The organism is Pseudochrobactrum asaccharolyticum (genome assembly GCF_003314995.1).
GTDB lineage: Bacteria > Pseudomonadota > Alphaproteobacteria > Rhizobiales > Rhizobiaceae > Pseudochrobactrum > Pseudochrobactrum asaccharolyticum.
Map to the genome: position 1 here is coordinate 288358 of NZ_QNRH01000002.1, position 115343 is coordinate 403700.

The 115343-nt window shown below is 52.1% G+C and carries 94 protein-coding genes, 3 tRNA genes and 1 pseudogene; 40 read left to right on the forward strand and 58 right to left on the reverse strand.

Annotated features, from left to right (window positions below; genetic code table 11):
- The first annotated feature begins 162 nt into the window (after positions 1-162).
- Positions 163-984: a M55 family metallopeptidase gene (locus DFR47_RS05920; protein WP_113943483.1), complete on the forward strand. Its 822-nt coding sequence runs from the start codon at positions 163-165 to the stop codon at positions 982-984.
- A gap of 134 nt (positions 985-1118) precedes the next feature.
- On the opposite strand, the gene DFR47_RS05925 is transcribed toward DFR47_RS05920, so the two are convergent.
- The 4 genes from DFR47_RS05925 to ydiJ form a co-directional block, all read right to left on the reverse strand.
- The gene (locus DFR47_RS05925) at positions 1119-2540 is read right to left on the reverse strand and encodes an MATE family efflux transporter (RefSeq protein WP_245416465.1); all 1422 of its coding nucleotides are present in this window, start codon (positions 2538-2540) and stop codon (positions 1119-1121) included.
- A gap of 155 nt (positions 2541-2695) precedes the next feature.
- Positions 2696-3784: a DUF475 domain-containing protein gene (locus DFR47_RS05930; RefSeq protein ID WP_113943484.1), complete on the reverse strand. Its 1089-nt coding sequence runs from the start codon at positions 3782-3784 to the stop codon at positions 2696-2698.
- Positions 3785-4184: 400 nt separating this feature from the next.
- Positions 4185-4745 carry a L,D-transpeptidase family protein gene (locus DFR47_RS05935; RefSeq protein ID WP_113943939.1) on the reverse strand — a complete coding sequence of 187 codons (561 nt, stop codon included), beginning with the start codon at positions 4743-4745 and terminating at the stop codon, positions 4185-4187.
- 22 nt (positions 4746-4767) lie between these two features.
- Positions 4768-7815, reverse strand: coding sequence for a D-2-hydroxyglutarate dehydrogenase YdiJ (gene ydiJ, locus DFR47_RS05940; protein WP_113943485.1), 3048 nt, complete (start codon positions 7813-7815; stop codon positions 4768-4770).
- 348 nt (positions 7816-8163) lie between these two features.
- On the opposite strand from ydiJ, the gene DFR47_RS05945 reads away from it, so the two are divergent.
- Both DFR47_RS05945 and DFR47_RS05950 read left to right on the forward strand, forming a co-directional pair.
- A complete protein-coding gene (locus DFR47_RS05945) occupies positions 8164-8559 on the forward strand; it encodes a VOC family protein (RefSeq protein ID WP_113943940.1) in 396 nt (131 codons plus the stop codon).
- Between the two features lie 134 nt (positions 8560-8693).
- Positions 8694-9089, forward strand: a complete 396-nt coding sequence (locus tag DFR47_RS05950; protein ID WP_342633953.1) for a c-type cytochrome — start codon at positions 8694-8696, stop codon at positions 9087-9089.
- A 39-nt stretch (positions 9090-9128) separates the two neighbouring features.
- Here the strand turns inward: DFR47_RS05950 and DFR47_RS05955 are convergent, their stop codons facing one another.
- The gene (locus DFR47_RS05955) at positions 9129-12170 is read right to left on the reverse strand and encodes an aminotransferase class III-fold pyridoxal phosphate-dependent enzyme (RefSeq protein WP_113943486.1); all 3042 of its coding nucleotides are present in this window, start codon (positions 12168-12170) and stop codon (positions 9129-9131) included.
- Between the two features lie 186 nt (positions 12171-12356).
- Between DFR47_RS05955 and DFR47_RS05960 the strand changes: the two genes are divergently transcribed.
- Positions 12357-12794: an Lrp/AsnC family transcriptional regulator gene (locus tag DFR47_RS05960; RefSeq protein WP_113943942.1), complete on the forward strand. Its 438-nt coding sequence runs from the start codon at positions 12357-12359 to the stop codon at positions 12792-12794.
- Positions 12795-12834: 40 nt separating this feature from the next.
- Positions 12835-13782, forward strand: coding sequence for an XdhC family protein (locus tag DFR47_RS05965; RefSeq protein ID WP_113943487.1), 948 nt, complete (start codon positions 12835-12837; stop codon positions 13780-13782).
- 61 nt (positions 13783-13843) lie between these two features.
- Here the strand turns inward: DFR47_RS05965 and DFR47_RS05970 are convergent, their stop codons facing one another.
- Positions 13844-14515 carry an HAD-IA family hydrolase gene (locus DFR47_RS05970; protein ID WP_245416466.1) on the reverse strand — a complete coding sequence of 224 codons (672 nt, stop codon included), beginning with the start codon at positions 14513-14515 and terminating at the stop codon, positions 13844-13846.
- 802 nt (positions 14516-15317) lie between these two features.
- Here DFR47_RS05970 and DFR47_RS21720 point away from each other — a divergent pair.
- Entirely contained in the window at positions 15318-15485 is a 168-nt protein-coding gene (locus DFR47_RS21720) for a hypothetical protein (RefSeq protein WP_162930286.1), read from the forward strand.
- Between the two features lie 218 nt (positions 15486-15703).
- On the opposite strand, the gene DFR47_RS05975 is transcribed toward DFR47_RS21720, so the two are convergent.
- Positions 15704-17089, reverse strand: coding sequence for a pyridoxal-phosphate dependent enzyme (locus DFR47_RS05975; protein ID WP_113943489.1), 1386 nt, complete (start codon positions 17087-17089; stop codon positions 15704-15706).
- A gap of 471 nt (positions 17090-17560) precedes the next feature.
- Here DFR47_RS05975 and DFR47_RS05980 point away from each other — a divergent pair, with 471 nt between their 5' ends.
- The 3 genes from DFR47_RS05980 to DFR47_RS05990 all read left to right on the forward strand — a co-directional run bounded on the left by DFR47_RS05980 (position 17561) and on the right by DFR47_RS05990 (position 22480).
- A complete protein-coding gene (locus tag DFR47_RS05980) occupies positions 17561-19744 on the forward strand; it encodes a long-chain-fatty-acid--CoA ligase (RefSeq protein ID WP_113943490.1) in 2184 nt (727 codons plus the stop codon).
- Positions 19745-19976: 232 nt separating this feature from the next.
- Entirely contained in the window at positions 19977-22022 is a 2046-nt protein-coding gene (locus tag DFR47_RS05985) for a DUF4344 domain-containing metallopeptidase (protein ID WP_113943491.1), read from the forward strand.
- Positions 21983-22480: a hypothetical protein gene (locus DFR47_RS05990; RefSeq protein WP_147245500.1), complete on the forward strand. Its 498-nt coding sequence runs from the start codon at positions 21983-21985 to the stop codon at positions 22478-22480. Before DFR47_RS05985 ends, DFR47_RS05990 begins: the two co-directional genes overlap by 40 nt.
- 151 nt (positions 22481-22631) lie before the next feature.
- Here the strand turns inward: DFR47_RS05990 and DFR47_RS05995 are convergent, their stop codons facing one another.
- The 3 genes from DFR47_RS05995 to pgi all read right to left on the reverse strand — a co-directional run bounded on the left by DFR47_RS05995 (position 22632) and on the right by pgi (position 26303).
- On the reverse strand, positions 22632-23372 hold the full coding sequence (locus DFR47_RS05995; protein ID WP_113943493.1) for an HAD family hydrolase: 741 nt from the start codon (positions 23370-23372) through the stop codon (positions 22632-22634).
- Positions 23372-24433, reverse strand: a complete 1062-nt coding sequence (locus tag DFR47_RS06000) for a succinylglutamate desuccinylase/aspartoacylase family protein (RefSeq protein WP_113943494.1) — start codon at positions 24431-24433, stop codon at positions 23372-23374. The genes DFR47_RS05995 and DFR47_RS06000 overlap by 1 nt, the downstream gene beginning before the upstream one ends.
- Positions 24434-24656: 223 nt before the next feature.
- Positions 24657-26303, reverse strand: a complete 1647-nt coding sequence (gene pgi, locus DFR47_RS06005) for a glucose-6-phosphate isomerase (RefSeq protein ID WP_113943495.1) — start codon at positions 26301-26303, stop codon at positions 24657-24659.
- A 223-nt stretch (positions 26304-26526) separates the two neighbouring features.
- On the opposite strand from pgi, the gene DFR47_RS06010 reads away from it, so the two are divergent.
- From DFR47_RS06010 to preA, 3 genes are all read left to right on the forward strand, one after another.
- The gene (locus DFR47_RS06010; RefSeq protein ID WP_113943496.1) at positions 26527-26997 is read left to right on the forward strand and encodes an SRPBCC family protein; all 471 of its coding nucleotides are present in this window, start codon (positions 26527-26529) and stop codon (positions 26995-26997) included.
- A gap of 330 nt (positions 26998-27327) precedes the next feature.
- A complete protein-coding gene (locus tag DFR47_RS06015) occupies positions 27328-28827 on the forward strand; it encodes an NAD(P)-dependent oxidoreductase (protein ID WP_113943497.1) in 1500 nt (499 codons plus the stop codon).
- 1 nt (position 28828) lies between these two features.
- On the forward strand, positions 28829-30142 hold the full coding sequence (preA, locus tag DFR47_RS06020) for an NAD-dependent dihydropyrimidine dehydrogenase subunit PreA (protein ID WP_113943498.1): 1314 nt from the start codon (positions 28829-28831) through the stop codon (positions 30140-30142).
- Positions 30143-30259: 117 nt separating this feature from the next.
- On the opposite strand, the gene DFR47_RS06025 is transcribed toward preA, so the two are convergent.
- On the reverse strand, positions 30260-30916 hold the full coding sequence (locus DFR47_RS06025; protein WP_374788344.1) for a TetR family transcriptional regulator C-terminal domain-containing protein: 657 nt from the start codon (positions 30914-30916) through the stop codon (positions 30260-30262).
- Between the two features lie 453 nt (positions 30917-31369).
- On the opposite strand from DFR47_RS06025, the gene DFR47_RS06030 reads away from it, so the two are divergent.
- Both DFR47_RS06030 and hydA read left to right on the forward strand, forming a co-directional pair.
- The gene (locus DFR47_RS06030) at positions 31370-32620 is read left to right on the forward strand and encodes a Zn-dependent hydrolase (protein WP_113943499.1); all 1251 of its coding nucleotides are present in this window, start codon (positions 31370-31372) and stop codon (positions 32618-32620) included.
- Positions 32621-32713: 93 nt separating this feature from the next.
- Positions 32714-34210, forward strand: coding sequence for a dihydropyrimidinase (hydA, locus tag DFR47_RS06035; RefSeq protein WP_113943944.1), 1497 nt, complete (start codon positions 32714-32716; stop codon positions 34208-34210).
- Between the two features lie 55 nt (positions 34211-34265).
- Here the strand turns inward: hydA and DFR47_RS06040 are convergent, their stop codons facing one another.
- The 4 genes from DFR47_RS06040 to DFR47_RS06055 form a co-directional block, all read right to left on the reverse strand.
- Positions 34266-37484 carry an efflux RND transporter permease subunit gene (locus DFR47_RS06040; protein WP_113943500.1) on the reverse strand — a complete coding sequence of 1073 codons (3219 nt, stop codon included), beginning with the start codon at positions 37482-37484 and terminating at the stop codon, positions 34266-34268.
- Between the two features lie 2 nt (positions 37485-37486).
- Positions 37487-38632 carry an efflux RND transporter periplasmic adaptor subunit gene (locus DFR47_RS06045; protein WP_113943501.1) on the reverse strand — a complete coding sequence of 382 codons (1146 nt, stop codon included), beginning with the start codon at positions 38630-38632 and terminating at the stop codon, positions 37487-37489.
- A 294-nt stretch (positions 38633-38926) separates the two neighbouring features.
- The gene (locus DFR47_RS06050) at positions 38927-39844 is read right to left on the reverse strand and encodes a pseudouridine-5'-phosphate glycosidase (protein ID WP_113943502.1); all 918 of its coding nucleotides are present in this window, start codon (positions 39842-39844) and stop codon (positions 38927-38929) included.
- Between the two features lie 64 nt (positions 39845-39908).
- A complete protein-coding gene (locus tag DFR47_RS06055) occupies positions 39909-41072 on the reverse strand; it encodes a carbohydrate kinase (RefSeq protein ID WP_245416467.1) in 1164 nt (387 codons plus the stop codon).
- A 340-nt stretch (positions 41073-41412) separates the two neighbouring features.
- Between DFR47_RS06055 and DFR47_RS06060 the strand changes: the two genes are divergently transcribed.
- The 3 genes from DFR47_RS06060 to DFR47_RS06070 all read left to right on the forward strand — a co-directional run bounded on the left by DFR47_RS06060 (position 41413) and on the right by DFR47_RS06070 (position 43537).
- Entirely contained in the window at positions 41413-43113 is a 1701-nt protein-coding gene (locus tag DFR47_RS06060; protein ID WP_170137451.1) for a sensor histidine kinase, read from the forward strand.
- Positions 43114-43301: 188 nt separating this feature from the next.
- A tRNA-Arg gene (locus DFR47_RS06065) sits at positions 43302-43378 on the forward strand.
- Between the two features lie 82 nt (positions 43379-43460).
- Positions 43461-43537, forward strand: a tRNA-Arg gene (locus DFR47_RS06070).
- A 91-nt stretch (positions 43538-43628) separates the two neighbouring features.
- Here the strand turns inward: DFR47_RS06070 and DFR47_RS06075 are convergent.
- Genes DFR47_RS06075 through DFR47_RS06085 form a run of 3 tightly spaced genes read right to left on the reverse strand, consistent with a single transcriptional unit; the run spans position 43629 to position 46117 of the window.
- Positions 43629-44267: a response regulator transcription factor gene (locus DFR47_RS06075; protein WP_113943504.1), complete on the reverse strand. Its 639-nt coding sequence runs from the start codon at positions 44265-44267 to the stop codon at positions 43629-43631.
- Positions 44264-45373 carry a sensor histidine kinase gene (locus tag DFR47_RS06080; RefSeq protein ID WP_245416468.1) on the reverse strand — a complete coding sequence of 370 codons (1110 nt, stop codon included), beginning with the start codon at positions 45371-45373 and terminating at the stop codon, positions 44264-44266. The genes DFR47_RS06075 and DFR47_RS06080 overlap by 4 nt, the downstream gene beginning before the upstream one ends.
- 9 nt (positions 45374-45382) lie before the next feature.
- On the reverse strand, positions 45383-46117 hold the full coding sequence (locus DFR47_RS06085; protein WP_374788331.1) for an MgtC/SapB family protein: 735 nt from the start codon (positions 46115-46117) through the stop codon (positions 45383-45385).
- 449 nt (positions 46118-46566) lie between these two features.
- On the opposite strand from DFR47_RS06085, the gene DFR47_RS06090 reads away from it, so the two are divergent.
- The 4 genes from DFR47_RS06090 to DFR47_RS06100 all read left to right on the forward strand — a co-directional run bounded on the left by DFR47_RS06090 (position 46567) and on the right by DFR47_RS06100 (position 50325).
- Positions 46567-46797, forward strand: coding sequence for a hypothetical protein (locus DFR47_RS06090; protein ID WP_113943505.1), 231 nt, complete (start codon positions 46567-46569; stop codon positions 46795-46797).
- Positions 46794-46964, forward strand: a complete 171-nt coding sequence (locus DFR47_RS21725; RefSeq protein ID WP_170137452.1) for a hypothetical protein — start codon at positions 46794-46796, stop codon at positions 46962-46964. Before DFR47_RS06090 ends, DFR47_RS21725 begins: the two co-directional genes overlap by 4 nt.
- A gap of 283 nt (positions 46965-47247) precedes the next feature.
- On the forward strand, positions 47248-49959 hold the full coding sequence (gene mgtA, locus DFR47_RS06095; RefSeq protein ID WP_113943948.1) for a magnesium-translocating P-type ATPase: 2712 nt from the start codon (positions 47248-47250) through the stop codon (positions 49957-49959).
- Positions 49960-50034: 75 nt separating this feature from the next.
- On the forward strand, positions 50035-50325 hold the full coding sequence (locus tag DFR47_RS06100; protein ID WP_113943506.1) for a hypothetical protein: 291 nt from the start codon (positions 50035-50037) through the stop codon (positions 50323-50325).
- A 49-nt stretch (positions 50326-50374) separates the two neighbouring features.
- Here DFR47_RS06100 and DFR47_RS06105 read toward each other — a convergent pair whose 3' ends face one another.
- Positions 50375-51811 carry an aldehyde dehydrogenase family protein gene (locus DFR47_RS06105; protein WP_113943507.1) on the reverse strand — a complete coding sequence of 479 codons (1437 nt, stop codon included), beginning with the start codon at positions 51809-51811 and terminating at the stop codon, positions 50375-50377.
- Positions 51812-52088: 277 nt separating this feature from the next.
- Here DFR47_RS06105 and cueR point away from each other — a divergent pair, with 277 nt between their 5' ends.
- A complete protein-coding gene (gene cueR, locus DFR47_RS06110) occupies positions 52089-52532 on the forward strand; it encodes a Cu(I)-responsive transcriptional regulator (RefSeq protein WP_113943508.1) in 444 nt (147 codons plus the stop codon).
- A 4-nt stretch (positions 52533-52536) separates the two neighbouring features.
- Here the strand turns inward: cueR and DFR47_RS06115 are convergent, their stop codons facing one another.
- Together DFR47_RS06115 and DFR47_RS06120 are read right to left on the reverse strand one after the other, a co-directional pair.
- The gene (locus DFR47_RS06115; RefSeq protein WP_113943509.1) at positions 52537-54576 is read right to left on the reverse strand and encodes a sensor histidine kinase; all 2040 of its coding nucleotides are present in this window, start codon (positions 54574-54576) and stop codon (positions 52537-52539) included.
- Between the two features lie 176 nt (positions 54577-54752).
- Positions 54753-56837 carry an LTA synthase family protein gene (locus DFR47_RS06120; protein WP_245416469.1) on the reverse strand — a complete coding sequence of 695 codons (2085 nt, stop codon included), beginning with the start codon at positions 56835-56837 and terminating at the stop codon, positions 54753-54755.
- A gap of 494 nt (positions 56838-57331) precedes the next feature.
- Between DFR47_RS06120 and DFR47_RS06125 the strand changes: the two genes are divergently transcribed.
- From DFR47_RS06125 to DFR47_RS06140, 4 genes are all read left to right on the forward strand, one after another.
- Positions 57332-59431, forward strand: coding sequence for a putative bifunctional diguanylate cyclase/phosphodiesterase (locus DFR47_RS06125; RefSeq protein WP_113943510.1), 2100 nt, complete (start codon positions 57332-57334; stop codon positions 59429-59431).
- A 198-nt stretch (positions 59432-59629) separates the two neighbouring features.
- Positions 59630-59857 carry a heavy-metal-associated domain-containing protein gene (locus DFR47_RS06130; RefSeq protein WP_170137453.1) on the forward strand — a complete coding sequence of 76 codons (228 nt, stop codon included), beginning with the start codon at positions 59630-59632 and terminating at the stop codon, positions 59855-59857.
- A 17-nt stretch (positions 59858-59874) separates the two neighbouring features.
- Positions 59875-62385 (forward strand): heavy metal translocating P-type ATPase, encoded by a 2511-nt coding sequence (locus DFR47_RS06135; RefSeq protein WP_113943512.1) that lies wholly within the window; start codon positions 59875-59877, stop codon positions 62383-62385.
- Between the two features lie 247 nt (positions 62386-62632).
- Positions 62633-64990, forward strand: coding sequence for a glucose/quinate/shikimate family membrane-bound PQQ-dependent dehydrogenase (locus DFR47_RS06140; RefSeq protein WP_113943513.1), 2358 nt, complete (start codon positions 62633-62635; stop codon positions 64988-64990).
- Positions 64991-65073: 83 nt separating this feature from the next.
- Here DFR47_RS06140 and DFR47_RS06145 read toward each other — a convergent pair whose 3' ends face one another.
- The 8 genes from DFR47_RS06145 to DFR47_RS06180 all read right to left on the reverse strand — a co-directional run bounded on the left by DFR47_RS06145 (position 65074) and on the right by DFR47_RS06180 (position 76168).
- Positions 65074-65439, reverse strand: a complete 366-nt coding sequence (locus tag DFR47_RS06145) for a DUF779 domain-containing protein (RefSeq protein WP_113943514.1) — start codon at positions 65437-65439, stop codon at positions 65074-65076.
- 20 nt (positions 65440-65459) lie between these two features.
- Positions 65460-66494 carry a zinc-dependent alcohol dehydrogenase gene (locus DFR47_RS06150; protein ID WP_113943515.1) on the reverse strand — a complete coding sequence of 345 codons (1035 nt, stop codon included), beginning with the start codon at positions 66492-66494 and terminating at the stop codon, positions 65460-65462.
- Between the two features lie 106 nt (positions 66495-66600).
- Positions 66601-68118 (reverse strand): aldehyde dehydrogenase, encoded by a 1518-nt coding sequence (gene adh / locus DFR47_RS06155; protein WP_113943516.1) that lies wholly within the window; start codon positions 68116-68118, stop codon positions 66601-66603.
- Positions 68119-68351: 233 nt separating this feature from the next.
- On the reverse strand, positions 68352-69353 hold the full coding sequence (locus DFR47_RS06160) for a GAF domain-containing protein (protein ID WP_113943517.1): 1002 nt from the start codon (positions 69351-69353) through the stop codon (positions 68352-68354).
- Positions 69354-69536: 183 nt separating this feature from the next.
- Positions 69537-71063 carry a glycerol-3-phosphate dehydrogenase gene (glpD, locus tag DFR47_RS06165; RefSeq protein WP_245416470.1) on the reverse strand — a complete coding sequence of 509 codons (1527 nt, stop codon included), beginning with the start codon at positions 71061-71063 and terminating at the stop codon, positions 69537-69539.
- Positions 71064-71277: 214 nt separating this feature from the next.
- Positions 71278-72045 (reverse strand): DeoR/GlpR family DNA-binding transcription regulator, encoded by a 768-nt coding sequence (locus DFR47_RS06170; protein WP_113943950.1) that lies wholly within the window; start codon positions 72043-72045, stop codon positions 71278-71280.
- A gap of 225 nt (positions 72046-72270) precedes the next feature.
- Complete coding sequence (locus tag DFR47_RS06175; RefSeq protein ID WP_113943519.1) at positions 72271-74613, reverse strand: AGE family epimerase/isomerase; 2343 nt, start codon at positions 74611-74613, stop codon at positions 72271-72273.
- Entirely contained in the window at positions 74603-76168 is a 1566-nt protein-coding gene (locus tag DFR47_RS06180; RefSeq protein WP_210207267.1) for a phosphomannomutase/phosphoglucomutase, read from the reverse strand. Before DFR47_RS06180 ends, DFR47_RS06175 begins: the two co-directional genes overlap by 11 nt.
- A gap of 411 nt (positions 76169-76579) precedes the next feature.
- Here DFR47_RS06180 and DFR47_RS06185 point away from each other — a divergent pair.
- Together DFR47_RS06185 and DFR47_RS06190 are read left to right on the forward strand one after the other, a co-directional pair.
- A tRNA-Pro gene (locus DFR47_RS06185) sits at positions 76580-76656 on the forward strand.
- Positions 76657-76942: 286 nt separating this feature from the next.
- Entirely contained in the window at positions 76943-77521 is a 579-nt protein-coding gene (locus tag DFR47_RS06190) for a transglycosylase SLT domain-containing protein (RefSeq protein ID WP_113943520.1), read from the forward strand.
- Positions 77522-77533: 12 nt separating this feature from the next.
- On the opposite strand, the gene cysQ is transcribed toward DFR47_RS06190, so the two are convergent.
- From cysQ to cysD, 3 genes and pseudogenes are all read right to left on the reverse strand, one after another.
- Positions 77534-78352: a 3'(2'),5'-bisphosphate nucleotidase CysQ gene (gene cysQ / locus DFR47_RS06195; RefSeq protein ID WP_113943521.1), complete on the reverse strand. Its 819-nt coding sequence runs from the start codon at positions 78350-78352 to the stop codon at positions 77534-77536.
- Positions 78353-78527: 175 nt separating this feature from the next.
- Positions 78528-80477, reverse strand: coding sequence for a sulfate adenylyltransferase subunit CysN (gene cysN / locus DFR47_RS06200; RefSeq protein ID WP_113943522.1), 1950 nt, complete (start codon positions 80475-80477; stop codon positions 78528-78530).
- Positions 80477-81457, reverse strand: a pseudogene (gene cysD / locus DFR47_RS06205) (sulfate adenylyltransferase subunit CysD). The gene cysN and the pseudogene cysD overlap by 1 nt, the downstream one beginning before the upstream one ends.
- A 289-nt stretch (positions 81458-81746) precedes the next feature.
- Here cysD and DFR47_RS06210 point away from each other — a divergent pair.
- Positions 81747-82874 carry an NAD(P)/FAD-dependent oxidoreductase gene (locus DFR47_RS06210; protein WP_113943523.1) on the forward strand — a complete coding sequence of 376 codons (1128 nt, stop codon included), beginning with the start codon at positions 81747-81749 and terminating at the stop codon, positions 82872-82874.
- Between the two features lie 90 nt (positions 82875-82964).
- Here DFR47_RS06210 and DFR47_RS06215 read toward each other — a convergent pair whose 3' ends face one another.
- Complete coding sequence (locus DFR47_RS06215) at positions 82965-83183, reverse strand: hypothetical protein (RefSeq protein ID WP_113943524.1); 219 nt, start codon at positions 83181-83183, stop codon at positions 82965-82967.
- Positions 83184-83512: 329 nt separating this feature from the next.
- Positions 83513-87268 (reverse strand): methionine synthase, encoded by a 3756-nt coding sequence (metH, locus tag DFR47_RS06220; RefSeq protein ID WP_113943525.1) that lies wholly within the window; start codon positions 87266-87268, stop codon positions 83513-83515.
- A 332-nt stretch (positions 87269-87600) separates the two neighbouring features.
- On the opposite strand from metH, the gene DFR47_RS06225 reads away from it, so the two are divergent.
- Positions 87601-88065, forward strand: a complete 465-nt coding sequence (locus tag DFR47_RS06225; RefSeq protein ID WP_113943526.1) for a BA14K family protein — start codon at positions 87601-87603, stop codon at positions 88063-88065.
- A gap of 61 nt (positions 88066-88126) precedes the next feature.
- Here the strand turns inward: DFR47_RS06225 and DFR47_RS06230 are convergent, their stop codons facing one another.
- The 14 genes from DFR47_RS06230 to rph form a co-directional block, all read right to left on the reverse strand.
- On the reverse strand, positions 88127-88372 hold the full coding sequence (locus DFR47_RS06230) for a hypothetical protein (RefSeq protein ID WP_113943952.1): 246 nt from the start codon (positions 88370-88372) through the stop codon (positions 88127-88129).
- Between the two features lie 181 nt (positions 88373-88553).
- Positions 88554-88847: a Dabb family protein gene (locus DFR47_RS06235; protein WP_113943527.1), complete on the reverse strand. Its 294-nt coding sequence runs from the start codon at positions 88845-88847 to the stop codon at positions 88554-88556.
- Positions 88848-88969: 122 nt separating this feature from the next.
- Positions 88970-89317 carry a 2Fe-2S iron-sulfur cluster-binding protein gene (locus DFR47_RS06240; RefSeq protein ID WP_237120970.1) on the reverse strand — a complete coding sequence of 116 codons (348 nt, stop codon included), beginning with the start codon at positions 89315-89317 and terminating at the stop codon, positions 88970-88972.
- Between the two features lie 151 nt (positions 89318-89468).
- Entirely contained in the window at positions 89469-90011 is a 543-nt protein-coding gene (locus tag DFR47_RS06245) for a DUF934 domain-containing protein (RefSeq protein ID WP_113943529.1), read from the reverse strand.
- Positions 90008-90757: a phosphoadenylyl-sulfate reductase gene (locus tag DFR47_RS06250; protein ID WP_113943530.1), complete on the reverse strand. Its 750-nt coding sequence runs from the start codon at positions 90755-90757 to the stop codon at positions 90008-90010. Before DFR47_RS06250 ends, DFR47_RS06245 begins: the two co-directional genes overlap by 4 nt.
- Positions 90747-92417: a nitrite/sulfite reductase gene (locus DFR47_RS06255; RefSeq protein ID WP_113943531.1), complete on the reverse strand. Its 1671-nt coding sequence runs from the start codon at positions 92415-92417 to the stop codon at positions 90747-90749. Before DFR47_RS06255 ends, DFR47_RS06250 begins: the two co-directional genes overlap by 11 nt.
- Before the next feature lie 129 nt (positions 92418-92546).
- A complete protein-coding gene (locus DFR47_RS06260; RefSeq protein ID WP_113943532.1) occupies positions 92547-92846 on the reverse strand; it encodes a DUF2849 domain-containing protein in 300 nt (99 codons plus the stop codon).
- On the reverse strand, positions 92846-94315 hold the full coding sequence (cysG, locus tag DFR47_RS06265) for a siroheme synthase CysG (protein ID WP_374788332.1): 1470 nt from the start codon (positions 94313-94315) through the stop codon (positions 92846-92848). Before cysG ends, DFR47_RS06260 begins: the two co-directional genes overlap by 1 nt.
- Before the next feature lie 134 nt (positions 94316-94449).
- Positions 94450-94824, reverse strand: a complete 375-nt coding sequence (locus DFR47_RS06270; RefSeq protein ID WP_113943534.1) for a YraN family protein — start codon at positions 94822-94824, stop codon at positions 94450-94452.
- Positions 94824-95729: a 16S rRNA (cytidine(1402)-2'-O)-methyltransferase gene (gene rsmI, locus DFR47_RS06275; protein ID WP_113943535.1), complete on the reverse strand. Its 906-nt coding sequence runs from the start codon at positions 95727-95729 to the stop codon at positions 94824-94826. Before rsmI ends, DFR47_RS06270 begins: the two co-directional genes overlap by 1 nt.
- 20 nt (positions 95730-95749) lie before the next feature.
- Complete coding sequence (hemW, locus tag DFR47_RS06280; protein WP_113943536.1) at positions 95750-96958, reverse strand: radical SAM family heme chaperone HemW; 1209 nt, start codon at positions 96956-96958, stop codon at positions 95750-95752.
- Complete coding sequence (gene rdgB / locus DFR47_RS06285) at positions 96958-97611, reverse strand: RdgB/HAM1 family non-canonical purine NTP pyrophosphatase (RefSeq protein WP_113943953.1); 654 nt, start codon at positions 97609-97611, stop codon at positions 96958-96960. Before rdgB ends, hemW begins: the two co-directional genes overlap by 1 nt.
- Before the next feature lie 4 nt (positions 97612-97615).
- Complete coding sequence (locus DFR47_RS06290) at positions 97616-98026, reverse strand: VOC family protein (protein ID WP_113943954.1); 411 nt, start codon at positions 98024-98026, stop codon at positions 97616-97618.
- 159 nt (positions 98027-98185) lie between these two features.
- Positions 98186-98902, reverse strand: coding sequence for a ribonuclease PH (rph, locus tag DFR47_RS06295; protein ID WP_113943537.1), 717 nt, complete (start codon positions 98900-98902; stop codon positions 98186-98188).
- A 213-nt stretch (positions 98903-99115) separates the two neighbouring features.
- Here rph and hrcA point away from each other — a divergent pair, with 213 nt between their 5' ends.
- From hrcA to DFR47_RS06310, 3 genes are all read left to right on the forward strand, one after another.
- Positions 99116-100201 carry a heat-inducible transcriptional repressor HrcA gene (hrcA, locus tag DFR47_RS06300; RefSeq protein ID WP_113943538.1) on the forward strand — a complete coding sequence of 362 codons (1086 nt, stop codon included), beginning with the start codon at positions 99116-99118 and terminating at the stop codon, positions 100199-100201.
- Between the two features lie 107 nt (positions 100202-100308).
- Positions 100309-100956, forward strand: coding sequence for a nucleotide exchange factor GrpE (grpE, locus tag DFR47_RS06305; RefSeq protein WP_113943539.1), 648 nt, complete (start codon positions 100309-100311; stop codon positions 100954-100956).
- Positions 100957-101122: 166 nt separating this feature from the next.
- Positions 101123-101782 carry a trimeric intracellular cation channel family protein gene (locus DFR47_RS06310; protein ID WP_113943540.1) on the forward strand — a complete coding sequence of 220 codons (660 nt, stop codon included), beginning with the start codon at positions 101123-101125 and terminating at the stop codon, positions 101780-101782.
- 94 nt (positions 101783-101876) lie between these two features.
- Here the strand turns inward: DFR47_RS06310 and DFR47_RS06315 are convergent, their stop codons facing one another.
- Positions 101877-102923, reverse strand: a complete 1047-nt coding sequence (locus DFR47_RS06315) for an adenosine kinase (protein WP_113943541.1) — start codon at positions 102921-102923, stop codon at positions 101877-101879.
- Positions 102924-103134: 211 nt separating this feature from the next.
- On the opposite strand from DFR47_RS06315, the gene DFR47_RS06320 reads away from it, so the two are divergent.
- Together DFR47_RS06320 and DFR47_RS06325 are read left to right on the forward strand one after the other, a co-directional pair.
- The gene (locus DFR47_RS06320) at positions 103135-103854 is read left to right on the forward strand and encodes a sulfate transporter family protein (protein ID WP_113943542.1); all 720 of its coding nucleotides are present in this window, start codon (positions 103135-103137) and stop codon (positions 103852-103854) included.
- A gap of 11 nt (positions 103855-103865) precedes the next feature.
- Positions 103866-104504 (forward strand): aspartate/glutamate racemase family protein, encoded by a 639-nt coding sequence (locus DFR47_RS06325; RefSeq protein WP_113943543.1) that lies wholly within the window; start codon positions 103866-103868, stop codon positions 104502-104504.
- On the opposite strand, the gene nth is transcribed toward DFR47_RS06325, so the two are convergent.
- On the reverse strand, positions 104501-105226 hold the full coding sequence (gene nth / locus DFR47_RS06330; RefSeq protein ID WP_113943955.1) for an endonuclease III: 726 nt from the start codon (positions 105224-105226) through the stop codon (positions 104501-104503). The two genes, DFR47_RS06325 and nth, sit on opposite strands and share 4 nt — an antisense overlap.
- A 104-nt stretch (positions 105227-105330) precedes the next feature.
- Here nth and DFR47_RS06335 point away from each other — a divergent pair, with 104 nt between their 5' ends.
- Together DFR47_RS06335 and DFR47_RS06340 are read left to right on the forward strand one after the other, a co-directional pair.
- Positions 105331-105837 (forward strand): DUF2244 domain-containing protein, encoded by a 507-nt coding sequence (locus DFR47_RS06335; protein WP_113943544.1) that lies wholly within the window; start codon positions 105331-105333, stop codon positions 105835-105837.
- A gap of 26 nt (positions 105838-105863) precedes the next feature.
- Positions 105864-106751: a ribokinase gene (locus tag DFR47_RS06340; RefSeq protein WP_113943545.1), complete on the forward strand. Its 888-nt coding sequence runs from the start codon at positions 105864-105866 to the stop codon at positions 106749-106751.
- A 56-nt stretch (positions 106752-106807) separates the two neighbouring features.
- Here the strand turns inward: DFR47_RS06340 and DFR47_RS06345 are convergent, their stop codons facing one another.
- Complete coding sequence (locus DFR47_RS06345; protein WP_113943546.1) at positions 106808-107743, reverse strand: nucleoside hydrolase; 936 nt, start codon at positions 107741-107743, stop codon at positions 106808-106810.
- Positions 107744-107948: 205 nt separating this feature from the next.
- Here DFR47_RS06345 and DFR47_RS06350 point away from each other — a divergent pair, with 205 nt between their 5' ends.
- Positions 107949-108389 carry an Hsp20 family protein gene (locus DFR47_RS06350; protein WP_113943547.1) on the forward strand — a complete coding sequence of 147 codons (441 nt, stop codon included), beginning with the start codon at positions 107949-107951 and terminating at the stop codon, positions 108387-108389.
- A gap of 126 nt (positions 108390-108515) precedes the next feature.
- A complete protein-coding gene (locus tag DFR47_RS06355; protein WP_113943548.1) occupies positions 108516-108767 on the forward strand; it encodes a BQ00720 family protein in 252 nt (83 codons plus the stop codon).
- Positions 108768-108911: 144 nt separating this feature from the next.
- Here the strand turns inward: DFR47_RS06355 and DFR47_RS06360 are convergent, their stop codons facing one another.
- The 7 genes from DFR47_RS06360 to lptC all read right to left on the reverse strand — a co-directional run bounded on the left by DFR47_RS06360 (position 108912) and on the right by lptC (position 113979).
- Positions 108912-109256, reverse strand: a complete 345-nt coding sequence (locus tag DFR47_RS06360) for an NUDIX hydrolase (protein WP_113943549.1) — start codon at positions 109254-109256, stop codon at positions 108912-108914.
- Between the two features lie 52 nt (positions 109257-109308).
- Positions 109309-109575 (reverse strand): NUDIX hydrolase, encoded by a 267-nt coding sequence (locus DFR47_RS21535; RefSeq protein WP_147245502.1) that lies wholly within the window; start codon positions 109573-109575, stop codon positions 109309-109311.
- A gap of 33 nt (positions 109576-109608) precedes the next feature.
- Complete coding sequence (gene ptsN, locus DFR47_RS06370; RefSeq protein WP_113943956.1) at positions 109609-110073, reverse strand: PTS IIA-like nitrogen regulatory protein PtsN; 465 nt, start codon at positions 110071-110073, stop codon at positions 109609-109611.
- A gap of 469 nt (positions 110074-110542) precedes the next feature.
- Entirely contained in the window at positions 110543-111133 is a 591-nt protein-coding gene (hpf, locus tag DFR47_RS06375) for a ribosome hibernation-promoting factor, HPF/YfiA family (protein ID WP_113943551.1), read from the reverse strand.
- A 262-nt stretch (positions 111134-111395) separates the two neighbouring features.
- Positions 111396-112172, reverse strand: a complete 777-nt coding sequence (gene lptB, locus DFR47_RS06380; protein WP_210207281.1) for an LPS export ABC transporter ATP-binding protein — start codon at positions 112170-112172, stop codon at positions 111396-111398.
- A 202-nt stretch (positions 112173-112374) separates the two neighbouring features.
- Positions 112375-113037, reverse strand: coding sequence for an LptA/OstA family protein (locus DFR47_RS06385; protein WP_374788333.1), 663 nt, complete (start codon positions 113035-113037; stop codon positions 112375-112377).
- A gap of 291 nt (positions 113038-113328) precedes the next feature.
- A complete protein-coding gene (gene lptC / locus DFR47_RS06390) occupies positions 113329-113979 on the reverse strand; it encodes an LPS export ABC transporter periplasmic protein LptC (RefSeq protein ID WP_113943553.1) in 651 nt (216 codons plus the stop codon).
- A 345-nt stretch (positions 113980-114324) separates the two neighbouring features.
- Here lptC and sppA point away from each other — a divergent pair, with 345 nt between their 5' ends.
- Complete coding sequence (gene sppA / locus DFR47_RS06395) at positions 114325-115302, forward strand: signal peptide peptidase SppA (protein WP_113943554.1); 978 nt, start codon at positions 114325-114327, stop codon at positions 115300-115302.
- The last annotated feature ends 41 nt before the right edge of the window (positions 115303-115343 follow it).

The window sequence follows — 115343 nt, forward strand, 5'->3', positions numbered from 1 at the left end:
CGGCCATAAATTCCCGTCATGGACAGCGGCGACTTCAGCTCATCTGCTCTATCTATAAGATTTTAAGTCCTTCAGGCCCCGCACTTCGGTTGAAGCTGCGGGGCTTTTTTGTCAAGGTAACGATTGGAAAACGGAATCAATCATGATTACCGGAGGGAAAGTATGAGAGTCTATATTTGTGCGGATATTGAAGGTGTTGCAGGTGTTGTAACATCCGAGCAGGGTCAGCCCGGCAATCCGGAATATGAACGTGCACGCCGCTTAATGACAGAAGAAGTCAATGCCGCCATTGAAGGCGCACTGGCAGGCGGTGCGAAATATATTCTGGTCAATGACTCTCACGGCCCGATGGTCAATATTATTCCGGAAATGCTGCATCCGGCAGCAGAGCTGATCCTTGGCCGCCCGAAAAAATTCAATATGGCTGCCGGTCTGGATGAAAGCTTTGACCTGTTGTTCTTCACCGGCCACCATGCCAGTGCCGCGCAATATGGGGTACTCGCGCACACAACCAATGGCTTTGCCTTCCGCACTATTAAACTCAATGGTCAGATTGTTGGTGAACCCGGCTTTTACGGCGCCTATGCCGGTGAACTCGGTGTGCCGGTGGCTTTGATCAGCGGCGATGATCAGACCGAACAGGAAAACCGTCCGTTCTTCCCTGAGGCTGAATTTGCCACGGTCAAAACTGCACTGGGCACCCGTGCAGCCCGTCAGGTTTCCGTGCAAAATGCGCGCACAATGATCCGCGATCTGGCGAAAAAGGCTGTTGAGCGTAAAAACGAGCTCAAAGTCTGGAAGCCCTTTACCGGTCGCATCCATGCGGAATTCATCATGAATTCCCCGCTGCTTGCCGATCAGATGGCGATTATCCCTTGCGCCAAACGTCCGGACGCCACCACCATCAGCTTTGACTGCGAGAATGTTGCTGAGGCTGTCGGCTGGATGGGCGTTCTCTCCGGCCTCGCAGCCAATGTGAGATAATAACGAAAAAGCCGGCACTGCCGGTTTGTTTGGAGCATAATTCCTTAAACTTGGATCAGTTTAAGGTAAAATTATGCTCTCATTTTAAAATATTAGAGCGACCTTGTGTCGTGCCAAGTCTGGCACATGGCGCTCTAAATCAGCTTCACAATTTTCCGTTTCCTGAAGATGAAATAATAATAGCCCGATTGCAGGCACAGCATCGTTGCAAAAGTCAGCGAATAAGCCCACCAGATACCGTCAATACCGATCCAGTGATTGAACGTGTAAGCTGCGGGAATTTCCACCAGTAAAATGGCACTCATCGTCAATGCAGTCGGCGCATAAATCGCGCCGCTCGCCCGCATCGCGCTCATAAACACGCTGTTCATGCCAAACAGCACAATCGTCCAGAGCACGATATGCAGCAAATGCGCCGCCAGATCAGCCACGGACTGCTCGGTCAAAAACGCACTGGTAATGTATCCCGACAGTAAATAAGCCAGTGCCACACAGGAACCGGTGACCAGCCAGTTCAGCTGCAATCCGGCAATAACAATCTTATGCACCTGCTCGGTGCGCCCTGCTCCGACAGCCTGCGCTGCCAGAATGGAAGCCGTGATCCCGATAGAAATAGCCGGAAACTGCACCCAGCCTAATGTCTGCACAATAGCACCATAGGCGGCTGTCGCCTGCGTGCCATGTCCGTTGACCAGTCCCAGCAGTACGATTTCGGCAAAAGCGATTGTCAGCATCTGCAAAGCTGTCGGCAATCCGACACGCAGAATTGTTTTACAATAGCTGCCGTTAAACCGCACCAGCGCCAGAAATTGCCGTGTAAAGGCCATCGGATGATTACGGCGGTTCCAGTGCCAGATCAGCCAGAGCAGTGCCGCAGCGGAAGCAATCACTGTTGATACGGCAGCGCTCATGACACCCAGCTGCGGGAAACCCAGCCATCCTTCAATGAAAACCGGTGTCAGTACCATAGCAACGCCGGTGGCAATCACCAGCGCCCAGAGCGGGCTAACCGCATCACCGACACCGCGGCTCATATTACTCATCAGCCAGAGCAGGAAAATCACCGGCATACCCATCATCATGATACGGGCATAATGAGCGGATTCGTTCAGTACGGCCTGCGGTGTGCCAAGAAATGCCATCAGTTGCGCAGAAAATAATCCGCCGAGAATAGCCACAGTCACCGAAACGGTCATCACCATCGCCACCGCACTACCCGCGATGCCATGGAGTTTGACCATATCCCGCGCGCCCCATGCCTGACCGATCAGCACGGTTGCACCGGCGCCGAGACCAATAATCAGCCCGAGAAACAAAAAGAACACCGGTGAAAAAGCAGACATCGCAGCCAGTGCATCGACGCCCATCATCCGGCCGACAAATACACCATTCAGCGTACCGGACGCTGCCTGCAACACATTGGACAGCAACATAGGCAGAAAAATCAACATATAGGAGCGCCACAAGCCCTGTGGCATAGGTGGTTTCACCGCTTCTGCCGTAACCGCAACAGGTATAGCCTGTCCGTCACTGATGTCTTGTCCGCTCTTTGTCATTGCTGCTTTCCGTTCCCGCTGCACATGTGTGCCGATCATTCTCATCATTACTGTCACAACATGAGCAATAATCCCTGTTTTGCAATGTTGCAAAATATAAAAAAACCGCCGGATCACTCCGGCGGTTTGTAATTCAAACAGAAGCAAGAGGCTGATTATTCAGCAGCAACAGTCTTGCCCTCTTCGGCATGTGCCTCTTCACGACGATTGTGACGAACCGATGCCCAGAAAGCGACACCGATCAGCACCGCACCGCCAAGACCGGTAATGACTTCCGGAATATGCACGAGTGTCTGGAAATACATCACCACCGAGAGGATCAGGATCGCATAAAATGCACCATGTTCCAGATAGCGGTATTCACTCAATGTGCCTTTTTCTACCAGCATAATAGTCATGGAACGCACATACATTGCACCGATACCCAGACCAATCGCAATCACGAACAGGTTCTGCGACAGGGCAAATGCACCGATCACACCGTCGAATGAGAAACTGGCATCCAGCACTTCAAGATAAAGGAAAGCACCAAAGCCACCCTGTGCTGCTGCATTCAGCGTCTTCTGCGAGGCATCAAGGATACCACCCAGAACTTCCACTGCAAGGAAAGTCAGCAAACCGTAAATACCGGAATAAAGGAATGTTGTGCCTTCCACTTCACCCAGCACCGACGAGAAAGTCAGCAACAGGATCAGAACAATAGCAACTTCAATACCTTTGATTTCAGCCAGACGCGCCATCGGGCGTTCCAGCGGGCCGAACCAGTGCACATCCTTATCGGAGTTGAAGAAATAGGTCAGCGCCACCATCAGCAGGAATGTACCGCCGAAAGCAGCAATCGGCAGATGCGCATCTGTCATGATCCGCGCATATTCTTCCGGCTTCGATGCAGCAAGTACAATCGCTTCAATCGGGCCGATGCCCGCAGCAATCACCACTACCAGCAGCGGGAAGATAATACGCATACCAAAAACGGCAATGATAATGCCCCAGGTCAGAAAGCGATGCTGCCATTCCGGCGTCATGTCTTTCAGCTTATTGGCATTGACCACTGCATTGTCAAAAGACAACGAGATTTCCAGCACGGCCAGAACCGCACAGATAAAGAAGATCGAGGCCATGCCACCGATTGTTCCGGTAGTCTGCCAGCCAAGCCATGCGCCCAGCGCCAGACCAACAACGGTGACAATGAATGACCAGGTAAAATAACTCAGAACAGTTTTATGAGGTGTAGACGTGCTCATTTCACGATCTCCTTATTGGCCGGATTAAAGGCCGGAGACCGGTCTGCCCGATATGAATTTTCAGAGTGAGAACAAGAGTTAAAAGCGGAACTGGCCTGATGGCCTTCCGCAAAAAACATGAAACAGATTTTCATGATCACATGTCCGCCGGCTAAATTTGCGGCAGTACCGACATCACGAGAGCGCCGTAAAACTCTCGCCAGAGGGGCCCGGTACCGTGTTAGTTCTGTAATGATCAACCCGGTTGCTTAAAACAATCGCAAGGCGGATGCCGGTGCCTCTCACCAGCAGAAATTTCCGCAGCCTTCATACTACAGATTTTAGATAATTAAGCATTCATGCTCCGGCTTCAAGGGCAGAAGCCAAATTTTGATCAAAAAAGGTCATATTTCAAACATGATTACTCAGAAATCAAAATCGGCGTACCATTCGGCACCAATGACCAGATCTCCTGCATTTCACTATTGGTCACGGCCACACAACCATCTGTCCAATCCCAGAGATGATGAAACGCTCCGAACGCACCCCAGCCATTTGCCAGGCCATGGATCATAATATTGCCGCCGGGTGCAACATTGGCTTCTTTGGCTCTCAGGACATCCTGCTCATTCGGATAAGAAATATGCAGGCTGAGATGCGCCATGGAACGCGGATTGCGCCAGTCAATCACATAATCTCCGACCGGCGTTCTCTGATCGCCTTCCTGTAATTTATGACCTGCCGGTGCGCCTCCCAGCGCAATGCGATAGGTACGTAAGACTTCATCACCGCGCAGCAATTGCAATTCACGCTTACCTTTGCGCACAATGATTTTATCCGCTTGCTGTTCAACCGCTGCCATTGCAGGTGCAGTGCCGGAACCAAAACGTCCCAGCACTTTCGTATAAGCAAAGCCCGCAACCGGCACGGTCAGAGCCAGCGCCAACAGAACGGCTAAAATTTTTCTGCGCTTTGAAATCATGCGACCCGTTGCAAAGAAGAGATCAGGAAGCAATCAACTGCTTCAGAACCTGCAAAGGATGTTGAATTTGCGTCTTTTCCATGATCTCAACCTGCGAACGGCAGGAAAAACCCGTGGCCATAACAATTTGCTCGCGGCCATGGGTCTGCATTTTCTGCCGCCAGCTCAGATCATAGATATTTTCGGACAGCGCACGATTGCGCAATTCATGCCCAAAAGTACCGGCCATACCGCAGCAACCGCTTTCGCCGATCACCATATTGATGCCGAAATGTTTGAAGATCGCAACCCAAGCCGCAATTGTCGGCGTGGCATTGGTCTTTTCGGTACAATGCGGCAGCAGCATATAATTCTGCGTGCTGCGCTCAGCCGATGGTTTAATGCCGGAGGCAATCTGCCCCAGATGCTGCGCCAGCCATTCCTGCGGCAGCTTCACATCCGGCACGGTTTCATTTGGCAGCGCGGAACGATATTCACTGCGATAGGTCAGCGTCATCGACGGATCAAGCCCGACCAGCGGCACGCCGCTTTGCGCCAGAGTGTTGAGATAAAGACTGGTATTGCGCGCCGTACGGGTGAAAGACTTCAGATAACCATGCACATGCTGCGCTTTGCCGTTTGGTTTCAACTCGGCCAGATAAGGTGTGAAGCCAAGCGCTTTCAGTAGATCCAGCACATCCAGCAACAATTGTGTATCGAAGAAACTCGTGAAGCTGTCCTGCACTAGAATAACCGCTTTGGTTTTCTGCGCTGTGCTCAGATTATTCAGCACATTTGCATCCGCCATCTGAATATTGCGGGTGCGCAGTTCTTTTGTCAGGTGCACATCGCTTAGGGACGGCAGAGCTGTAAGGCCAACCTGTTTCATACCCCAACGGCCAAGACCACTGCCCATCACGCCATTATAAAGCCTGCCAGTTTTAGCAACCAGCGGCATCATATGTTCAATCGAGGCAATCAGCGGGTCTTTCAGCGGACGCAGATAGCGGCTGTAGTAAAGCTCAAGGAATTTGGAGCGGAAGGCCGGAACATTGACCTTGACCGGACATTGCCCTGCACAAGCCTTACAGGCAAGGCAGGTATCCATCGCATCACGCACCTGATGGGAAAAGTCATCACGGTTTTTCGAGCCGAGACTGTTGCTGATACGACTAAACAAGCCACTCCATAGCGGCTTATCCCGCAACGCCTGTGCCGAGCGGCGCGGATCAATACCCTTTTCGCTCAGCAGGCGCAGCCATTCGCGGATCAGCGAAGCGCGGCCTTTCGGAGAATAACGCCGGTCGCCGCTGCCTTTGAAAGACGGGCACATAGCGGAATCTGTATTGAAGTCAAAACAAGCGCCATTACCGTTGCAATATGGCGCATTATCATAAGCATTGCGCACATCCGCAGGGATAATCCGGTCTTTCTGACCACGGAAGGCCAGCTCGTCAATCTTGGTCAGCGGCTGATCATCCGGCGTAGCAATTTTACCGGCATTGAGCTGATTATACGGATCAAAAGCCGCTTTGATACGCTGCAATTGCGGATAAAGCGGGCCAAAGAACTCCGGCACATATTCCGAGCGTACACCCTTGCCGTGTTCGCCCCACAACACGCCGCCATATTTCAGCGTCAATGCCACCACCGCATCGGAAATACGGCGGATCATTATTTCCTGTGCGGGGTCAGACAGATCAAGTGCGGGACGCACATGCAGCACGCCTGCATCGACATGGCCGAACATGCCGTAATCCAGCCCTTCACCATCCAGCAGCGCGCGAAATTCGAGAATATAATCGGCCAGATTTTCCGGCGGCACCGCCGTATCTTCCACAAATGCCACCGGACGGCGCGCGCCTTCAACATTGCCAAGCAGACCAACCGCGCGTTTGCGCATTGTCCAGATCGCTTCAATATCATCCGGCTTTTCTGTGGTGGTAAAACCATGACGGCCGCTTTGCGGAGAAGCCGCCAGAGACTGGCTGACAAAACGAATTTTTTCTGCCAGTTCGGCAGCGCTGTCAGCCAGCACTTCGGCAATATTGATACCGTCTGTGCGCTTGCCTTCCTCTGACGGAAAATAATCCGCAATCCGGTTCCAGATAATATCGCCACGCGCCAGTGACAGCACTTTAGCGTCCACTGTCTCAACCGATGCTACCTGCAATCCGGTGAGGAAACGGGCATCGCGCAGTGCGGTGTTGAAATCATCATAGCGGATATTGATCAGTGCAGCGAAACGCGGAATCGGCAGCAGATTGAGATCGGCCTCAGCGATCAGCGCCAATGTTCCTTCCGCACCGCACAGCAGAGAATTGAGATTAAGCCCGCCGTCATCCTCGCGTAAATGCGCCAGATCATAACCGGTCAAAAAGCGGTTGAGCTTCGGGAAAGTCTTATCAATCAGGTCGCGATTATCGTGCTCGATCTCATCGATCAGGCGATAGATTGCACCACTGCGATTATCCGGTTTCTGTAACTCTTGCAGCTCTATCTTTGAAACCGGTCTGGTGTTCAGCTCACTGCCATCCATCAAAACGGCACGTAAGCCCAAAACATGATTGGAGGTCTTACCGTAGAGACAAGAGCCCTGCCCGCAGGCATCGGTGTTGATCATACCGCCGATGGTGGCACGGTTCGATGTTGAAAGCTCCGGTGCGAAAAACAGGCCATAAGGTTTCAGTGCTTTATTGAGCTGATCTTTGACTACACCACTCTGCACACGGGCAATGCGTTTTTCCGGATCAATCGAGAGAATACGGTTCATATAGCGTGAGGTATCAACGACAATCCCGTCGGTCAGCGACTGGCCGTTGGTGCCGGTTCCGCCACCGCGCATCGCCATTTTCAGATGCCGGAACTCTTGCCTTTGGAGAAACTGCGCAATCTGCTGCAAATCTTCAAACCCACGCGGATAGATCACGCCCTGCGGCTGCACCTGATAAACGGAATTGTCGGTTGCATAAACGGTGGTTGTCGCCGCGCTGAATTCAATATCACCGCCAAAGCTGCTCAGCCGCAACGCATCGTAAAAATCCAAAGGCTCCGGTTTTGCCAGAACGTCTGCCTGCAGGAATGGTATCACGCAATTCTCTCCGCATTTGCCGGTTGCCTATCTGTGCAAGCGGCCCGTCTTTCACAGATGTCATAGAGCGTGTCGCGCTTAATCGCACTCATGGCACTCGCTCTAGATTCTCTTAATTGTCGCATGTTCGCGAACGTTAAATGAATCCATTTAACTGCAACATGCTTTAGCGTTTTCAACGGCTCTTTCCAATCATGCGCAACCGTCTACTTTGTCACGCATTGGCATGAAGTCATGCGAATTGGCTTATATATTCCTCACAACCGGAATAAAGATGGTCGCCAGACAGGACAAACAAGGCAGAATCTGCAAGAAAGCCCATTCCAATCCCTCATGAATGGTGTTCCGATGGCAAAAAACATTCACTCCATGATCCGCGTGCTTGATGAAGCCCGCTCTCTGGCATTCTACAAAGCTGCTTTCGATCTCGACATTGCTGAGCGGCTTGATTTTCAGGCTTTCACGCTTGTTTACCTGAGCAATACGGAAAGCGAGTTTGAACTTGAACTTACAATCAACAAAGACCGCACTGAACCTTACAATCTGGGTGACGGCTACGGCCATCTCGCTGTTTCAGTGTCTGACCTTGATGCAGAACATGCCCGTCTTGAACAAGCCGGTCTCAATCCTGGTAAGCTGATTGAATTCAAACCGGACGGTGTGCCGGTCGGCCATTTCTTCTTCATTACCGATCCGGACGGTTACAAAATCGAAGTTTTGCAGCGTGGCGGCCGTTTTAAATAAACACCCTATAAGCCTCACTTAATCTGCACCTGTTTCTCTGGATCGCTTTGTCGCAGCGACGTTAAATCCTGCTTTGCTGCAACAAATTCCTTTTAAGGTCGGGACACATTTAGTGGCTTAAACAAGGTGTGGCTATGCATAATGCAATGAAGAATTTTATCGGTCTTGTTATCCTCTCCGGCTTTGCTTTTATTCAACCTGCATATGCGGAAGGTGATGCTGATAAAGGCAAAAAAGTCTTTGCGAAATGCGCAGCCTGCCACACTGTTGAAGACGCAAAAAACCGCGTAGGCCCGCATCTGGTCAATATTTTCGGCCGCAAAACAGCAACAGCTGAAGGCTTTCAATATTCCCCTGCCATGACCAAAGCCGGTGAAGAAGGCATGGTCTGGGATGAAGCCACTCTTACCGCTTATCTGACTGCACCGAAGCAGTTCATGCCTGGCAATAAAATGGCCTTTGCTGGTCTGAAAAAGCCCGAAGATATCAGCGATTTATTTGCTTATATCCGCTCAAAATCAGCGCAATAAAACAAAAGGCCGGTGAATTTCACCGGCCTTTTGTTTAACTTACTTCTTCGTGACTTCTGCGAAAGCCTCATCCAGTACATTCAGCAGATGATCAGCATTGGCTTTGCTGAAGATCATTGGCGGGCGCATTTTCAGCACATTATCAAACGGGCCTTCTGTCCCCATCAAAATACCGCGACGGCGGGCGACATTGCACACGGCGCGTGCAATATTAGTCGCCGGTTCTTTGGTGTAACGATCGTTGACCAGTTCAATACCGAGGAACAGGCCAAGACCACGCACATCGCCGATCACTTCATAACGGTTCTGCATCTCACGGAAAGAATCCATCAGATAATTGCCGATCGTCAGCGCATTGCCGCGCAGGTTCTGGCTCTCAATCACATCCAGAACAGCAAGGCCAACGGCACAGGACACCGGATTACCGCCGAATGTGTTGAAATATTCCATGCCATTATTGAAGCTGTCAGCGATTTCACGGGTGGTGACCATTGCTGCCATCGGATGACCGTCACCGATCGGCTTGCCCATGGTCACGATATCCGGTGTCACGCCCTGTGTTTCAAACGCCCACCAATGGCTGCCAACACGACCGAAACCGACCTGCACTTCATCAGCGATACAGATGCCACCGGCATCGCGGATCATCTTGTAAACTTCCTTGAGATAACCATCCGGCATAAAGAGCTGACCGGCCACACTCGGAATGGATTCCGCGATGAAAAAGCCCGGACCTTCACCCTTTGCCTGCATCAGCGCGATCTGTTCGGCCACGCTTTCCGCATAGAGCTTGGCATGGTCTTCCGGTGACCAGTCTTTTGGCGCACGGTAGCTGTCCGGCACCTGTGCCACATAAACATGCGGCTTGGCTCCTTTGCCGCCCTTGCGGTTGAATTTATACGGGCTGATATCAATGAGCTCCTGCGTCGTCCCATGATAGGACCAGTCGAGCACAACCGCATTTTCGCGCCCCGTATGCACGCGCATCATGCGCAGAGCCAGGCTATTGGCTTCCGAACCACTATTGGTGAAACCGGCAACAGTGAGATTATCCGGCAAGGTCGCCGTCAGACGCTCCGCATAGGCAACGATATTATCATGCAGATAGCGGGTATTGGTGTTGAGCGTTGAGGCCTGTTTTGCCATTGCTTCCACGACAGCCGGATGAGCATGGCCGATATGGCAGACATTGTTGAAGCAATCGAGATAGGCACGGCCTTTATGGTCAATCAGCCAAACGCCGTCGCCGCGCACAAATTTGATCGGATCTTCATAAGAGATCGACAGGTTCGGCAACAGCATCTCGCGGCGCATGGCCACGATTTCTTCTTTGCTGCGACCCGACTGCTGATAGAACTCTTCGGCCATACCGGCATAGTTGCGCGCATCCGGAAACAGTTCTGCCCAGACATCGAGATAGGCTTCTTCGCCCACGCCGATAATATCCATCGCCGTCAGGCGGGTATCAGTACAAATCTGCAGGTGCAGATGCGGTGCCCAATGGCCGTTTTCGGTTTCATCACCCATATAGGCGACGAGATCACCAGCTTTCAGCACATCGCCTGCTTTGAGGCGGTTACCTGCTTCATGCGCCAGATGTCCCCAGAGCGAAATGAATGGCGGGCAACCTTCCGGACGATGTTCCAGAGTAATCAGGCAGCCATAGCCCAGCGGATCCGGCTCGATATCAACGCTGCGGACAATCGCATCAAGCGGCGTATAAAGCGGTGTGCCGGAAGCCATGAACAGATCAAGACCTAGGTGATAAGTGCGGCGCTTGCCTTTGACCAGCTTGGATTCAAACATCGTACCCGCATAAACGGTACGCTCTTCCCCCCACGGGCCGATACCGAGTTCCGAACCGGTAACAGCGCAATGTTCTTCCCACATTTGCTGGGCAATTACCGGCTGCTCTTCCGCCGATTTGATGGTCATCGGATGGGTAGGGTCGCCATAAGGTACCAGTTCCGCCGGATAAGCAGCGACCGGTTTATCCAGCAATGGCAAAAGCTTGGAGCGGTTGTTTTTCAGCCAGCTGACCGTTGCCGAAGCGCCGGAAACTGCATCAAAACCGCAGGCTTTGCGCAGGATAGCTGTTGCAAATAGCGGCTCCATCCGGTCGAGCTTACGCAGGAAATCCCATGCCGGTTTTTCGCTGATTGCCAGATACGGATTATCTTCTGTCTCTGCATGACGAGAAGCGGAAATCGTAACCGAGGTTACCAGACGCATAGCGATCAGATCATACGCTAAGTTCAGCTCTTCCTCACGCAGCGGGTAGTGTTTGTGGAAGCCTTTTGCGATAGCCGCAGCGGCGCTGATTGGTGCATCATGATCCAGACCGGCATAGGCGGCAGCAATCGCCACTTCCGCGATGACCGGCGTATAAAGCGCATCGCCAAAATCAATCAAACCGGCAATCACATCGTGATTGTCATTGCCGACAAGTACATTCCAGTCATTGGCATCATTATGGATTACGCCGGAACGTAAGGTGCCGAGTTTTGGCACAACCTGCGTTTCAAAACGGGCAATGAAACGCTCAAGCAGAGCACGGTCATCGGCATTTTTGACAAAATGCAAACGGTCTTTGGAGCGACCGGCTTTGGTAATATCCCAGTCCAGATCGCGCAATGCACCGCCATGCATGAAGCCCTGCAAAGCCGCATCGAACTGGCCGAGCAGTTCACCCAAGCCTTCCAGCGCCTGCAATGAGCGGGAGGATTCTGCCAGCGGCAGGCCATCAACCCAGCCGACCAAACGGATATTATGCACGTCGCCATTGACGGAAAGCGTATCGGCAAGGCTGTCGCCTTTCAGCGTCGGCACAATATGCGGCACCGGTAAATGACCGGCATGATCACGGATATGCCCCAGCAATGCGGTCTGAAAACGGCTTTCCACCACCGGCTCGGATGCATTGATAATCTTCAGGATAAAGATTTTGCCATCTGCCGTGGTCACTTTGAAATTCTGATCACGCTCGCTATTGAGCGGCGACAAGTCACCGCTCAGGCCATAATGAGTGTGAAGCAGAGAAGCGGCATCGGTAAGTGAAAACTGCGGCGCGGTATCAAGCATGGCTGTTCCGTTTTGTCTGCCTGTTTTTGAGACAGGTGTTGCATCTGTATTTTCACAGATTTGCACAGCATAAAAAGATGCGCATCAGACAAAGTGCCGGTTGCACCGGCACTTTGTTTCAAGTAACCGTCACTTTGCCGGTCGCTATTTTCACCATCAGGATCGTGCCGTTTCAGAGGGGGAATGATGCAGGATATTGACGCAACAGATCAGAAAATCCTGACCATTCTGTCTCAGGAAGCCCGCATTCCGATGAAGACCCTTGCAGGGCGGGTTGGCCTGTCCCGCAGCGCCACCAGCGAACGCGTTGCCCGTCTTGAAAAAAACGGCGTCATCCGTGGCTACCGCGCTGATATCGGCCTGCTGGATGATGCAGCTTTGCAGGCTTTTCTGATGATTACCCTGAAACGTACGCCGAGCATTTCCATTCTTGATATTCTCGCCGGATTACCAGCGGTGCGCAAAGTCTCTTCTGTGAGCGGCCAGCTTGATCTGGTGGTGGAAGTAGAAGTACCTTCCATCAATGCTCTGAACGAAATTCGCAACAAAATTGCTGAAATCGAAAATGTGGAAGATTTGACAACCAGTATCGTGCTGCGCCGTGAAATCCTGCGCGATAAATAAAGTTTCTACCCAAAATGACCCTGACAAGGAGATACTCTCCATGGAAAAACATACCGCCAATCCGCTGCATCTTGCGCAAAACTGGTTTGAACAGGGGCGCAAGCTGGCTCTGGTTACCGTTCTTTCCGTCTGGGGCTCTGCGCCACGCCCTGCGGGCAGCCATCTGATTTGCGATGATCAGGGTAATTTTGAAGGCTCAGTCTCCGGCGGCTGCATTGAAGCAGAAGTGATTGCACAAGCCGCCGAAGTACTGGCAACCGGACAAGCCCGTGATCTGTCTTTTGGTATCAGCGATGAAACGGCATGGTCTGCGGGATTATCCTGCGGCGGCACGATCCGGCTGCTGATCGCGCCCTATGATGCAGCCATGCATGATGTGGTGACACAAATCGTACAGGCGCAGATTAAACGTCAGCGCATCACCAGCCGGACGGATCTGACAACCGGACAGATCACGCTAATCCCTGCACCGGATAATGCCAGGATCACTCAGCTCGATGAAACCGGTTTTATTCAAACCTACCGTCCGCAACCGCATATTCTGGTAATCGGTGCCGTACATATCGCTCAGGCGCTGGCGCAAATGGCACGTACAACCGGCTATGATCTGAGCATAATTGATCCGCGCAGCGGCTTTGCCACGGCGGAACGCTTCCCGTCTGTCACTTTACATGAAATCTGGCCGGAGGCGTTTTTCAGAACCAATCAGCCGGACAGTTTTACGGCGCTTGTAGCGCTCAGCCATATTCCACATCTCGATGATCCGGCCTTGAGTGCAGCTTTAAACAGTGACTGCTTCTATATCGGCGCTTTAGGCAGCCGTAAAACTCATGCCAAACGTCTGGAGCGTTTAACAGCAGCCGGTTTTGAGGCAGGGACTTTGGAGCGCATCCATGCGCCGATCGGTCTTGCGATCAGCGCACAGGAACCGGCAGAAATTGCCGTGGCCATTCTGGCAGAGATTATTCAGGCCTATCGTCAGGCCTGAATAGGCAGCATTTCCAGCAAAAGTGTAAAGCGGTTCAAAACTCAAATTTAAATGAACCGCTTTAACCAACGCTGAGACGCAAACGTCCGTCGCTGTCCTGCATCATGCCGAGACGGGAGAAATCTCGGAATTCGACGCTGCCGCCTTTAACCGGATGGCTGTGGGTTTCACTGATAACCACGACCTGCGCATCAGCCGCCTCACCTGCCGCAATACCGGCCGGTGCATCTTCGAAAACCAGACAATCGGCAGCATCAAAGCCAAGACGCTGCGCGCCCAGACGATAACCGGACGGATCAGGTTTACCCGCGCTCACATCTTCCGCTACGACAATGGTTTCCGGCACCGGCAAACCGGCGGCTGCCAGACGCGCTTCTGCCAGCTCACGCGGTGCAGAGGTGACAATTGTCCAGCGATCAGCAGGCAGACTGGCAAGAAAATCTTTTGCACCGGCAATGGCACGAATACCCGCAAAGTCCTGCATTTCTTCGGCTAAAAAAGCTGCCGCAATCGCGTCCGGATCAAGATGCGGCATGTTCAGCATTTTCACCACATCAACAACGCGGATGCCATGCACCTGTTGCAGCAATGCTTGTCCGTCGAGCCCGTGTTCAGCTGCCCATTCCAGCCAGATCCGTTCCACAACAGGAATAGAATTGACCAGAGTTCCGTCCATGTCGAACAAGAAACCGGAATAGGAATTCAGAAATACCGAACTATCGCGCTGCTTCACTTTTATATCCTTCATAGGCAATGAATAAACGGCAGGAAATAAGAACTGCGGCCTGTCAGACGAGATCAGGCACTGCACTTTTACACTGCCCTGTTCAAAATCAAACAGGGTTCAGCAAAGATTCGAACAAAATTTGAAGAATGCTTTCGCCTGAAAGACAAACATTGCAAAGCAGGCAAGCGCCAGAATCAAAAAGTCTCGGGAGAAAAGAAAAAGGCCGCGCGGGGGAGGAGATGCGCGGCCTGATCATGGATGCGGCTGGGAGGAGGAGTGCCGCATTCCGTCATCGGGCTCAATTGGGAGGAGGAGAACGAACCCGATGGACAGACATATAACGGCAGATGAAAAAACCGACAATAAACAATAATGCATAACAGTCATGCAGCATTGCAAGGCAGCCAGCCACCCCATGCGTTATGTCACGAAAGCAGCGTTGTGCGCCGCAGCAAAATGCCGGTGATTTGCCCGACTCAACAGAGGCTGATTTGGCTTGAGGCTGGCGGATTATTTCAACGACAATCCATACAGAAATCTCATATTTTTCGAGAAATTCAGCAATTATTGAAATTACAGATACTTCAATACTTGCAGTATAAAAGTAAAATTAATAGAAATCATCATGTTAATCAATTAATTTCAATCAAATTCACCTAAAACTCAAAATAAATTTAATTAAAAACCATCAACAAACCACCTAATACCATCATTTTCGTGCAATTCAAATCTTTTTATATTCAGTATTGCAGTATTTCACATTCGGATCATAATAAATTCATTAAGACTATATCGGAGGAGACCTGCAATGTATGATGGTGTACCCGCTCAATGGCAAAAGCCTGCCGATCAAATGAAAAACCGCACGGATGAAGCGGCATTTGTTTTTCTCGGGATATTTCTGGCCGGTCTGGCTGTCCCTGCCGCATTTCTTATCTGGGCAATTACTTCAAGCCTGTTTGCCGTTTTCGGCTAAGGAGTACTGAACTCAGAACAGTTTACACAAGAGTTTTCCGGCGGTTGGATCTGCATAACAACAGCCAAGAAAAGATGAGCTTAGCGCCCTTGTACTTCCGGTACATGCCGTACCTTCATCGTACATATATGCGGCTTGCATTAAGCTGATACTGACCGGAAAAGGCTGAAACGGCCATATGCACCTTGCAGCATATGGCCGTTTTTTTATGCCTGTTTTTAACCGGTATAACGCAGATGATTAATCAGATCGATGCGCGTGATCAGCCCGATAAAATCTTCACCATCAACAATCAGCGCCACTTCGTCCCGATCAAAGAAACTCTGCAAAGCACTCAAAGGCGCATCCACCTGCAACACGCGTGGCTGGCCTGTCATGGCCGTAGATACCTGTGCGGCAAAGCGTGACCAGCGCCCTTCCGGCGGCCCCTCCACAGCTTTCAGAATATCACTTTCATCAATAATACCGACAAGCCTGCCACCATCCAGCACCGGCAGTTGAGACACTGCATTACGCCGCATCCGGCCATAGGCATCCAGCAGATTTTCATCCGGTGCTGTCACCTCAACGGCACCGTCCCGATGGCGCCGCGAAATCAGATCCTCCAGATTGCCTTGGGTAATGCGCTCCGACAAATGCCGCTCACGCAGCCAGTTATCATCGAATATTTTTGACAAGTATTTGGAGCCGCTGTCGCAAATCAGCGTCACAACAGTTTTCGGCTCCGTCTGCTCACGGCAATATTGCAATGCTGCTGCCAGCAAAGTACCGGAAGATGCACCGGCCAGTATGCCCTCACGCAACAATAAGTCACGGGCAGCCTGAATGGATTGCCGGTCGGAGATCGTATAGGCGCGACTGACAAAAGACAGATCGGCATTTTCCGGAATATAATCCTGCCCTATTCCTTCAACCGACCACTCACCGGCCTGCCCTGCTTGCCCCGTCCTGATAAATGGCGCCAGAACCGAACCTTCCGGATCAGCCAGAATAATCTGCGTTTGCGGAGACACAGTGCGAAAATAGCGACCAAGGCCGGTCAGCGTGCCGCCGGAACCGGCACCGACAATCACGGCATCCACCGCATGATTAGCCTGCTCCCAAATCTCGGGGCCAGTTGTGGTTTCATGGGTCAGCGGATTAGCAGGATTGGAAAACTGATCGGCAAAAAATGCGTCCGGAATTTCTCCGGCAATGCGCCGCGCTACATTCTGATAATGTTCGGGATGATCTTTGCTCACATCGGAACGCGTCAGGCGGACATCAGCTCCCAGCGCCCGCAAATGCCGGATTTTCTCTTTCGACATTTTATCGGGAATAGCGAGAATCAAACGATAACCGCGCAAGGCGGCAACCTGCGCCAAACCCAGACCTGTATTTCCTGCAGTGGCCTCCACAATCGTACCACCGGCACGCAACTGACCGGATTGTTCAGCCGCCGAAATGATACTCAGTGCTACCCTGTCTTTAATGGAACCGGACGGATTTTGACTTTCCAGCTTTGCAAATAACCGGCACTTCCCTGTCTCAAAACCACTGAGTTCAACAAGCGGCGTATGGCCGATAAGCTGTAAAACTGACGGAAATACACTTGCAAATCGCATTGCTATAGGCTCCTTTACAGCTCATGATGCTGTGTACGACCCAATATATCTGCAATTTTATCAAGTCAGTCACTTTGATTTAAGTTCATATGAGCATAGTGATTTATCACCACATCAGAAGACATATTATTTTAGAATACCGTCATTAAACTAAGATTTTTTACTTTGATAAGAGGTTTACAGGTTTGTTGTTTCACACAATGACTTCGACAGGAATAATATTGCCAGCGTCACACGATAAGAGGGCTATGCGTTCTCTGACCAACAGTGCTTCATATACGAACTGCAATTCATACCAATACACAGCCTGATAAAAAATTTACGTTTACGTCAATGGAAACCTTGTGCCGGATGTTGATATCGGCATAATCTTGTTTAAGTTGTTGGCAGACCGATCTGAGTGAGGAAGATCGCAATACCGGAAACGCTCCGGTGGCATATGCCGGCACAACAGGAATTCTGGGAGGCAGAATGACACGTTCAAGTGATGCGAATGCCAAGGCCGCTGCACCAAAGAGCACGGCAAAGAAAACCGCAACCACAGCTGCATCAACTGCTGCTGCGAAGCCGGTCAAAGAATCCGTGGTAAAAGCACCACCGGCCACAAAGGCCAAGAAACCTACAGTTAAAAAAGAGACCGCACCTGCGACTGCTGTGAAGACTGAAGCTGTCAAAAAGACAGCAGCACCAATCAAAAAATCGCCGGTGAAGAAGACCGTAAAAACGGAAGCTGCTGAGAAACCGGTCACCGTTGCGGAAACAGCGAAAAAGCCTGCCAAATCCGCCACAGCAAAACCGGCGGCAAAGGCGAAAACACCGGCTGCAAAGCCCGTGAAAGCGGCAGAGCCAACTGCAGCTCCTGAAAAACCAAATGCCAAACCGGCAACCAAGGCTCCGGCAGCGGAAAAGAAAAAAGCTACGCCTGTCGCAGTTGCAAGCACAGCAAAAGCTGAAACACCGGCAGCAAAACCTGCTGCCGCTGCCAGTCCTTATGATACGAAGCCGTGGCTCAACAGCTATCCGCAAGGGGTTGCCTCCACGCTGGAACCATCCCCCTATCAGTCGATTGTTGATCTGATTCAGACCTCGTGCAAAAAATATGCAGACCGCCCTGCCTTCACCTGTATGGACAAATCACTGTCCTATCGGGAGCTGGATGAAAAATCCGAAGCTCTGGCTGCATGGCTGCAATCACGTGGGCTGGTCAAAGGCGACCGCGTTGCCGTGATGATGCCGAATGTGCTGCAATATCCTGTTGCGATTACCGCAATTCTGCGCGCCGGTCTGGTAGTTGTAAACGTCAACCCGCTCTACACGCCGCGCGAGCTGGAGCATCAGCTGAATGATGCCGGTGCCAAGGCAATCATTATTCTTGAGAATTTTGCCCATACACTGCAAAAAATCCTGCCGAACTCTCCGGTCAAGCATGTGCTTGTCGCAACGATGGGCGATATGTACGGCCTCAAAGGTGCAGTGATCAATTTCGTCGTGCGGCGCGTTAAGAAGATGGTGCCCGCATGGAGCATTCCTGCCCATAACAGCTTCAAATCCGCACTGGCAGCCGGTGCAAAACAGAGTTTCAAACCGGTCAGCATTGCGCCGGATGATCTGGCTTTCCTGCAATATACCGGCGGCACAACCGGCATCTCCAAGGGTGCCATGCTGATGCACAGCAATATTATTGCGAATGTGGAGCAGATGCGCCTGTGGCTGGATGTGGCGTTTCAGGTCAAAGGCCGCCCTGAAAATATCAATTATATCTGTGCCCTACCACTCTATCATATCTTCGCACTGACCGTGAATGCGATGATGGGGATTCAGCAGGGCGCGCGCAATGTGCTGATCCCGAACCCGCGTGATATTCCGGCCTTTGTAAAAGACCTGCAAAAAGCACCGTTCCATATTTTCCCGGGGCTCAACACCCTGTTCAATGCGCTGATGGAAAATGCGGAATTCCGCAAGCTGGATTTCAAACCGCTGATCCTGACACTCGGTGGCGGTATGGCTGTCCAGCGTCCTGTGGCAGAGCGCTGGGAAAAGATGACCGGATGCCTGATTACAGAAGGCTATGGTCTGTCAGAAACCTCACCGGTTGCCACGGCCAATGTGCTGAATGCCACAGAGTTTTCCGGCACAATCGGCCTTCCGGTTCCCGGTTCTGATGTCGCAATCCGTGACGATGACGGCCAGAATGTAGCATTGGGGGAAGTCGGCGAAATCTGTGTGCGTGGCCCGCAGGTGATGAAAGGCTATTGGAACCGGCCGGACGAAACCTCAAAAGCCATTTTTGCTGACGGATTCTTCCGCACCGGCGATATGGGCTTCATGAATGAGCGCGGCTTCACCAAAATAGTGGATCGTAAAAAGGATATGATCCTTGTCTCCGGCTTCAATGTCTATCCGAATGAGATTGAAGAAGTGGCAGCCGAACATCCGGGAGTTGTGGAAGCAGCCGCCATCGGTATCGCTAATGAACATTCCGGCGAGGTGGTCAAACTCTATGTTGTGCGCCGCGATCCGGAACTGACTGAGGAAGCTTTGAAGGCATTCTGTGCCGAGCGTCTGACCAATTATAAGCGCCCGCGCATGATTGAGTTTCGCGATAGCCTGCCAAAGAGCAATGTCGGTAAAATTCTGCGCCGCGAATTGCGTTAACGCAGGTTCTTTGCAGCACTTTGTTTTAAAAGGAAAAACCGGATCAATGTATCCGGTTTTTCTCTGCCTCGCCTCATGACCGGCCTCCCGCACTCGGGAAACAAAACACAACCGGCAGATTTTGACTGAGATAAATTAACAGCTATCCAAATATTGCTGTATTTCTATATAACGAAAATAATTTCAGAAAATCGGGAAGTGTTCTGATATCGGTTTAAACGGGAAAATAGAAATGGTGTTACGCGGCGCTGCTGTCTTTGTCTCTCTGGTGCTTTTCGGCGCTCAGGCACAGGCCGCATATGAAAAAGAACTTGGCCCTCTCGCAAATACAGTCAGTACGCAACTGCTTAAAGGCTGGAATGTAAAACAGCAGGACGGCTGGGTCTTGCTGCAAAATTTCACGGCCAGTGAAAGCGAGCAGTCACTTTCAGTTCACGCCGGACAGCCGCCGGAAACCGGCCGCATTATCAGCGCAGCCCTCGGGGTCTATTCTGAAAAGCCCAACGCTTCCGTTGGCATTACCCTCGGCAACCGTGCGCAGAAAAGCATCTGTCTTCTGGAAATTTCCGCCAATAAAACCGTGAACCTGTTTTGCACTGAGGGTGAGAAGCGCCACAATATTGCATCCGTTCCGAACCTCGCCAAACTTGATGGTTCCGATATTGTCAAAATCATTGAAGTGCCGGGGGCTGCCCGCTTTCTTCTCAATGATCAGAAAATTGGTGAGATCAGCGATATCCCTGCTCTCGGTGCCGAGGTCGGCATCATGGCATATGATATCGGTACATTTGCCATCACCGGCTTCAATATTGATTCAAATCTGAATACACAATTACCACCGCGCTCAGAGACAGGCGGCACCGCACCTGCTTCCGGTTCCGGTTCCGGTTCAGGGATAGATGCCTCCACATCAGGTGAAGGCCCGCTGCCTGAGTTCGGCAATGACACGGTGCGTCTGATCTCTGTTTATATGGGACTGGTGCAAAGTATTCTGATGCATGAATTCGGCCATGCGCTGATCGGTGAGCTGCAATTACCATCCACCGGCCCTGAAGAAGATGCCGTTGATGTTTATGCGGCTTTACAGGTTGTACAGCCGACCATGTATCCTGATCCGAACAAAGAAGTGAATGAGATCGCCAATGGCGCAGCAACCTATGCCGCGCTGCAATGGTACTACAGTGGTAAATTGTCGGAAATGAAAGGTGCGGATACGTCGCCTTGGCAGGATGAACATACCGCCGATCTCAAGCGTTTCCGCAATATGTTCTGCATCATGTATGGCGGCAATCCAAGCGTGTTTGAGCCAGTCGCGCAAAGCGTTGGGCTGGAAGAACGCACCAAAGCCCGCTGTGGCGATGAATTTAATAAACAAAACCGCGCGTGGCGGCGTATTCTCGCACCGCATACCCGCGTCGGTGCATGGCATCCTGACGGCGAAGTACCGGTGAATACACCGGGAGCACCGATTACCGCTATTTTTGAACCGTCCCAGCGGCGTGTTGGCAATTTGCTTGCCAATCACCTTTCCGGCGGTTTGAAAGGCTACATTCAGCGCCTTGGCGAAACTTATGTTATGCCGCGTCCGGTACAGATCACCTTCAAGGATTGTGGTCAGCTGAACGCATGGTACAGCCCGCGCGAAGGCACAGTGACCATGTGCTATGATCTGATTGAGCATCTTGCCGTGATGATCTCGGATATTGAAATGAAAACCGTCGGCGGCCATGACTCCGCACCGGAAGGCGGAGCAATCCCTGTTTCCACCTCTAGTGGCGGCAGTACCGGCGGAGACACAACGTCTGCACCAGCCTCTGCACCGGTTGCCAAACGTTTTGACGAACTGGAAGATCTGGGCGTTCCGCAGACAGTCATGCTGTTTCCCGCACCTTATAAAGGCGCAACACCGAACTACATCAAAAAGGCCAAGATTATCAAAACTGTTGATCTTGTTGACATGCTGAAAACTGAGAAAAACATCCTGCTGATTGATACTGGCGGCTTACGGGAAACATTGCCGGAGGCCTATTCTCTGGTCGATGCCGGTACAGACGGCAGCACCACAGATCGTTTTCAGTCTGCACTGAATGAATGGCTGATGGATAAAACCAAAGGTCAGCGGGACGTGAAACTGGTCTTTTTCGGTCAGAGTATGCAGGAGCGCACCTCATTTAATGCTGCTTTGCGGGCAGGCACCTTGGGCTGGCCGACCTATTGGTATCGCGGCGGTCTGGAAGCATGGCTCGCCAACGGCCTGCCGACAGTGACGCTGAAATGACCGGTTACTATGGGGCAAAGCCGGATGATGCCGATATTCAGGAACAGCACATTATGAATAAAAACAAACAAAATTTCTCAGGCAAACTGGTGCTTGCGGCCGCTATCCTAAGCACAATGCTGATGAGCAATACCGGTTTTGCGCAGGAAAAATCCATTGATTCATATTATGCACGGCTGAGCAAAAAAGATCATTACAACTCATCAGGTAATCTCCTGACCAAAGTTGAAGGTATTATCCAGCAGGATCGTGCCAATGTTTATGCGCTTGGACATCGCGACCCGGAAGACAATCTGGATTTCTTTTTTGACATCAAAGAAAACCGCGCTTTGATTGGTAAACTGATAGCCAACAGCCAGATCAGTGATGAAACCAGTGCCGCAATTATTAACGGTACACCGCTGGTATTTGTGCAAATCTATAATGGCTATGTCAAAATCAAAGTCATGCCTGAATAAGAAAAGGCCGGTGAAATCACCGGCCTTTATGCTTTTACAGTGATTCCAGTTAAGATTGAATCGTTGGAACCGCTGTAACTATTTGTTTTTACGCATTATCCATTGCCAAAACCGGTTCCCGCTTTTGCTGGAAATGCTATAAAGTCAAAACTTATTTTCCGGCCAGATAGTCCGGCAGGTCTGCAATGGATGACAGCACAATATCCGCCAGCGGTTCCAGAACCTCACGCGGGCTGTTGCCTGTCAGCACACCAACCGCCAGACCGGCCTTAGCTGCTCTGGCACATTCCATATCATGCGGATTGTCACCAACCATAGCCACTTGCGCCGGTGTAACACCAACCGTTTCAGCAAAATGCAGCAACGGATCCGCATAAGGTTTGGCGCGTGCTGCCGTGTCATAGCCGATAAAGCCGGAGAACAGATTGCTGATCCCCAAAGCTTCTGCCGTTGCACGGGCACCGGCCTCGGAATCATTGGTGGCAATCCCTAAGATAAAACCTGCCTGTTTCAGCGCCTGCAATGTCTGGCTCAGAGCTTCAACGGCAACTGCCTGTTTTGCTCCTTCTTCAACACCATAGACATCATATTCCGCGACACGCGCACGGCGCTGTTCATCCGTATCCTGCGGATGCCAGAGCGCAACAATATCTTCAACCGTACCGGCGGCAATCACAGAATTCGCGCGGAATTTCTCCGCTTCGGCATCATAGCCACCGGCATCCAGCAATGACTTTGCAAGCACATCATCACCGGCAGCAGAGCGTCTGGCCAGTTCACAGGAAATGGAATACCAGGTCCTGTTGAAATCAACCAGCGTGCCATCCTTATCGAAAAGAATAGCACGAATTGCTTTTTCAGAGCCGGACGGCGCTGCTACAGTTTCAGACATTATGCCTCCAGTGAACCGGCAGGTTTTGCTTGTGCTGACGGCTCATCGCCGATCAGTTTCATGACATCATCACCGCGGCGCAAATAGCGCAGACTGCGATGGGTTAAAACGCGACCGGCCTGCGGCGCACATAACTGAATATCAGATTCCGGCTCGCCCGGAACCGGTACGATCGTTGCCAGCAGGTCGCCTTTTTTAACAATATCGCCCAGTGCCACATGATACAGCACCATACCGCCCTGCGGTGCTCGGATCATTTCCACACGCGAGAAAGGCGCAATCGGCCCGCTGAACGGCTCGCCCAACTGGCTGGAAGCATCATCGACTACACCACGATGAACGAGGAATCGGTATAGCCCTTGCGCATCGGCAAGACCAGTGGCTGGATTAACATCATTGAGGCCGCGGAATTCAACCGTTGTCACAGCGCGGCGGCGCATATCGCGCTCACTCGCTTTCATGTGCAGCAGCGGATTAACGCAGGCCTCTTCAAAGGCAGCACTGACCGTTGAATCACCGGCCAGAATAGCAGTTGAACGCAGCGCCGTTGCCAGATCGCGCAAATCTTCCGCATAATTTTCATGCACATAGAGATAGTTTTCGCTCTCATCATCACAATGCAGATCAAGCACAATCTCATGCTTCAAAGCCAGACGAACCAGCATTGCCTTGATACGCTTGTCCAGCGATACCGGCGCATCCGGTTCCGGCAGCGCCGAGGTATCGAAATTTTCAAGCAGCGGGAAATTACGATTGAAATTCACGCCGGAGAAAAAGTCAAAGCGGCCGAGATGCTGATGGCTCTGCCACTGATTGGAAGCCACCGGATTGGCCTGCGGCACAAGGGTGATATTCCCTTTAATCCGGCCTTCATCAGCAGCTTTTTGCAGCATCGGGATCAGAAAATGTAGTGCTGCCTGCCCCGGCAATTCAGCACCGTGTAAAGATGATTGCAAATAAGCCGTTGGCGCTGTTGCATCTGTTCCTGCGAACCGCAGGACGCGCATTTCCACCTGAATGCCCGGTACATCACCGGCAAACTGTATCCGATCCGTTTTCATTGCTGCTCCACCCAAAGCCTTACTATCAGCCAAGCCATTAGACTCCGGCTATCATTACAATCTCTACTACTGAAATTTCAATATTCCCGCTGCCCTCACAGCAGGGAACCATCGCTTCAATCTCAGCACAAAACACCAATCCCGATAAATTGTCACGTACTTCCCGACGAAATACGCAAAAACAAAGGGATAGCTGCTTATCGATTTTCAGAAAACCGAAAACTCAGAGAGACTGACGCAGATGCGCGATCAGACCTTGTGTTGAGGCATCGCGACCATCGGCACTCTGCTTACCGTTCACCACATCCAGCAATTCAGTTGCCAGCTCTTTGCCAAGCTCAACGCCCCACTGATCAAATGCATTGATGCCGAAGAGTTGTGCTTCAACAAAAACACGATGCTCATAAAGAGCAATCAAACGGCCAAGCGCAAAAGGCGTCAGCTTGTCATAGATAATCGTAACCGACGGACGATTACCGGAGAACACACGATGCGGGGCAATACGTGCCACATCTGCTTCCGGCATTTTGCGCGCACGCAATTGCGCTTGCGCCTCTTCCAGCGTGCGGCCTTTCATCAGAGCTTCGCTCTGCGCCAGACAATTGGCCAGCAACATCTGGTGCTGTTCCGGCAGTTCCGTTTCATGGCTGTGCACAGCAATCATGAATTCCAGTGGGATCGTATCCGTGCCCTGATGCAACAACTGGAAAAATGCATGCTGACCATTGGTGCCGGGCTCACCCCAGACCACAGGGCCGGTTGTACCGGAAACCGGCGAGCCGTCACGCTTCACGCTTTTGCCATTGGACTCCATATCCAGCTGCTGGAAATAAGCAGGCAGACGCGCCAGATGCTGATCGTAAGGGATAATCGCACGGCTGTTAAAGCCGCAAATATCACGATGCCAATAGCCGATCACACCCAGCAACATCGGCAGGTTCTGCTCGAATGGTGCTGTCCGAAAGTGCTCGTCCATAACATGCGCACCGGCAAGAAATTCTTTAAAACGCTGTGCGCCGATCGCCAGCATCACCGGCAAACCAATGGACGACCAGACGGAATAGCGACCGCCGACCCAATCCCAAAAACCGAAAACACGCTCCGGTCGGATGCCAAAAGCCGCCACCTTATCAAGCGCCGTGGATACCGCCACAAAATGAGCGCCGACAGCCTCTTCCCCCAAAGCATCTGCTACCCATTGACGGGCGGTTTTGGCGTTGGTCATCGTCTCAATCGTGGTGAAGGTTTTCGACGCAATAATGATCAGTGTGGTTTCCGGATCAAGTTCACGCAGCGTATCGGCAATATGCGACGGATCAATATTGGAAACAAAATGCGTATTCGGCCCGTCATGATAAGGAGTGAGTGCCAGCGTTGCCATCACCGGCCCGAGATCGGAGCCGCCGATACCGATATTGACCACATCCGTAATGCTGCGCCCTGTCGCACCTGCCAGATCACCGGATCGGATTGCCTCACTGAACAGGCTCATACGATGCAGAACCTCCTGCACCTCCGGCACGACATTTTCCCCGCCGGTGACAATCACATCATCCGGCTTTGCACGCAGCGCCACATGCAGAACGGCGCGATTCTCTGTGTTATTAATCAGCTCACCGGCGAACATGGCATCGCGCTGCCCTTCGACATTGCAGGCCACCGCCAGATCTTTGAGCAGTACCATTGTCTGATCATTAATCCGGCACTTTGACCAGTCGAGCAGAAGATCACCCATTTTAAGAGAAAAACGCTGAAAACGCTGCGGGTCACTGGCAAAAGCCATGCGCATATCCTGCTGCCCGGCAACTGTCTGCCAATGGGCCTTCAGTGCACGCACACCTGCTGCAATACCCGCTTCATTTCCTGCCATGCTAATCTCTCCCTAATGAAGAATAACCGCTTCTCAAGTCACAACCTATAACACTATAATTATGAACCGATTGAAGTGTTTTAAGGGCATGATAAATAAAAACAAAATTCAGCCGTTGTTTTCTTGTGATTAAAACCGATATCATGATCAGGAATGCAGTCTGCACTTAATTCTGCCTGCACTGCAAGCCCCCTCAGTAAGAGAGAAAATTTAAAGGGTAAATATGGATCTGACCGGTGAAGAACGCATCAATGCGCCCAGACAAGCCGTATGGAATGCCATGAATGATGTGGAAATGCTCAAACCCTGTATTCCGGGCTGCGAGACACTGGAACGCCTCTCTGACACCGACATTCAGGCAGCGATCCGCGTTAATCTCGGCATTATCAAAATCCGTTTTCACGGCTTGCTGATCCTCTCCAATCTCAATCCGCCGTTTTCCTATACTATCAGCGGTGAAGGTCAGGGTTCTGTCGCCGGTTTTGCCACCGGCAGTGCCGATGTGGAACTGATCGAAGAAAGCCCCGATGTCACTCTTCTGCGCTACACAATCAACGGCGATGCAGGCGGCAAGATCGCCCAGCTCGGCACTAAATTGCTTGGCAATGCAGCACGCAAAATTGCTGACCGCTTTTTCGCCAGCATCGGGGAAGAAGCAGCAAAATCAGTCCGTCAGGACAGCTCTATTTTATGAGTATTATCGTCATATTTTGACCATCTGATAAAAAATTTGACCTTCCGCAAAAATCTGTCATGCTGAAGTCACAGCAGCAAAAAAGCATGCGTACAAAAAATGCTTTGCTCTGACAGATTGCGGAACCGGCGTTTAATAAGGGAACCACGCCGCTTCCTCACCATGCAGCAATGAATCATGCGGAGCGCATATCACATGCGTTCTGAGACAGCTTTCGCATAACCGGATTTGTCTGCACTTATTCGTACAGCATCCGGCGACTCTGACATCTTGTTTTTAGTGCATTCTCGCGAACACAATTTGCGAAATGCCCGGGAGGAGTGAAAGGGCATGAGTGACCATAACGGGAAACCGGGTATGAACCGCAGTGCGGATACAACCGCACCGGATATCAGACCCAATCGTCTGAATGACTATCAGGATATATTTGCAGATCTGCATCCGCCGCTCGATAAGCATGAGGCATTGGTCGAGGCTGACCGCTGCTATTTCTGCCATGATGCGCCATGCATGACGGCCTGTCCGACCCATATTGATATTCCGCAATTTATCCGCCAGATCGCCGGCGGCAATCCGCAAGGCGCTGCCCGCACCATTCTGAGCGAGAATATCCTCGGCGGCATGTGCGCCCGCGTCTGCCCGACGGAAACGCTTTGCGAAGAAGCCTGTGTGCGTGAGGCCGCTGAAGGCAAGCCGGTACGTATCGGGCTATTGCAACGCCATGCCACAGATCACCTGATGGACAGCGGCGTTCATCCTTTCACCCGTGCGCCGGTTACCGGTAAAAGCGTGGCCGTTGTCGGTGCGGGACCTGCCGGTCTTGCCTGCGCCCATGCGCTGGCACGTGAAGGCCATACGGTGACAATTTTTGAAGCCCGCCCAAAAGGCGGCGGCCTCAATGAATATGGTATCGCCTCCTATAAAAGCGTTGATAATTTTGCCGCGCGGGAACTGGAATTCATTCTGAAAATCGGCGGCATCACCATTGAAACCGGTAAAGCGCTGGGTAAAGACATCCAGCTGGATGCGCTACGCTCCGGTTATGACGCCGTGTTTCTGGGGCTTGGCCTTGGCGGCACAAACCGGCTGCATATTGCCGGTGAAGATGCCGACAACGTGCTGGACGCCGTGCGTACCATTGCCGAATTACGTCAAAGCTCTGACCTCTCCCGCCTGAATATCGGCAATGATGTTGTCGTCATCGGCGGTGGTATGACGGCCATTGATATTGCTGTGCAGATCAAGCGGTTAGGTGCGGAAAATGTAACACTGGCCTATCGCCGTGGTCGTGAGCATATGAATGCCAGCGTCTATGAACAGCAACTCGCGCAGATGGAAGGCGTGCTGATCCGCGATAATCTGCAACCGGAAGAAATTCTGCTCAATGATCAGGGACAGGCCATAGCCATACGCCTCGCCCAAACAGAGCAGCGTGACGGCAAACTGGTTGCAACCGGTGCCACACTCACTGTGCCGGCTGATCAGATTTACAAGGCCATCGGGCAAAAACTCGACGGCCAAGGCCTTGGTGCCAGCGGCATAGAAATGAGCGGCGGCAGGATTAAAACTGACGCTGAAAACCGCACCAGTATGCAGGGCATCTGGGCTGGCGGCGACTGTGTGGCAGGTGGTCAGGACTTGACTGTTTCCTCCGTGCAGGACGGCAAAGTTGCAGCGCAATCCATCCATCAGCATCTGATGCAGCTGCCGGAAGCCGTCAGCGGTTTTGCTGAGGCCGTACTGGCAGCCAATCGCAAGGATCTGCCAAGCCTCTGGCCGCAAACTCCGTCCGTTCACACCCACGCGACCTCCTCGGCAAAGGATCACTGACATGGCTGATCTGACCACGAATTTTCTCGGTATCCGTTCCCCTAATCCGTTCTGGCTGGCCTCTGCCCCTCCAACCGACAAAGCCTACAATGTGGAGCGTGCTTTCAAGGCCGGTTGGGGTGGTGTTGTCTGGAAAACACTGGGGGCTGAAGGCCCGCCGGTCGTCAATGTCAACGGCCCGCGCTATGGTGCCATCTGGGGCGCTGATCGCAGATTGCTCGGTTTCAACAATATTGAGCTGATTACCGACCGCTCACTGGAAATCAACCTGCGTGAAATGAAAGAGGTCAAAAGCCGCTGGCCTGACCGCGCGCTGATTGCCTCTATCATGGTGCCTTGCGAAGAAGAGGCATGGAAAGCCATTCTGCCACGGGTGGAAGAAACCGGCGCCGATGGTATTGAACTGAATTTCGGTTGTCCGCACGGCATGAGCGAGCGCGGCATGGGTGCCGCTGTCGGTCAGGTGCCGGAATATGTGGCGATGGTGGTGAAATGGTGCAAACAATATAGCCGTATGCCGGTGATCACCAAACTCACCCCGAATATCAGCGATATCCGTATGCCTGCACGGGCTGCCAAACATGCCGGTACAGATGCCGTATCGCTGATCAATACCATCAACTCCATCGTGTCGATTGACCTCGACAATTTTGCCCCGCAACCAAGTATCGACGGACGCGGTTCCCACGGCGGCTATTGCGGCCCTGCGGTCAAACCGATTGCGCTAAACATGGTGGCCGAAATTGCCCGCGATCCGGAAACACGGGGACTGCCGATGTCGGGTATCGGCGGCATCACCACATGGCGCGATGCGGCGGAATATATTTCGCTCGGCTGCGGCACAGTTCAGGTCTGTACGGCGGCCATGACCTATGGTTTCAAGGTTGTACAGGAGATGATTGACGGTCTGTCCGACTGGATGGACAGCAAAGGCTATCATTCACTGGATGACTTCCGTGGTCTTGCTGCCCCACAGGTCACCGACTGGCAATATCTCAACCTCAATTACACCACCAAAGCGCGGATTGATCAGGATGCCTGCATCAAATGCGGCCGCTGCCATATTGTCTGCGAGGATACATCCCATCAGGCAATTACATCTATGGTCGATGGTGTGCGTCATTTTGAGGTGATTGATGAAGAATGTGTCGGCTGCAATCTCTGTGTGAGCGTCTGCCCTGTGCAGGATTGTATTACCATGGAGCAGGTTTCCGGCATTGATCCGCGCACCAAAGAACCGATCAGCCCTGATTATGCCAATTGGACGACCCATCCGAACAATCCGATGGCGCGACACAAACAGGCTGCGGAATAGGAGCGGTCAACTGTGACAAGACAGACAGTCATCACAGCACATAACACAGATAGCGGCAGCAATCTTTCTGCCGCTATTCCTCCCCGCTTAACCCCGTCTTGTTTAACCCCTCTCTGTTTAACGAGGACGGATACCATTAAGCAGAATAGCGCTCACAGCCTGCACCGTATTTTCACAACAATCCGGCGCATCAAATTTCTCGCCAAGCACGGCGCGCAATTGTGTTTCAAAGTCAGAATAATGCTGCGTCGTTGCCCAGATCGTAAAGATCAGATGATGCGGATCGGTTTTGGCCAGCCTGCCCTCATCCATCCATTGCCCGATTACCGCAGCCTTTTCATCCACCAGCCTGCGCATATCCTCTTGCAAGAAAGTGCCGATCGCCGGTGCGCCATGCATAATTTCGTTGGCAAAGAGGCGCGATGCAGCGGGATTGCGAAACGCCATTTCAATCTTGTTACGGATGTAAGTGCCAAGCTCTTCCAGCGGTTCGCCCTGCGGATCAATGGCCTGCATCGAAGCCAGCCATTCTTCCATCGTTTGCTGCAAAACGGTGGTATAAATCTCCTCCTTGCGGCGGAAGTAATACAGAAGATTGGGCTTCGACATGCCGGATTTCAGTGCAATCTGGTCGATGGTAGAGCCGCGAAAACCATAGGTGGAGAACACATCCAGCGCCGCTTCCAGAATGAGTTTGCGGTTCATCTCCTGAATACGCGACAGATTCTCCGGCGCGGGCTCCCCGTCCGTTTGCCATTGCGGCGAGAGTTTCAGAGAGCGCTTGGTACGAGCAAGCGTTTTATCCTGCGGCATGTCGGAAGTCTCTTTGACCGCTTTCGGTTTCCGTTCCATGCTGCTCTCCCCCGTCTCAGTATCCGCCCTGCAACGGCATCACGCCGCAGGCCTGCCCTATTACCACTAATTGCTTGTCCTGAACGGATTTTAGTGAATGATATACCAACCGGTTTTACGCACAAGCGATTAGCTCGTTTAACACGCAAGCGTTTGGCTGGTTTCAAAAACACTCCGCAACAGAACGGAGCAGTAATCAACGTTTTTTTGGGGAAACAATCAAGGCTCTTTTTACGCAAAGGCTTTGTAACGGCGCTTACTCCGAAACAGAACCCGAACGGGTTTTGGGATATGCGCTGATGAGGAGGACATCCACATGCCGTCTCCCCGCACCTCTATGAAACAATTCAATACAGACTGCATACGGAAACAGACATGAACACGCATCTGAACAGCAATCTCAAAACCAATGCTGACCGCCTCTGGGACACCCTGATGGATATGGCCAAAATCGGCCCCGGCATCTCAACTGGCAATAATCGCCAGACACTGACCGATGAAGACCGTGAAGGCAGGCTGCTTTTTCAGAAGTGGTGTGAAGATGCCGGCATGACCATGAGCATCGACACGATGGGGAATATGTTTGCCCGCCGCGAAGGCAGCGATCCGTCCCTGCCGCCGGTAATGCTCGGCAGCCATCTCGACACCCAGCCGACCGGCGGTAAATTCGACGGTGTGCTTGGTGTCCTTGGCGGGTTGGAAGTGGTGCGCACCCTCAATGATCTCGGCATTAAAACCCGTCATCCGATTGAAGTGGTCAACTGGACCAATGAAGAAGGCGCACGTTTTGCTCCTGCCATGCTGGCCTCCGGTGTTTTCGCCGGTCTGTTTGATGAAGCATGGGCAAAATCCCGTACCGATGCGGAAGGTAAAACCGTTGGTGGCGAGCTGAAGCGCATCGGCTTTGAAGGTTCAGTGCCAACGGCCAAGCGCCCGATCAAAGCCTATTATGAGCTGCATATTGAACAAGGCCCGATCCTTGAAGACGAAGGGCTAGATATCGGTATTGTTACCCATGGTCAGGGGCTGAAATGGTTGCAGATTACGCTGACCGGTAAAGAAGCCCATACCGGCTCAACGCCTATGCGCAAACGTGTGAATGCAGGACTTGGCATGGCACGCATTACCGAGCGCGTCGATGAAATCGCATGGGAACACGCGCCGAATGGCGTGGGCGCTGTCGGCTATGCTCATATCAGCCCGAATTCCCGCAACATCATTCCGGGCACCGCTGTATTCGTCGCTGATTTCCGCAATCCGGACAAAGCAGAACTCGCCATTATGGTGCAGAAGCTGGAGAAATCCGTTGCAGAAATCTGCGAGAAAATTGGCCTGACCTATCAGATCGAAGAAGTCGGCGCTTTTGATCCGGTTTCTTTTGACGAGACCTGCCTCTCGACCATTCGTCAGGCAACAGAGCGTCTCGGACTGACACATCGCAATATTATTTCCGGTGCCGGTCATGATGCCTGCTGGATTAATCAGGTCGCACCATCGGCCATGATTATGTGCCCTTGCGTTGATGGCCTGAGCCATAATGAGGCCGAGGACATCACCAAAGAATGGGCTGGCAACGGCGCGGATGTGTTGTTGCATGCGGCATTGGAGACCGCTGAAATCGTATAAGAATCCGCTCCGGCATGAGCACTCATGCCGGAGCCCTTAACCTTTTCGATCAATCCGCATCTGTTCGCAAAAAACCATAAGGGGAAACGAACAATGTCACATACCGGATCACCTACCAAGTCACAGACAGATAACAAAACCACACTGATTAAAGGCGGTAAAATCGTTACCGCAGACCGCTCTTACGATGCCGATATCTTGATCGCAGACGGCAAAATCGCCGCTATCGGCCATGATATGCAGGGCGATACCACAATTGATGCGCATGGCTGCCTGATTATGCCAGGTGGCATTGATCCCCATACCCATCTGGAAATGCCGTTTATGGGCACCCACAGCACCGACGATTTTGACAGCGGCACCGCCGCGGCACTGGCAGGCGGTACCACGATGGTGGTTGATTTTGTGCTGCCCTCACCGGAAGGCAATCTGCTGGAAGCACTGCAGGAATGGTTTCAGAAAGCCGGAAAAGCACGCACCGACTATTCCTTCCATATGGCTGTCACCGGCTGGAGCGAGCGCTGTTACAATGAAATGCCGGAAGTGGTGGCACGCGGCGTCAATACTTTCAAACATTTCATGGCCTATAAAGGCGCACTGATGGTCAATGATGACGAGATGTTTGCCTCGTTCCGCCGTTGTGCCGAAATCGGCGCCATGCCACTCGTACATGCGGAAAACGGTGATATTGTCGCTCAATTACAGCAAAACCTGCTGGCCGCAGGCAATACAGGACCAGAAGCGCACAGCTATTCCCGACCACCGGAAGTGGAAGGCGAAGCCACCAACCGTGCGATTATGATTGCCGATCAGGCAGGCGTGCCGCTTTATGTGGTGCATGTTTCCTGCGAACAGGCGCATGAGGCCATCCGCCGTGCCCGCCAGAAAGGCATGCGTGTCTACGGCGAACCGCTGATCCAGCATCTGACACTGGATGAGAGCGAATATCAGAATAAAAACTGGGACTATGCAGCGCGGCGGGTGATGTCCCCGCCGTTTCGCGACAAGCTCAATCAGGATGGCCTCTGGGCGGGTTTAAGCGCCGGTAGTCTGCAATGTGTGGCCACTGACCATTGTGCTTTCACCACCGAACAAAAACGCCATGGTGTTGGCAATTTCACCAAAATCCCGAACGGTACCGCAGGGCTGGAAGAGCGTCTTCCGGTGCTCTGGACAACAGGGGTACGCACCGGCCGCCTGACCGAGAATGAATTTGTCGCGGTTACCTCCACCAATGCGGCGAAAATCCTCAATATCTATCCGCGCAAAGGCGCTGTGTTGGAAGGATCAGACGCTGATCTGGTGATCTGGGATCCGAATGCAACCAAGACAATCTCAGCCAAAACGCAGCAATCGGCGATTGATTACAGCGTGTTTGAGGGGATGAAAGTTACCGGTCTGCCGCGTATGACCATCAGCGGCGGCCGTGTCGCCTATGCGCAAGGCAAGGTGTTGGCAGAACCCGGTGCCGGCCAATTCGTGGAACGTGCGCCGAATACGCCGCAGCAGCAGGCTTTGTCGGTCTGGAAAGATGTGGTGGCACCACGCAAAGTGGAACGCGATCCCGCACTGATGCCGATTGGCGTGTAACCACATATAAAAATGGCGGGGATTCTTCTTGAAGAATCCCCGCCATTTTTGCTTCTTATTCCGGCTTCATCTCCAGCGTAGCCGCATGAGCCAGCTCACGGTCGAGGCGTTTTTCCTCATCGCTTTTCGGCTTTGTGAAACGGCCGAGCAGCAGATAGGCCACCGGTGTCACATAAAGCGTGGCAATGGTTGCCAGACCAAGGCCGCCAACGATAATCCAGCCCAGTGCGATACGGGCTTCCGCACCGGCACCGGTTGCAATCACCAGCGGAATACCGCCGAGCACCGCACAGATCATTGTCATACAGACAGGACGCAGACGAATATTCGATGCTTCTTCCACGGCCTCCCGCAAAGACAGGCCACGGTCGCGCAACTGATCGGCGAACTCCACAATCAGAATACCGTTCTTCGCCATAATGCCGACCAGCAGTACCAACCCGATCTGACTGTAAACATTGAGACTGGTGCCGGTAAGGATCAGCGCCACGATAGCACAGCCAAGCCCCAGCGGCACGGTCGCCATAACGATCAGCGCACTGACGAAACTCTCAAACTGCGCGGCCAGTACCAGCAGAATGATCACCACCGCAAAACCGAACACCATGAACAAACCGGTCGAGGTTTCGCCCAGTGTGGCGGCTTCTGCAAGCGGCACCATTTGTACACCCGCAGGCAGCAGCGGTGCTGCCAGTTCCTGCACGGTTTTATAAGCATCGCCCAGAGCGAAATCACTGCGCAGATTGGAGGTAATCGCAATGGAGCGCAGACGCTGCTCACGCGCCAATTGCGGCGGCACAGCAATTTCACGCACCGAAGCAATCGTTGCCATCGAAACATAGCGGCCGTCACCGGTACGCATGAAAACATTTTCCAAATCCGTCGGATCATTGATCGGATTGGAAGTCGCCATCATTTTCACATCATAGGAACGGTCACCGATATAAACCGCACCAATCTTACGACCATCCAGCACCGACTGCACCGCATTGGCCAGACCGGTAATATCAATACCAAGATCGGATGCGCGTTCACGGTCGATCTGCACCGATAGCTGCGGCTGCGTTGCATCCACCGACAAGCGCGGCTGCATGAAACGCGGATCTTTTTCCATCTCGGTCAGCAGCGCACGGGTTACCGGCTGGATCGTTGCATAATCATTGCCGACCAGTGTGAACTGCAAACCGTTACCCGCACCGCGAATACCCAGACTGTTTGACTGCAAGGTAAAGGCACGCACACCGGTAATCGGACGCAAACGCTGATTGATGTCGTTGACGATATCCTGCTGCTTGCGCTCACGCTCACTCCATGGCGCCAGTGTCAGCACCATAAAACCATTATTGGAAGCACCGCCGGAACCGGCAATCGCATAGGAATTGATGATCTCGCCATTGTCGCGCAATGGTTTCAGACGTTCATCAATCTGCTCAAGCTGCGAACGCAGGAAATCAATACTGATGCCTTGCGGCCCCGAAATACGCAGCATCACGGAGGAGCGGTCTTCGTTTGGTGTCAGTTCCTGACGCAAGGTCGTATAGGCACTCAGCGAGAGAAACGCGAAGACAAGTGCAGCAGCAACCACAATCCATGGCGCATTCAGACACCAGTGCAAACTGCTACGATAGAATTTTGCCAGTCCCATGCTGATGCGGCCGACAATACCCTGTGGTTTATCTGTGGGCGCACCGTGATCTTTGACCTCGCCGGTCATAAAGCGGGAAGCCAGCATCGGGCACAATGTCAGCGCCACCACGCCGGACAGCAATACCGCAATCGCCAGCACGAAACCGAATTCGCGGAACAGACCACCCGCCTGCCCCGGCAGGAAAGAGATCGGTACAAACACTGCAACCAGTGTCAGAGTTGTGGCAATCACCGCGAAGAACACTTCCTTCGTGCCAAGCACAGCAGCTGCGCGCGGCCCCAGCCCCATTGCGCGGCGGCGAACAATATTCTCCAGCACCACAATGGCGTCATCCACCACCAGACCGGTTGCCAGAACCAACGCCAGAAGCGTCAGAATATTGATAGAAAAGCCTGCCAGATAAATTGCAGCAACCGTACCAACCAGCGCCACCGGAATGGAAACAGTCGGGATCAATGTCGCGCGGATATCGCGCAGGAACATATAGATCACAGCAATAACGATCAGAATGGCTGCAATCAGCGCAATCTGTACCTCATGCATCGCGCCCCTGATGAAATTCGCATCATCACTGGTCACACGCATAGTCATGCCTTCCGGCAATGTCTTGTTGAGGCGCTCCACTTCCGCACGGACACCGTCAGAAATATCCAGCGTATTCGACTGTGCCTGACGGATAATACCAAGACCGATACTGTTGCGGCCATTATTCAGTACCGCAGAGCTTTCAATATCCGGTCCGAGCGTGACATTGGCTACATCACGGATACGGGTTTGCCCCTTGATGATAATGTTCTCAAAATCTGCCGGTGATGCAACGGAGGCCGTGGCACGTACAACAATTGCCTGCGAAGCACTGCGCAGCGATCCGGCAGGCTGATCCAGCGCCATCGAAGCCAATGCAGAACTGACATCAGCAAAGGTCAGGCCGTAGCTGGCAAGGCGCTTATGATCGATATCAATACGGAAAATCTTATCGCGGTCGCCATAGGTTTCAACATCGGCAACACCGGGAACGGCGGACAGCACATCGACGATCTGATCTTCAACAATCACCGTCATATCATCAACGCTGAGCGTTTCAGACGCAATCGCCAGACGCATCACCGCATCGGCATTGGAATCCGCTTTGATGATACGCGAGGCATCTGCCTCTTCCGGCATCTGGTTGGCCACACGCGAGATCGAGTCGCGCATATCAGCGGCAGCCACGTTGATGTCGACGCCGTCATTAAATTCAACCGTCACACGGCTGCGGCCGAATGAGGAGGTTGAGGAAATATTCTTCACGCCGGAAACACGTGCGACTTCGTTTTCCAGAACCTGCGTAACCTCGCGGTCAACCGTTTCAGCCGATGCACCGGTAAAGGTTGTACTGATCGAAATAACCGGACGGTCAACATCCGGCAATTCGCGGATATCCACACCGGTCAGCGCGGCAAGACCTGCCACAACAATCAGCACGTTAAGCACAAAAGCAAAGACCGGACGCCGGATAAACAGCGCAGTAAAGCCACCGTTTTGCGGATTGTTCTGCGCTTCAGCTTCTGCAGTTTTCGCAATCAGAGGTTCTTTATCCTGCTCCGGCAGGTTATTTTGACCGGCAGATGATGTATCGGAAGCCATAGTCATCCCGCCCGTTTATTATTGGCCTGTGCCGTTGCCGGTGCGGTCGGGCTGGCAGAATTATCTGTCTTCTGCCCTTTGATCGTGACACTGCCGCCTTCACGCACATTCTGCACGCCTTCGGTTACAATCACGTCACCCTCGGCAAGTTCACTGTCCACCAGCACAGAACTGGCATTGCGCTGAATGATACGGATAGCAACACGCTCGGCCATACCATCCGAGCCGATACGCCAGACATAGGAACCATCACCGTCCCACTGCACTGACAAAGGATCAACTGCCAAATACTGATCGCCCGGAAACAGGATCGTCACAGTAAAGGACATGCCTGAACGCAACACATCACTCGGATTGGTGATTTCGGCACGCACCCGCATGGTACGGCTCGCCGCATCAATCATATTATCCAGTGCACTGATCTGTCCCTGAAAACTCTTGCCCGGCAAGGCAGTCGGCACAGCGCTCACAGCCTGACCGATGCGTAATTGCGGTGCAAAACGCTCCGGCACCCAGATATCAATCAGCAATTTTGAACGGTCATCAATCGTCGCAATGGTGGTTGAGGACGTGACATAATTACCGGCATCCACCGGCAGAATACCGACAATACCGGCAATCGGCGCTTCAACAGAGCGGCGGCTCAATGCCAGTTCGGCATCCTTCACCGCAAGTTTTGCATTGGCAAGAGCGAGATCAGCGGCAACCACCTGCACCTGTGTTGCCGTATTGGAAGCCCGCAAGGTCGTCATACGTTTTTGCGTAATTTCCGCATCTTTCAGCAGAACCTGTGCTTTTTCGACTGCAATCTGCTCGTTTTCCGCATCCAGCTCGGCAATGATCTGGCCTTTTTTCACCACACTGCCGGCGCTGACCAGAAACTGACGGATCGTTCCGCTGGAATAAGGCATCAGCGCAACAGTATTCAGCGCCACACCGCTGCCGATCGCACTGAGCTTGTCGTTGACGATCTGCTTCTGTGCAGGCTTGGTCATAACCAATGGTGCACTGCGTCCGCCGCTATTGGCTCCGGCAACCGGTGCTGTTCCCGTTGCTGTGCCTGTGCGCTCAGCATTATACCAGCTCCAGCCCCCGAAGGCGGCGGCAGCGACGACCACACAAACCGCAATCTGTTTCCAGTTTTTCATTCTATCCCGATCTTGCCGCAACCTGAGTTTATTGCCCGCAGTCGCAGGCTCACACTATCATGCCCTTAAAATGCGTAATCTGCGCCCGCAGGTCTAATTAAATTTCTGTAATCCTGCTGTGACGAAGCGCCCGAAACCCTATAAAACCGGCATTTACCGGATTTTAAACCGCTCTATTGGCTCTGACATGCGCCGATATGGTTAATAATACTTAAACATGACCACCATCTGACAAAGCAAAACGGGCGGAAACATGATGTTTCCGCCCGTTTTTATAAGGAACGTAATTATATTTTATACGAGCGCCTTATAGGCAACAGCCATACGTGCTGCCAGCTTGGCATTATTCAGCACCAGCGCAATATTGGCTTTGAGGCTGCGGCCTTCCGACAATTCATTGATGCGGGCGAGCAGGAATGGTGTCACATCCTTACCGCCAACGCCCTGATCAGCAGCCTCTTTAACAGCAGCTTCAATTGTGCCGTTAATGAATTCCGGTGTCAGTGCATCTTCTTCAGGGATCGGATTTGCAATCAGAATACCGGTGCCGGAACCAAGTGCATGATGAAGTGCCATTGCTTTTGCAATCTCTTCGGCGCTGTTCAGACGGTGATCAGCTTTACAACCGCTTGAACGGGTGAAGAATGCCGGAAAATCGTCGCTGCCATGAGCAATGATCGGCACGCGCTGGGTTTCCAGATATTCAAGGGTTTTAGGAATATCGAGAATGGATTTTACACCGGCGCAAACGACAGTGGTATTGGTCATACCCAGTTCGTTCAGATCAGCGGAAATATCAAAGCTGTCTTCCGCACCGCGATGCACACCGCCAACGCCGCCAGTGGCGAAAATTTCAATACCGGCAAGCGCAGCAATACGCATGGTTGCCGAAACAGTGGTACCGGCAGTCAGACCCTGCACCATATCTGCGGCCAGATCACGGCTCGATGTTTTAACGGCATCGGTTGTCTGTGCCAGCTGTTCCAGCTGCGCATCGCCGAGACCAACGTGAATTTCGCCCTTCAGCACCGCAATCGTTGCCGGTACAGCACCGTTTGCACGGATCACATCTTCAACCTTGCGTGCCATTTCCAAATTCTGCGGGAAAGGCATACCGTGAGTGATGATTGTGGATTCAAGAGCAACAACAGGCGCACCTTTATCAAGGGCGTTACGGACTTCGTCGCTGAAATGCATGGTCAAACTGGTCATAAGGAGCAGCCTTTCTGAGGGAGGTTATGTCTTAAAATCATTCGCTTACGCGATAGCTTTTTGATTATTCGCTTATACGGTGGCGGTGTGCTTCCAGGAATTGTGCGGATAAATCCGGATGCACACTGGCGTCGCTTTCGGTTGTCAATGTTGCCAGCAATGTGCCGGTGCGTACCGCTTCCGGCAATGGTTTCTGGTCAAGCAGGCAATAGAGCGTGCCGGAGATCAATGCGTCACCTGCACCGGTAATATCCACCGGCTGTGCAGGCACACTAGCAATATGACGGATACCGTTTTCATCACCGATATGAACACCGGCAGCACCCATTGTCATCACGATCTTAGCCACACCGCGCTCACGCAGCGCACTGATCGCCTGATCTGCCGAAAGACGAGGCGTCCCCGCCGGATGACGCAACAGACTATGCGCTTCATCAAGATTGAGGAACAACAGGTCTACGCCGCTGAGATCCTGCGGCAGACGCAGTGCTTTCGGCGCGGAAACCGTATCAACGGCTAAACGGAAACGGCTACCGGATTTTTTCGCCAGCAAGGCTTCCAAGGTTGCCTGCGGCAGATTGCAATCGGCAAAGACCCAGTCAGCCGAAGCCAGCTGCGGCCAGACCGTTTCTAACATCTCCGGCTTCAGCAGATCGAAAATGCCCATGTCAGCAATACCGAGTGCCAGTTCATTATCAGGCCCCAGAATTGCAGCATATTCAGCGGTCGGTGCCTCATTAGTGACAATCGCGCGGCTGACATCAACACCAAGCAGGCGCAGATTATCGAGAATAGCACGACCGGTTTCGTCATCGCCGAGAATGGAGACAAAACCGATATTCACACCCAAACGTGCCAGATTTTCCGTAACATTGCGCGCAACACCGCCATGGCTGCGATAACCGCTGACCGGATTGGATGTCTCACTGATCAGAGGGGCATGTGCATGATATTTACGGTCAAAAACCGCACCGCCGATACAAACGATACGCTTGCTCACCGGCAGATAATAGCCGCGCCCCAGTACAAAGCCCTTCTGGGTCAGTTGCACAATATGTGCAGCAACAGTTGAGCGCGCCAAACCTAAAGCATCGGCAATCTGCTGCTGACCGACAAACGGATTGGCAATAATCATATCCAGAACAGCACGTTCCTGTGCCGAGAGATCCTGCAAGCTTTGTGTTCCGGCTTTTGCTGTCGGGTTCACATCCTGATCACTCTGCACCATTGCTATTCTCCGTATCAATCTTTGCGGGAGTGAGCCTTCTAGCACAGCAATTTACAACAATCAAAACATTTGTTTTATTTTAAACAACTGTTTTAAACTCTGTTTAAGGTACGATTGCTCACACTCAAATTCAGAAAAATCACTTTTTCAATAAAGCGCACACGGAAATTTGAAATCCTGCATCAAAGCGCTTATATTAATGCTTTGCAGGATTTTAGCCTTTGTGGGGACAGGCTGGCAGTCAGGCATAGATATGCAACTTGACAGTCCGTGACCTGATCGGGTCCGTGGGTGGAAACGGGGGACAGGGAGAGACCTGTCAGCCTGACGGATGGATAAAATGACCTTTATGAAAAACAAGGATTTTCAAAGGCCTGCCGACACTGCATCTGCAGAATCAGAGAAACAGCGTGCTGAAAAATTGCAGCTTATCAATTCTGACCAGACTGACAGTCCTGTCACGCCATCCGAAATACTCCCCACTCCGCAGGCACCGGTAACAACCCTCGCTTCCGCAACACCACTTGGCGGCAGCACGGTCCCGCCGGTCTATGCAGATAATCAGCCCGACTTCCCGCCGCACGATAAAGATGACTGGTACGTCCCGTTACGCCACCGGCTGTCCAGCAAATTATTGCTGATGATCATTCTGGCCGTGCTGATTGCGGAAGTCATCATTCTTGTACCGTCGATCGCCAATATGCGCACGCAATGGCTGACCACCAAACATAATATGATTGCGACATCGAGCCTGCTTTTGCTCGACAGCAACCCCGGTGCCACGCTTGAACCGCAGGTTCAGGATCAATTGCTGCGCTCCAGCGGTGCAGAAAGCATTACAGTGACGCGCAACGGCACCAGCCGTGTTCTTGCTTCATCACCGGTAACACCGCCGGTGAGCGAATATATTGATCTGACAACGGCAACACCGCTGAGTGATTTTCTCGGCGCATTGCAGACACTGATCAGCGGCGGCAAGAAGGTCATGCAGATTTCCGGCCCGCCGGACTATACCGGGACAACAGTCGATATCGTGATGTATGACACCGCCTTACATGACCGGCTGATCCAGAACTCGCGCATTATTGCCACGATTTCTCTGCTGATCTCGCTGATTGCGGCAGCGCTGATCTATTTCATCATTCACCGTCTGCTGCTACGCCCTGTCGGCCATATGTACAGCAATATGTTTGCCTTCGGCCAGAAGCCCGAAGATCCGACCCTGATTATTGACGCCTCCTGCCGTAAAGATGAGCTTGGCTATGCCCAAAACCGGCTGGCACAAATGCAAACCCATCTTCAGCATTTGTTTCATGAGCGCAAACATCTGGCAGATCTTGGCCTCGCAGTCTCCAAGATCAATCATGACATGCGCAATATTCTGGCATCAGCACAGCTGATGTCCGACAGTCTGGCCGATACACAGGATCCGGTCGTACAGCGCTTTTCGCCAAAGCTGATCCGGACACTCAACCGCGCCATCACCTATTCAGAGACAGTAATCGCCTATGGCCGCACGCAGGAAGCGGTTCCGGTGCGTCAGCAACGTCTGTTGCGCCCGCTGCTGCATGAAGTCGAAGACATGCTGGTGATTCCGCCGAATGTGGAGATCACCTTCCGCAATATGATTCCGGTCGATTTTGAAGCCTATATCGACAAAGAACAGATGCTGCGTGTGCTGAATAATCTCTGCCGTAATGCCGTGCAGGCGATGAGTACACACAATACCGCGCCGGAAACCGAGAAAAGCCTGACCATTTCCGCATGGCGCATGGGCAATCAATGCTGCATCGCCGTTGCCGATACCGGACCCGGTTTACCGAAAAAAGCGCGGGATAATCTCTTTACCGCGTTTCGCGGGTCTACCCGCAGCGACGGTACCGGCTTGGGGCTGGTGATTGCTCAGGAACTGGTGCGCGCCCATGGCGGCACCATCGAATTGCGCGAAGACTACACGGAAGGCGCTTTATTCGAGATTCGCATCCCCGATATGCCGGCCTATCCGCCGCAAATGCAGCGCAGCCAACGCAATATGGTGTAATTATTTCAACGCGCTGCACGGAAAACACTGCCGAGAAAGCCACGCAATCGCGTGGTTTTCTTGTTTTTATCCCCACGCTTCAAAAAAAATACAAATTTTTGAAAGTTTTCCGTTACAAACCCTTGCAATGCCAAACAGAACCCTTTAGAGAGCGCATACCGCACGGAAACGGCGCGGTTCTAGGGCATGCACCCGTAGCTCAGCTGGATAGAGCACCAGACTACGAATCTGGGGGTCAGAGGTTCGAATCCTTTCGGGTGCGCCATTTTCTACTTTGATAAGATTTTATTTTAATACGAAATAAAGTTCTTAAGAGAGTGCCGTACCAAACGAAGCACTCTAGGCAAGCACCCGTAGCTCAGCTGGATAGAGCACCAGACTACGAATCTGGGGGTCAGAGGTTCGAATCCTTTCGGGTGCGCCATTCCTTCTCTCACTGAGATAATATTTTCCTGAAATGAACAAAGAACACCTTCAAAAGCAAAGCTTTTGGCAGTGTCATATTCTCTCATCATTCAAGTTTCCTGCAACTGCTGCATCATCCGCACCAGCTCGGGTAAAGATGCAGCCTGCATTTTGCGCATTGCCTGTGCACGGCGTACTTTCACCGTAATTTCGCTGATACCAAGCTCCGCAGCAATCTGTTTATTAAGCAGGCCTGCAACCACATGAGTAACCACGTCACGCTCACCATCACTCAGGCCGGCATAATGATCTTTCAGTGATTTCAGGCTGTTGCGGGCGATACGGTTTTTACGGTCGAGTTCAATGGCCTGATGGATTGCATCCAGCAAATCCTGCTCGCGGAACGGCTTGGTCAGAAACTCAACAGCACCCTGCTTCATCGCCTGCACGGACATCGGAATATCGCCATGACCGGTGATAAAAATAACCGGTAACTGCACATCCCACTTGTCCATCTCACGATGAAAATCCAGCCCGCTCATGCCGGGCATACGGATATCCAACACCAGACACGCCGGAGCATCATGACGTTCTGTGTCCAGAAAAGCCTGCACAGATGCAAAGGACTGCGCTTGCCGACCCACAGAGTTCAGAAGATCTTCAATGGCCTCCCGCAAAGACTGGTCATCATCAATAATATAAACGACCGGTTCTTCTGTATTATGAGTATCACTGACCGGCTGTTTCATGCTTTTGTTCCGCTGCCATTTAATGTGAATTCTACAACAAGACCGTGCGGGTGACGGGGATAGGCACGGATAGCCCCCTGATGCGCCTCGATAATACTCCGGCTGATCGCCAGACCAATACCGATACCGCCTGATTTGGTGGTATAAAACGCATCGAACATGGTTTTCAGCCGCTCTGCGGGCACCCCCTCGCCGGTATCAGACACCGCCACGCGAACAGAACCATCCGGCTCACCACGCGACAGGATCATGATCTCACGCGGCTCCACGCGCTTACTGTCCCGCACCGCCTCCACCGCATTGCTGAACAGGTTGAGCAGCACCTGCTCAATCTCAATCCTGTCGCCTTGTATCACCGGCAAAGCCTCATCGAGATCGAGCCGGATACTCACCCGCCAGCGTTCCAGATCACCGCGCACCAGTGCCAGCACGTCCAGTATCAGATTGTTCATACGGATATCTTCACGCGCAGCAGGCTGACGCTGCACCAAAGCACGCACACGCCCCACCACTTCCGCAGCACGCGTTGCATCTTTGCTGATCCGCTCAGCGGCTTGCCGCGCTTTTTCAATATTCGGCGGCTCAGTCGCCAGCCAGCGCGTGCATGCCGCCGCACTGGTGGTGACAGCTGCCAATGGCTGATTGACCTCATGCGCGATGGACGCTGTCAATTCGCCGAGTGTCATCACCCGCGCCATTTGCGCCATTTGTTTACGCGCTTCTTCTGCGGCCTGCTGTGCATTGCGGATTTGTAAAGCCAGCCATGTTGTGACGGCAATCGCCGCAACGCTGATAAAGCCGTTGACGACCCCTGACTCCGGCGAGCCGCTCAATGTCAGAAAATAGCTGACAATCGTCATCAGCACACAAAGCAGCGCAGTGGCGATCACCGCCTTAGGCTGTAACAGGCGCACGGCCAGCAACACCACAGCCACATAGAAGACAGCCGCCGCAATCTCGAGATCTGTCACCGTATCCGCAATAAAAATTGCGATAATCAGCGCAAGACCAGCCAGAAGCTGCCAGAAACTGGCACCTTCCAGCATCATCGGCACAGAAAGTGCCGATTTGATCCGGTCTCCAAAAGGCTGCTTATCTGTCTGCATTATGCACTTTCAATAATCTTTATCGCCGTCATCGGATGTAACATAACGCCAGCGCACCGAAGTCACCAGCGGCTCCAGACTTAAGCGGCCGATAATCTGCTCCAGCAACGGATCCTGATTATTATCAGCGCGAAACAGCGCATTCACCTCAACGCGGTTGCTATCCTCAATATTGGTGCTTTCAAGATCCTGAATATGCAGAACCGTACCAAGATCGCGCAGCAACAGCGAGCGCACATGCGCCTCCGCATCGCCCATACAAACAATGCTCACTGCATAGCGGCTGTCAAATTCTGACCCGCTTGCCGGTTGCCGGTCAATCAGATGCACCAGCGGACGCAAAAACAGGTTCACACTGATAATAAACAACGTGGCAATGGCCGCATGAAGATAGAAGCCAGCGCCGCACATCACGCCGACAGCCGCAGAGCACCATAGTGTTGCAGCCGTATTCAGCCCGCGGACGTTAAAACCTTCTTTGAAGATAATCCCTGCGCCCAGAAAACCAATACCGGAAACAATCTGCGCTGCCACACGGGTCGGACTGGTATCACCATCAACCAATGAGGCAAACAAAACAAAGGTCGCCGCACCCACCGCGACCAGCGTATTGGTGCGCAACCCCGCAAGACGTTGACGCCATTGCCGCTCAAACCCGATAATACCGCCTAGCACAAAAGCTGCTGCCAGTGCTGTAAATGTATGTAAGAGACTTTCAACTGAAACCATAATCTGCCCTGCCATTTTCGTCTGTATTCCGATAGCAGCTTTATTTCGCAACGATATGAAGATTTTCTAATACAATAAAAATCGTGCAATGCTGGCTGTTCCTGTCTCTTTTTGCTGCGTAAAACAAGCTTAACCTCTGAGAATATACTTTAGTATATCCGCATAACACCTAATCATATTAAAACAGTCTTTGTTCATAGTTGAGGCGACAGACCATCTGTTTTAAACACAGGTCAGGACAGTTCAACTGTTCAGTCACCGGCTTCAGCGCCTGCTCTGATGAAATTCAGACAGGGGCTCTGAAACCACATCTCACGTGCATTCTTCCTGAATATTCAGGATGCACCCGCAAGGATCGCGTTCCTAAATGCCAAGCGACAGTAGTCAACAAACCAAGCCGCAGCAGCAACCGGACTGAGCCTTTGCAGGTTTCACCCGTGCCGTTGCGGCTAATGAGGTGAAACATGACCTATCCAATTCTCAACATGGCGCAAATTCTGTGCGCATCCCCGCTCAATGGCGATACACGTCGTTTTGTCCGTTCCTCACGCCTGCCAAAACTGGCTGACGGGCCGGATGTTGTTGCCGTCATCGCTGACGGCGGTAACCGGCCGGTTGCCCGCTGGGTGCGTAATCCGCAAAACCGCAAACTGGAATGTATCTGGTCTGCAGCAACAGGCGGAGCACAGTCATGAGTGTTCTCTTTGATGTTCTCATGGTCTTCGGCTTCACGCTGCTGATGCTTGCCGTCAGCTTTATCCGTGTGCAGGCCAAAGCAGGTTTTTATGAGCCATTACTCAAAACCCAGACTGCAGAAGAACTGCCCCTTGATAACGGAGAGAACTATGGACGACGACAGTAGTCGGTGGCTGTGTGCGGTCTGATAGCGGGAACCTCCCCTTCCTGCTTTCAGACCGCATGCAGCCACTCCCCCACAAAACCAGACAAGTTAAAGTCCGGCACAGAGCTTTGCGTCTTCCGCAGCATAATTCCTTAAACTTGAATCAGTTTAAGGGAAAATTATGCTGCATATATAAAGTGTTAGAGCGACCTTTATGCGCCCAATCGGGCGCACGGCGCTCTATGCGCGGAGCGGCTCTGTGCTGCCATTTTTCAGCGATGATCCGTCATCGCGGGAGTATCTCATGAACAAGCCGCTCAAAAACACCGCCTTTCAGGCGGATAAAGACGACCGGAAACTTTCATCCCGTGCGATGAAAGAAGCCCGCAACAGCCTTGATACAACACTCGCCAATCTGCGCAGCGATCAGCAAGGGCTGACCAATGCCGAAGCAGCGCTGCGCCTGCAGGAAAACGGTGCCAATGAAGTCGCTCACGATAAGCGTCCTCATGCCCTGATCCAGTTGCTGCAGGCCTTCAACAATCCTTTCATCATGGTGCTTATGGCACTGGCTGCAATCAGCTCTGTCACCGATATCTGGCTGCCGATGCGCGACGGCGAAGAAGTCGATTATACCGGCGTGACCATTATCGTGACGATGGTCGTGCTCAGCGGCTTGCTGCGTTTCTGGCAGGAATACCGCTCAGGCAAAGCTGCTGAAGCCCTCAAGGCAATGGTGCGCACCACAGCCACAGTTTTGCGCCGCAGCAGCGGCGGCAACACACCGGAACGCCATGAAATTCCGATGCGTGATCTGGTGGCCGGTGATATCGTGCTGCTATCTGCCGGTGACATGATCCCTGCGGATATCCGCCTGATTGAATCGCGCGATCTTTATGTCAGTCAGGCTGTTCTGACCGGTGAAGCACTGCCGATTGAAAAATACGATACGCTGGGTTCCGTTGCCGAGAAATCTGCCGCCGCTACCGCTACTGACGAAGCAGATATGCTTGATCTGCCGAATATCTGCTTCATGGGTACCAATGTGGTGTCCGGCACAGCGACAGCCGCGGTTGTTGCCACCGGCGCACGCACCTATTTCGGCTCGCTGGCCAAAGCCATTGTCGGCTCCCGTGCAGAAACCGCCTTTGACCGTGGTGTAAACTCCGTCAGCTGGCTGCTGATCCGTTTCATGCTGGTGATGGTGCCGATTGTGCTGCTGATTAACGGCTTTACCAAAGGTGACTGGGCAGAAGCCTTCCTGTTTGCGCTCGCCGTTGCCGTGGGTCTTACACCGGAAATGCTGCCGATGATCGTGTCTTCTAACCTCGCCAAAGGTGCGGTTGCGATGTCACGCCGCAAAGTAGTGGTGAAACGCCTCAACGCCATTCAGAATTTCGGCGCGATGGATGTGCTCTGCACCGATAAAACCGGCACGTTGACACAGGATAAAATTATCCTCGAACACCATGTGAACAGCAAAGGCGAACGCGACGACCATATTTTCCGCCTCGCATGGCTGAACAGCTATCATCAGAGCGGCATGAAAAACCTGATGGATCAGGCCGTTATCCGGTTCTCCAGCGGTCTGGGCGATGTGCTGCGCTCTGCCTCATTCTACCGCAAGATTGATGAGCTGCCGTTTGACTTCATCCGCCGCCGCCTCTCCGTGGTTGTGGAAGGTATTCACGGTGATCACCTGCTGATCTGTAAAGGTGCCGTGGAAGAAATGCTCGCCATTGCCACACAGGTCAAAGAAGGCACGCAAATTCTGCCGCTGGATGATAAACGCCGTGCGGAACTGACAGCGATTGCCCGTGCCTATAATCAGGATGGTTTTCGTGTTCTGGTGATTGCTACCCGTGATATTCCGCAAGGCTCGACCAAACCGCAATATAGCGAAAATGACGAATGTGAACTGACCGTTGAAGGTTTCCTGACCTTCCTCGACCCGCCAAAAGAAACCGCTGCTCCTGCCCTTGCCGCTCTGCGTGACAATGGTGTGGCTGTGAAAGTTTTGACCGGCGATAATGAGATTGTCACCACCAAAATCTGCCGTGAAGTCGGGCTGGAACCTGGCACACCGGTGATGGGACGTGATGTCGAGAAAATGGACGACGCCACCCTGCGTGTCATCGTTGAAGACACCACTGTTTTTGCCAAGCTGACACCATTGCAGAAATCCCGTGTTCTCAAGGCACTTCAGGCCAATGGCCATACGGTCGGCTTCCTCGGCGACGGGATCAATGATGCGCCGGCGCTGCGCGATGCCGATGTGGGTATTTCCGTCGACAGCGGTGCAGATATCGCCAAAGAATCCGCCGATATCATTCTGCTGGAAAAGAGCCTGATGGTGCTGGAGGAAGGTGTTATCAAAGGTCGTGAAACCTTCGGTAATATCATCAAATATCTCAATATGACGGCCAGCTCAAATTTCGGTAACGTCTTCTCCGTACTGGTTGCCTCTGCCTTCATTCCGTTCCTGCCAATGCTGGCAATCCACCTGCTGATCCAGAACCTGATGTATGACATCTCGCAGCTGGCTCTGCCTTGGGACAAGATGGACAAGGAATTCCTGAGCAAACCACGCAAATGGGATGCGAAGAATATCGGCCGCTTCATGCTCTGGATCGGACCGACCTCTTCGATCTTCGACATCACGACTTTCGCGCTGATGTGGTATGTTTTTGCTGCCAATTCGCCTGAAATGCAGTCACTGTTTCAATCCGGCTGGTTCATTGAAGGCCTGCTGTCCCAGACCCTTGTCGTGCATATGCTGCGCACCCAGAAAATCCCGTTCATCCAGAGCACCGCTGCTTTGCCGGTGATGCTGATGACCACACTGGTGATGGCAATCGGTATTTATATTCCGTTCTCGCCACTGGGTAATGCTGTCGGTCTCGTGCCGCTCCCATGGGAATATTTCCCTTGGCTGGCCGGTACGCTCATCAGCTACTGCATCGTCGCACAGGGTATGAAAGCCATCTATATCCGCCGCTTCGGTCAGTGGTTCTAAAGCCTCAAGCCAGAAGGCTAAAATTACGGGCAGGTTGTCCTGCCCGTAATCTCTTGTAACAACAGGATATGCCTCATGACCTATATCAACCGGCTATCTCCCCTCTGCTTTCAGGCACCTCTGCCGCGAAACCAACCACCGCGCAAAGGGCGAAAATCCGCACCGCGATTTCAGCATAAACCACCGAGAAAACTCGGCTGGTTCGCCCGTTTGCTCTGCCTGTTTCTGCTCAGCCTGTGCGGCCTTATTCAGACTGTCACCACATTTCTTCTGCGCAAAAAACGTCTGTCACCTAAACGACGGAAACAATTACTGGCCTATCATGCCACACTCAATGAAGCGGCAATCCGCATGCTAAGACGATAAAAAAACGGAGAGGTTGCCCTCTCCGTTTTTCTTTGTCTTATCGGTTGTCTCAGCCAGCCAGTGTATAGGCGGTTTTAACAGTCGTGTAGAATTCCGCCGCATAACGCCCCTGCTCACGCGAGCCGTAGCTGGAACCTTTACGACCGCCAAACGGCACATGGAAATCCACGCCCGCTGTCGGCAGATTGACCATCACCATGCCCGCATCGGAATTGCGCTTGAAATGCGTTGCATATTTCAGGCTGGTTGTTGCAATGCCGGAAGACAGGCCGAATGCTGTATCATTGGCTGTTGCCAGCGCTTCTTCATAGTTTTTCACGCGGATAACACTGGCCACAGGGCCGAAGATTTCCTCGCGGGAAATGCGCATCTGGTTGGTGGCCTCTGTGAACAAGGCAGGGCGGAGATAGAAGCCCGGTGTGCCGCGTTCCAGTTGCTCACCGCCAAAGGCCAGTTTCGCACCTTCCTGTGAACCAAGCGCAATATAATCCAGATCCTGTTTCAGCTGGCTGTCATCCACCACAGGGCCGATGTGGGTGCCGGATTTCAGAGCATCATCAATCACCAGCGTCTTCATACGTGAAACCAGTGCATCCACAAAGCGGTCATGGATACCTTCCTGCACGATCAGACGGGACGATGCTGTGCAGCGCTGACCTGTTGAAAAGAAAGAGGAATTAAGCGCGGCATCAACGGCCACATCCAGATCGGCATCATCCAGAATGACAAACGGGTTTTTACCGCCCATTTCCAGCTGGAACTTGCGGTTATGAACGATCGAAGCCGCAGCGACACGCTGACCAGTACCGGTGGAACCGGTGAATGTCAGGGCATGTACATCCGCACTGTCCAGAATAGCCTGACCAACAACCGAGCCCTTGCCCATCACCAGATTGAGAACGCCTTTCGGCAGACCTGCGCGGTGCAGAATATCAACAATCGCATGAGCGCAGCCAGGCACCAGATCAGCCGGTTTGAATACCACGGTATTACCGTAGCAAAGTGCCGGTGCGATCTTCCATGCCGGAATGGCAATCGGGAAGTTCCACGGCGTAATAATACCGACCACACCAACCGGCTCACGGGTCACTTCAACACCGATATTCGGGCGAACCGACGGCAGCACTTCACCGGCTAAGCGCAGGGCTTCATTTGCAAAGAAGTCGAAAATCTGCGCGGCACGCATGGTTTCGCCAATGGCTTCCGGCAGCGTTTTGCCCTCTTCCCGTGCCAGCAAACGACCGAGTTCTTCTTTGCGCGCCAGAATTTCATCAGAGGTTTTACGCAGGATCGCATGGCGCTCCATGATGCCGGAGCGGGACCATGCCGGAAATGCCGCCTTGGCTGCTGCAATCGCGCTCAGCGCATCGGCCTGTGTTGCGCGGGCATATTCCCCCACCACATCATTGGTATCAGACGGACTGATATTCGGGATTGCCTCGCCGCCAACCCACTCACCGTTGATCAGATTTTTATGCAATGTCATATCCTGCAAACTCCCCTTTGCGTGTCGTCCGAATGTTTCATCTTATCGGCGGCACATACGTATATGATGCATCAAACTAATATGATTTTTCCATCGCTGACTATGGCTGAGGCCGTATCAAGCGATGATCATTCGGAATGATGGTGATATATCAGTCATTATATTAAGTTATCTGCGCTGTCACTACACATTATTCATTTGAAAGCCGGATGATCCACTCTTTGATATACTGCGGACGAACCTATATAATAGCGAGTAAGACTGATCGGAGCGAAACATGATAATCGGCGAGGCAGAAAAAGCATCCGGCATCTCCGCCAAGATGATCCGCTATTATGAATCCATCGGGCTGATTGATGCGGCCAACCGCACTGCATCCGGCTATCGCGTCTATTCGGACCGCGATGTGCAAAATCTGCGCTTTATCCGCCAGTGCCGTGATCTCGGCCTGTCGCTGGAGCGGATCAAATTACTGCTCAATCTCTGGCGCAATGATCAGCGTGCCTCGGCGGAGGTCAAACAGATCGCTCTGGCCCATGTGGCGGAACTTGAAACCAAAATTGCCGATATGCGCTCCATGGCTGATACCTTACAGCAACTGGCCGACCGCTGCCACGGCGATAATGATCCGAATTGCGCTATTATTGATGCCCTGTCCCTGCAAAACCAGATGATTGCAGAGAATAAGCACAATTGCAGCAAAACCAGTGCCAAGAAATAATGGCTCAGCCCTGTTCCTGTCCGTTTTCCTGCTCAGACAGGTCGGGCAACGGCAGCTGAATGATGCAAATAAGGCCTTCTTTCGCCCAGACTTCCTTAAAAGAACCCTGCATCTGCACATCAATGCTCATCTGTTTCAGGCGCGAACCAAAACCGCGTTTGGACGGTTCCTGCGCAATTTCGGGTCCATGAATCTCGAGCCACTCGATTGTCATCACCGGCTTCTGTTTCGACAGCCGGATTTCAACATATCCTTGCGGCACGGATAAAGCACCATGCTTGACGGCATTGGTGACCAGCTCATGAAAAACCAGACTAATCGGCGTGACATGCCCGACAGGGCATAACAGCGCCTCCCCGGTAACACGGATACGCTCCTGATCTGCAAAACCATAGGGCTCGGCCAACCGGATCAGCAAATCATTCAATGAAATATGTGTCTGCGTACTCAGCGCCGTCGTATTGCTCTGATAGGTCAGCGTAAATGCACTGGCGAGTGCCGTCATCCGCTCACGCATCTGGCTGACATAATCCTGTACATCCGTTTTGCCCCGCGCCGACAAATTCATCAGGCTGATGATAACCGCAAACATATTTTTCAGCCGGTGGTTAAGCTCCTGTGCCACCACTTCCCGTTGCTGCAACGCCATTTGCTCTGCTGTGACATTGACGATCAGTCCGAGTACCGAAGGCTTGCCGCTATCGGTATAGATACGGCGGCCAATGCCCGTCACCCAGAGCGGATGCGGCTGATCTTCATCGCGGATGCGGAAGGTTTCACGTACAATCTCACCGGATTGCAGCGCATTGCCCAGCGCGGTTTGCACACGCAGCTTATCCTCATCATGCACAAGCGGCATGAAATCGGTACCAAAATTGATTTTGTGCCTGTCCTGAAAAGCCAGCATATGACTGGCGCGACCATCCAGTGTCACCTCGTCATCATCAGGATTATATTCCCACACACCGATATTACCGGCATCAAGCGCCATTTGCAGACGCAATTGCGCTTCCAGCAATCGCAGTTCCTTGGTGCGGTTACGCTTATCAGCTTCAGCCAACGCAACACTGACCACATCCAGTTCTTCAATGCCTGACTTCAGCGGCTTCACTTCCGCTATGTCGCCCACAGCTTTGGCCTGTGCCGCCAGCTTTCGCACCGGCCGGGAAATTTTGCGTCCAAAAAACCCCGCCAGTACCACGCTCAGTAAAACAGTTCCGGCAAGCAGGAAAACAAAATAAGCAAAAGCCAGCCAGACCGGCCGGCTCAATTCCGCACGATTAACACCAATTGCGGTTCGCCAGCCGCTGGCATCAGAACGGATATAATAGCCGAAAACCTCATTACCATCGAGAATTGTACCGCGCCAGAACCCCTCCGCATCCCGCGTTACGGCACGCAGATTATCCGGTATCAGCTTGCCGACGTAAGCCTTGCTATCACTGCTACGCGCCAGCACCCTGTCATCCGGATCGACAACAAAAGCAGTCCAGTTTTTATGCAGATCACGTATATTCAAAATATCGCTGATCCGTTGCGCTTCCATCGACAAAGCAAGGTAATATTGCAGCCTGCCCTCAACGATAACCGGACGCAGTACCGTAAAGTAATAGGGATCATCCGGACGGGCGCGCATGAGGCCGCTGACATAAGTAGGCTTCTCCAAAGAAACCTGTTTCAGATCTGCCTTTGTCAACAGCGGAATATCCGAAATATGTTCCGTATCCGACGACACCAGCAGCTTCGCTTCCGGATCATAGATCGTCATAACAATATTCAGTTCAGCCGCCATATCCCGCAATGTTGTTTGCAAAATATCAAAGCGGCCATTTCTTAAAATATTGGAATAGCTAATGATTTCAGCGGCGCGCTGTAATCCGTAAATCTCGCGGTCAATGGTAATGGAGAGAGCTTGCGTGACATCTAACGTCTGGTTTTCAATGCGCGTTCTCTCGTGCATGACCAGCAGCCACAGAAAAAAGCCTGACAGGAAAATCAGCGGAAGCAACAAGACCAGCGCAAACTGCGTAAGATGCCGCTTCAAATTCGCTTCCCCCTGACCGGTTCCGTTTCAGGCCAAAAGGCCGCGCCTCTCAGCAGAAAAAAGAACGATACGCGCAATCTTTGATCAAAGATAAAAAAATTATCAAATCATAGCAAGTACGTAAAAACCGGTAGTGAAGCCCGAACAGAACGGATGAGCAATCTTAACGCAGCACTCTAGTATTTTGTCGATGTAACCTGTTCTTTATTATCGTGATCGCCCGCGGCATAAATACCGGCACTCAGAAACGGAAATATCTTTTCCTTGGAATAGGTATTACCAAACATCATGTCATATTGCACCTGACGATAATCCTGCAAAATCTGCGGAATGGACGGTTGCTGCATCCAGCCTGCATGCGGCGAATAATCTTTATCCAGCAGCATATGGCCGTCAATCACGCTGTATTCCTGATGCACTTTACCGAGAAAGCCGGTGTAATAAGGATGCTGAAGTCCGGCCATTTCCAGTACATAGAGCGGCAGGAAAGACGGGCTGACCGTTCCCACACCCCGCAGGCTGTCAGTGCGGCTTGACCACAGAACCAGCGGTGTCTCATGCTGCGCCATCATATGATCGGCAGTATCGACACGACTTGCCGTGCGGTTTTTCATGAACCCGCTTTCGACATAGACATCGCCCATCGGCGGCAGATGATCGCCGAAAAACACAATAATGGTTTCCCGTTCGCGCTTCTTCGCCCAGTCCATTAACCGTGCCAGATTGATATCCGCATCCTGCGCACCTTGCGCATAAGAACGTACAGAACCTTTTGACGCCTCGCTCACAGCGCTGCCTGCATCGGTTACAACTTTGATTTTGCTGTCCGGATAGCGGCTTGGCGCATAAGGACCATGCCCCTGCAGAGACACACCGAACAGGAAGAGTGGCTTTTCAGCCTCTTCGGCTGCGCGGATAATCTCATTGGTGAATTCTTCATCCGAAGCGAGATGACCTTTTTTCATCAGTTCCGGCAGGTTTTCCTCTGACAAGAATTTATCAAAGCCGAAATTCTCATAAACAGAGCCGCGGTTCCAGAACCATTGGCGATAAGGGTGCAAGGCACGTGTTTCATAGCCCTGCTCACCGAAGAAAGATGCCAGAGACGGAACAGGCCTGCGGACATATTGCTGATAAGGAATGCTGCCATAAGGCAAAAATGCGTTGGAGAAACCGGTCAGCGCCTCGAACTCGACATTCGCGGTCATACCGCCGAATTCCGGTGAAAACACATGGCCGGACTGGTTTGCGCGCACATTTTTGATCGGGTCTTCATCAAAGGCGACACCCGGCAGACGTGAGGGATCCCAGAAGGATTCACTCATAATCATAATCACATCCGGCTTGTCATCATTACGCACAGCAACCGGAACGATCGCGTCCCCATGCGTACCGGCCACGCCGTTCAGGTCGCCATCAGCATCTGCAGGGAACAAATATTCCGCGATGCTTTCAATCCGTTCCTGCGAATAACCATTGGGCGCAGACACATTGGCCATCGGAATATTAAAGATAAAAGCCACAACCAGCCCGTTATGGGCATAGTTTTCTTTCTGATCCCACATCATCGGCACAATGCCCATGCGGTCACGGATATAGGAAAAGCTTGAATAATCAGAAATGCTGCCGAACCAGATCAGTGCAGGTAAGGCAATTGCCAGCCGTGCGCCGCGTGCTGCCCAGCTCAGCTTCGGCATAGAGCGGCGGAAATAGCGCCAGCAAAAATACAGACCTGCAATCGCTGCAAGGGATGCCAGCACGATCAGCACCGCATCCAGCGGACGGTCGCGTACCAGCAAAGGCATCAGATCAATCACCTGACGGGTATAAAGCAGATCACTCGGATAAAGAGGATCGCCGAGATACATGCCTTTTTGCTGACTGAACCATGCAAAGCCGAGCAAAACCGGTGCAACCACCAAAACACTTTGCCACAACCGGCCAAACAGGCCATCGAGCAGCAACATTGTCACGAATACCAGCGCCAATGTCGTCCAGAGCGGGCGGTGGGAAAGCGAGAAAAACAGCTGCCATGAGGCGACAGAACCACGCATCAACCATTCCGTCAGCATCAGAACGGATAAAGTGATTACTGCAGAACCGGTCGTTGCAATCACTGCCCGCCAGAACCAATGCCGGCGTCCGAAATAGGCGCGAAACCGCGCTGTTGCGGCCGCAGCAACAGGCTTTGCCTCTTCATGAATTTTATCTTCAGAAAAGGACGCTGCGTGCGGGGCACTATGGGTGGCAAGGTTGCTCAATGATAACTTCCGGAATGAGCAGGAACATTTTCATCCCTGCAGCGTTACCCCTCCGCACACACCATTTCACTCTGATTAAGCGGCACTTTTACCGATTATCGTAATTTGTCCGGCGGTCACTGAAGGTTCATAAAAACGTCACACAAGGCATAGCTTTTAGGTAAAGCAGCAACATGAAGCAAGATGGCGGGACGGCACCGAGAGCCGAATTTCACAGCCGGATGTCTTTCAGGGCATTTTGATGGTAACAAAAGGCAACATGGTAAATAATCTGCATATTACGACAAAAATTTATCGAAAAAATACATAAGTATTTTCAATGAGATATCAATTTAAGCACCTGTACGCTCCTCTGAAAACCTTAAAAACAGTATCGCGACGCTGTAATGTGGTTTTAAGATTTGTGATGAGTAGTATAGGCTCGGATTTGTGTAAATACGCCCGCCCGGCACCGTCCGGCGTGCGATTTACGGGTTAAAAGCCACGGAGCCTTTATGACAACTGTTCCTTTGTCTCATCAGACCGACTCCTGGCCCTTCATTAAGGCGCCGCTCTCGGAGAGCGATTTTCGGTTGTTATTCACCCAGCACCCGATACCGATGTGGCTTTATGATCCGGTTTCACTAAAATTCTTACTGCTCAATAATGCGGTCTATGATTTTTACGGCTATACGGCAGAACAAATGGCCGGAATGACCATGTTCGATATCCGGCCGGAATGTGAATATGAGCGCATGCGGGCGGCAATTGATGCAGATATTGATTTCGGCAAGCCCCAGCTCTGGAGACATCTGAAAGCCAGCGGCGAGACTGTCGAGGTTGTCACCTATGGCAGACACACTGTTTTTGACGGCAAGCCCGCGGTTCTTGTGATCATTCAGGATCAAACAGAAATCGCTCAGGCACGCCATGAGATCAACCAAACCCGCTCTCTGCTGGACAGTCTGATTAAGAACCTGCCGGTCGGTGTATTCATTAAAGACATGCAGGATGACGGTCGTTACATTCTGTTTAATCAGGCTGCAGAAGCGATAACCGGCAAAAATGCTCTTGAGGTGATCGGTAAAACAGATAGCCAGATTTTCGATGAGGACTATACGCAGCGCTTCGTCAGTGAAGATCGCGATGTCATGGAAAATGACACAACGCTCACTATTGAAAACGATATTCCCCTGCCTGATAATTGCCGCCATGTCAGGGTCGTCAAACGGGCAATTCCCGCGCAAATCGGTGGTAATTCGCGCTACCTTATCGGCCTGATGGAAGACATTACCGAGAAACAGGCATTACAGACACATCTGACACATGCCGCATTGCATGATGCCCTGACCAATCTGCCAAACCGGGTTTATTTCTCACAACATACCAGTAAGCTGTTTTCAACGAGCCAGCCACAGCAGGGTCATGCGCTGTTATTTCTGGATGTCGATCACTTCAAACATATTAATGACAGTATCGGCCATGCTGCCGGTGATGAATTACTCAGTCAGGTGGCACGCCGTCTGCGCACCTATTTAAGACCCGAAGATTTCATTGCCCGTCTCGGCGGAGACGAATTTGCCATCATCCATTCTTTTGACATGAACAATCCTGATTACCGGCAGGAAATCAGCCTGTTTGCCGAAGAAATTACTGAACTGTTTCAGCAACCCTATCTGCTGGAAGACAATTCAGAATATATCGGCTGCACCATCGGCGTGGTTCTCGCCCCGCATGACGGACAGGATATTGATACGCTGTTGCGCAATGCAGATCTCGCACTCTATGCCGCCAAAGCTGACCTTCGCGGGACTTACCGTTTTTATGAAAAATCCATGCGTGACGCCGTTGAAAAACGCCATCGCACCGCCATGGAATTGCATAAAGCCCTGCAGAATGATGAATTTGTTCTGTTCTATCAGCCGATTTTCTCGCTGACGACAGACCAGATCACCGGTTGTGAAGCCCTGCTGCGCTGGCAACATCCGACCCGCGGGCTGATCACACCCGACGATTTTATTCCGATTGCCGAGGATACCGGCATTATCGCCGCGATTGGCGCATGGGCTTTGCAACAGGCCTGTCAGGATGCCACACGATGGCCGGAGAAGATCAGGGTGTCCGTCAACCTGTCACCGGTGCAATTCAACAGCCGTAATATGCTGGATATTGTCAAATCCGCTCTTGCCACCAGCGGATTGCAGGCGAACCGTCTGGAATTGGAAATAACCGAAACCGTTCTGCTCTCCAATACTGCCTATAATACCGAGCTGCTGTTTGAATTGCGTAAGCTCGGCGTGCGTATCGCAATGGATGATTTCGGCACCGGCTATTCATCCCTCAATTACTTACGTACCTTTCCCTTTGATAAGATCAAAATTGACCGCAGTTTCGTCTCCGATATTGATAGCGACAAACGCAATCTGGCAATTTTGCAGGCCGTGGTTTCGCTGGGCAGCGCCTTCAATATTACAACCACTGCTGAAGGTGTGGAGACTCAGGAACAACTGACCCGCCTGAAGAGTGAACATTTCGGCGAAGTGCAGGGATTTTTCACCGGAAAACCGATGCCACAGCCTGAAGTTTGTGACTTCATTGCCAGCCATGATTACTAAAAATTCAAATAATATAGCATTATCAATTAGATAAATTATTATTTGTTTTCTCATATTTTCAACCTTGACCTTCCCATAATGGGAAGCCCTATCTTTCTTTCAACATCAATCAACGCGGACAATCCGCGCCTGAAACTGACAAGAAAGGCAGGGCTCACGACGGAATGTTTTTCCATCGGGCAGGCTCTGAAAACCACTATGACAAATTCTGCTTCTTCCACTGTTCTGCTCTCGGTTGATGGTATGGGCTGCGGCGCATGTGTGGCCAAAATCGAGAAAACCGCCAAAGCCGTTGAAGGCGTCAGCACCGTCAGTGTTGATCTGGTCAATAAACAGGCCAGCATCGGTTTCTCAGCGCCCGCAGATACAGCAACAATTGCCAAGGCGATTGATGCTGCCGGTTATGAAACCACAATCCTCGGCTAAAGAGGGGAGCTTCAACGATGACCAAACATAGCAATCCCGAGCAGATACGCTCCGGCCTGCCCGTTGTTACGCTCGAAATTGACGGCATGACCTGTGCATCCTGTGTCGGGCGTGTGGAAAAGGCATTGCTTGCCTTGCCCGGCGTCAACAGCGCCTCTGTCAATCTGGCAACCCAGCAGGCAACAGTGCGCTTTGATGACAAGCCCGATGCCAATCTGGCAGCAGAAGCGGTTAAAAAAGCCGGTTATACCGCCCATATTCCGCAACCGGCATCGCAGGTGGTGCTGGAAGTGGATGGCATGACCTGCGCATCCTGCGTCGGGCGTGTGGAAAAAGCTTTGCAGGCCTCAACCGGTGTTGCTGCGGCTTCCGTCAATCTGGTGACCAAACGCGCCAATATTACGCTCAGCGATCCGTCGGTCACCCCGCAAATGCTGGCTGATATCGTCACCAAGAGCGGTTATCCGGCACAGCCTGTGGCAAGCACAACGCCTGCCAGCGGGGCAGAGCGCCGTGCAGAAAAAAATGACGCCGAGATTAAAATCCTCAAGCGCGATGTGCTGATTGCCGGTGCGCTGGCATTACCGGTTTTCCTCGCCGAGATGGGCTCGCATCTGATCCCCACACTGCACCATATTATTGACAGCACAATCGGTATGCAGAACAGCTGGCATCTCCAGTTTATCCTGACCACGCTTGTATTGTTCGGCCCTGGCTTGCGCTTTTTCCGTATCGGCATTCCCGCATTGCTGCGCGGCGGACCGGATATGAACTCACTTGTGGCTGTCGGTACATTGGCAGCATGGGGCTTCTCGGTTGTTGCAACTTTCATGCCTGCCGTCCTGCCGGCGCAAACCGTCAATGTCTATTATGAAGCCGCAGCAGTTATCGTTACGCTGATCCTGATCGGCCGCTGGATGGAAGCCCGTGCCAAAGGTCGTACATCCCACGCCATTGCTCATCTGCTCGGACTACAGGCTAAAACCGCCCGCGTGGTGCGTGATGGTGTTACGCAGGATATTCCGCTGGAGGATGTGCGTGCGGGGGATCTGGTACTCGTGCGTCCAGGCGAGAAAGTGCCGGTAGACGGTGAGATCACTGAGGGTACATCTTATATTGATGAATCCATGATTACCGGCGAGCCGGTGCCAGCGACTAAAAATGTCGGTGATACGGTTGTCGGCGGTACGGTCAACAAAACCGGTGCTTTCACCTATCGCGCCACCAAAGTCGGCTCAGATATGGTGATTTCGCAGATCATCCGTATGGTTGAAGATGCACAGGCCGACAAGCTGCCGATCCAGAACCTGATCGACAAAGTGACAACATGGTTTGTGCCTGCGGTCATGCTGGCAGCTTTTGTCACCTTCCTGATCTGGTTTATCTTCGGCCCTGAACCGGCCTTCACCTTCGCGCTGGCCAATGCCATTGCCGTGCTGATTATCGCCTGTCCTTGTGCCATGGGTCTGGCCACGCCAACCTCAATCATGGTTGGTACCGGTCGTGGTGCGGAAATGGGTGTCCTGTTCCGTCGCGGTGATGCGCTGCAAAGTCTGCGTGATGCCGATATTATCGCCTTCGACAAAACCGGCACGCTGACGATCGGCAAGCCTGTTCTCTCGCAGTTCTTCAGCTTTGTCGGCAATCAAGATGATGAAATGCTGGCTTTGGCAGCAGCATTGGAATCCCGCTCGGAGCATCCGATTGCCACAGCGATTGTACAGGCAGCAGAAGAGAAAGGCTTGCAACAGCCGGAAGTGAAGGAATTTGAAGCCGTACCGGGCTTTGGTGTCAGCGGTATGGTTGATGGTCAGGCTGTCCATGTCGGTGCAGAGCGCTTCATGAAAAAGCTCGGCATTGATGTTGCCACTGGTGCGAAAGCCGCAGCACTGATGACGGCCAAAGCACAATCCGTGCTCTATATGGCACGGGGCGGTGTGCTGGTCGCAGCCTTCTCCGTGGCTGACGAACTGAAACCGACAACAAAAGCCACCATTGATGCCCTGCATAAGCTTGGCCTGAAAGTGGCGATGATCACCGGTGACAGTAAAGTTGTGGCCAATGCCATTGCCAAAGAACTGGGCATTGACGAAGTGTCCGCTGAAGTTCTGCCGGATGGTAAAGTGGAAGCACTGAAGCGCCTTGCAGGCTCTGGCCGCAAGATCATCTTTGTCGGTGACGGTATCAATGATGCTCCGGCACTGGCAGCAGCCGATGTGGGCGTGGCTGTCGGCACCGGTACGGATATCGCTATTGAAAGCGCCGATGTGGTGCTGATGAGCGGCGATCTGACTGCTGTTGTGGATGCCATTGCTTTGTCCAAAGCGACAATCCGCAATATCCGTCAGAACCTGTTCTGGGCGTTCTCCTACAATACCGCGCTTATTCCGGTGGCGGCAGGTCTGCTCTATCCGTTTTACGGCATCCTGCTCTCGCCGGTACTGGCTGCGGCAGCTATGGCACTGTCGAGCATCTTCGTGCTGACCAATGCCTTGCGCCTGCGCAGCTTCACCAGCACACGGACATAAAGCTCCATCCTCCCAAGGCTGATGCTTTTAACTAAAAACGCCGCCCTCAACGGGGCGGCTTTTTGTTTAACTCTTTATAATATTGATTTAATTATTATTTTACAGAAATAACAGCTCTACCTCCTGTCAGAATTAACTGTATCTGCGCCGATTCATTTATTCTATCTTCAAATAAATGTGACGCAGCACTTCCCTATATGCTTTGCTGATCTATATTTTTCCCCATCAAATAAAGAAGGGGTGCACTATGTTAGTTTCCTTAACGGCCATCCTCTTTGCGTTCATCGGTATCGCACTTGGCTATGGTGGTATAAAACTCGCCCTGCTGGGCGGCAGCCTTTATTACATTATTATCGCGGCCGGTTTTTTACTGACCGCCTTTTTGCTTTTTACCCGCCGCGCTGCGGCGCTGTGGGTCTATGCCCTGATCATTCTCGGTACACTCGGCTGGGCGATCTATGAGGTTGGCTTTGACTGGTGGCCGCTCGGTTCGCGCGGCGGCATTATTGTGCTGCTCGGTCTGTGGTTGTTGCTGCCGCCGATCCGCAAAGCGCTGAGCCCTGCCAGCAGAGAAATTGCACCCACTGTTGAAGAAGCCCGTGCTGGCAATGCCAGCCCGTTGCCCTTGCTGGCGGCGATTGCTGCTGCACTGATTGTTGCCGGTGTTGCAATCTCAAAAGACCCGCATAATCTTGACGGCTCCCTGCCGACAGAAGAAGTGGCGGCTGCGCCCGATACCGGCAATGCTGTGCCGGATGGTGAATGGCATCAATATGGCCGCACGCAATATGGCCAGCGCTACTCTCCGCTCACGCAAATCACACCGGAGAACGTGGCCAAGCTTGAACTGGCCTGGCAATATCGCACCGGCGATGTGCGCCAGCCGCAGGATGTGACGGAAACAACCTATCAGGTCACACCGCTCAAGATTGAAGACACGCTCTATCTCTGCACCCCGCATAATATTGCCATTGCACTGGATGCGGATACGGGCAAGGAAAAATGGCGTTATAATCCGGAGGTTAGCGCCAATACACAGCGCCAGCACCAGACCTGCCGTGGCGTGACCTATTGGAAAGACCAGACCGTTGCCGCAGATCAGGCCTGCTATGAGCGGGTTTATCTGCCGACATCGGATGCGCATCTGATTGCACTGGATGCCAAGACCGGCCAGATCTGCGAGAGCTTTGCCGACAAAGGCGTGCTCGATCTGACCCGTGGCATGAAATATAATCCGTCCGGCTATTATTATTCCACCTCTCCGCCAACCGCGATTGACGGCAAGATTATTGTCGGCGGCGCCGTGAATGATAATTTCTCGACTGAGGAACAGTCGGGCGTTATCCGCGCCTTCGACATTCTGACCGGTCAGTTGTTGTGGAACTGGGATTCCGGCAATCCCGATGTCACCACACCGATTGCCGAGGGCGAACATTACACAACCAACTCACCAAACAGCTGGTCAGTTTTCAGCGCCGATGAAAAGCTTGGTCTGATTTATATACCGCTCGGCAATCAGGTGCCGGATCAGCTCGGTATGGGACGCAGCGAAGCGGTGGAGAAATATTCCTCATCCATCACCGCTCTTGATGTGAATACCGGACAGGTGCGCTGGGTGCGCCAAACCGTGCATCATGACCTGTGGGATATGGATGTGCCTGCACAGCCGGTACTGCTCGACATTACCAAAGACGGACAGGCTGTGCCTGCACTGGTAGGGCCAACCAAGCAGGGCGATATTTATGTACTCGACCGGCGCACCGGCGAGCCGATCATTCCGGTGACAGAAGTTGCAGCGCCGAAAGGTGCAATACCGGAAGATTTCTCGGCTCCGACACAGCCGCTTTCCGGCCTGACATTCAACCCGCCCCCCTTGACGGAAGCTAATATGTGGGGAGCGACGATGTTCGATCAGCTCGCCTGCCGCATCCAGTTCCGCTCATTGCGCTATGAAGGCCGCTACACCCCGCCTTCCCTGCAAGGCACAATTGTCTATCCCGGCAATTTCGGGGTGTTCAACTGGGGCAGTGTAGCGGTTGATCCGAAACGTCAGGTGATGTTCGGCATGCCGACCTATCTGGCCTTTACCTCGCGCCTTGTGCCTGCGGATCAGATTCCGCCGAAAGGTGAAGATGAAAAAGCCAGCGAACAAGGGCTGAACCGCAATGACGGCGCACCTTACGGCGTATTTATGGGGCCGTTCCTGTCGCCGCTCGGCATTCCGTGCCAGTCGCCGCCATGGGGTTATGTGGCAGGTGTCGATCTGCGTACCGGCAAGATCGCCTATAAGCATAAAAACGGTACGGTTGAGGATATGGCACCGGTGCCAATTCCGCTGAAACTCGGTGTGCCGGGTATCGGTGGCCCGATGATCACCGCAGGCGGCGTTGCCTTCCTCGGTGCGGCTGTGGATGATTATCTGCGTGCCTATGATCTCACCACCGGCAAGCAGCTCTGGCAGACCCGCCTGCCCGCTGGCGGCCAGTCCACACCGATGAGCTATACCGGCAAAGACGGCAAACAATATGTGCTGATCGTGGCTGGTGGTCACGGTTCAGTCGGCACCAAAGCCGGTGATTATGTGATGTCCTATAAATTGCCATAAGCAAAACAGACACGTAAAAAAGGGCGGAAATTCCGCCCTTTTTTACGTCACACGGTTTTACAAAGTGTCTTGGGAGAGAAAATTTAAATTTTACAAATTGTTGAGCGGGTCAGAAAACGCACTTCACGGCCATTATCCAGCGAGAACATACCGCCCCGTCCCGGCACAACATCAATAATCAGATCGGTATGTTTCCATGCTTCATATTGCGAGCGACTGATATAAAACGGCGCACCGCCAATCTCACCCAGTTGCACATCCTGATCACCGATCAGAAAGTCCCCCTGCGCATAACACATCGGCGATGAACCATCACAGCAACCGCCGGACTGATGAAACATCACCGGCCCGTATTCGCTCTGTAATTCGGCAATCAGTTTGAGGGCGTCAGGTGTCGCAGTCACCTTGTTCAACGATGCAGTCTCGGCATTACGATCTGCTTCAGTCATGACACCCTCCTATTTATGGTCTACTTGGTCATATCCATCACGATACGACCTTCGATTTCACCTTTGCGCATCTTGTCGAAAATCGCGTTGATATTCTCCAGCCGGTCAGTGCTGATTGTCGCCTTCACTTTACCATCAGCGGCAAAATCAATCGACTCCTGCAAATCCAGCCTTGTGCCGACAATCGAACCGCGCAGCGTTACGCCATTGAGCACCATATTGAAAATCGACACCGGAAACTCACCGGCAGGCAGACCGTTGAAAGCGATTGTGCCGCCGCGCGACATCATCCCCAGCGCCTGTTGGAAAGCTTTTGGTGAAACCGCTGTTACCAATGCGCCTTGGGCACCGCCATCGGTCAGTTTCTTCACTTCCGCTGCCGGATCATTACTGGTTTTGGCATTGACTGTTGCCACCGCCCCAAGCCGTCGTGCCAGATCAAGTTTGGCATCATCAATATCGACAGCCACAACATTCAGCCCCATGGCCTTGGCATATTGCACCGCCATATGGCCAAGCCCGCCGATACCGGAAATTACCATCCAGTCACCGGGTTTGGTATCGGTAACTTTCAGCCCTTTATAGACAGTCACACCGGCGCAGAGTACCGGCGCGATTTCATTAAACTCAATATTCTTCGGCAAATGACCAACAAAATTCGGATCGGCCACCACATAATCAGCAAAACCGCCATTCACCGAATAGCCGGTATTTTCCTGAGATTCACACAAGGTCTCCCAGCCGCCGAGACAATGACGACAATAGCCGCAAGCAGTGTAGAGCCACGGAATACCAACACGGTCACCTTCCTTGACATTTTTAACACCGGCACCGACAGCGGAAACAAAGCCCACACCTTCGTGACCCGGTATAAACGGCGGATTTGGTTTTACCGGCCAGTCGCCTTCTGCGGCATGTAAGTCCGTGTGACAAACACCGGAAGCCTGAATGGCGACCTGAATTTGCCCCGGGCCCGGCACCGGTACCGGCACTTCATCAATTGTCAGTGGTTTTCCGAATTCCCGCACCACAGCGGCTTTCATCGTCTTTGCCATAACATTCTCCTATTGCAGAAAGAGGGCACTCTTTCTGCTCCATTTATGAAGTCAGCATTGCGAAAGGAGGATGATCCGAATGCCTCGGATCATCCTTTAGATATTATCAGAAGAAGCCCAGTTTTTTAGGGCTGTAGCTCACCAGCATATTTTTGGTCTGCTGATAATGATCGAGCATTTTCAGGTGGTTTTCACGCCCGATACCGGACTGTTTGTAACCACCGAAAGCCGCATGTGCCGGATAAGCATGGTAGCAGTTTGTCCAGACACGGCCTGCCTGAATACCACGGCCAAAGCGGTAAGCGCGGTTGCCATTGCGTGTCCAGACACCGGAACCAAGGCCGTAAAGCGTGTCATTGGCGATCGACAGTGCTTCTTCATCCGTTTTGAAGGTCGTGACCGAAACCACAGGGCCGAAGATTTCTTCCTGAAAAATCCGCATCTTATTGTGGCCTTTGAAGACCGTCGGCTTCACATAGAAACCACCGGCCAGATCACCGCCAAGCTGGTTACGCTCACCGCCGGTCAGCACTTCCGCACCTTCCTGACGACCGATATCCATATAGCTGAGGATTTTTTCCAGCTGTTCCTGCGAGGCCTGTGCGCCGATCATCGTTGCCGGATTAAGCGGATCACCCTGCACAATAGCTTCCACCCGCCTCAGTGCTTTTTCCATGAATTTATCGTAGATTTTCTCATGGATCAGCGCACGGCTCGGGCAGGTACAGACTTCGCCCTGATTGAGCGCAAACATCACAAAACCTTCAATGGCTTTGTCGAGATAATCGTCGTCCTCCGCTGTCACATCTTCAAAGAAGATATTCGGCGATTTACCGCCCAGTTCCAGCGTCACCGGAATGAGATTCTGGCTGGCATATTGCATAATCAGACGGCCGGTGGTGGTTTCACCGGTAAAGGCGATTTTGGCAATACGTGGGCTGGAAGCCAGAGGTTTACCGGCTTCGAGGCCAAAACCGTTGACAATATTTAACACACCGGCCGGCAGCAGATCACCGATCAGTTCTGCCAGCACCAGAATCGAGGCCGGTGTCTGTTCAGCCGGTTTCAGCACCACGCAGTTACCGGCAGCCAGTGCCGGTGCCAGCTTCCACACGGCCATCAGGATCGGGAAGTTCCACGGAATAATCTGCCCGACCACACCCAGCGGCTCATGGAAATGATAGGCAACCGTATCATGATCAATCTCGGAAATACCGCCTTCCTGCGCACGGATCGCACCGGCAAAATAGCGGAAATGATCAATTGCCAGCGGCATATCGGCATTGGTGGTTTCGCGGATCGGCTTACCGTTATCCCAGGTTTCAACTTCAGCCAGTAGTGCCAGATTGTCCTGCATGCGGTCAGCGATTTTATTGAGGATCAATGCGCGTTCTGCGGCGCTGGTTCGTCCCCATGCGTCTTTCGCTGCGTGAGCTGCATCCAGTGCCAGCTCGACATCGGCAGCATCAGAGCGGGCAACCTCACAGAGAACCTGCCCGTTAACCGGTGAAATATTCTCAAAATAACGTCCGGATTTAGGTTCAACCCATTTGCCGCCGATAAAATTACCATAGCGTTTGGCAAATTTCGGATGAACAGTACGGCTTACTTCAACCTTGTTCATTATCTCTCTCCCTGTTTTCCTTCGGTCATCGCTTTCGCATCTCTCCTCAGATGCGAATGCCTGAACTCGAAGATAGTGTTGCGGGAAACACCCCGCTTGTCATGAGGCCAGCGGTGCCTGCACAACAAACTCTTGCCGGTTATGTCGCAAGAATGAGACAGTTTAAGAGACAGTTTTCAATGCCGCGCATGCTGGCCGAGACCACATCATGTTTTACGCGTGTGCTTACAGGCTCAGTCGTTGCGTCTGATCTGCAAACGGTTGAGCTTGCGGTGCAAAGTTGCACGGCTCATACCCAAAATCTTAGCTGCGAGGGAAATTTTTCCCTCAGAGCGGGCAAGTGCACGGATAATCACACCGCGTTCAGCCTCGGCCATATCGGTTGTTTTCTCGGTCAAAACACCAAAGAAATCGGCTGCGGGCACCGGATCTTTCAACCCGTCTTCGCCCAAGCCCAGCGCCAATCGTGCTGAGCGGCTGGCACCGATCACCATATCATCACGATCAATTGCCAGTAATGCGCCGCTATTATGCTCGGCAACAGGCGCCAGCACGATACGGGCTTTCTGGAAATGATAACGGAAATAATCTGTCTCAATCTTGCGTGCCGCTTCATTCACTGCGGCAAATATTAATCCTGCATAGCCCTCTGTCAGATCGGAACGGCAGGACGATACATCAAGCACGGCAACCAATCGTCCTGTATGATCATGGATTGGTGCGACCGAACAGGACAGCCCTGAATTTCTGGCATGAAAGTGCTGATCACGGTGAATTGTCACCGCACGCTGCTCAACAATACAGGTACCGATGCCATTGGTGCCTTCACAGGCTTCACTCCAGACAGCACCCGTCCACAAACCCCATTGATGAAACACATCATCATCGGCAACAGCACCACGCCGTTCGACGGGAACACCCTGACTGTCGGCCAGCAAAACACAGCAACCGATACCGCCGACAGACTGAAACAACCGATCCAGCACCGGCTGTGCCAGATGGGTCAGCGGTTCAACATGCTCCTGCACTTCCCGTAATCTCTGTGCGGTGATGGTTTGAGGTCTGCCGGAATCCTGCGGCTTCAGACCATGCAAACGGGCAGAGCGCTGCCATGAGGCGACTAGCGCGGATCGTGCCGCACCACTGCCACGAATGGCAGAGTGAACCCGCTCCGCATGAGCGCTAAAGACTGACTGACCTGCCGCGGCGGATATTTCGCCTGACTGAATGCTCATTGCTTGCTCTCCTCCAGAGCTTCACTCAGAGTCTGCACAGAGAATGGTAGTCCAGATTTATGCTGCTGTGAAGAGCATTAGGATGAGACTGAAAGGAGGAGAAACTATGACCGCAAAAGCAAACACCGCAGCCTGATTTATCAGGCTGCGGTGTAAACTTAATTCAAAGGAAGAGAGCCGGTTTTATGCTGCTTTCTCATCAAATCCGGTTTCAGTTTTCATGAACTGATCCAGCACAGCGATCTCGTTTGCAGTCAGCACCAAGCCGCGCTTGCTGCGACGCCAGACAATATCTTCTGCCGTCAGCGCCCATTCCTGCACCATCATATAACGCACTTCAACTTCATAAAGATCGGCGCCGAAGTGCTGGCCAAGGTCTTTATAATCCGTTGCATTACCCAAAATCCATTGTGCGCGCGTCCCGTACATACGGAACAGACGTGCCGCATGGGACGGCGTCAGAAAAGGATAATGTGCAGCAAATTTTGCACTCATCCGGCTAAAATCCTGTACCGGAAAATCACCGCCAGGCAGCGGTGCTTTATGTGTCCAGGGTGCGCCTTTTTTGCCGAGAAAATGCTCGATCTTTTGCATCATGTGCTCGGACAAACGGCGATAGGTTGTGATTTTGCCGCCGAAAATATTAATCAGCAGTGCTTTGCCCTCACCGGCATCGTCTTTCAGCACATAATCGCGTGTTGCTTCCTGTGCTTTATCCGCACCGTCATCATAGAGCGGACGAACGCCGGAATAAGCCCAGACGATATCCTCACGCTTAACCGGCTCACGGAAATATTCGCTGGCAGCCGAACACAGATAATCGCTTTCGGCCTCGGTGATTTCCACTTTCGCCGGATCGCCGTGATAGTCCTGATCCGTGGTACCGATCAGCGTGAAATTATTTTCATAAGGAATAGCGAAAATGATACGGCCGTCATTATTCTGGAAGAAATAAGAGCGGTCGCCGTCAAATTTCTTACGCACGATAATATGGCTGCCCTGCACAAGACGCACATTATGCACCTCGGACAGACCTTCCATCCCCGCCAGAACACGATCCACCCACGGGCCTGCCGCATTAACCAGCAGGCGTGAGGTCACTTCATTGGTTTTGCCGGTACGCAAATCCTGCAATGTAATATGCCAGACATCGCCGGCGCGGCGTGCGGCGGTAACTTTGGTGCGGGTACGGATTTCTGCGCCGCGTTCTTTGGCATCCATCGCATTGAGCGCGACAAAACGTGCGTCATCAACCCATGCGTCAGAATATTCGAAAGCTTTGGTGAACAGGTCTTTGAGCGGTGCCGCAGCCTTATCCGTTTTCATATTCAGCGTGCGTGTTGCAGGCAGAAGCTTGCGCCCGCCAATGTGGTCATAAAGGAACAGCCCCAACCGCAACAACCATGCCGGACGCACACCGCCGCGATGATAAGGCAGAATGAAGCGCATCGGTTTCACCAGATGCGGGGCATTGGCCCAGATCACCTCACGCTCCATCAGGGCTTCACGCACAAGGCGAAATTCATAATGTTCCAGATAGCGCAAACCGCCGTGAATCAGCTTGGTAGCGCGGGATGATGTGCCGCTGGCCAGATCTTTCATTTCGGCAAGGCCGGTGCGAAAACCACGCCCGACCGCATCACGCGCAATACCACAGCCGTTAATACCGCCGCCAATAATGAAAATATCATAGTCCGTATTTGCAACCACGTCGCAAGCTCCGCCGAAAATCATGCCAATTCAATACTTAAACACTTCAAGCACGGTAAATTGACACGGCTGTGACACATAAAAACGGCGCACCGGAATCGTTTTCAATCCGGCGATTTTCGCCATATGAAAGCAATATAGTAAAAAACGAAACTAAATCGAGCGAAAAAACGAAACTCAACATAAATAAGGACGCATAAAAAACTGCAAAGCCTTAGCGTTTAACAGCCTCGATCAGTTGCACATCATGGTCAGCACAAATCTGGCGCAGTGACGGCTCAATACATTGATCAGTGATGAAGGTATCAATTTGCGACAAGTGCCCCATGCGTACCGGCGCGCTACGCTCCATTTTGGTGGAATCCGCCACCAGAATAACATGGCGGGCATTGGCAATAATTGCCTGTGCGACCTTCACTTCACGATAGTCAAAGTCGAGCAATGCGCCGTCTGCATCAATGGCAGACACCCCGATAATTGCATAATCCACTTTGAACTGGCGGATAAAATCAACCGCGGCCTCACCGACAATACCGCCGTCACTGGCACGCACCACACCACCGGCAATGATAACTTCAAGCCCTGAATAAACCCGTAAGCGACTAGCAACATTGATATTATTGGTAATTACCATCAGCTGGTTATGCGACAGCAAATGCTGGCTCACAGCTTCAGTGGTGGTGCCGATATTGATAAAAAGCGAGGCACCTTCAGGGATCAGTTCGGCTGCGGCCTGACCGATGGCCTGTTTTTCCGAGGCTGCAATCTGCCTGCGCGCTTCATATTCCAGATTTTCCACACCGGATGGAAACAGTGCGCCGCCATGGGTACGTGTCAGCAATTGAGCGCGGCACAAATCATTGAGATCTTTACGGATTGTCTGCGGGCTGACCTGAAACTGCTCTGCCAGATCATCAACCAGCACCTGCCCTTTCAGCTTGGCCTGTTCCAGAATCGCACGGTGACGCGGAGAGTGCTGCATAAAGATCTGCCTGAATTTACCCATGAACCGGACAACGTGCTGCGTCCGGATATATCCTCCGCGCCCGCTTTGATTATTTTAAACCGTCTCAGGAAAACCGGTTTTCGCTTTTCCTGAAGCAGTTTTGTATATCAGGATAACTAATCACCGGCTGAACACAAGCAGATGAACATCAGATTCAAATAAGTTTGTTTCGTATCAGCACAATTCCACAGACAATTGATCTCAGATCGGCATTGCTATCCGCTCTGCCACGTTGCGTTTATTCACCCACTTCTTCACTTCCGGCTTTTCGGCATGCTGCAAATACAGGGTAAGCGCACTGACCAGATGATAGAGAATAGAAGCTGGCACATGGTCTGAACAATTTGCACCATGGGCATCAAGACGATCAAACCACAAGCCTTCTGGTGCCGGATGAAGATGCCAGCGAAATAAAGTGGCAATCCTCGCCTCAATTTCCGGCTTCAGATCCTGCTCATTATAGCCATCAAGCATGATCGCCGCTTTAATTGCCTCACATTGCTGCCAACTGCGGCTGCCGCGATCAACCGGCCTGCCCTCACGCGAAACAACATTATAGGTCAGACCGGTTGTCCGGTTGATACCCGTTGACAGTGCGCAGCTATAGAGCCGGTGCGCCATCCGGCGGGTTTCATCACAATCAGTGCGGTTGGCATAGTCACTCAGTAAAGCAGCCCATTCGAAATAATGGCCGGGTTCCGTATGCTCACCGCGTACACCGGACATATCCCGCCAACCACGGTGGAAAAATTCTTTCAGACACCAAAAATCACGGTCGAAGAAATAGTCCTTACACAGTTCAACAATCTCATCGGCACGGCTCAAATAAACACCATCTCCGGTCACCTCATGCCATGCAAGGCAGGCTTCCAGATAATGCATATGCGCATTACTTGTCAGCAAGGCCTGCGGGCGATCACGATCATTGCGGTTTTCGTAAAAACCGCCTGCAATATGTGCAAGTTTGCTATCCAGAAATGCGAATGTTTCCTGTCCAAGCTGTAAAGCCTGATTATGCCCCGCCTGATGTGCATAGCTGAGCGCCAGCAACATGCATGTCTGATCGTAAAAATTCTCCCGAGCCTCCACAATCGTACCATCCGCAGTGAAAGATTGCGCCCAACCGCCGCTCCTGTTGCGTCCTTTCTCCTGCATGAAGAGTAGACCATGTGAAACCAAATCAGCCGATGTGCCTGACCATCCGGCAAGCTGACCTTTAGCGAAAGCATAGATTTGCCGTGCCATCGTTCGTGTCCGGCGCGGCCCTGCGACCGGCAGTCCCTGCAATGAAAGGCTCTCATAAAAACCGCCATGCCGGTGATCTGTGCCCTTGATCGCCCAATAGGGCAGCGCCTTTTCAAACAACCAGTCTTTGATATGCTGACGATGGATATCCGGCACATAGACCGGTTGCTCATAGTATAATTCTGCACGCTTGCGCTGTATCAGCTCTTTGACAATCGCCTGCACCTGATGGCTTTGTGTAAGCGGTGCAATGAATGTTGCGTCTTTCAAAGCAATGACAGCCATATCCTTCAAACCGGAAATAGTAAGCAGCCCTGCTTCGCTGCGGATATAGCTATTACTGCAATCATGCGCGATAACATCACCGATCAGAACATTACCGCAATCATCCTGATTATCGTGCTGTTGCTCAAGCTTGCACAGAGATTGCCACGACCCCAGATCACTCCAGATAAATGAAGCCGGTATCAACACTCGCCTGTCAGCTTTTTCCATAATCGCATGGTCAAACGAAATCGCAGGCACCGATTGATACAGGTCCTCTGGCAGAGTGACTGCCTCCGCCGAACAAATAGCATGCTGTAAAGCTCGCTCTGTATGGTGCCAGATATCCGGTGCAAATTGCAGAAATATCTCCCGCATGATACGCGCCCGAAACAGAAAGATACCGGCGTTCCAGAAAAAATTCCCTTGCCGGATAAAGGCTAAAGCCGTTTCATGATCCGGTTTTTCGACGAAACGGGTGATTTTATAGCCGTTACACTCCGGTTCTCCCGCTTCGATATACCCGTAACCGGTTTCCGGACGTTCGGGCAAAAGCCCGAATGTTACGATTGCCCCGCTATTGGCAGCAGGGATGCCCTGCACCACGCTCTGGCAGAATTGTGCCGTAGTCGAAATATCATGATCGGCCGGACATAATAAGATCAGTGCATCATCATAATCCGCCAAGGCTGACAGAGTGGCCAGAGCCGCAACCGCAGCCGTATTCCGCGCCACCGGCTCCAAGATCATGCTGCTGTCAGAACGGGCAGAGATCGTTTTTGCAATCTGCATCTGATGGTTTTGTGCGCCGATCACTGTAATTCTGCTGTTCAAATCAGGCGCAGATTGCAGGCGTTTTAAAGTCGCTGATAACAAGCTGTCTCCACCCGACAACCGGTGGAATTGCTTTGGCTTATCCATGCGTGACAGCGGCCATAAACGTGAACCGCTGCCACCACACATAACAAAACTCAACAAAGGCAAATCTGTGCCGCGCGATGCATTGAGTTTCCGGTTTTCCAGATCAAATGCCATAGCTACCGCCCCCGCTTAAAGCCCCTTCAAAATCAGGAAGTTGTCCTGCCTCAAACCGTGCCAAAACATCATTGACTGCTTGGAGCATGGCGTTGCGCCGCTCAAGTGAGACCGGACTTTCTGCCACCACCACTAAATCGGGCTTGTTTGAAGATGCACGGATCAGCCCCCACGTGCCGTCATCAACCGTAACCCGCACACCATTAATGGTAAGAAGCTCACGGATGCTTTGACCTGCAAACACTCCGCCGGTACTGGCCAGCTCAGAAAAATAGCTCTGTATCCGGCCGATAATCCCGTATTTCTCATGATCGCAGCAGGGAATATTCAGTGTCGGCGTTGCAAAGCTTTGCGGCAATTGTCGGTTTAAAGATGCCAGTGTCTGATCCGGATGCGCTGCCAGCATTTCACAAACCGCAATCGCAGTGGCCAGACCGTCATCATAACCCAACCCCAACGGCTGATTCAAAAACACATGCCCCGACTTCTCAAACCCTGCCAGAGCACGGGTCTCTCCCATCCGCCGCTTGATATAAGAATGGCCCGTTTTCCAATAGTCCACGGTTGCATTATTGGCTTGCAAAACCGGATCTGTGTGAAACAGGCCACTGGATTTCACATCGGCAATAAAATGCGCATCACGATGCTGGTGTGAAAACTCCCGTGCTAACAGCAGTCCGATGCGGTCAGCATAGATAATGTTGCCCTCATGATCTGCCACACCACAGCGGTCACCATCGCCGTCAAACCCGAATGCCAAATCTGCGCCAAAGACCTGCACGGCTTCAGCCATCGCGTTTTGCATCGGAGCCGCTTCCGGATCGGGATTATATTTTGGAAAATTCCAGTTCGGCGTGCAATCGACCTCGATAACCTCACAACCAATCCGGCGCAAAATCTGAGGCGCGAATAATCCCGCTGTTCCATTGCCGCAAACCACCACAATTTTCAGCCGTCGCTTTAAAAATCGCCCTTTTGTTAAAGCCGACGCATAGAGCTTCTCAACATTAGTGATGAAACTATAGTGCCCACCTGTGGCAGATACGGCCTGTTGTCCCAGCACGATGGCTTTCAGTTCCGCCATATCCTCAGCCCCGAAAGTATAAGGGCGTTCGCAACCCATTTTCACACCCGTCCAGCCATTCTCATTATGGGACGCAGTGACCATCGCAACAGATTGAATATTCAATGCAAATTGCGCGTAATAGGCCATAGGCGACAGGGCAAGACCAATATCGCAGACATGCGCGCCGCCGGAAACCAGCCCTTTAACCAGTGCAGTTTTGACTTCAAAAGAATAACTGCGCAGATCATGCCCGACAATAATCGCCGGATCGACACCACGTTGCCGCATCAGATGCGCCAGCGCTGCCCCGACAGCCGTGATACCGGCAAGATTAATCTCCTGCGCACGATCCGATCCGGAGAAACCATACCACCACCGTGCATCATATTCGCGAAAACCTTGCGGAGAGAGAAAAACTGAATCGTCAGTGACAGACTCATCTGTAAAACAGGAAAGCAATTGCTTCATATTGATCGCAGTCGATTGCATTATTTGCTCCTGAAAAGAATCAAAGCACATGCATGACCTGAACGGATGGCACTCCGAACGGTTGAAATTCACTCAAAATCATATTTGCAGTTATGAACCGAGCATAAGATCGAAAAATTCTTTTTGCCAAGTGATATTTTGTAAAAACCGGAGAAATCCAATAGATTTTAATCTGAAAATTTAGATATTAAATAATTGATTATATTGATTTATTTATAAATTCATAATCAAGATCATTACATGAAAACTGTATTAAATGACTGTGTTTTTCCGCCTGAAACCCTACTTCTGAAACCGGCATTTAACCGGCAAAAAGAGCTTTAAAATCAATAATGAACAGTTGTTTTGATTTTTTTGCATAATTCGCTTGCAGAGAGCAAAATGCAGCGCTATAAGCCGCCTCACGGTCAACGGAGCGTAGCGCAGCCTGGTAGCGCACCTGATTTGGGATCAGGGGGTCGGAGGTTCGAATCCTCTCGCTCCGACCATCACACCACAAGTGATGGTCTTTAAATTCTCTTTAAAATTCAATATTTTGAACGTGGATGATTTTTCATCTCACGTTATTTTTGTTTATAAATCCGGCTTCACATATTAACCGGCGATTAACTACGCCAGCAAACTTAGCCGCTCAAAACCCGTTTGCACCACATTTTGTCAAAATTCTTCACGCTATGCTTTTCAGCATTATCACTTGTCGTTCTGTAGCGTTTTTTCGTTGCAAAACGAGATGAGTGTTTCGTCTATAAAGTACCGGCCTGAAAGATTGCGTAAATGAAAAAATTCCTTCTTATTTTTGCTGTTTTTCTGGCTGGCTGTGCCTCCGCGCCAAAATCCGTCAACAATGCCTGTGCGATTTTTGATCAGCGTGATGGCTGGGTCAATAACTGGCATAAGGATGCAAAAAAGGCAGAACGTGACTTCGGCGTGCCGATCCCGATCATGATGGCGACGATTTACACAGAATCAAGCTTCCAGCCTTATGCCCGACCGCCACGTACAAAGCTGCTTGGCTTCATCCCGTGGAAGCGTCAGTCCTCGGCCTATGGCTATTCTCAGGCGCTTGACGGCACATGGGCGCGCTATATGCGTGAAACCGGACGTCATGGTGCAAGCCGTACCAATTTCGGCGATGCTATTCATTTTGTCGGCTGGTATCACAAACAGAGCAATGTCAGTAACGGCATCTCACTGAACGATCCGTATAATCTGTATCTGGCTTATTATTCCGGCCATGGCGGCTACGCCAAAGGCAGCTGGCGCGGCAATGCGATGGTGCAGCGCGCTGCACGCAAAGCCACCAACATCTCCCAGCGTTATGCGGCACAAATGCGTAGCTGCGGTCGCCTGTAACCATAAACCGGCTCAGGCCGGTTCTGTTCCACCATAGGCGATAAAAAACGGATTGGCATAATCGCTTTCAGGCTGCTGGTTCCTTTTGCCATAAATCAGCGGCTGATTATCCAGTGTCAGGGTCTTACCGCCTGCGGCGCGCAGTACCGCATCACCGGCCGCTGTATCCCACTCCATTGTCCGGCTGAAGCGTGGATAGACATCCGCCTGCCCTGAAGCAACCAGACAGAATTTCAGGGAAGAACCAACACTCACGCAAGAAACAATGGCCTGCTCACGCAGATAGGCATCCGTTTCCGGTGTATTATGCGAGCGGCTGGCCACAGCTGTTTTTTGCTCACCGCATTCACGCACGGACAAGCGGGTTTCGGCCGCCAACAGATCCGGCTGCACATCATATTGCCATGCACCGGCCGGTGATCCGCAGTACAGCCTGCCGCTGACCGGCGCATAAACCACGCCACTGACCGGCACACCATTTTCAATCAAAGCAATATTGACGGTGAAGTCACCATTGCGCAGCACAAATTCTTTGGTACCGTCCAGAGGATCGACAAGGAAAAAACGCTCGCGGATTTCAACGGGGCCGTCACCGGCTGCCATCTCCTCTTCTGCAACCACGGAAACTTCCGGCAGGAAGGCACGCAACTGTTTCAGAATAATCGCTTCTGCCACATGGTCTGCCTCACTGACAGGAGATGCATCCGGCTTCAGACTGATCTCACAACCCGTCTCGTAAAACCGCATAATCGCATGGCCGGCATCCAGTGCTGCCTGCTGCATCACTGCCATCAGAGCATCCGTGGCGAGTGATGTCTTTTCCGTTGTCATTCCGATATTCCTCACACCCGTTCAGGGCGACATATACCATTTCCCCCATCGAAGGAACATGGATATCTGGGAGTTAGAGCGGTTCCAGATAAGTCTGAAGCATTGGAACCGCTCTATCTGTTTGTTTTACGCGCATCTTAATCCGAAAACCGCTTCACACTTTTCGGGCTGCGCTCTAAATCGACCAGCCTTCATCGACCAGACTATAAATCAAACCACGCTGATTGAGATAATGCTCTATCTGATCGGCCAAATCATCCACACTCGCCGTCGCCCCCCGCAAATGCAGTTCCGGTGCTACCGGTCGCTCATAGGGTGCATCAATACCGGTAAAATCGCGAATTTCACCGGCGCGGGCTTTCGCATACAGTCCTTTCACATCTCTGGCTTCGCAGACCTCCAGCGGCGTATCGACAAAGACTTCAATGAAATCATGATCACCGGCAAGATGACGCCCCAAAGCGCGATCCTGTGCCAGCGGTGCAATTACCGACACCAACACGATCAATCCCGCATCCAGCATCAAACGCGATGTTTCAGCCACGCGCCGGATATTCTCACTGCGTTCCTCTGCGGAGAAACCCAGATCACTGTTGAGGCCATGACGCAGATTATCGCCATCGAGAATGAATGTATGTTTCGCCGCCAGATGCAGACGTTGCTCCAGCACTGTGGCCAAGACCGACTTACCGGAACCAGACAGGCCGGTGAACCATAGCAGCGCCGGTTTTTGATATTTCTGCTCAGCCCGCTCTGCCGGTGTGACTTTTGCTGCCTGCACATGAATATGCGAAGCTTTGCGCAGTGAATGATCAATCAAGCCGGCTGCAACGGTTGCATTGGTCAGGCGATCAATCAGAATGAAAGAACCGGTGGCACGGTTTTGCCCGTAAGGATCAAAGGCCAGCGGCGCGGAAAGCTGAAACGCTACCTGCCCAATTTCATTCATCTGCAACTGGTCAGCCGGTTCCTGCGCGAATTGCTTTTGCGTATTTTCAATATCAATCCGGTAATTAAGCGTATTCACGGTCACGCTGACCTGATCTGTCTGACTACGCAGCCAATATTGCCGCCCTGCCCGTAACGGCTCCTGTGTGAACCACACCAATTTGGCTGCCAGACGATCGCTCACCTGCGGTCGCGATTGCGGATGCGCCAGCATATCGCCGCGGGAAATATCGCGCTCATCTTCCAGTACCAGCGTCACCGCTTGTCCGGCCTGTGCCGTTTCCAGTTCGCCGTCTGCGGTTACAATATAGCGGATCGCAGAGCTTACACCAGAACGAGCCACCGTAATTTCATCGCCGACGCTAATCCTCCCCGATGCAATCGTGCCTGCGAAGCCACGAAAATCCGCGTGCGGGCGGCTGACATATTGCACAGGAAAGCGGAAATCCGGTTCCGCAGCATCCGCGCTGTCTGTCGCCACAGTCTCCAACCACTCCAAGAGTGCTGGCCCCTGATACCAGGGCATCTTCTCTGAAGATGAGCGAATATTATCGCCAAAGCGTGCCGATACCGGAAGAGCCTGAATAGTAGTGAAACCAAGCTCCCGCGCAAAGGCCTGATAATCCTGCACAATCTGATTAAATACCGCCTCATCATAGCCAATCAGATCAATCTTATTCACTGCCAGCACGATGTGGCGAATGCCTAATAGTGAAGCGATAAAACTATGGCGGCGCGTCTGTTCCAGCAGCCCTTTGCGGGCATCGACCAGCACAATGGCAAGGTCTGCAGTGGAGGCTCCCGTTACCATATTGCGGGTATATTGCAGATGCCCCGGCGTATCCGCCACGATAAAGCGCCGCTTCGGTGTTGCGAAAAAGCGATAGGCCACATCAATGGTAATCCCCTGCTCACGCTCGGCTTCCAGCCCGTCAACCAGCAGTGCAAAATCAATATCTTCGCCTGCTGTGCCATGATTACGGCTATCCTGATGCAGTTGCGATATCTGATCTTCAAACAGGGTTTTGGCATCATAGAGCAGCCGTCCGATCAGCGTGGATTTTCCGTCATCGACAGAGCCGCAGGTGAGAAAACGCAAATGCGATTTATGCTCCTGCGCCTCCAGATAATCCGCAATTATTGTATCCGGCTGCTCGCGGGTCAGTGTCTCCGTCATCAGAAATATCCTTCCCGTTTTTTCTTCTCCATGGAACCGGCTTCATCGCGATCAATCAGTCGCCCCTGCCGTTCCGAGGTGCGCGTCAGCAGCATTTCTTCGAGAATTTGCGGCAGTGTTTACGCCTGCGATTCAATCGCTGCCGTCAGCGGATAACAGCCCAGCGTTCTGAACCGCACCATACGGGTTTCAATCTTTTCACCCGCGCGTAATTGCAGTCGCTCATCATCGGCGAGAATGAGCATATTATCGCGCTCAACCACCGGACGAGGTGCCGCAAAATACAGCGGTACAATCGGGATATTTTCCTGATGGATGTAATGCCAGATATCAGCTTCCGTCCAATTGGACAGCGGAAAGACGCGGATCGACTCGCCTGTCTGAATACGTGTATTGTAGATATTCCACATTTCAGGACGTTGATTTTTCGGATCCCAGCTATGGGTCGCATTGCGGAAGGAAAACACCCGTTCCTTGGCGCGGGATTTCTCCTCATCGCGCCGCGCCCCGCCAAAGGCAGCATCAAAGCCGTATTTATCCAATGCCTGTTTCAAGGCTTGCGTCTTCATCACATCCGTATGCACATTTGATCCGTGAATGAACGGATTGATACCAGCCTCAACGCCTTGGCTATTAATATGCACCCGCAGATCCAGCTTATAGGCTTTGGCCTGCGCATCGCGGAAAGCGATCATCTCCTTGAACTTCCATGTCGTATCGACATGCAGAAACGGAAAAGGCGGCGGTGCCGGATAGAAGGCCTTGCGCGCCAGATGCAGCATCACACTTGAATCTTTGCCGACAGAATAAAGCATGACCGGCTTTGCAAAACTGGCCGCCACCTCCCGAAAAATATGGATGGCTTCTGCTTCCAGCCGTTGCAGATGGGTCAGCGGTGCAACAGACCGGCCGAAATGCGGGTTGCTCTGATGGTCAGAGGTTAGCGGTACAAGATCCGCCACATGCAGTGCAAGGCTCATACTCAATTCCATATTTTGTCCGGCACTTCATTCCACTCAGAGAAACGCTGTTCCGGCGATAAAACATGCCCATCATCATGCCGAAAGACTGCATAAGTGAGAAAGGATGATATGGTGAAGTTTGCCTGCGAATGTGATTTTCATTGCGCAAGGCGTTGTCTGCGTGGAATGCCGTTCCGCAATTGATTTCAGGATGGTTCTGAGAGCTTGCCTGAGGACGCTTTGATCTTGCGCTGCATCCCTTCATCAGCATATCCTCCGCCGATAAAAATCAGAGGGTGGAGCGGGAATGGAAAAGACAGCTTGTGTGGTTGCCGGAGCCGGTGTGGTCGGGCTGGCAATCGCGCGCGAAATGGCAATGCGCGGTTTTGAAACTCTGGTGCTTGAAGCCGAGCATATGATTGGCACACATACATCGTCGCGAAATTCCGAAGTCATCCATGCAGGCATCTATTATGAACCGGACAGTCTGAAAGCCCGCTTCTGTGTTGAAGGCAAAGAGCGCCTTTATGCCTATGCCGCGGCACAGGGCATTCCGCATAAACGCTGCGGCAAACTGATTGTTGCGACCTCTGAAGCGCAACATGCCGCACTGGACAAAATTGTGGCGCGTGCAACAGCCTGCGGTGTGCATGATTTGCAACGACTGAGCGCAGAAGAAGCACAGGCACTGGAACCAGCTATTCGCTGCACTGCCGCTTTATTCTCCCCCTCTACCGGCATTATCGACAGTCACACCCTGATGCTGAGCCTGCAAGGCGATGCGGAAAATCATGGTGCGGCGGTTGCTTTCAACACTGAAATTCTGCGTGTTGAGCAGCATGCAGACGGATTTACTATTACTACCCGCGACCGTGAGAGCGGCGAAGAATTCACTCTGCGAGCCGAACGCTTCATCAATGCCGCCGGTATCGGCGCGCAGGCGATTGCCTCCACAATCAACGGACTGGCACCACAGCACATACCGGCACAGCATCTTGCCAAAGGCAATTATTTCTCAGCTTCCGGTAAAACCCCGTTCTCACATCTGATTTATCCGGTACCGGAAGATGGTGGCTTGGGCGTGCACTTGACCCTCGATCTCAACGGGCAGATGCGCTTCGGCCCTGATGTCGAATGGCTCGGCAAAGTGATATCTCCCGCCAACCTCGATTATTCCGTTGATCCGCAACGTGGTGACAGTTTCTACGCTGCGATCCGTAACTATTGGCCGGATTTACCGGATGGCGCCTTGCAGGCCACCTATAGCGGCATCCGCCCGAAATTAAGTGGCAGTGGTGAAACCGCAGCAGATTTTTATATTTCCGGCAGTGACGAACACGGTATAGCGGGACTGGTCAATCTGTTCGGCATTGAAAGTCCGGGGCTGACATCCAGCCTTGCCATTGCAGCTTATGTGAACACGTTCATCAAATGAAAAAGGCATAAATACCTTACCGGTATTTATGCCTTATATCTCAGACTGTGCCAGTGCCGGACGGGAACTCCGGCATGAGCGCAGCTCAGATTATTTTTTAACGTGCTTCGGAGCAGCTTTTTTCACAGCGTGCTTGGAAGACTTGTGCATGCCGGTTGACTTAGCTTTCACAGTTTTGTGGGCAGCAACTTTATGGGCAGCTGGTGCCTGGGTCTGCACAGCAGCAGTTTTATGGGCCGCAGGAGCAGCCTGAGCTGCTACCGGAGCGATCATACCAAGAGCAGCAATTGCGATAATAAAGCGTTTCATAATGAGTGACCTTTTAAGCTGCAGACATCGGCATCCTGTTGAAACAACTCAACAATATCTATGCCGGTGAATCTGGTGCAATCCGTTGATTGCGCGTTTTGAATATCGCGCAATTAATCTGAACGGCACATGAACAAGTTTTGTAAAAATACGCAACAAATTGCGAGCCAGATATTTTTTATAAGATCACACACCAAAACCGCTTCACCCTTTTGGGAAACCTCTCTAGAGCGGCTTACGTTCATATTGGATCATAACGCTCGCTCTAGATTTTTTAGTTTGTCGCATTATCCCAACGTCAAATTGATCCAACTTGACTGTGAAATGCTCTAAGCTTGCGGGATGTAATTGAGAATTGGTCCAAGCCAACGCTCCACCTCTGCAACCGGCATAGTCTTACGCGCTGCATAATCCTCCACCTGATCGCGCTCGACTTTCGCCACGCCGAAATAATAGCTGTCGGGATGCGAGAGATAGAGACCGGAAACCGATGAACCGGGCCACATCGCATAGCTTTCCGTCAGTTCCACACCTGTGGTTGCCGTGGCATCCAGCAGGCGGAACAGCGTGGTCTTTTCCGTATGGTCAGGCTGTGCCGGATAGCCCGGTGCCGGACGGATACCCGCATAAGGCTCGCCCACCAGCTGATCCGGCGTGAAAGTCTCATCTGCGCCATAGCCCCAAAACTCTTTGCGCACCCGCTCATGCATTGCCTCGGCAAAGGCTTCTGCAAAACGGTCAGCCAGTGCTTTAACCAGAATGGAGGAATAATCATCATTGGCACGTTCAAAGCGCTCGGCAATCGCCACTTCCTCAATACCGGCAGTGACCACGAAACCGCCGATATAATCGGCCTTGCCACTATCCTTTGGGGCCACAAAATCCGACAGTGCTACATTCGGACGACCGTCGCGCTTCGATAATTGCTGGCGCAACGTGTAGAATGTATCCGTATGCTCGAGACGGGCTTCATCCTTATAGAGATGAATATCATCACCCACCACATTGGCCGGCCAGAAGCCGATGACCGCACGCGGTGCAAACCATTTCTCGTCGATGATCTTCTTCAGCATAGCCTGCGCATCTTCATAAAGTTGACGCGCGGCAGGCCCCTGTTTCTCATCATCGAGAATGGCTGGGAACCTGCCTTTTAGCTCCCATGTCTGGAAGAAAGGTGTCCAGTCAATATAACGTGCCAGTTCTTGCAAATTATAGGTTTCAAAGACCTTGGTGCCGAGGAAGGACGGCTTCGGCGGGGTATAATTTTCCCAATCAAGTTTTTCGCCATTCTCACGGGCACGTGCCAGTGGCAGGCGTTTTTTCTCCGCCTCGCTCCGCTCATGGGCAGCGGTTACCTTGGCGTATTCCGTGCGAATATCGGCAACATAGCCGTCTTTCTGCTCCGGCGATAGCAGCTGTGACACAACACCAACGGCGCGGCTGGCATCCAGCACATAGACGGTCTGGCCACGCTGATATTTCGGATGAATTTTCACCGCCGTATGCACACGGCTGGTCGTAGCGCCGCCAATCAGCAATGGCAGGTCAAAGCCTTCGCGCTCCATCTCGGCGGCCACATGCACCATTTCATCCAGCGACGGTGTGATAAGACCGGACAGACCAATAATGTCCACCTTCTCGTCTTTTGCCACCTGCAATATCTTGGCCGCAGGCACCATCACGCCGAGATCGATGATTTCATAATTGTTACAAGCCAGCACAACACCGACAATATTCTTGCCGATATCATGCACGTCGCCCTTCACCGTCGCCATCAGGATTTTTCCGGCACTCTGGCGCTCCTCACCGCCATTCTGCGCCTTTTCTTCTTCCATATAGGGCAGCAAAACTGCCACGGCCTGTTTCATCACACGGGCGGATTTCACCACCTGTGGCAGAAACATTTTCCCCGAGCCGAACAGATCACCCACCACATTCATACCGGCCATCAGCGGACCTTCAATCACATGCAGCGGACGCTCGGCACTCTGACGGGCCTCTTCCGTATCGGCCTCAATATATTCGGTAATACCGTTGACCAGCGCATGTTCAATCCGCTTCTCAACGCTCCACTCACGCCAGCTTAAATCTTTCTCTTTGGCTTCCTTGCCGGCAGTCCCGCGAAAACGCTCCGCAATTTCCAGCAGGCGTTCAGTTGCATCCTCACGACGGTTCAACACCACATCTTCGCAGGCTTCTCGCAATTCCGGATCAATGGATTCGTAAACTGCCAGCTGACCGGCATTGACGATCCCCATATCCATGCCGACCTGAATAGCATGATAAAGAAACACCGCATGCATCGCTTCGCGCACCGGCTCATTACCACGGAACGAGAAAGACAGGTTAGAAACACCGCCGGAAATATGTACATGCGGCAGAGTCTCAATGATTTCCTTGGTCGCTTCAATGAAATCATTGCCGTAATTATTATGCTCTTCGATCCCTGTCGCCACGGCAAACACATTCGGATCAAAGATGATATCTTCCGGCGGGAAGCCGACTTCTTCGGTGAGGATTTTATAGGCGCGTGTACAAATCTCGACTTTGCGCTGTTTGGTATCCGCCTGACCGGTTTCATCAAAGGCCATCACCACCACAGCAGCACCATAGGCACGCACCAGTTTGGCATGATGAATAAAGGCTTCCTCACCTTCTTTCAGCGAGATGGAATTGACCAGCGGTTTGCCCTGCACGCATTTCAGACCGGCTTCGATCACATCCCATTTGGAACTGTCAATCATCACCGGCACACGGGCAATATCCGGCTCGGCAGCAACCAGATAGAGATAATCAACCATCACCTTCTGACTGTCGATCAGGCCCTCATCCATATTGATATCGATGATCTGCGCACCATTATTCACCTGATCACGGGCAACATCGAGCGCCGTCGTGTAATCACCGGCGGTAATCAGTTTTTTAAACCTGGCAGAACCGGTGACATTGGTACGCTCGCCGACATTCACAAACGGAATATCCTTAGTCAGCGTAAACGGCTCAAGACCACTCAAACGCATCAATGGTGCCAGTTTCACCGGTTTGCGCGGCTCATATTTACCGGTAGCTTCGGCAATCGCGGTAATATGTTCCGGCGTGGAGCCGCAGCAACCGCCCACCACATTGACCAGCCCTTCACGCGCAAAGCTCTCCATCTGCGCGGCCATTACTTCCGGCGTCTCATCATAGCGACCGAACTCATTCGGCAAACCGGCATTCGGATAGGCGCAAACAAAAGTATCCGCCACACCTGAAAGCTCTGCCAGATGCGCACGCATCGCATTGGCACCGAGCGCACAGTTAAGACCAATGGTGAAAGGCCGTGCATGGCGCAGCGAATACCAGAAAGCTGTGGGCGTCTGGCCGGACAATGTACGGCCGGAAAGATCGGTAATGGTGCCGGAAATCATCAGCGGCAAGCGGATGCCTTTTTCAGCGAATACCTGCTCACAGGCAAAGACCGCAGCCTTGGCATTGAGCGTATCAAAGATGGTTTCAATCAGGATAATATCCGAACCACCATCAACCAGACCGTTGATCTGCTCGGCATAGGCAATACGCAGATCATCAAATGTCACGGCACGGAAACCCGGATTGTTCACATCCGGCGACAGGGAAGCAGTACGGTTTGTCGGCCCCAAAGCACCGGCAACAAAACGGCGACGGCCATCTTTTTGTTGCGCTCGCAAAGCTGCGCGGCGTGCCAGACGGGCACCATCGCGGTTCAGCTCATAGACCGCAGCCTCCATGCTGTAATCGGCCTGTGCAATGGAAGTGGAAGAGAATGTATTGGTCTCAAGAATATCTGCCCCTGCCATCGCATAGGCATAATGAATTTCTTCAATTGCTTGCGGCTGGGTCAGTGTCAGAAGGTCGTTATTACCCTGCAGATGACATTCGCAACCGGCAAAGCGCTCACCACGGAAATGCTCTTCATGAAACCCAAGTCCCTGAATTTGTGTCCCCATGGCGCCATCAAGAATGAGGATACGTTCCCGTGCAGCTTTTTGCAGGGCAGCAAGCACCTCGGAACCATCCGGCCTGTCTGCAACCGGTCCGAAAAGATTGTCAAAAGAAGTGCTCATCCGATACCTGCCTGTCACTCAAAATGCCGTTCAAATTCAAATGTCAATTTGATGACATAAACATATCTTTATGTCAAACAAAGCATTTGATCTTTTATGATGCGAGTTGTTCACCAACTCGCTATCCGCATTTACGAAGTGTGAAGCTGTGCGGCACAAATTCGCTGCAATTCTCCCGCCCTTTCAGTCATAGTAAACTGCGTTTTTACGGGTATCACCGGAATAAAAGCAGTCATGCAGCGTTCATCTCATGAAGAGTAATATTGACAGATGCATGTCATAAAAGCCGGATTGCTTCTTATGAACTGCGCTTTGATCTGAGGAGAAACAAAATGAGAAAAATGCTTTCTTATTTTACTGCCGCGCTGACAGCGCTGACCATGAGCATCCTGTCCTTTGGCAGTGCTGCGCAGGCTCAGCCTTCGGCAGCAACCCATAATGCTGTGTTGCAGGATATGACATCATCCGGACAGGGACTGAGCCGGAATGTACAATATTATCCGGAGCGTCGTCATTACCGTGAAAGACGGAATTACAACCGCCATTATAATCGTCCGCATTACAGACCACACTACCGTCCATATTACAGGCCTTACTACCGGCCTTATTATCAGCCGCAGTTCCGCTATTATCGTCCGGCACCACCACGCCATTACCGTCCGGCTCCGGTTTACCGTTCAGGACGGAACAGCCATATCAACTGGTGCTACAACCGCTACCGCTCTTACCGCGCATCGGACAATACATTCCAGCCGAATTACGGCCCGCGCCGTCAGTGCTACTCACCTTACACCTGAGGCATAAAACAAAAACGCCGCCCTTATGGGCGGCGTTTTCATCAATAGACTACAAAGATTATCAGGTTACATAGGCACCGATCGAAGCGGCAACCAAGCCAATCGCTACAGCGATCAGAGCACCGTAAACACGCGGCTTGTCCAGCAGAACAGCGAATGCTGAAAACCAGGCAACAACGGCAGCACCCAGTGCAAACAAGAAGCCAGGCTTGTCATAAACCACGAGATTTACGGTTATCAGGGCACCAATAATCAGCGCGCCGAAAACGATCATCATGCCCATGGCATATTTTTCATAATCGTCCATATGCATTTCCTATGTATCAGCCTGTTTCATTTCAGGCTCTGAGCAGCTTACAACACAACCGACAAAGCAATATCAGTCTGACGTGTCATCAATTCAACGTCAGACAATCACTTTTAACGTGAATCTTCAACTGTTGATCATCACGAATATCAGCATTACCACTGCTTTTCAGGGGATTATTTCAGCCAATGGTTGATGTGAAATCAGCCGAATAGCGCATTTCGCGCAACGGACGCACTTCCTGAGTCGTCGCATCATAGGTCGGATGAGCTTTAAAAGCCGCCAGAGCAGCCTCATCGCGGAATTCGCCGTAAACCACCAGATCAATCCGGTCACACATCGGATCGACCTTGCTGTTGGCCACAACTTCAAAGCATTCCGAATGGGGAATTGTCGCCAGAGCCCGCAAACGGCGACACACATCCTCCACGTCTTGATCTGCTTTGACGCTGAAAAATACAATATGCCGTATCACGAGTTTTTCCTAATCCATAAAAGCATGCAAAGAGGTATAAAACCTCTTATTCTGAAGTCCTGTCTATCATGGGGAATATGGAAAAGTCATCTTCAAATCAGCCCGAAGACATCACTTTCAATTCAGGCTGCTTCACGGTCAGCTTCTGTGCCCGGAGCCAGAGTAACTTCCAGACCGTTGAGTTCTTCCGTCATGATAATTTGACAGGAAAGTCGTGAATTATCCTCAACATGGAATGTCTGATCGAGCTGATCCAGCTCTTCATCCTGCGGCTCATAGAGCTTACCCGCCCATTCCGGCGTCACATAGACATGACAGGTGCCGCATGCACAGGCACCGCCGCATTCCGCTTTAATATTCAGCCCCCAGTCACGGATAACCTCCATAACGCGAAAGCCTTCGAGAGCCTCAAGCGTATGGCGCTCGCCTTTTTGATCGGTAACATGAATGAGAAGCGTATCAGAACTCACAACAATGCCTTTTGAGTAGCGCAGACGTGGGGTGATAGGAGTTAGATAATGTTTTCGGCACATAAAACAAGCTTTATTCCTGTTTCCCGATGCCGATACCGTGATTTGGCACAATCTCCCACCATTCAGGCAGAAACGGAAACCACCCTATTTAAAAACCCTGACGGCGACGCCAGCTATAGCCTGCCAGTCCTTGTTCTGCACCATGAATACCACCGGCAACAGGCTGATAATACAGACCGGTATCATGCAATTCACCAGCCAGAAGACGGCGTAAAGCCCGCGCGTCACTGATCTGTAAAGTATCAAAACCAGCGCGCAACATAGCGCCGATCTGATCAATATGGACGGCACCTGATGCCCTGATCTCACCGGAAAATCCGTAATGACTGCGAAGCCGCGCGGCCTTGGAAAAAGACCGCCCGTCATTGAAAGCCGGAAAATCCAGCACCAGAATTTCGATAAATTTCAGATCATCCAGCAAAGTATCGAGCGCCTCACCAGCCTCAACCCGTACACCGATCCGGATATTGTGGCTGCGCAAAAGCTCACGGCTGATCTGCGGCCAAAGCTGCAACGGAATGATCACCGCTTCATGGGCGATGATTTCCTCAACACTTTCAAGATTGACAAAAACATCCTCGATCAGGCCGGAACGCGACCACAGTGCCGATACAACTGTTTCTTCCGTCATAGATCTGCTCCCTTGATCTTATCCTTATGCAAATGCTGTTCGAGACCGCCCAGATGAATACCGCATTCGGTTTTGCCCGAACCTGACCAGCGACCTGCCCGCTGATCTTCATCATCACTAACCGGCCGTGTGCATGGCATGCAGCCGATGGAGCGATAGCCCTGCTCGACCAGCGGATGCGGCGGCAGATGATGGAACGCGCGATAGGCTTCCAGATGCTCTGAAGTCCAGTCCCGCAGCGGATTAATCCGGATATGCTCTCCTACCGCTTCGAAAGCAGGCAAACCATTGCGCGTTGCTGCCTGAAACTGCTTGCGTCCCGTGAACCACGCCTCAAAAGGCGCAATTCCTTGTGCGAGTGGCTGGACTTTACGTAGATCGCAGCAGCGGTCTTTATCGGTCAGGCACAAAGCGCCGAGCGGATCATGAGTTTTCAAAGCGCCCGCATCCGGAAGCAAATCGCGCACATCCGTTAGTCCCAATTCCTGCACCAATTGCGCCTGATAACGCAATGTTGCCGGAAAATGCTTATTGGTCTGCAAAAACAAAACCGGCAGCGATGGCTGCACCCGCGCAATCAGATGCAACAGAATTGCGGAATCCGCACCGAAAGATGACACCGCCGCCAGCCCTGCACCAAACTCTTTGACGGCCACGGCGATAATCGCGTCGGCACTTGCATCGCCGTAAAGGTAATTCAGACGTTGCGCTCTGTCTGCTGTGGTCTCAAGAAGATCAGGCTGCATGCACAGCCTCCCCGTAGAGCGCAGTCTTGAACGGCTGCGCACCCAAACGACGATAGGTCTCGAGAAAGCTTTCCTGCGGTGCACTACGAATATTCAGATAGGTATTGACCACCGTTTCAATGGCATCCACCACGTCTTCAGTAGAAAAACCACGGCCGGTAATATCACCGATGGATGTCTGCTCATCGCCGGAACCGCCGAGCGTGATCTGGTACAGCTCCTCGCCTTTTTTCTCTACGCCGAGAATACCGATATGGCCGACATGGTGATGACCGCAGGCATTGATGCAGCCGGAAATTTTGATCTTCAGATCACCGATTTCTTCCTGCCGCTCCTGCGAACCAAAACGCTCAGAAATACGCTGTGCAACAGGAATGGAACGGGCATTGGCCAGCGCGCAATAGTCCAGACCAGGGCAGGCAATAATATCGGTAATCAGCCCTGCATTAGCGGTAGCAAGACCGGCCTGCTGCAATTGCGCATGGAGCAGTGGCAAATCGGCCAGCGCCACATGTGGCAGCACCAGATTTTGTTCATGGCTGACGCGGATTTCACTTTGCGAAAAGCGCTCAGCCAGATCGGCCACAATATCCATCTGATCGGCCGATGCATCGCCCGGAATTTCACCGATAGCTTTGAGCGAGATTGTCACCACGCCATAATCAGGGTGCTTATGCGGTGTCACATTGCGGGAAAACCATGAGGCAAAAGCCGCATCATTTTTACGCGTAGCAGCCACAAGCCCGTGCCCCTCTGCCTGCTCCGGCAATCGGGGCGCTGCAAAATAGGTATTGATCGCCGCAATATCCGTTTCCGGCAGTTTCAGATCGCTGTCTTTGATAACCTGCCATTCGGCTTCAATCTGCGCCTGTAAATCCTCCAGTCCGGTTTCATGGACGAGGATTTTGATACGGGCCTTATATTTATTGTCACGGCGACCATGGAGATTATAGACCCGCACAATGGCAGTAATATAGGTTAGCAAATCCGCTTCCGGCAAAAAATCCCGCACCTTCTTGGCGATCATCGGCGTGCGCCCCTGCCCGCCGCCAATATAGACCGCAAAGCCGCGCTGTCCCTGTTCATTCTCTTTCAGATGCAGCCCGATATCATGCACCTGAATGGCTGCACGATCTGCCTCTGCACCTGTTACCGCAATTTTGAATTTGCGCGGCAGATAGGAAAATTCCGGATGCAGTGATGACCATTGCCGCAAAATCTCGGCATAGGGGCGCGGATCAGCGACTTCATCCCGTGCCGCACCGGCGAAATGATCGGCGGTCACATTACGGATGCAATTGCCGGAGGTTTGGATGGCATGCATCTCCACCTCGGCCAGTTCTTCCAGAATGGCGGGAATATCGGTGAGCTTCGGCCAGTTGAACTGCAAGTTCTGCCGCGTTGTGAAATGCCCGTAGCCACGGTCATAGACACGGGCAATATGCGCCAGCTTACGCATCTGACGGGAGGATAAAGTGCCGTAAGGTATCGCAATACGCAGCATATAGGCATGAAGTTGCAGATAAACACCGTTCATCAGACGCAGCGGCTTGAAGTGATCTTCACTCAACTCACCACTTAAACGACGCGCCACCTGATCGCGAAACTGTTCCACACGGGCGAAAACAAATTCGCGGTCAAACTCATCATACCGGTACATTTAACCCTCTCCCGACATTTAGAGCGCCGTGTGCCAGACTTGGCACACAAAGGTCGCTCTAACACTTTAAAATTAGAGCATAATTTTTCCTTAAACTGATTCAAGTTTAAGGAATTATGCTCTGAAATCTCAACCGGCTACCGAATGCAGCCGTACCACAGGGGTGATTGTGGGGCCGGACAGGCGGATACGCTCGCGCAGACGAACCGGAAACAGTTCAACACCACGCTCCTCGACCTCAATCAGATTGATATCCACCACTTCGTCGAAACGGCTGGCCTGCTTGCCGGCAGCTTCCAGTGCGGCAACCGCCTCGGGATGACGCGCCAGTAATGCACCGCGAATGGAGCTGGCCCAATGGCCGTCCGCAGCAAGCCAGACCGAAACACCGTCGCTCAGACGATTGGCACTCAGGACTTTGACTGTCATTATGCTTTCTCCTTTTCACCGGCCTGCAAGATATGCAGCTCCGGTGTGCTTATCAGTTGCTGCGCAAACGGGCGGGCACCTTCAAGCGAGGCACCGGCAACCGCATCGCCGATGATCACCATCACCGGTCCTTGCAGCTCATTATGATTTTCCAGTTGAGCCAGATCTTTTAAGAGGCCGTGCAGCATTACGCGCTCAGTGCGTCCGGCATTTTCCACCACAGCGACCGCCGTATCCTCATGCAGACCGGCAGTGAGCAAGCGGTGCGCCACAGATGCGGCAACGCTTGCACCCATATAAACGGCAATGGTCGCGCCGCTGAGCGCTAGCCGCGCCCAATCCGGCAGGATGTCTCCCGCCATATCGTGACCGGTGGTGAAAATCAGGGAGGATGCAACACCACGCAATGTCAACGGCAACTGCATATCAGCGGCGGCAGCAATGGCTGAGGTAATGCCAGGCACAATCTCGAAACTGACACCGGCTGCACGCAGCGCCGCCATTTCTTCACCGGCACGGCCAAAGACCAGAGGATCACCGGATTTGAGCCGCACCACGCGCTGCCCGTCTTGAGCAAGCTCAACAAGCAACTGGTTGATTTCATCCTGACTTTTGCTGTGGCAGCCTTTGCGTTTTCCCACCGGAATGCGCACGGCATCGCGTCTGCCCATGGCAACCACGCTCTCCGGCACCAGCGCATCATAGAGGATCACATCTGCCTGCATCAGCACACGTTGCGCACGCAAAGTCAGCAGGTCTTCTGCTCCGGGGCCTGCGCCGACCAGCCAGACATAACCGGAAGGTATGTTCACCTCAGTCAGAGCCTGATCGGCAAGTTCCCGCGCGAGGTTCAGATCGCCGCGCTCAACCGCTTGTGCCACTGCACCATTGAAGAACACATCCCAGAACTGGCGCCGCGTTGCACCTTTCGGCAGCGTGCTTTCCACCTTTTCGCGATAGTCTGCCGCCAGTTGTGCCAGCACTCCGGTTTGCGGAGATAAAGCAGCACCGATTTCGCGACGCAGTTTCTGCGCCAGTACCGGCCCTGCACCTTCCGTACCGATTGCCACTGCAACGGGCGCATGAGCCACCAGTGCCGGTGTGAAAAAATCGCACAAATGCGGTCTGTCGACGACATTAACCGGAACATGCCTTGCTTTTATCTGATCGGCGATTTTTGCGTCCTGTGCGGCATCACCACTCGCGACAAAAGCCAGTTTCACCTGAGAGAAATCATTGTCTTGCAGAGAACCGGTACGCAAATGATAACCACCATCCAGCACGAACTGAACCAGATCCGGCTCCGGCGTCTCACCCTCCGGCACGACAATGCGGATTTGCGCCGTGGTTTCAGCTATCAGGCGCGCTTTGTTCAGCGCTTCTTCCCCACCGCCGACAATCAGCACTGCCGCGCTGTCCACGCGGAAGAAAGCCGGAAAAGCCGTTAATCTGGTTGGGTGAGCTGTCACAATCAGCACCTTTCAAAGGGTGGTTAAAGATTGTGCCAAGTATCGCGCATTCTGCGACCGCTTATAAGCAACAGGCTTGTGCGCTTGAGCGTTGCACCGCATCGCTTTTTCGCGTTTTGCAAATTTCGTGAAATTTAGTTCCGGAAACTGACAGCTGCCGGAATATGCACCGGCCAGCGGCGTGGCAGCACCGCAATCAGGTCAAAGCGCAAAGACAGCCTGTGATAATCCGGCTGACGGGCAAGCCAGTGATCGGCAGCCGCTTCAATCCGCGACAGACTCATAGAGCTGACCGCCTCCATTGCGGCTTCAACAGAGGTACGTGCTTTGACCTCAACAATCAGCACCAGACTGCCGCGTCTGGCAATCAGATCAATCTCGCCGGAGCGGGTCTTGTAGCGCCGCTCGACAATGCGAAAGCCTTTGAGCATCAGAGCAAAAGCAGCCAGCCGCTCCGCCCATATCCCGCGAGAAAATGCCTGCTGCTTTTTCTCATGGGAAATCTTCATTATTTTTGAGCCTTTAATGTCATTAAACGCTGATACAGCTCACCTTTTGGTTTACCGGTCATGCGCGAGGCTTCACCGGCAGCTTTGGAAGGCTGTAATTCCTGTGCAAGAGAGAGCAACAAAGCATCAATATCCTGCTCGGTCACCGGCACGGAATTTTGCAGCGGCGCACCAACCAGCAAAACCACCTCACCGCGAATACGGTCTTCACCGTCATATTGCTCGCACAATTCACCCAAAGTCGAAGTTGAGAAAGTCTCATAGGCTTTGGTCAGCTCGCGGCACAGAGCGGCAGGGCGATCCGCCCCGAAAACGGCTGCCATATCCTGCAGAGTATCCGAAGCACGGTTGGGCGATTCAAAAAAGATCAGCGTCGTATCAATGGTCTTATAGGTTTCAAGCTTGTTGCGGCGCTGCCCCTGCTTAGATGGCAAAAACCCGCAAAACATGAAGCTGTCGGTCGGCAGACCGGAGGCCATCAAAGCCGCCATTACCGCAGAAGCACCGGGCACCGGCACCACTTTATAACCGGCATTGCGGGCTTCTTCGACCAGACGATAGCCCGGATCAGAAACCAGCGGCGTACCGGCATCGGACACCAGCGCCACGCTTTTACCGGATGCCAGTGCTTCAAGAATTTTCGGCCCCGCCTCAGCTGCATTATGCTCATGATAGGCAATCGGGCGACGGGAAATCGCAAAACGGTTAAGCAAAACACGGGTAACGCGGGTATCTTCACAAGCCAGCACATCGCTTGATGCCAGCACTTCCAGCGCCCGCAAGGTAATGTCACCGAGATTGCCGATCGGCGTGGCGACAATATAAAGCGCAGGCTCAACCGGACGGGCGCGGAAAGTCTGCTCCCCGACCACATAGTTGCGCGTTTCCTGTAAATTGTCTTCCACGTTGTTTCCTTGTCTAAAATTCAGGCAGTCAGTTCAGCGACCAGCGTATTGAGCAGCAAAGCACCATCCGGCGTAGCGCGCAGGTAGCTGCCATCCAGCAATTCCAGAAAATTCTGTTCCTGCAACTGAGCAAGCCGTTCCGGCTTCAGACCATGGCCGGTCAGCTTCTGATAGCGGTTAAGATCAACGCCCTCTTTCAGACGCAGCCCCATCATCAGAAACTCATCGCCTTCCTGCTCCGGTGTCAAATATTCTTCTTCGATAATACCATGGCCGGAGGTTTCAACTTTATCGACCCAGGTTTCCGGATGTTTCTCGGTCATCGTAACAGTGCGCGCACCGTTCTCGCGGAAACGACCATGGGCACCGGGGCCAATGCCGACATATTCGCCATAACGCCAATAAACCAGATTATGCTGGGACTCCCGTCCCTTCACCGCATGGTTGGAAATCTCATAGGCAGGCAGCCCCAGCTCAGTTGTCACGCGCTGGGTTTCTTCATAAAGCGCCGCCGCATGATCAGGATCAGGCGTGGTCAGTTTACCCGCCTTCCAGAGATTATAGAACTGCGTGCCCTCTTCAATTGTCAGCTGATAGAGCGACAAATGATCGGCAGCGAGCGCTACAGCCTCGCGCAATTCCGCATTCCAGTCCGCAATGCTCTGATCAGGGCGGGCATAGATCAGATCGAAAGACAGGCGCGGGAAAATTTCACGTGCCAGACCAATCGCCACTTTCGCTTCAGCCACGGAGTGCAACCGCCCAAGCCGCTTGAGGTCACGGTCATTCAGCGCCTGCACACCGAGCGATACGCGATTGACACCGGCAGCGCGGTAACCGCGAAAACGGTCGGCTTCCACACTGGTCGGGTTGGCTTCCAATGACACTTCAATATCATCCGCCACAGACCAGTATTTGGCGATACCGTCCAGCAAAGCACCGACAGTCTGCGGCTGCATCAGGGACGGTGTGCCGCCGCCAAGAAAAATACTGGTCACTGTGCGCGGGCCGGTGCGCTCACGCAAAGTCGCCATCTCGCGCAGAAAGCTCTGTGCGAAACGCGGCTGATCCACCGGCTGATGCCGCACATGCGAATTGAAATCGCAATAAGGGCACTTTGCCATGCAAAACGGCCAGTGCAGATAAATGCCAAAAGCATGATCCCCGTCTGTCTGCAAAATAGGCAGCGGACGTGCGGTCTCTGAGGCGGCAGCAGACAAGGACTGCATTATTTCACATCCACGGGTGCGAATTTGGCTTCGGCAAACAATTTGAATGCGCGGGCACGATGCGACAAGGCATGTGCATCACCCGGCTTCCAGCCATGTTTTTCTGTTGCAGTCATTTCACCAAATGTTTTGTCATAACCATCCGGCAGGAACAGCGGGTCAAAACCAAAGCCGTCATTGCCGCGGGGTGTTACAATCTGGCCTTCCACTTCACCGCGGTAATATTCCGCATGACCATCCGGCCAGCACAGGCAGATCACGGAAACAAAGCGGCCCTTGCGCTGTTCCGGTTGCAAAGCACCTGCGGCTGCAAGCTTATCAATAACTTTGCCCATCGCCATATTGAAATCGCGGCTGCCATCCGGCAGCTCTGCCCAATTGGCAGTGTAAACGCCAGGCTCACCACCCAGCGCATCCACCATCATGCCGGAATCGTCAGAAAGAGCAGGCAGACCGGTTGCTTCAGCCGCAGCAAAAGCTTTGATATAAGCATTTTGCTCAAAGGTTGTGCCGGTTTCATCCGGCTCTGGCAGACCAAGCTGACCGGCAGACTGGGTATCAAAACCGAAAGGTCCGATCAGATCCGCAAACTCTTTCAGCTTGCCTGCATTGTGACTTGCAACAACCAGTTTGCCTTTGTTCAGCTCTCTCATCAGTTTATCCATTATTCCATAATTTGGGTTCAGCGAATTCCAGTGAATTACCGGAAGGGTCGCGGATGTAAAGGGAGCGCGCGCCATTCGGCCAGTCAAATTCACGCTCAATCTCTATGCCATGCTTCGCAAAATGCTGTTTCCACTCCGCGATCTGCTCACGGCTGGCAGCAAAGCACATATGGCCTGCGCCGGTCGTACCATGGGTCGGGATCGGCAACGCGCCTTCTGGTGCCGGTTTTACGGTTTCTTTTGCATCAAAAACCAGCAAAATCCCTGTACCGCAGCGGAAAAAAGCATTGCGATGATTATGCGGTAAAGCCAGCTCCAACCCCAGAATATCGCGGTAGAACTGCACAGCCTCTTCGATATCGCGCACATAGAGCGCAGATTCAAGTATCTGTGTTGGTTTCAATTGTCCGGTCTGCATAATGAATGCCCTTTCAATAATCATGAACACGAAAACTGTCTCCCCTTATAACAGGTTCGAAATCAGTTTCCGCTCACGATCGGGTGAATTATCCAATAAAACAATTGGATAATTCATTTTACATTCCGGCAAGCTATTCCGATTTTAAGAAACAGCCATTTTCTGCAGATCAACCAGACGCTTGATACCATTGCGTGCCAGCAGCATCAGAGACGCAAATTCTTCGTCCGAGAATGGCTCGCCTTCAGCAGTACCCTGCACTTCAACAATACCGCCGCGACCGGTCATCACGAAATTCGCATCGGTCTGCGCGGTTGAATCTTCCGGATAATCCAGATCGATCACCGGTGTGCCTTCATAAATACCGCAGGAAATAGCAGCAACATGGTCTTTGAGTACCTTGTCGACTTTGACCATCTGGCGGGCTTCCATCCAGCGCAGGCAATCGTGCAGGGCAACCCAGCCACCGGTAATGGCCGCAGTACGGGTGCCGCCATCAGCCTGAATAACATCGCAGTCAACAGTGATCTGATATTCACCCAGTGCCTGCATATCAACAACGGCGCGAAGGGAACGGCCGATCAGACGTTGAATTTCCTGTGTACGGCCACCCTGTTTACCCGAGGCTGCTTCACGGCGCATACGATCGCCGGTCGAGCGTGGCAACATGCCATATTCCGCAGTGACCCAGCCCTTACCGCTGTTGCGCATCCAGCCCGGAACCTTTTCTTCAAGGCTTGCGGTGCACAGCACATGAGTATCGCCGAATTTGACGAGGCAAGAGCCTTCCGCATGTTTGGAAATGCCTCGTTCAAAAGAGATTGCACGCATTTCGTCCGGAGCGCGTTTGGATGGACGCATGGATTTTCCTTTTAAAACAATGCTGCGCAAAAATCTGACAGCAGCCTGATTGTAATCTGATGACGCCTTTGAAAGGCATTTGTTTTGCTTCTAAGCCTGAACCAGCGAAATTTAAAGGAAAATCGGCGACTAAACACGCAAACAACCGATCCTGCCCTTTGCCCCCGCATGACAATAGCCTATATATTGGATATCAACGGAGCAAATTGACGAATGATCAGATCAGAGCGTGCCGATAATCTGCATGCCCCTTTACAAGTGCTGGATCAGCGGTCGCGCGATATTTTCCAGCGCATTGTTGAGAGCTATCTGAATGACGGTGAGCCGGTCGGTTCGCGTCATCTTTCACGTTTGCTGCCTTTATCATTATCACCGGCAACCATCCGCAATGTGATGAGCGATCTCGAACATCTGGGGCTGGTCTATTCGCCGCATATTTCTGCCGGACGCATGCCGACCCAGTTAGGTTTACGGTTTTTTGTCGATGCCTTTATGGAAGTCAGCGACCTGCCTGCCGATGAACGCAGCAGTATCGAACATCAGGTGCGTGCCGCAGGACACAATAATTCTGTCGAGCATGTCCTGACTGAAGCCAGCCAGATCCTCTCCGGCCTGTCACGCGGTGCCGGTCTGGTACTGGCGACCAAAGCCGAAGGTGCGCTCAAACATATTGAATTTGTTCGCCTTGAACCAACCCGCGCCTTGGCGGTGATGGTCACGCAAAGCGGCGATGTGGAAAACCGCGTCATTGATCTGCCCGCAGGTGTCACCTCTTCGCAGTTGATTGAGGCCTCGAATTTTCTCAATGCGCATATTCACGGCAAAACGCTTGCCGAAGCCCGCGCACAGATTGCAACCCTGCGCGAAGAAACCCGGCAGGCTCTCGACAGCCTGTCTCAGCATCTGGTGGAACAGGGGCTGGCAGTGTGGAGCGGTGCGGCCAGCGACCAGCAAACCCGTCTGATTGTGCGCGGACGTTCCAATCTTCTGGAAAACATCTCCGCACAGGATGATCTGGAGCGGTTGCGGCTGCTGTTTGACGATCTGGAAACCAAAGAAGGCATGATCCAGCTGCTGGATCTGGCAGAGGCAGGCTCCGGCGTGCGAATTTTCATTGGTTCGGAGAATAAATTATTCTCTCTGTCCGGTTCGTCTCTGGTCGTTGCGCCTTATCGCGACTCCGAGCAACGGGTGATCGGCGCACTCGGCGTTATCGGCCCGACAAGGCTCAATTATGCCCGTATCGTACCGATGGTAGACTATACCGCCTCCCTTGTATCGCGCCTGTTACGGGGCTAAAATTTAAAATTTGCCTGTTAATTTGCCGCGCCGCAGAGCGACGGTCTTGATTTTCAGCACACAAACCTCGATATCCCAGACAATATGATTCAAGACGGAAGAGAATAATGGCTGACGAAAACAAAAACGGCGAAACCCCGGATCTTGGCCAGCGCGATCTTAACAACCCGCGTGACCGTGATGCCCTGAAGCGTGCCGCTGATGATTTTCTGAAAGCACGCAAAGACGAAGCAATTGCGGAAGCTGAAGAAGATGCAGCGCTGGACGATGATGCAATCAGCCCGCTGGCTGAGTTGCAGGTTGCAAACAATGCGCTGAAAGATCAGATGCTGCGCTTGGCTGCGGATATGGAAAATCTACGCAAACGCACCGCTCGCGAAATGCAGGACGCAAAAAACTATGCGGTCACTAATTTTGCCCGCGATATGCTCTCGGTATCAGACAATCTGCGCCGCGCTCTGGAAGCTATCCCTACTGACGCTCTGGAAACTGATCCAAGCCTGAAAGCATTGGCTGAAGGCGTGGAAATGACCGAACGCGGAATGCTGAACACTCTGGAACGTCATGGCGTGACACAAATTGCACCTGAAGGCCAGAAGTTCGACCCGAATTTCCATCAGGCAATTTTTGAAGTGCCAAACGTGGAAGTACCGAACAACACAGTCGTACAGGTCATGCAGACCGGCTACGCAATCGGTGACCGTGTTCTGCGTCCGGCCATGGTCGGCGTTTCACGCGGTGGTCCTAAAGAATAATAACATTCTGACATTGCGGCATGATATTTGTCGCTCAATGAAAAGACAAAAACGGGCGCAGAGCTTTCTCTGCGTCCGCTTTTTATTGTCTGCGGCATACAGAATAGCCTATTTTAATAATCTAAAGCACAGCACTGCTGTGCTCGTCTCTCACTGAAAGGCAAAAATGACATTTATCGATTTTCTCGACTATGCAGGTGTCTTTGTCTTTGCCGCAACCGGCGCGCTTGCTGCCTCACGCTGCCGGCTTGATATTATCGGTTTTATTTTTCTCGCCAATATGACCGGTGTCGGCGGCGGTACGGTACGCGATCTGGTGCTCGGCAATACGCCGGTCAACTGGGTGCGCGAGCCGCTCTATCTGCTGATTGGTACCTGTGCCGCCATTCTGGTCTATTTCACCGCACACCGCGTTGAATCACGCTATCGTATTCTGCTCTGGCTCGATGCGATCGGTATGGCAATGTTCAGTGTGATGGGTGCAGAGAAAGCCTTACAGCTTGGCTTTAATGCCTGGGTTGCAATTGTTGCCGGTGTTTTCACAGCAACGCTGGGCGGCGTGATGCGCGATATTATGTCCGGACAACCATCGGTTTTGATGCGCCGCGAAATCTATATTTCCGCAGCTCTTGCCGGTGCCGGTACCTTTGTCGCTTTAGAAGCTCTCAAAGTCCCGACCACGATCTCGGTGATCGCCGGTACCGCAATTGCGTTTTCGATACGCGGGGGTGCACTGCAATATGGCTGGATGTTGCCAGCCCATAAAGCACGCCGCGGCCGTACCGAAGAAGAGCTTAAACGTGACGGTATTGTGCGTGACGAATAAAACAGGGGGAGCGAAAACTCCCCCGTTTCATTTTCAGGCTTTACAGCGGCTCCAGTTAAGGCTGAACCGTTGAAACCGCTGTAACTATTTATTTTTACGCATTATCAGACGCAAAACCGGTTCCCGCTTTTGCTGGAAATGCTTTGATAAGACCGAACTGTTCTGCAAGATCTTTCAGATTATGCATCGGACGCGGGCCGATCTGCTGGATAACAATACCGGCCGCTAATGAGCCGAAATTACCGCATTCTTCCAATGTATAGCCATTGGTATAGCCAAAGAGAAACCCGGCTGCGTAGAGATCACCGGCACCGGTCGTATCCACCAGCGCATCAATCTCAATAGCCTTGACCTCGACAGTCTCATCACCACGCAGAATGATTGAACCAAGCTCGGAGCGGGTAACCGCAGCCAGTTTGCAATCACCACGCAATGCTTCAAGCGCGCTTTCAAATGATGAGGTCTGATACAGCGATTTTACCTCTGCCTCATTAGCAAACACAATATCAACTGTGCCGCTGCGCATCAGATCAAGAAATTCATCACGATAACGATCCACACAGAACGGATCGGAAAGGGTCATGGACACTTCGCGGCCATGCTCATGCGCAATTTTTGCAGCCAGCAAAATCGCTTCTTTGGCGCGAGGCGGATCCCACAAATAGCCCTCGAAATAGACAACCTGAGCGGCACTGACTTTAGAGCTTTCAATATCTTCGATGCCCAGTTCCACACAGGCACCGAGATAGGTGTTCATCGAACGCTCACCATCGGGCGTCACAAAGATCATGCATCGTGCCGTTGGCGCGCTGTCCAGCAGCGGCGGCGTATCAAAAGCGACCCCCTGCCCGCGAATATCATGCGTGTAAATTCTGCCAAGCTCATCTGCAGCCACTTTGCCGAAGAAGGCAGAACGACCACCCAGACTGGCAATGCCTGCCGCCGTATTACCGGCGCTGCCGCCTGATGCCTCAATCGCAGGACCTTTGCGGCTATAGAGCAGTTCCGCCCTTTCCGCATCAATCAGGTTCATGGCACCTTTGATAATGCCGTTATCGACGAGAAAATTATCCTCGGTGCGGGACAGAATATCGACAATCGCATTACCGATACACAACACATCATATTTAGGGACAGAAATGGCTTTTACTCCCGTGAAATTTCGCAGCCGGATGCAAAACTGAACGCCCTCACATCCATTGCGAGAATAGTTGTAATCACGGAATGTGGTTTTTGCCAGAGCCGAAACAGATTTACCTTTTCAAAAAAGCGGCCTGATATCCGCCTCACTTCATCTTGTTGCGCTTAAGCAGGCTCCCTATCTATCTGAAAACAAACCCGACGGAGCCCAGATGATCCTGACTGCCGCGCTGAATGCGCTCTACCGCCTGCCGACACCGGAATTCCGCTCTGTGTTGTGGAAGTCCCTTGGTCTGACATTTTTGGCACTGATCGCATTCTGGGCACTGATACGGCAGTTTTTCTTCTGGCTGGCATGGCCGTGGTTTGAAAGCCTGTTACCAGCCATGCCGGACTGGACCAGCTGGCTCGGCCTGCTTGCCGCTATTGCTGCGGGTTTTGTGCTGGCTCTGCTACTGGCTTTTCTGATCGCGCCGGTCACAGCTCTGATTGCCGGTCTGTTCCTCGATGACGTAGCCGAAATTATCGAGCGTGAGGATTACAGCAACCAACCCATCGGCACCCCGATGCCGATCGGCCGCTCCCTTGTCTATTCGCTTAAATTTCTGGTCGTCGTTATTCTCGGTAACCTGCTGGCCTTGGCCATGCTGCTGATACCGGGCGTTAACCTGATCGCCTTCTTCATCGTCAACGGCTATCTTCTGGGACGTGAGTTTTTTGAATTTGCAGCCATGCGCTATCGCGGCGAGGATGGTGCCAAAGCCTTCCGCGAAGAAAACCGGATCACGGTTTTCCTCGGTGGTATGGTGATTGCCGGTTTTATGGCAATACCGCTGCTCAATCTGCTGACACCGCTCTTTGCCGCCGCTATGATGGTGCATCTGCATAAAGCGCTGAGCGGACAGAAGCCGCGCGCTATCAACAGTCACTGATCGGGAAATCTATGCGCATTGCCTGCCTGCACACTGCTGCCAGTAATATCGGTATTTTTGAGCAGGCAGCCAGCCGTCTCGTACTCCCTGCCGGACAATTGCATCATATTGTGCAGTCCAATTTACTGGAGGAGGCTGAAAAGCACGGCGACATCACACAAACCATAAGCAGCCAGACATTGCGCATTATTACCGAACTGCTTGAGAATGCAGATGCTGTGCTTGTCACCTGTTCAACACTGGGCACCATAGCAGACGCAGCACAAAGCAGTTTCAATAAACCGGTCTTGCGGACAGACCGTGCCTTGGCAGAACAGGCTTTGGAAAGCGGCCTGTCAGTGACTGTTTTATGTACAGCACCAACCACCTTGCAACCAACGACCGATCTGTTCCGTCAGGTCTTTGCTGATACTCCGATCACACCGGATATCCGGCTGATTGACAAAGCATGGGATATCTTCCGCTCCGGTGACAGCGCAACCTATAACCGGATGATCGCTGATGCTGCAGAAACTGCGTATCAACAAGGGGCGCAGTTGGTGGTATTGGCACAAACCTCTATGGCCGGTGCCTCGGCGCTGATCAGCCGTGAACGTAAAGTACTGGATGCGCCAACGGCTGCATTACTGCGGATCACAGCGGAGGTTTAATCCTCTATCCGCACCAGGGGCGCAGGAATTGCGTTGGTTTTCTGTGCCGATTTACAAATATCCGCGATCACACAATTGATGCAATCCGGTGTGCGGGCTTTGCAAACATAGCGGCCATGCAGGATCAGCCAGTGATGGGCATGCATCATAAATTCTGCCGGAATGATCTTCACCAGTTTGGCTTCAATCTCATCCGGTGTTTTATAGGGTGCCAGTCCGATGCGGTTACCTATGCGCAGAATATGCGTATCCACCGCCATTGTCGGCTGGCCGAAAGCCATATTGAGTACCACATTCGCAGTTTTGCGCCCCACCCCCGGCAAGGTCACCAGTGCATCACGATTACCCGGCACCTCACCGCCGAAATTATCAATCAGCGCCTGTGACAGTAAAATCGCGTTCTTTGCCTTATTGCGCCACAGACCAATGGTACGGATATAATCACCAACCGTCTCTTCACCCAGATCAACCATTTTCTGCGGCGTATCCGCAATGGCAAACAAGGCACGCGTGGCTTTATTCACGCCCGCATCGGTCGCCTGCGCCGAAAGCATAACCGCCACCAGCAAAGTGAACGTGTTGACATGCTCAAGCTCGCCTTTCGGCTCCGGACGCTGCACGGAAAAACGCCGGAAAATCTCATGGATTTCTGCCGGTGTGTAAAGCGTACCGCTGACACGGCGCTGAGGTTTAACGGGAATCTGGCTCTGGTTGTTCTGCATAGCATTTATATAGTAAGCTATAAGCAATAAGCCTATCTGCAAGCTTGCCGCAGCAGGGACTTTATCAACCACCATCAACCACCTGCGGCTTAAGAGATATCATCATGAACGCACCTTACCATCCGGACGGTGCTGATCCGGACGCCTATGGCGCACAGTTTTTTAAAGCCACATTATTGCCCTACCGCTCGCTGAGTGCGCGCGGTTTTCAGATTATGATTTTAAGCCTGCTTCTGCTCTGGGCTTGTATCGGCATGGTCTTCATGCAAATCGGCGCATGGCCCGTTGTAGGCTTGTTCGGTCTGGATATCGCGCTGATCTATCTGGCCTTCCGGCTTAATTATTATGCTGCACGACAGCGGGAAGAAATCAGTGTCTCCCGTGAACAATTGCTCATCCGGCAGGTTTCCGCATCCGGACATATTCGCGCGTATCAGTTTAATCCGTTCCGCACACGGTTCCACATTACCCGCAAAGATGATATCGGCATTACCCAGATGCAATTGCAAAGTGATGACAGATCGCTGGATATCGGCCGTTTTCTGCCACCCGATGATCGTGAGAGCTTTGCAACAGCTTTTTCCAACGCCCTGATCCGCAGCCGTCGCTGACGATCAGTTTCAACACCGGATGTTTCATGATTACGATTATCGGTTCGATTAATTTTGACCTTATTGCCCGCAGTCCTAAACTGCCGGAACCCGGTGAAACACTGACCGGTCACAATTTCTCCACCGCGGCAGGCGGCAAAGGTGCCAATCAGGCACTGGCATCTGCACGCGCCGGTGCCGCTGTACGGATGGTTGGTGCTGTCGGCGATGATAGTTTTGCATCGCAGGCCGTTGCCCTGCTACGTGCTGACGGTGTGGATTTGTCCCGCGTGGCAACCCGCGGCGATGCCACCGGCATTGCACTGATCACCGTTGAAGACAGCGGCGAGAATACCATTATTGTCATTCCGGGTGCCAATGGTCTGGTCACGGAAGATGATGTTCATGCCGCTGATCTCGATGGCGGCTATTTGCTGCTGCAAATGGAAATCCCGCTGCCGGCGCTGGAAAAAGCCATTGCCATGTCGGAAACCAGCGACACCACCTGCATTCTCAATACCGCCCCTTGGCGCGATGATGCGGCTGCTTTGTTGCCACGCGCTGATATTATCATTGCCAATGAAACAGAATTTGATCTCGCCAGCACGCATCTGGAGCTGAGCGGTGATGACCGTCTGACAAAAATGATCGATTTTGCTGAGCATTACGGCCGTACAGTGATTGTAACACTTGGTGCGCAGGGCATTATGGTCGCCACACCGGATGAACATTACAGCCTGCCAGCGCTGAAGATCAAACCGGTCGATACAGTTGGTGCCGGTGATACATTCTGCGGTTATCTTGCAGCCGGTCTCGACAGCGGCTTGTCCCTGCGTGATGCCTGCCAGCGCGCAGCCACAGCAGCATCGTTGGCCTGCCTTAAGCCGGGTGCACAACCATCCATTCCTTATGCTGCAGAAGTCGAAGCACTATAACAGACCACAAGCAAAAGGCCGGAGCAAGCTCCGGCCTTTTTCATAGGCTTTGATACTCAAAGCGTTCCGATACGCTCTGTCAGCAGCGTGAAGAAACCTTCATGGTCAACATCACGCATCACAATTGCATTCTTCGGACGTTTGGTAACACCCCACCAATCGATGACCGACATACCGAGGCAAAGCTCGGAAGCAGTTTCAATCTCGACATTGCAATGACGGCCTGAATAAAGTTCCGGTTTCAGCAGATAGGCAATGACATTCGGGTCATGCAGCGGGCCGCCGTCGGTGCCGTATTTTTCTTCGTCAAAACGCTCAAAAAACTCCAGCATGGCCACGCAGGCATCACCGGCCTTGGTGCCAAGTGCACGGAAAGCCTCGATACGTTTGGCAGTTGTCAGCGCCTTATGGGTGACATCCAGCGGCATCATCACAATCGGAATACCGGCAGCATAGACAACTTTGGCCGCTTCCGGATCGACGTAGAAGTTGAATTCAGCAGTCGGTGTAATATTGCCGCCCTCAAAGAAGCCGCCGCCCATCAGCACGATTTCCTGAATACGGGTCGCAATTTCCGGCGCCTTGTTGAGAGCCAGTGCAATATTGGTCAGTGGCCCCAACACGCAAAGGGTAACAGTGCCTGCTTTTTCACGCAGCAGCGTTTCAATGATGAAATCCACACCGTGCTGCTCCTGCAGCTTCATTACCGGTTCCGGCAGATCAGGACCATCAAGACCGGTACGGCCATGCACTTCCTCGGCGGTCACCAGCGGGCGCACCAGCGGTTTGCAGGCACCGGCAAAGACTTTTGTCTCCGGCTTTCCGGCCAGTTCCGCAATTTTCAATGCATTATTCTGCGTGAGAGGCAGCGGTACATTACCGGCAACAGCCACAATACCCAACACATCCAGCTCAGGGCTGGCCAGTGCCAGCAAGATTGCCAATGCATCATCCTGTCCCGGATCTGTATCAATAATGATTTTGCGGGCCATTCAGCCATCCCTTTCATTTAAAACCATATGCCGTCTTCGACATACTATGAATTGCGTTTAAAATATTTTCAGCACGAATCTGCAGAGATCGCGTGCATATCATCGGATCCTCTTGAAGTAGCGCTTTTCCCAAGCCATATAAAGACTAAGAAAATGCCTGAACGGGTTTTCCTCTTAACGGTCGCTTTTATCCAAGGACTGAACAATGACCAGACTAACACCTTTTTCCAGCCCGCTGCTGCTGGGTTTCGATACGATGGAAAAGACGCTGGAACGGATTGCAAAATCCGGTGACGGCTATCCGCCGTATAATATCGAACGATTACGCAGCCCTGCGCAGGATCAGGAACAGCCGGTTCCGGAAAAGCTGCGCATCACACTTGCAGTCGCTGGTTTCTCTGATGATGACCTGGAAGTGACCACCGAAGACAATCAACTGGTTATCCGCGGACGACAGACAGATGAGTCTGAACGTGAGTTTTTGCACCGCGGTATTGCCGCCCGCCAGTTCCAGCGCGTTTTTGTGCTTGCTGACGGCATGCGTGTGGTCAATGCGGAACTCAAAAACGGATTATTGTCGATTGATCTCGACAGACCGGAACCAGAACGCCTCGTCAAACGTATTAGTATAAACGTGAAAGAGTGATCGTTCTTACGATTATAAAAGAACTGTAAAGGGTTCTCCTTTATAATCAGTCCCGTGATTGCAGCTGCAATCACAAATGCTCTCGACAGGCAGCGTCTTTTGAGCTGCCAAGACAGGAGGCCTGAAATGACTGCTGACAGACACATTTTTACAGAATTCGAATTTGCTCATCTTGGCGAAGGTGAAATCGCTTATTTGCGCAAAGTCCGCTCTGATGACCTCTCCCGCCGTTTCCCTGCTCTGCCGCCTATGGCACCTGGCATGGAACTCTGGGCACTCTTCGGCGCCAGCGGCACCCCGATTATGCTTTCTGATATGCGCGCCACAGCCTTGGCCGGAGCACAGGAACATGAACTCCACACGGTCATGCTGCATTAAATTTGCATCCCATGATGCACTCAGAGCTTCAATCTCTGCAACCCGCCTGTGCCACACAGGCGGGTTTTGCTTTATGACGATCTAGAGCATAATTTCTTAAACTTGGATCAGTGTAAGGTGAAATTATGCTCTAATTTTAAAGCGTTAGAGCGACCTTTGCGTGCCAATTCCGGCACACGGCGCTCTAACCGGCACATGGTGCAGCAGTTCCGCCATGCCGTAAGCCAGACGTTGCCGGGCGATCTCATGCGGCAACCAGAACAGCCGGAACAGGATCGGGTCACTGCCATCACAAGCATCCATTTCATAATGCTCCCAGCTTTCCGGCAACACCTCTTCAAAATGCGCATGATAATAATAGCGGCGCATTGTATAAGGCTGCCCCTTCTCCGACAGGGCGAAATCAATTAAGCCGAGAAACTGCAAACCATCCTTTGCGCTCAGGCCGGTTTCTTCAAAAAGCTCGCGACTAGAGCGGTTTACGTTCATGTGGAATCGCAGTGCTCGCTCTAGATTCCTTAGTTGTCGCATTATCCCGACGTCAAGTTGATTCAACTTGACTGTGAAATGCTCTAGCAGCGAGAAACGGGGCTTCGCCCTGCTCGATTGTGCCGCCGGGCACTTGCAATCCGATATGCGGAGATTCCGGTTCTTCAAAAACCAGCACACCCTGAGGGGTGGTGACATAAATCATTGCTTTCAAAACAAGCATAATAACAAAAGCCTTTATAAAAATGATTACTGATACAGAACTCCAAAAATGAAAAATGCCGTGCTGCGAAAAGCAAGCACGGCATTTTAAAATCAAAGCGACGACACCTTAGCGGTGAAGCTCAGCTTTTCAGGCTGCATTGGTTGCCGGAGGCGCAATCAAAAATGAATGCAGCGCCTGCGCATCAACCGTGCCACGCAATTTGGCCACCATATCCGGATCGCGCAGCAAACGCGCAATGCGGGACAGTGCCTTCAAATGATCTGCGCCTGCATTTTCCGGTGCAAGCAGCAAAAAGACCAGATCAACCGGCTGATCATCCAGTGCTTCAAAATCCACCGGCTGTTCAAGACGGGCGAAGACACCGGTAATTTTACTGATATTCGGCAGTTTGCCATGAGGAATAGCAATGCCGTTACCGACACCGGTAGACCCCAAACGCTCACGCTGAGTCACAGTTTCAAAAACTTCTCGCTCAGAAAGACCTGTGAGTTCAGCAGCTTTCTCAGCCAAGATCTGCAACAATTGCTTCTTGGAGCTTGCCTTCAGCGAAGGGATAATTGCCCCTGGCTGAATCAGATCGCTAAGATCCATTTTCTCCATTCCTTCTCTCATGCGGAGTAAACATCTCCGTAACCGGGAGGTGCAGTGATCTACTGCCCATTCAACAGATACTCAAGTCAAATTCGCGATTCTACTCACATTTTTCACGCACAAAAATAATAACCGTTTGATTTTATTCGAAAATAAAAATTAAAAAAAGGTTACACCGCGCGCTCAATAATGCCTGTGCTGCGGCATTCCTGTCAGGGTACACCAGTCAGATAAGAATTCCTATCTCTAGATATCGTGATTAACAACGGTAAAAGCGATAAAAATCACAACACATATATTAAATCACATTTTATCATTATATTTCAATAAGTTAAAATAAATATCATACAGAATCCGAATATCCGCCTTTGTCTGTAACCTAAGCAGGGACAATTGCGGAAATTCGCTTAAAGCCCCCCCCCCCCCCGCAATCGCATAATTGCAATTGCGGGGTTTATTCTTTGCACGATTATGCGCGCACAGCCTGCGCTGCTTTAGACGGATCAATCCAGCCGATATTACCATCCGGCCGACGATAAACGATATTAACCTCTTCACTGCCCGCATTGCGGAAGACCAGAACCGGATGTTCTGTCAGATCAAGCTCAAAAACCGCCGATGCAACACTGAGCGTGCGCAGCGATACCGATGATTCCGCAACGATTGTCGGTGCGTAATCCTCCGGCAAATCCTCATCCTCGTCCGGAGCAGGCTCCATCACGCTATAGGCGATATTCTGCTGATTGTTGCGCGCTGACTGTACCAGTGAACGCGACTTAAGGCGGCGCATATAGCGACGCAGACGCGTATCCATCTTCTCAGCAGCTGCGTCAAAGGAAAATTGCGGATCCTGCGCTTCCGCAGAAGACTGAAGCGTTGCACCGGTATCAAGGTGCAAGGTGCAATCTGTACTGAAGCGGGAGCCAGATTTAACGACTGTAATTGTACCGGAATAGCCACCTTCGTAATATTTGCTAACAGCATCACGGACACGGTCTTCAATTCTGATGCGGAAAGCATCACCGATGTCCATATGTTTACCCGAAACGCGGAGACTCATGTGGCAGTACCTCGCTGTCTATATTCGAACACAGCAATCTAAGCACAAGCGAACGCATTGCGCAAAGCCAACCAGCACAAAATAAAATAAACTTGGCAGAAGATAAAAGATTAGGGCTTCGGCTCTTTGATTGCCACAATCAGCACTTATATAGGCGCCTGCTCGTTATTTTGCCGAATAACAAGCCGTTTTTAAAATTAAGCAAAGAATGCAAAGAGTTCGGAAGCTTTTGGGGCTCCTGAAATAAGATGATTCTTCAGCTTTAAAGCGTAAACTGGTCACCCAGATACAATCTGCGCACATCCGGATTGGCGACGATTTCTTTCGGACGACCATGGGTCAGCACCTGACCGGCATGAATAATATAGGCGCGATCAATCAGCCCCAGTGTTTCACGCACATTGTGGTCAGTGATCAGCACGCCGATACCACGGCTGGTCAGATGGCGCACAAGCTGCTGAATATCTGCAACCGCAATCGGATCCACACCGGCAAAAGGTTCGTCCAACAGCATGAAATTCGGGCGCGATGCCAAAGCACGGGCGATTTCGAGACGGCGGCGCTCACCACCGGATAATGATATTGCCTGTGCTTTACGCAAATGCGTAATATGAAATTCTTCCAGAAGAGCATCGAGTTCAATCGCACGTTTTTTGCGATCTTTCTCAACCACTTCCAGCACAGCTTTGATATTGTCTTCCACGGAAAGGCCACGGAAAATCGAAGCTTCCTGTGGGAGATAACCAATACCCAAGCGTGAACGACGATACATCGGCATTGATGTCACATCAAAACCGTCGATCTCAATCGTACCGCTGTCAACAGGCACCAGACCGGTGACCATATAAAAGCAGGTCGTTTTACCGGCACCGTTCGGCCCTAGAATACCAACAGCCTCGCCGGCACGCACGCCAAAGGATACACCGTTAACGACCTGACGGCCGCGATAGCTCTTGCTGATACCACGGGCAACCAGTGTCCCTTTGAGGCGCGACAATTCCTGTGGCGGACGCTGTCCTTCTTCACCTTCAGCCTGCATCTGCAAGCCTGCAGCAATGTCATCTGCGGCGACATTATTATCGGAAGCTTCAACGGTGTTTGCTTTTGAAGAGGACAATAGCGATCCAGACCAGTTACTCAGCGCCGGTGCAGTAATCGCAACACAGCAAAAATGAAATTCGTCAGTTATGCGGGCAGATCAGCAAACCTCATCGAATAAAGTCTGCTGACCGGCTTCAATTTTAATTATCTTTCGGTGACAAAATAATAGACACGCGGCCGGACTGACCTTTGCAGCTCTCAAGAAATGCTTTGCCGCTTTGCGTATTGGCAGTCAGCTTGCAACCGGATGCAATATTATCGCCATCTGACAGCACCACTTTTTTACCGGTCAGCACAATTGTCTGTGCTTTGGCATCATAAGTGCCCGCATCACCGGTCGCGACCTGTGTGCCTGATTTCAGATAGACTTTTTCGTCAACAACGATCTTGTCAATACCACCAGCATTGAGGCCGGAGCCGCTCAAGCCGCCGATGCCGCCCTTCGCTTTATCACCACTGTCTTTTGTCTTTGCTGTGTAAACCTGCATACGGCCGGCGCGCAGAACAATATCACCCTGTTTGACCGAAACATTGCCGGTCAGAATGATAATGCCTTCTTTGTCGCGCACTTCCATCTTGCCTGCATCAATAGACACCGGATCTTTGCTGTCGGAAAGCTTCAGACCGTCAAGCGGCACACCTTGCTGCGCCTGTGCACCGGTCATGCTCAGAGGCAGCGCCAGCACAGCAGTCAGGAAAAGGGCAGCAAGAGGTTTTGCGCCTGCAGAGCGCAGCGCAAATTGGCTCAAAACTGTATTCTGTGAGCCGGTATTCAGCCCGCTGCATGCCTGTTGCCGCATCATCTTCATTCCCTCGAAAAACACCCTTGTTATAAATCGCAAGTTTCAGAATAACACAACAAACTTTTGAACATATTCTTATTGCCGGTTCATATATCCTGACGGAACACAGAGAATCTGTCAGGGCACCCTATAACAGGGGTATTACTTATTGGTGTAAATCGCCATTGCTGAAACGCTGCCGACTATCACATCCTGTTTAACATCAGTCAAAGTGCCGCGCCTGCCTGCCCCAATATCCGGGTGACAGAATACGCCGTTACAACGACTTCCGCCACTGCAGAAAATATCCGCTCAGCTACCCTTTTTCACAGCCGCTGCGGTTTCTGCAACCGGTTCGATCGTCAGGTGAACATCGCTTTCAAACACCATCACCTTGCCGCTTTCCTCAATCCGCATTTTATTTGCGCGGATATGGGCATTCTCGGTGCGGATGTCGACCGGCTTATCTGTCGACATTTCACCGCTCGACATATTCACACTGGCAGAGCCGAGTTTGGCTTCCATGCCATCAGTGGTCTTGACTGTAAAAGCATCATCAAACTGCAGGCGGCCGTTATTACTGTCATAGACACCGGAAACCGCATCAATCTCTGCACTGTCTTTATCACCGACAGGTAATTGTGCTTTGATTCCTTCCAGAGCGACCACACCGCTTTGCTTGGCGTCCTGTACCGCACGCTCAGCAACCATCGAAAACGGACGCTTATCTTTTGTATAGCCTTTCAGCTGCGGGCCGGTCATGACCAGCTTGCCGCTTTCAGACGGATCGAGCTCCACTTTGACTGTGGAAGCCGGTGCGGCCAAAAATGTATACCATGAAAACACAGCAGCAACGGCAAGAGCAGCAACCGGCAGAGCAGTTTTTAAGACGCGCACGCGTATACTGTGTCTCTTTGCAGCATGAAACACAGCGGTACTTTTTTGTGATGCTCCGAAAACCATCTTATGGTTTGACACAGTCCAAAACTCCTGAAACCGGCAATTTGCCAGCTGCCTACACGTAAGGTATTAATATTCTTTAGTGAAATGTACGACTATTCAATACAGTGCGCTCAAATCGCTTTTTAATGTGGTATAAATGGGATGAGACTGCGTTCAAAACAAGCTGAATCCTTGCAGTTTAACCCTCCGGAGGACTTCCTCAGATCACTTTTTCATGAAAAGAGACCATCAAGATCTGATAATACCACTTATCAAATATTCTTCCGGTATTATTTCGCCTTCAAAGCAAACACTGTGTGTGCCACACATAAAAACTTCTAATAAGCCCAAGAACGGACCCAGCTCATGACTTATACTGCCGATGCAGTGCTCGAACGTCGTCGAATCCGCCGTAAGCTGACATTCTGGCGCGTTGTTACATTGCTCTTGCTTGCAGCAATGATACTCTTCGCAGCCCTCTACATCAACGGCAGCAAGCCTTCCCGCAATATTCCACATATCGCGAAAATTTCTATCACAGGCACCATCTATAACAATGAAGAGCTTTTGAAACGTCTCAAAGATGTCGCAGAGAGCGAAATGGTCAAAGGTGTCATTCTTGATATCAGTTCTCCGGGCGGCACAACAACCGGCGGCGAAGTGATTTATGATGCAGTACGCAGGATTGCGGACGAAAAACCCGTGGTCACACAGGTCGGCACTCTGGCTGCATCGGCAGGCTATATGATTGCCATCGCCTCCGATCATGTGATTGCCCATAAGACCTCAATGATCGGTTCCATCGGCGTGCTGTTTCAATATCCGGATATCAGCGGATTACTCGATAAAGTCGGCGTCAAATTTGAAACTATCAAATCCAGCCCGCTAAAAGCCGAACCGAATTTCTTCTCGCCTGCCAGCGACGAAGCCAAGGCGATGATTGATAATACGGTCAAAGATACCTATGACTGGTTTGTCGGTCTGGTTAAAGAACGCCGTCCGATGATTACCGCGGATAAACTGCCGGCTCTGACAAACGGCTCGGTCTATACAGGACGTCAGGCTTTGCAGCATAAATTGATTGATGCACTTGGTGATCAGGAAACCTCTATCGCATGGCTCGCCACCAAAGGCATTGATAAAAATCTGCCGGTTGTCGAGTGGAAAGCGGAAACTTCACCTTACAATGACCTCCTCTCATCTGCTGCGATGAAATTATTGTTGCGGAACATGGGCTTGTCAGATCAGGGTAGTGCATTATTTGATGAGCAAATCAGTCAGCGTATCTTTCTTGACGGCATGCTCTCAGTTTGGCACGGTGGTAACGGAGAAAAACCGCAATAATACGCGCAAAATGCAGCTGCCGTTAAGGATAGCGCGTATTT

Excerpts from the sequence above, each read along its gene's own strand:
- DFR47_RS06170 (WP_113943950.1), bottom strand. The coding sequence starts at position 72,045 with ATGCAGCACTCTCCGCGTCACCGTGCGATTCTGGAACAGGCCAAGCTG.
- DFR47_RS06175 (WP_113943519.1), bottom strand. The coding sequence starts at position 74,613 with ATGGCATTTGATCTGGAAAACCGGAAACTCAATGCATCGCGCGGCACA.
- sppA (WP_113943554.1), top strand. The coding sequence starts at position 114,325 with ATGACTTATACTGCCGATGCAGTGCTCGAACGTCGTCGAATCCGCCGT.
- DFR47_RS06080 (WP_245416468.1), bottom strand. The coding sequence starts at position 45,373 with ATGCAGACAGATAAGCAGCCTTTTGGAGACCGGATCAAATCGGCACTT.
- DFR47_RS06045 (WP_113943501.1), bottom strand. The coding sequence starts at position 38,632 with ATGAAAAACTGGAAACAGATTGCGGTTTGTGTGGTCGTCGCTGCCGCC.
- DFR47_RS05995 (WP_113943493.1), bottom strand. The coding sequence starts at position 23,372 with ATGTCTGAAACTGTAGCAGCGCCGTCCGGCTCTGAAAAAGCAATTCGT.
- DFR47_RS06215 (WP_113943524.1), bottom strand. The coding sequence starts at position 83,183 with ATGAAACGCTTTATTATCGCAATTGCTGCTCTTGGTATGATCGCTCCG.
- DFR47_RS06015 (WP_113943497.1), top strand. The coding sequence starts at position 27,328 with ATGAGTGACCATAACGGGAAACCGGGTATGAACCGCAGTGCGGATACA.
- nth (WP_113943955.1), bottom strand. The coding sequence starts at position 105,226 with ATGCAGAACAACCAGAGCCAGATTCCCGTTAAACCTCAGCGCCGTGTC.
- rdgB (WP_113943953.1), bottom strand. The coding sequence starts at position 97,611 with ATGAGAGAGCTGAACAAAGGCAAACTGGTTGTTGCAAGTCACAATGCA.
- DFR47_RS05965 (WP_113943487.1), top strand. The coding sequence starts at position 12,835 with ATGGAAAAACATACCGCCAATCCGCTGCATCTTGCGCAAAACTGGTTT.
- DFR47_RS21720 (WP_162930286.1), top strand. The coding sequence starts at position 15,318 with ATGTATGATGGTGTACCCGCTCAATGGCAAAAGCCTGCCGATCAAATG.
- DFR47_RS06250 (WP_113943530.1), bottom strand. The coding sequence starts at position 90,757 with ATGCAGCCTGATCTTCTTGAGACCACAGCAGACAGAGCGCAACGTCTG.
- DFR47_RS06085 (WP_374788331.1), bottom strand. The coding sequence starts at position 46,117 with ATGGCAGGGCAGATTATGGTTTCAGTTGAAAGTCTCTTACATACATTT.
- adh (WP_113943516.1), bottom strand. The coding sequence starts at position 68,118 with ATGAACAAGGTTGAAGTAAGCCGTACTGTTCATCCGAAATTTGCCAAA.
- DFR47_RS06125 (WP_113943510.1), top strand. The coding sequence starts at position 57,332 with ATGACAACTGTTCCTTTGTCTCATCAGACCGACTCCTGGCCCTTCATT.
- metH (WP_113943525.1), bottom strand. The coding sequence starts at position 87,268 with ATGAGCACTTCTTTTGACAATCTTTTCGGACCGGTTGCAGACAGGCCG.
- DFR47_RS06040 (WP_113943500.1), bottom strand. The coding sequence starts at position 37,484 with ATGGCTTCCGATACATCATCTGCCGGTCAAAATAACCTGCCGGAGCAG.
- cueR (WP_113943508.1), top strand. The coding sequence starts at position 52,089 with ATGATAATCGGCGAGGCAGAAAAAGCATCCGGCATCTCCGCCAAGATG.
- cysN (WP_113943522.1), bottom strand. The coding sequence starts at position 80,477 with ATGACGGAGACACTGACCCGCGAGCAGCCGGATACAATAATTGCGGAT.
- DFR47_RS06130 (WP_170137453.1), top strand. The coding sequence starts at position 59,630 with ATGACAAATTCTGCTTCTTCCACTGTTCTGCTCTCGGTTGATGGTATG.
- DFR47_RS06255 (WP_113943531.1), bottom strand. The coding sequence starts at position 92,417 with ATGTACCGGTATGATGAGTTTGACCGCGAATTTGTTTTCGCCCGTGTG.
- DFR47_RS06190 (WP_113943520.1), top strand. The coding sequence starts at position 76,943 with ATGAAAAAATTCCTTCTTATTTTTGCTGTTTTTCTGGCTGGCTGTGCC.
- DFR47_RS06340 (WP_113943545.1), top strand. The coding sequence starts at position 105,864 with ATGATTACGATTATCGGTTCGATTAATTTTGACCTTATTGCCCGCAGT.
- hydA (WP_113943944.1), top strand. The coding sequence starts at position 32,714 with ATGTCACATACCGGATCACCTACCAAGTCACAGACAGATAACAAAACC.
- DFR47_RS06385 (WP_374788333.1), bottom strand. The coding sequence starts at position 113,037 with ATGATGCGGCAACAGGCATGCAGCGGGCTGAATACCGGCTCACAGAAT.
- DFR47_RS05950 (WP_342633953.1), top strand. The coding sequence starts at position 8,694 with ATGCATAATGCAATGAAGAATTTTATCGGTCTTGTTATCCTCTCCGGC.
- lptB (WP_210207281.1), bottom strand. The coding sequence starts at position 112,172 with ATGCAGGCTGAAGGTGAAGAAGGACAGCGTCCGCCACAGGAATTGTCG.
- DFR47_RS21725 (WP_170137452.1), top strand. The coding sequence starts at position 46,794 with ATGAGTGTTCTCTTTGATGTTCTCATGGTCTTCGGCTTCACGCTGCTG.
- DFR47_RS05925 (WP_245416465.1), bottom strand. The coding sequence starts at position 2,540 with ATGACAAAGAGCGGACAAGACATCAGTGACGGACAGGCTATACCTGTT.
- lptC (WP_113943553.1), bottom strand. The coding sequence starts at position 113,979 with ATGGTTTTCGGAGCATCACAAAAAAGTACCGCTGTGTTTCATGCTGCA.
- DFR47_RS05955 (WP_113943486.1), bottom strand. The coding sequence starts at position 12,170 with ATGCTTGATACCGCGCCGCAGTTTTCACTTACCGATGCCGCTTCTCTG.
- hrcA (WP_113943538.1), top strand. The coding sequence starts at position 99,116 with ATGATCAGATCAGAGCGTGCCGATAATCTGCATGCCCCTTTACAAGTG.
- DFR47_RS05985 (WP_113943491.1), top strand. The coding sequence starts at position 19,977 with ATGGTGTTACGCGGCGCTGCTGTCTTTGTCTCTCTGGTGCTTTTCGGC.
- DFR47_RS06100 (WP_113943506.1), top strand. The coding sequence starts at position 50,035 with ATGACCTATATCAACCGGCTATCTCCCCTCTGCTTTCAGGCACCTCTG.
- DFR47_RS06150 (WP_113943515.1), bottom strand. The coding sequence starts at position 66,494 with ATGGCAAAGACGATGAAAGCCGCTGTGGTGCGGGAATTCGGAAAACCA.
- DFR47_RS06055 (WP_245416467.1), bottom strand. The coding sequence starts at position 41,072 with ATGGTGCAGAGTGATCAGGATGTGAACCCGACAGCAAAAGCCGGAACA.
- DFR47_RS05920 (WP_113943483.1), top strand. The coding sequence starts at position 163 with ATGAGAGTCTATATTTGTGCGGATATTGAAGGTGTTGCAGGTGTTGTA.
- DFR47_RS06060 (WP_170137451.1), top strand. The coding sequence starts at position 41,413 with ATGACCTTTATGAAAAACAAGGATTTTCAAAGGCCTGCCGACACTGCA.
- DFR47_RS06090 (WP_113943505.1), top strand. The coding sequence starts at position 46,567 with ATGACCTATCCAATTCTCAACATGGCGCAAATTCTGTGCGCATCCCCG.
- DFR47_RS06135 (WP_113943512.1), top strand. The coding sequence starts at position 59,875 with ATGACCAAACATAGCAATCCCGAGCAGATACGCTCCGGCCTGCCCGTT.
- DFR47_RS06225 (WP_113943526.1), top strand. The coding sequence starts at position 87,601 with ATGAGAAAAATGCTTTCTTATTTTACTGCCGCGCTGACAGCGCTGACC.
- DFR47_RS05990 (WP_147245500.1), top strand. The coding sequence starts at position 21,983 with ATGGCTCGCCAACGGCCTGCCGACAGTGACGCTGAAATGACCGGTTAC.
- DFR47_RS06355 (WP_113943548.1), top strand. The coding sequence starts at position 108,516 with ATGACTGCTGACAGACACATTTTTACAGAATTCGAATTTGCTCATCTT.
- DFR47_RS06000 (WP_113943494.1), bottom strand. The coding sequence starts at position 24,433 with ATGAAAACGGATCGGATACAGTTTGCCGGTGATGTACCGGGCATTCAG.
- DFR47_RS06360 (WP_113943549.1), bottom strand. The coding sequence starts at position 109,256 with ATGAACGTAAACCGCTCTAGTCGCGAGCTTTTTGAAGAAACCGGCCTG.
- DFR47_RS05980 (WP_113943490.1), top strand. The coding sequence starts at position 17,561 with ATGACACGTTCAAGTGATGCGAATGCCAAGGCCGCTGCACCAAAGAGC.
- DFR47_RS05945 (WP_113943940.1), top strand. The coding sequence starts at position 8,164 with ATGGCAAAAAACATTCACTCCATGATCCGCGTGCTTGATGAAGCCCGC.
- DFR47_RS06350 (WP_113943547.1), top strand. The coding sequence starts at position 107,949 with ATGACCAGACTAACACCTTTTTCCAGCCCGCTGCTGCTGGGTTTCGAT.
- rph (WP_113943537.1), bottom strand. The coding sequence starts at position 98,902 with ATGCGTCCATCCAAACGCGCTCCGGACGAAATGCGTGCAATCTCTTTT.
- DFR47_RS06075 (WP_113943504.1), bottom strand. The coding sequence starts at position 44,267 with ATGAAACAGCCGGTCAGTGATACTCATAATACAGAAGAACCGGTCGTT.
- hemW (WP_113943536.1), bottom strand. The coding sequence starts at position 96,958 with ATGCAGTCCTTGTCTGCTGCCGCCTCAGAGACCGCACGTCCGCTGCCT.
- DFR47_RS05930 (WP_113943484.1), bottom strand. The coding sequence starts at position 3,784 with ATGAGCACGTCTACACCTCATAAAACTGTTCTGAGTTATTTTACCTGG.
- DFR47_RS06010 (WP_113943496.1), top strand. The coding sequence starts at position 26,527 with ATGGATCTGACCGGTGAAGAACGCATCAATGCGCCCAGACAAGCCGTA.
- DFR47_RS06145 (WP_113943514.1), bottom strand. The coding sequence starts at position 65,439 with ATGACTGAAGCAGATCGTAATGCCGAGACTGCATCGTTGAACAAGGTG.
- DFR47_RS06180 (WP_210207267.1), bottom strand. The coding sequence starts at position 76,168 with ATGCAATCGACTGCGATCAATATGAAGCAATTGCTTTCCTGTTTTACA.
- DFR47_RS06050 (WP_113943502.1), bottom strand. The coding sequence starts at position 39,844 with ATGACCAGTTTGACCATGCATTTCAGCGACGAAGTCCGTAACGCCCTT.
- DFR47_RS05960 (WP_113943942.1), top strand. The coding sequence starts at position 12,357 with ATGCAGGATATTGACGCAACAGATCAGAAAATCCTGACCATTCTGTCT.
- grpE (WP_113943539.1), top strand. The coding sequence starts at position 100,309 with ATGGCTGACGAAAACAAAAACGGCGAAACCCCGGATCTTGGCCAGCGC.
- DFR47_RS06230 (WP_113943952.1), bottom strand. The coding sequence starts at position 88,372 with ATGGACGATTATGAAAAATATGCCATGGGCATGATGATCGTTTTCGGC.
- DFR47_RS05975 (WP_113943489.1), bottom strand. The coding sequence starts at position 17,089 with ATGCGATTTGCAAGTGTATTTCCGTCAGTTTTACAGCTTATCGGCCAT.
- DFR47_RS06310 (WP_113943540.1), top strand. The coding sequence starts at position 101,123 with ATGACATTTATCGATTTTCTCGACTATGCAGGTGTCTTTGTCTTTGCC.
- DFR47_RS05935 (WP_113943939.1), bottom strand. The coding sequence starts at position 4,745 with ATGATTTCAAAGCGCAGAAAAATTTTAGCCGTTCTGTTGGCGCTGGCT.
- hpf (WP_113943551.1), bottom strand. The coding sequence starts at position 111,133 with ATGAGTCTCCGCGTTTCGGGTAAACATATGGACATCGGTGATGCTTTC.
- ptsN (WP_113943956.1), bottom strand. The coding sequence starts at position 110,073 with ATGGATCTTAGCGATCTGATTCAGCCAGGGGCAATTATCCCTTCGCTG.
- DFR47_RS06140 (WP_113943513.1), top strand. The coding sequence starts at position 62,633 with ATGTTAGTTTCCTTAACGGCCATCCTCTTTGCGTTCATCGGTATCGCA.
- DFR47_RS06260 (WP_113943532.1), bottom strand. The coding sequence starts at position 92,846 with ATGACAGTCAAAGTCCTGAGTGCCAATCGTCTGAGCGACGGTGTTTCG.
- DFR47_RS06245 (WP_113943529.1), bottom strand. The coding sequence starts at position 90,011 with ATGACGGAAGAAACAGTTGTATCGGCACTGTGGTCGCGTTCCGGCCTG.
- cysQ (WP_113943521.1), bottom strand. The coding sequence starts at position 78,352 with ATGACAACGGAAAAGACATCACTCGCCACGGATGCTCTGATGGCAGTG.
- DFR47_RS06030 (WP_113943499.1), top strand. The coding sequence starts at position 31,370 with ATGAACACGCATCTGAACAGCAATCTCAAAACCAATGCTGACCGCCTC.
- DFR47_RS06270 (WP_113943534.1), bottom strand. The coding sequence starts at position 94,824 with ATGAAGATTTCCCATGAGAAAAAGCAGCAGGCATTTTCTCGCGGGATA.
- DFR47_RS06325 (WP_113943543.1), top strand. The coding sequence starts at position 103,866 with ATGCGCATTGCCTGCCTGCACACTGCTGCCAGTAATATCGGTATTTTT.
- DFR47_RS06105 (WP_113943507.1), bottom strand. The coding sequence starts at position 51,811 with ATGACATTGCATAAAAATCTGATCAACGGTGAGTGGGTTGGCGGCGAG.
- DFR47_RS06345 (WP_113943546.1), bottom strand. The coding sequence starts at position 107,743 with ATGGCCCGCAAAATCATTATTGATACAGATCCGGGACAGGATGATGCA.
- DFR47_RS06210 (WP_113943523.1), top strand. The coding sequence starts at position 81,747 with ATGGAAAAGACAGCTTGTGTGGTTGCCGGAGCCGGTGTGGTCGGGCTG.
- pgi (WP_113943495.1), bottom strand. The coding sequence starts at position 26,303 with ATGGCAGGAAATGAAGCGGGTATTGCAGCAGGTGTGCGTGCACTGAAG.
- mgtA (WP_113943948.1), top strand. The coding sequence starts at position 47,248 with ATGAACAAGCCGCTCAAAAACACCGCCTTTCAGGCGGATAAAGACGAC.
- DFR47_RS06320 (WP_113943542.1), top strand. The coding sequence starts at position 103,135 with ATGATCCTGACTGCCGCGCTGAATGCGCTCTACCGCCTGCCGACACCG.
- preA (WP_113943498.1), top strand. The coding sequence starts at position 28,829 with ATGGCTGATCTGACCACGAATTTTCTCGGTATCCGTTCCCCTAATCCG.
- DFR47_RS06160 (WP_113943517.1), bottom strand. The coding sequence starts at position 69,353 with ATGAGCATTCAGTCAGGCGAAATATCCGCCGCGGCAGGTCAGTCAGTC.
- DFR47_RS06335 (WP_113943544.1), top strand. The coding sequence starts at position 105,331 with ATGAACGCACCTTACCATCCGGACGGTGCTGATCCGGACGCCTATGGC.